A 114,254-nucleotide genomic window follows, 5' to 3' on the forward strand; every position below is an offset into this window, starting at 1 on the left:
ATTTCCACGCATAAAGAATTAATGCGACACCAATGACAATCAATGCAATCAGTAAACCTAAATTAAAAAACGATTTTTTCTTAGGTGACCAGCCAGTTGAGTCGGGGATAGGCTCTACTGGTGGCATTGGCGTGTCATCTACTAACTCATCAGTTTTAACGTTATCCGTATTTACACCTTCATTAGGCTCATCAGATTTGTTTAAATGAGGACCCGTTTCGGGTGCAGCTGTCTCAAGCTTAGCTGTTTCAGATGCTAAGTCCGCTGGCGTTATAGTTGTTTTGTTAGGTGCGCTCGCATCATTTAGATTATTGGGTTTGTCTTCATTCATGAAGCGCTCCTAATGTATTTAATAGACATAGTAGATAATTTTAAAATAATAATCATAGGATTGGGATAGAGAGTGAATAATAAAAATTGCACCATTAGCTATTTTTGTTCTCTCATCTTCGCTAAAGCGGCAAGCTCTTTAGCCAGTGGATTGCGTTTATGATAGCGATAATAAAAATAAACAATCAATAGATAAATTGTTGTAACGCTAGCGCTCACTGCCATTAAAAAGAATAAATCATCGTAAGCGGCGACGGTTGCTTGACGCTGGATACCTTGGAGAATCTGCGTCATCATGGCAGGATTATCACCATTCATTGAGCCGACCATATCCGCATAATGCATTTGTGTACGAATAGTGGTAAAGGCTTGAATGGCTGCTGCACCTGCTAAACCGCCAACAGTTTGTGAAATACCAAAAACGACCGAAAAACTAATAATATAAGCAGGACCGTTGGCAATAGCACGAAACATGCCCTCAAATACCATTGGACCCATAAAGTAAACGGCGGCAAAAGCGATCATAAACTGACTGAGATAAAACATCGAAGGGGCAGAATTTAGCGACACACCTGTGTCTATCCACGCGCCAATGGCAATGAGGGCAACAGCAAAAATCACTGGTCGACGTAGATCCATCGCATTGGTGCTAAAGATACTAATCACCAATGCCAATACGCTGGCTACCAATATCACTGCATAAAAAACAATCAGCTGATCATTACCATAGCCAAGATTTGCCAATAGACCTGCTGCACCCACGCTTTGCTCAGACAGCAAAATACGCATCAATGCACCGGTAATCATAAAGGCAATAATAGTACGGCTACGCATCCAGCGTACTTGTAACATTGGGTTTTTACGGTGGGTTTCAATCCATAAGGCGATAGTAATGGTGACGACCGCAATAATTAGCGGATAGCTGAGCCAAGGGGTTGTCCACCATAAGATACGCCCTTGTACTAAGAACACCGCCAACGCAGCAAGACCACTGGCAAAAAATGCAAAGCTGACGATATCTAGCTTCTCAAAAACCTTTTCGGTATTACCGGGCGGCAGCTCTAATATATTAATGAGGCCAAAGCAAATCAGTGCCAAACCAACTTGAAATAAAAATAAATTCTCAAGCTGACCATCAACCGCCAAGTAGGGCGAGATGATACGCGATAACGGAATGCCAAATTGTACTAGGCCAAAGCCTAAAATTAAGCCGCTGATACGCTTAGCCGTAGGCATGCCTTGTAGACAATAAAAAATAGACAATACCGTCATTGCACTGGCAACCACACCACTAAAACCTCGAGCGACAAGTTCTAAATAGTAAGGTTCAATTCTGATACCAGTCGTTGTACTCAGAAGATTGCTACTAACCAACCATTGCATGCTGGTTGCGGCGAGTAGAAAAAATAAGGTGATTTTGCTAAACAGCGACATGCCAAACTGTTGGCGAATTTTATATAACAGCACAGTGACGCAGGCATTAGTCATATTGTAGGCGACTGATATCCAACCGCCTTCTACTGGCGTTAAGCCCATTTCACCTTGGATTTGAGTGAGGTTAGCCACCAATAGACCATTTTGGAAGCTGGCCGTTAAACCAATAAAAATACCGATGAGCAGATAAAATACCTTGCGGCGTGTAGGATGGTCGGGAGTGGCGGGCGAGCCGAGCATAAATGGCTGTTCATGCGGCTTAAACTGATAGTCGGTACTCATTGGCAGGCAATTAACTGTATAGGAAAGTGAAGTGACATAGCATGACTCTTGGACTAGAAATACATTGTGCCAGTTGGGCTAGCAGTAATTGAGTACGGGGATATTTTATTTCACTCCCATACAAAATAAAAAACAGCCTAAAGACTGCCTGAGTTATTTTATCATAATTTTTATTCAGCGTTTGTAACCGACACCAAATCTATAACCATTAGCTACTAATAAGCCCGACAAAAAAAACAGCCCTTTAAGAGCTGTTTTTTTTGACTTTAAATAATGAGCAAAATATTTGGCTGATGACTACATTGATTCATCGTAGTTCGCTTCTAAACGCATCGCACGCTGGTAACTATCAAGGCTTGCCAACTGTAGAGCGTATTGCTTAATATTGGTATAATCTTCCAACGCCCCACGTTTAGCCAGCATAATTAAGTCAAACGATAACATAAAGTCAGCACCGCTTAATTTATTGCCAACGATAAATGATTTACCTGCCACTTTATCGTTTAAATAACTTAGCAACTTATGCTTTTCTTGAGCGATATAACCTTTCAAAAAATCATTATCGTCAACGCCTGCTTTATTGGTAAATAACTCAAGTAGCAGTGGCAACATCAGCGAGCTTTCCGCAAAGTTAATCCATTGTAAGTAATGACCATAATCTGCGCTGTCGACAGCAGGGCACAAACTATCTGGTGCAAAACGTTCAATCAATAGCTCAGTAATGGCCCCTGATTCTGCGTAAAGCTCGCCATCCATCTCAATAACTGGAGACTTACCAAGCGGATGGACGGCTTTTAGACTGTCTGGCGCTAGATGCGTCTTAGCATCGCGCTGATGGCTAATGATTTCGTAGGGTTGCCCCAATTCTTCTAACAGCCATAAGGTACGTAATGAGCGTGATTGATTAAGGTGATGCAGTCTAATCATGATGTCAGCCTTTTTGCTATATTTTAATTTGCCGTGTTTTTATGGGTTAAGCTTGCAGCTTTGCAAGCAAACGTTTAGCGGCTTCTTCTGATGACGCTGGGTTCTGACCAGTGATTAACAAACCGTCTTCAACCACATATGATTCCCAATCCGCTCCTTTTTTATAGTTACCGCCATTGGCTTTAAGGACATCTTCTAATAAGAAAGGCACCACATCAGTGAGCTGAACGCCTTCTTCTTCAGTGTTACTGAAACCTGTTACAGTTTTACCTTTAACCAAGTATTCGCCATCAATTTTGACGTTTTTAAGCGCGGCAGGTGAATGACAAACGAAAGCGACCGGTTTGTCTTGCTTAACAAACGTCTCAATCAAATTGATAGAGTTTTTATCGACAGCTAAATCCCATAATGGACCATGACCACCAGGATAGAATACGGAGTCGAAATCTTCGGCTTTCATATCAGCCAGTTTTTTAGTATTGGCAAGATCCTTTTGAGCATCGGTATCTTCTTTAAAACGCTTGGTATCTTTTGTTTGCGCATCTGCTGTGTCGCTACTTGGATCTAGTGGTGGTTGGCCGCCAGCAGGTGAAGCAAGTGTCACATTGACGCCAGCATCAAGAAAAGCGTAGTAAGGAGCCGCGAATTCCTCTAGCCAAAAGCCTGTTTTTTTACCAGTATCGCCCAATTTGTCATGTGACGTTAGTACCATTAAAATATTCATAATTATCCTTATTTATTGTTTGGATGTATCATTTTGGATGTATCATTAATAACTAGCAGTCAGCATAAATAAAATCGTTTTTACTAAACGCTGACTGCACATAGTATTGATGTTTTAAGTGTTATTTTCAGTGGTTGTCTTAACGACTTATGTTGTTAAGTGGTTATTTCAAAGTTATTTAACATCAGCAACTTTGACGACTGTTTTACCGAAGTTTTTGCCATCTAGCATATCAAAGAACGCTTGCGGGGCTTGAGCTAAGCCATCGACGATATGTTCTTTGGTTTTTACTTTACCTGAGTCAATCCAGTCGCCCATAATTTTTAAGAACTCAGGGAAGTGGTCGCCATATTCTTCAAAGATAATAAAGCCTTTGACCGTTAGGCGTTTACTTAAAATATTGCCCATCAGTACACCCAAGCGGTCTTTACCATCAGGCAGTTCAGTGGCGTTATATTGCGAAACCAATCCGCATACTGGGATACGTGCATGAGCGTTTAGCAGCGGCATAACCGCATCAAATACTTTACCACCGACGTTTTCATAATAGATATCGATACCATCTGGGCAAGCGGCTTTTAATTGCTCGGCAAAATCATCGGCTTTATGGTCGATACAAACATCAAAGCCAAGCTCATTAACCGCGAAGTCGCATTTCTCTTTACCGCCTGCTATACCGACAGTATGCAAACCAAGCTCATTACCAGTTTGTCCAACGGTTGCACCGACAGGACCAGTCGCCGCTGCAACGACTAAGGTTTCACCTTTTTTTGGTTTGCCGATATCGGTCAAACCCATATAGCCTGTAAAACCTGGCATACCAAGCACGCCCAAACCATAAGAAGGATTGGTCATATCTTTGTCAAGCTTTAGTACGCCTTCGCCATCACTGACGCTATAATCCTGCCAGCCTGAATTTGACACAACCAAATCACCGACCGCAAACTTATCGATATTTGATTCGACTACCTGTGCAACCGTGCCACCGAGCATCACATCACCAACTTGTAGCGGGTCAGCATAGCTTGCGGCATCACTCATACGTCCGCGCATATAAGGGTCAAGTGACATATATACGGTACGTAGTAACATTTGCTTGTCAGTTGGCGTTGGAATATCACCGATAGCTAGCTCAAAATTATCAGCAGTTGGTGCGCCATGTGGACGGCTGGCAAGTTTGATTTGACGGTTTTGTTTTTGGTTCTGATTGTTGTCAAAACTCATAATTATATTCCTTACTTTATTTATGATTATTCATTTTCTTAATTAGTCTGTTTTTAACATAACAGTCACTCAATACTGAATAGCTGCTATTTCTTGCTAATTTGTAAAAAGACTAAGCGTTACTACTAACGGCGCGATCTAGAATACGACGTGATACGGCCAAATCATTTTTACCATGTTCGCCCAACTTCACCATTTTATGAGCTTCTAACTGTTTGATGATTGGATCGATGGCAGAGGCGTCTAAGTCTGCATCTTCTAAGCTAACAGGCAGTCCAAGCTCACGGAAGAAGTTTTCAGTGTGAACGATAGCAGCTTCAATGATGGCATCATCATTTAGCTCAGTACCATTATTGTCGGCTGTAATGTTCCATACATTACGCGCATATTGGAGCAATTTATCTTTTTTACTGTCTTTTAGCTCACGCATAACCGATGGCAAGACAATCGTTAGCGTACGGGCATGATCAATCGCATGTAATGAAGTCAATTCATGACCAATCATATGTGTCGTCCAATCTTGCGGAACGCCCGTGCCAATCAGACCATTCAAGGCCATGGTCGCTGTCCACATTAGATTTTTACGCGTCTCTAAATTCTCTGGGTCAGCTTTAACCGCTGCGCCTTCTTCAATCAAAATCTTAAGTAAACTTTCAGCGAAGCCGTCTTGGACTTTTGCGTTGACCGGATAGGTGAGGTACTGTTCCATCACATGGACAAATGCATCAGCGACACCGTTCATGACTTGGCGTTCAGGTAATGTGAACGTTTTAGTAGGGTCTAAAATTGAGAATTTAGGGAAAGTAAGCGCATTACCAAAGGGTAGTTTTGCTTGGCGTTCGCTATAGTTAATCACACCGCCTGAATTCATTTCAGAGCCAGTCGCTGGTATGGTTAATACCGCACCCAAATCAACCGCTGAATCAATTTTTCTACAGCCACTGGTTAATGCTTCCCAAGCTTTTTCACGTGATACCGTACCGTCTTCTTCAGTAAATGATGATACCAACGCGACAAACTTACTACCGTCAATCACAGAGCCACCACCGACAGCTAATAAGAAATCAATATTATGCTCATTGACCATATCAGCCGCTTTTAACAAAGTAGTGAATTCTGGGTTGGCTTCAATACCACCGAACTCAAATACCTCACGGTTGCCATTGGCTGACAAAGCTACTTTGACTTCATCTAAGGTACCGGTACGCTGTGCTGAACCGCCACCATAAGTAATTAGCACACGCGCATCGGTGGGGACTAAGTCTGATAGCTGTTTGATTTGGTCTTCACCGAAGACGATACGTACTGGGTTGTAATATTGAAAGTTATTCATAGTATTCCTAAAGCTTAATAAGCGTTTAATGAGTGTTTTAAAATTGAATATAAGTTATGTATGTTCTTTACATCTGTCCGCATTGTACATTAATTAGACCGGTCGTCTATAATTTATTTATTAATATTTACAAAAGTATCGTACAAGTGAAAGTAGAATTTAATATTAAGTAGATCGATATAAAGGATTGTTTAGTTTAACTATAGCTAATGAAATGAGTAGAGTAATTAAGGGGATAGAAAGCTGTTAGCGCCCCATTTCGGTGGTCGTCATTTGCCATACTTCTGCTAGTGGTGTATCGGTTTGGCTAATCTTCGCGATTAAACTGGCACCAAGCCATGCAAAATACCAACGCTTTGCCACGCTCTCAGCAGCGATGTTATCGAGATGAGGTACAGAATTATCTGCCCAGCCTGCTTTAATTTGGGACGCAAGCCAAGCAATGGTTTGCTGATAGCCTAAATATAATACTTTACGCATGGGCTCTGATATATCAGCGACTTCAGCGCTTAATTTAACCACCAAACATTTCTCATGATCGCAGCCATTTTGCTGAGTGTCATACCAGTTCTGGAAATAGTCATAAAGCTTTTGTTGGGCGCTGACATCTTGTGCGCCAATAATATCTAGGCGGTTTTTATATTGAGTAAAGTAGTGTTCAATAATTGCTTCGCCAAAGGCTTCTTTTGAGGCAAAGTAATGATAAAAGGAGCCTTTAGGAACCCCTGCCGTATCTAGTATTTGCTTAATGCCAACGGCGGTAAAACCCTTTTGTGCAATCAGCTTATAACCAGTGGCTAACAAATGGGCTTTGGTATTTGATAAGGCAATGCTTGATGGAGCGTTATCTGATGAAATAGGTACTGAGGTATCGGGTATAGACATAAAGCTTATGTTCTCCTTAGAGAGTGTTCTAGTTCGTCATATTTTTAATAGAAATAAATAATTAATGAAAAAGTTACGTTTTTTCAACAAACATTACTGATAAAGCGTTCTTATTCTTATGAGGTCTATGGTAGCATTAGACCAGTCGTCTAGCAAGTTACGTTTTTTATCTGTAAGTTGTTAACGTGTATTTTTAACCAACTTCTTACTATCTAATGACTGCTTATCAATGGCTAAGGCAATGATCCTAAATAACGCAATGCCACTAAATAAATTAATGCTTCTGAATAAAATGACTCTAAATAACAAAATTTCAAATAACATTTTTAAAATAAAAAAATAGGAATAATTATGACTCCCAATAATACTCATTCAAACCCTTATAGTGATTTCGATTTGCAATATATCGCTGGCAAGTGGCAAAAAGGTAGAGACGATAGTGTCAATACCGATACCAATCCTTATAACGGTGATACTTTGGTAGAGATTCAGCAAGCAACGAAAGAGCAGCTTGATGAAGCCTATCAAGCAGCAACTAAAGCACAAGCTGAGTGGGCGCAGCAAACGCCAGCCGAGCGTGCTAGTGTACTTTATAAAGTCGTCGCTATTTTTGATCAGCGTCAAGATGAAATTGTTGACTGGTTAGTGAAAGAGTCGGGCAGTACCCGTATCAAAGCGATGGTAGAGTTCGGTAGTGCACGTGCGATTACCCTTGAAGCAGCCAGTTTTCCGAATCGTGTGCATGGTGAGATTCGTCCTTCTAACACGCCTGGTAAAGAAAACTTTATTTATCGTGAACCGATGGGTGTGATTGCGGTTATCAGTCCATGGAACTTTCCACTCCATTTAACTCAGCGTTCTATCGCGCCTGCTTTAGCATTGGGTAATGCCGTTGTGCTTAAGCCCGCTAGTGATACGCCAATAACTGGTGGTTTGTTATTGGCAAAAATATTTGAAGAAGCTGGTCTGCCAAAAGGCTTGCTTAATGTGGTTGTTGGTGCTGGTAGTGAGATAGGGGACGCCATTGTCACCCACGATATACCAAGTTTGGTATCGTTTACGGGGTCGACTTCAGTAGGTAAACATATCGGTGAGTTGGCGAATGGCGGTGACTACATCAAGCAAGTGGCACTGGAGCTCGGCGGTAACAGCCCGTTTGTGGTACTAAAAGATGCCGATATTGAACAAGCAGTGAAAGCGGCGGCCTTTGGTAAATTCCTGCACCAAGGTCAGATTTGTATCGCTATCAACCGTATTATTGTTGAAGATGAAATCTATGATGATTTTGTAGCGCGTTTCCTTGCTCATGTTAAGACCTTAAGCGTTGGCGATCCTAGCAAAGAAGATACTGCCGTTGGTCCTATTATCAATGATAAGCAAGTGAAGTCATTGAAAGAAAAAATCGCTAAAGCGCAGAAAGAAGGCGCGAAGATGATATTAAGCGGTGAGATAAAAGGTCAAGTAGTGCCGCCACATATCTTTACTGAAGTGACCCGTGAGATGGAATTATCATGTGATGAAGTATTTGGTCCTTTAGTGGGTATCATCCGTGCTAAAGATGAAGACGATGCGTTATCGATTGCCAATGATTCAATGTATGGCTTATCGAGTGCGGTATTTACCAAAGATATGGAAAAAGGCCTACGCTTTGCTCGCGGTATTAAAGCGGGCATGACTCATATCAATGATATTTCAGCCAATGATGACAGTAATGCGCCATTTGGTGGTGAGAAAAACTCTGGGATCGGACGTTTTAATGGCGAGTGGATACTAGAAGAGTTTACTACTTTGCATTGGATTTCAGTCCAGCATACACCGCGTGACTATCCGTTTTAAAAGCAGCCATTTTAAATAATTCGCTTTAAATAATTCGTTTTAAATACTTTGTCTTAAATTTATAGAACCAAAAAGGCCGCCTAGATGGCGGTCTTTTTGGTTCTATACGCTCATTAGCCAAGCTCGCTATGCAACAAGCTCACTAGCACAATAGTGGTAATAATCAATAACGTGACAATAACCAACGCAATTTTCATAATACTGTCTTTATTCATAAACGACTTGCCTAGCTCTACTAATACCTAGATATATTAAGCTAGTATCGTGAGGTAGTCATTAAATGACCTTACTTACCCTCAAAAGCGTTGCTACTATTATTAATATTGCACATACGGTCATTAAGCTCCATGTTGTTTTACCCCAATCTGGCATCATCTTATCACTCTATTGTCTATTATATTCGGTATAAAGAATATAATAGACAATAATATAAATATGTCAAACTCTTTAGAACATAATGGAGATTTCAATATACTGCAGCCAGTGTTAGGAATGATAAATCATAACTCTCAATATAAGCCAAGTTAGGATGATATAAACACTGGTATGTCAAAAAATATATAAATTAAAAAACCGCCATAATAGCGGTCTTTTTTGGATATTTTAGAGCATAATTATTTAAGATGAAAGCCTAACAAACCCTGTATTTCTTCAATAGTCATATGCCTAACGAGCGTCTGTTCTTCTACAGATAGGCGGTTGGTATGTTCTTTTATCATAGTATGAATGCTACGCGCGACTTCAGATGTCGTGGCATAGTACATTTGTGGCTGTTCTTGGGTAAGTTTTATCAAAAATTTATCAATGATTTTATGTTTTTGAGTGGCAGCGTGTTCTACAGTCATGACATTCTCCTAGGTATAAACCATTTAAGCAGTCAGCTTAACGATAGTCAATGCCGATAGTGATGATTATGATGGTAATAATAATGGCAAATATCAAGGTATATGATACTTTAGAGTTTCACATAATATTCGCTTAAGTAGTTTATAGCTTTAGATAAACGATGACTTTAGTATGAATAAGTACTTTAATGAATGATAGCAGTCAAATAGTTTAGGTTGTATTATGTATAACATTCATCTAAAATGAATCTTTATGATAAATCTTCTAACTTTATAATAAGAAGTCTGCTATGCAATCTATCAATTTACCCAGCAAGCCACCGAGTGCTCCACATCCTATACTAAATTTGAGCTTTCGGATATTTTTTAGTGCAGCAGCAATTTTTGCCATTATAACGATGGTATTGTGGGCGTTTGTATTTACCGGACATACGGATATAGAGGCACAAACGTTAAATCCGCTATATTGGCACGGTCACGAAATGATTTATGGCTATGCATTGGCAGTGGTGGCGGGATTTTTATTAACGGCGGTGAAGACGTGGACAGGCGTCATGATGCCGCATGGTTATAAGTTGTTGGCTATTTTTGGCTGTTGGTTACTGGCACGTTTGGGCTGGATAGCATTTGGTTTGGGCGTCACAGTTGCTGGTAGTGGCGCATGGCTATTATATGCCGCTGCGGTGTTTGATTTGTTGTTTGTAGGCACAATGGCTTTTGTGATTTTTCGAGCAGTGTTACAAGTTAAACAATATAAGCAAATGGGTATATTAGCGAAACTTGCGCTGCTGACACTGGGCAACGGTTTGTGCTATTGGGGTATCATCAGCGCCAATATGAATATGACGAAGGTTGGCGTTTATTTAGGTTTTTACCTTATCATTGGCTTGGTATTGACTATTGGTCGCCGCGTCGTGCCTTTCTTTATTGAGCGTGGTCTCAGTATACCTAACGCTAAAGGCGTGGCAGAAACGGTGACGGTACGCAATAATAAAGCACAAGATATCGCAAGCTTACTATTTTTCTTTGCTTTTTTTATCACTGATTTATTTTATCCCAATAAGTATTTTCTGACCATCAGTGCTCTTGGCGTCGCAGTGGTCAATATCGTCCGCTTGATGGGTTGGTATCATCGCGGTATATGGCAAAAACCGCTATTATGGTCGTTATATGTCGCGTTTTTGGGTATGTGTATGAGCTTTATATTGTACGCACTCCAGCCGTGGCTCGGTTATAATCACAGTATTGCGGTACATGGCTTGTCGATTGCCGGTGTAGGTATGATGACTGTGGCTATGATGGCGCGCGTGTCGCTCGGTCATACTGGGCGTAGTATTCATACCCCTCCTAAAACCGTTAATATCATGTTTGGTCTGATGGTATTAGTCTTTGTAAGTCGTGTGTTCTTACCCTTGTTTGACATGGGTCATTATCTGTTATGGATAATGATAGCGCAAGGTGCTTGGATAGCCTGCTTTGTTATATTCTGCATCAGTTATTTGCCGATGCTGGCACGTCAGAGACCAGATGGTTTATTTGGTTAATGGGGTTTGGGTAGATAGAAATAGTAACTCAAGCAACCTTAATTATTTATGTAATAGCTAAGGTTGCTTTGATGATAAATAAGGGTATTTAAAATCCACCTCAAAAATTGGAGCGCTTAACCATGCGACTGACCAACTATAGTGATTATGCGCTACGTTCGTTGATTTATTTAGCGATTAAGCCTGAGCCGCATTTATTGGCTAATATTAGTGATATTGCGATCAGCTACAATATCTCTAGAAGTCATCTAACCAAGATTATTCATCAGCTGGGACAACTTGGCTACATCGATAGTGTCCGCGGTAAAAATGGCGGGATTCGGTTAGCACTTGCCCCAAAGGATATTAACTTGGGCGTGTTGATTAAAAAAATTGAACCAGACTTTAACTTGGTTGAGTGCTTTTCTACGGATTTATTGATTACTCCAAAGCCTGTCAATAGTAAAAACGCCGTGAACGCTAGCAGTAGTAATGAGGAAGCCAGCGCTAAAGATTTGTCGTTGACGCTGATTGATGAGACAGCAAACAATGTAAAATCAGGCTGTGTCATTAGTCCTGTCTGTCAGCTAAAACAGGTGTTTTTTGAAGCATTGACCGCTTTTATCAGCGTACTTGAGCGTTATACGTTGGCGGATATTATTAGCAATGAGTCGGAGTTAGCTGAGTTGTTGTTTTATAGAAATACTGTCGCTCAGGTTTTAAAGTAGGATAGTAAATAGTAATAAGAAAGGCTTGCTATATTAGCAGGCTTTTTTTATAACTTTTTCATGCTTCTTATTACCGCTGTTAAAGAGCCTTGAGGATTATTAAGCTTAAGGAGTGCATAGCTAGGCTTAAGTGATTAGGCTTAAAAAGCTCATATGTAAAACTAGCTAGAAAATAATAGGATAATCACTAAATTCATTGTTTAATATTTTTAATTTGCCTGCTTATTATTGTTAAGTTATGATTAACTTTTTACTGTGCCAGTGAATATTATTTCTAGGATTATGTTATGAACTTCGTTTGTAAAATGAGCGCGTCGGCTGTCATGGCTACTATGTTATTAACAGGTTGCTCAAGCTTAAATACCGATAATAATACAACCAAAGATAGCGTCATACAAACAACTCAAGTTGCTCCTATGCCGCAGACAGGCTTTCGCTTCAGCGATGCTGAGAACTTTGATATCGCTAATAAAGACAAGCTTTCTTATCGTGATTTTTATGAAAAACCATCTACAGGCGCAGATGCTAAATGGTTCGATGCGGTAAAGCATGGCGACTTAGCAACCGTTAAATATATGGTTAATAATGGCCAAAATTTAGAAGTTAAAGACACGGGTAATCTTGATCAAACTGCGTTAGGTTGGGCGGCATTTATTGGTTACGAAGACATTGTTGATTATCTAATTGCTCAAGGTGCAAGTTTGCAGGCGACTGATAAAGGGGATGTCTATAACGTCCTAAAATCTGCCGCACTGGGTAAAAACACCAATGCTGTAAAAAAGGTTTATAACTTATTAAATGCTCAAGAGCCAGTAGATTTAAATGATCAAACATTAGAAGGTGATGGTGAGACCTTGATTATGGTTGCTGCTAGTAACAACCGCATCGAAACGGTGAAATACTTACTATCGAAAGGTGCCAATCCAAATCTTGTGGCGACTACCAAAGATAAAAAGATGGGTTCTTACAATCAAGGCGCATACTCATATGCTTGTACGCGTGGTCATGTAGAAATGCAAAAATTGCTTAAGGCTAATGGTGCTATTAACCATCGCACTGGCAAAGCAAGTTGTGAATAACGATAGTAATGAAGCGACATTAATGAGGCATAGAAAAAGGCTACCGTTTTGGTAGCCTTTTTTTATCTATATCACTCATGTACTAAGCGTTTTCAAGCTTTGGGCGCGCTTTATCAATAGCCTTTAATAACGCTTTTTCAAATTCACCGTCTTTAAATTTGACCAAATATGAATGCGCTGCGCAAAAATTACGCACATCGCGCCAATCATGGGCCAGATTTGTTGCCCAGTCGCAGTATTGCTTACCAGCGTTTGGCTCATTTCTCAGCGCTTTTTTGGTCGTAGGATGTAGGAGTAGCTCGGGTAGCAAAGCCTCTAGTAGTTTTGTCGGCGGGCTCATAAAAGTATCATCGACGTGTAAGCTTTTACTGGCAGGATGGAATACCAGCAATGAGCCTGCATGAATCATCTCATTGGGCGAGATATAATGAATGCCTTGTGACATGGAGAACTTAAGCTCAGGATAGCGCTCGGCGACCGCGTCACTTTCGACCAAGTCATCCGCCCATTGTACTTCCGGTATTTTTTTATGATGACGGCTGCTGCCATAAAATGTGGCTTGCGGAAAGTCCTTCGCCATTTGCGCACAGTGTACTGTGTGGAATGGATGGACGTTCAGCACGGCTTCGACATCTTGACCGTTATTGGTTAATGCCATGACTTCGTCACGCACTTCACACGTTAAAGCGTAACTGTCCAAAAATACAAAACGTCCTGAGGCTAGTTTTACCAGTGAGCATTGAGTGCCAATATTTATGACACCGCCAACGCGAAATGAGCCGCGTATATTCCAAAACCCTGAACCTAAATCATGAATTTTATCTGACATTATTATTATCCTTATGTTTTTTTAAAAGTGGGTTGAGAGTGCGAATGCTATTTATCAATATAATAAATGCTTTTAAATAAGTGTTTGAATAGTTATGAATTTTCAAGCTCAGCACGAGCGCCATTAATGATAGACACTAGCGCGGACTCAAATTCACCTTCGCCAAACTCAACCAAACCAGAGTGTGCGCCACAAAAATATCGTACATCACGCCACTTATGTGCCAGTGCCGTCGCCCAGTCGCAATATTGCTGACCTGCATTTGGCTCATCTTTCAGCGCCTGCTCAGTCGTCGGATGCAAGCCCAAAGTAGGCTGTACCGCATTTAATAGTTTAGAAGGAGGAATCTCAAAGGTGTCATCAACATAAATACTTTGACTGGCAGGATGATAAACCAATAGCGAGCCTGCATGGACAGCGTCATCGGGTGCAATGTAGTAAATTCCTTTAGGGAGAGAGAATTCAAGTTCAGTATAGCGTGCAGCAACGGCATCGCTCTCGACCAAATCCTCTGCCCAATTAATTTCTGGTACTTGCTCAAGATGGCGGCGGCTGCCATAAAATGTAGCTTGCGGGAAGTCTTTTGCCATTTGCGCGCAGTGTACGGTATGAAAGGGATGGATATTTAGCACCGCTTCGACATCCTGACCGTTATTAGTCAAGCTCATTACTTGCTGACGAACTTCACCTGTTAACGTATAGCTGTCTAAAAATACAAATCGTCCCGATGCTAGCTTTATTAGAGCAGATTACCCACCGATATCGATTATGCTGTTTTTAATAAATGAGCCCCGTATACTCCAAAACCCTGCCCCTAAATCATAAATTTTATCAGTCATTGGAATTATTCCTTAATATTTTTTTATTTATAGGTTTTAACGCTTTTAACGTCTTAGATTGTTGAATACTGTTTATTAATAGATGAATACTATTTATCAATGAATGATATCTGTCATCAATAAATAACACTTTAAGATTATGGTTTTTTAAGTAAACAAAGTCTGTACTAAAACAGATAGAAACCATGTAGATGTGTAAAAATGAAGAAATGACTAGGGAGATGTTTTAGATTGCAATGTAATGCAGTGCTGTATTACAGCCCCTGAACAACGCGGCTGTTAAACAACGCGACTATACGCAATCTTTATAATCATAACCCGATATACGAGGGCTATTACCATAGTTTTCCTTACTACATAAGAATTTATCAAAACGGGTATCATTATTTAAGTAACGCTGCATCCATGCGATACCGGGTTTACTAAGTAATATCTCATTGAAGCGATAGCTTGGACAAAAGTGGCTACCATTTTTTATCTTAATCTTCATTTTAGGGCCAGAGGCATTATTATAAAAGACATTGCTATGTTTCTTATTAGAGGCAATGCGATCGTTCTGACAGCTAATAAACAACGCTGGCGTGTTCATATCGCCATAGTTTTTATCGTGATAGGCCGTTTGCGGAATAATTGCACGAACGGTATGACGTTCTGTCGCTAACCGAAGCGTACCGCCGCCGCCCATTGACCAACCAATAGCGCCCAAACGATTGCTATCTATCTGAGCGCCAACTGTAGTGTCATTGATAATATGATCAAGGGCTGCGCTCAATTGCGTCGCACGGCTATCTGGATCATCATAAATAGAGTTGGTATTGATCGTAATAACGACAAATCCCCAAGAGGCCAGACGTGGTCCCCACCACTTAATGGATGATTCATAAGACACATAACCGGGTATCACCGCGATACCTGCTAATAAACCACAACCGCCAGCATTGATTGGATAATGAATCGTTCCGCCACCAAAGCCGTTTGCTAGCTGGCGAGGTACATGCTTGCTAGCCACAGAAAAAGGACCGTTATCACGAGTGTTTGAAAGCTCAGCGGCAGTGATTTGACTATCAGCGATACAGTTTGGTTTTTTTGATGCTGATACTGATTCTAGCGATGTTGGCAATACTTGCGTTGATAGTGTTTTTGTGGTTAGTACTTCGTCTGACGTGAGCGCTGCCACATTTAGAGAAAAAATTAATGCGCCCGTAGCGGTAAGTAGCTGTGGAAAAAAATTGTTATTTAACATGATAAATAGTCTGTTATATGAGAGTTGTTTTTTCTGTAGGTTATACTATGTAATAGCTAATTTATCTATTACAAATAATGTATCGTAGAGCGCAATAATAGTAGACAGTAATCCATTAGCTGTCAAAAATAACAGTCACCTACGCAGTGTTGATACTATTTGCTTAGCAAAACGCAAATAACACACCGAAACCTGGGTTTGTTATTTGATGTGATAAAATGATGTGTCACTCGTTTTATTATGAGCCACGATTTTTTTCGTGGTTATCAGCTCATATATCATCGCCTCATTTCTATCAACTACGCCTACCTAGCCTCAGCTAAAAAGGCCTCCAATATAGTCAGTACTACTTTGAATAATACGATTAATAACAGCATCAGTAACAATGCTAATAACAGCGTTAATAACGACGCCAAAGATAACACACCAACAAACCGCAATATTCAAGCGCTTAAAACACAGCCGACATTTTATTCACCTTCATGGGTATTAAAGCTCACCATTGGTTTGATTGGGATGTTTGCTTTTTTGCAGGTGTATTCTATTCAAGCAATTTTGCCCGTATTGATGATGGATTTTTCAGCCACTGAGGTGCAGGCCGGAATGATTGTTGGCGCGACGGTGATGGCGATTGCCATTATGTCGCCGTTTTTAGGGATGCTGTCTGATGCCGTCGGGCGTAAGTCATTTATCGTTGGAGCATTGTTGTTTTTAGCGATACCCACTGCTTTAATCGCCCAAAGTCCGGATATTGGCTGGATGGGTATGTGGCGGTTCATGCAGGGATTGTCTGTCCCAGGTATTACCGTAGTAACAATCGCTTATATCGGTGAGGAGTTTGAGGGACGGGCTGTGACAGAGCTGATGTCCTTTTATGTATCCGGCTCAGTTCTGGGTGGCTTTATGGGTCGGTTTTTACTTGGGCATTTACATGAGCTTATCGGCTGGCGTGCAGGCTATTATGTGATGGCAGTTATGACACTTATCGGTGCGCTGTGGGTCGGCAAGATGCTGCCATCGTCACGGCACTTTGTGGCCAATCCAAATTTTCGCTCAGCGATGCAGACGCTCGGTGAGCATTTGACCAATCGCTATGTAGTGACAGCCTGCCTGCTTGGTGCCTGTGTGTTGTTTTCGCTAGTGGGCTGTTTTACCTTTATTAACCTTCATCTTGCTGGTACGCCATATGAATTAGGGACGGGCGCGCTTGCTAATATTTTTGCAGTGTATTTAATCGGGGTCATTATCACGCCATTATCGACCACATTACTACGTCGATTTGGTGCTGCGAGAACGGTTCGAGTCGCGGTTGTTGTATCGATGATAGGTGTGCTGTTAACACTTGTGACGCCGTTATGGGGCATTATTGTTGGGCTTGCCATTATGTCATCAGGCGTATTTATTACCCAAGCCGCGACCATCAGTTACATTGCGGTGAATGTTAAAAAAGGGCGCTCCTTGGCCTCTGGTTTATATTATATGGGTTACTACGCTGGCGGCACTATGGGCGCATGGTTATGCGGTATCGTTTATGCGCGTGGACAATGGTCGCTTACTGTTTGGTTATTATTGTTTGTACAAATATTGGCATTGTTAGTGGCAAGCATTGGGATGGTCAAAACACGTGTACGGGCGAATTAATATACACTTGTCATAGCATAATGAAACGAATATTTAAATGATAGTTATCGAATCTGTAGTCGTATGATACTTACGCAAGAAGGCTTTACATAGTCTGGGTTTTTTCCTACTATCAAAAGAGGCTTTATTCCAAGTAATGATAACCATGCTAAATATCAATGTTAAATGACAATACTAAATAATAACGCTAAATGATAATAAAGTGATGCGCTATAAAAGCCATTGAAATGAACTAAAAAAACTTCAAGGACGTCAGATTTATGTCAAATATCTACCACAGCGCACCCTCTGCCTACGATTATCCATTATTGGTCAAACAGCTGTTAAACCGTGCCAAAACGGTATCGCTTGACCAAGAAATCGTTTATGCGGATAAAAAACGCTTCACTTATAAAGAGCTATTTAACCGTATCAATCGCTTAGCCAATGTTTTAGACAGCTTGAACCTTGATGCTGGTGACGTGGTCGCAGTGATGGATTGGGATAGCCATCGCTACTTAGAGTCGTATTTTGCGATACCGATGTCGCAGTACATTTTGCAAACCGTTAATATCCGCTTGTCACCAGAAAAAGTTCTCTATACCATTAATCATGCGAAACCAAAAGTGCTGATGCTCAACTCTGAATTTGCGCCATTAGTCAAAGATTATCAGTTTGAAAACTCCAGCATTGAGCATATTATTTGGCTCGATGATAATGGGGTGACGTCCGAAGGGGTTTTTGGCGGTAATCAAAACCGTGTTACTGGTGAATATGAGGCGTTACTAGAAGCCGCCAATAGTGAGTTTGAATTTCCAGATTTTGATGAAAACACTATCGCAACGACCTTTTATACCTCGGGTACGACAGGTGATCCTAAAGGAGTGTTTTTTAGCCATCGTCAATTAGTTCTACATACTCTCACAGAAGCGGCGACGTTCGGCATGCTACCGAACAAGCAAGGCGTTAGCTATGGCGATGTTTATATGCCGATGACGCCGATGTTCCACGTACATGCGTGGGGTTTCCCGTTTACGGCGACGATGGTTGGTCTCAAGCAAGTCTATCCGGGACGCTATGCACCGGATCTGTTAATGGATTTGATTATTAATGAAAAGGTTAGTATCACCCATTGCGTACCAACGATTCTGCAGATGGTACTCAAAGAAGCGCAAGATCGTGATGCTAGCTTTAATGGTCTAAAAATGATTATCGGTGGTTCAAGGTTGACCGAAGGTTTAGCTAAAGCAGCAATGGCACAGGATATTCAAGTGTATACCGGCTATGGGATGTCAGAGACAGCGCCGCTCATTAGCTTGACAGAATTTAGTATAGATGAGCCTGAAATGACTGAAGATGAAGACATTGCTCGTCGCTGTATGACAGGTAAGCCTGTGCTCATGGTTGATGCTCAAGTGTGGAATACAAGCAATGAGTCGGTTGGTAAAGGTAAAGATAATACTGGCGAGCTGGTGCTACGAGCACCTTGGTTGACCCAAAGCTATCTGAAAAATGACGATGCCGGTAAAGAGCTGTGGGAGAATGGCTATATGCATACCCAAGACATCGCTTATATACGCCCTGATGGTTATATTCAAATTACAGATCGTTTAAAAGATGTCATTAAATCAGGTGGTGAGTGGATATCTTCATTAGAGATTGAAACGATTTTATCATTGCATCCATCGGTGGCTGATGTGTCAGTGATTGGTGTCCGTGATAAACAGTGGGGCGAGCGTCCGTTAGCATTAGTCGTACTCAAGCCTGCTTGCCAAGATACCAAAGCGGAAGATATCAAAGCGATTGCTCAGCAGGCAGTGGAGCGCGGTATTATTCCTAAATACGGTGTGCCTAGTCAGTTTAAGTTTGTCGATGAGCTACCAAAAACCTCGGTCGGCAAACATGACAAAAAAGTGATGCGTGAGATGTATGACAATCAGACCGAAGTATAATAGGATTGGATTATTAGCTTATAAGTCGCTTGAGCCTGTCAAAATATCAAGCAAATATACGCTTAATAGTTGACCTTTATTATTAGCTCTGCTACATTTTAAATCGATACCCATTAAACCGATACATAATGTATCGGTTTTTTCGATCTAGTAAGGATAGCTGGCAAGGAAAGCCAGTCTTGTATTATGATATTATTTAATAAAATCGTATCGCATCATCCATCATTACGCTAAGGACAGCTATTATGAGCGAGCAAACCATCAATGCAGTCACTAATTCAGCTACCAATCAAAGTGCTAATCAAGTTTCTGCCGAAACCTTCCAAGCATCATCAGATACTACTCAGACCTTTGCTGATATTTATCAGTCCTCTATTGATAATCGCGAGCAGTTTTGGGCGGAACAAGCAAAACGTATCTATTGGCATAAAGCGCCTCAGCAAATCCTTGATGACAGCAATCTGCCTTTTGCTCAGTGGTTCGTCGGCGGTGAGACCAATCTTTGTTATAACTGTGTCGATCGACACCTTGAAGAACGTGCCGAGCAGGATGCTTTTATCTGGCTATCCTCGGAGATCAATCAAGAGTTAATAGAAACCTATCCAGCCGTGGTAGATGCCTTCAAAGATTTGGGCAATAACGTTGAGTTTTACACCGACTATACCAAGCGCCGCCTGACTTATAACGACCTTTATAAAGAAGTAAATTATTTTGCTGATGTGCTGCAAAGACAGGGCGTCGAGCAAGGCGATCGCGTGATTATTTATATGCCGATGATTTTAGAGGCCGCTTATGCGATGTTGGCCTGCGCGCGTATCGGCGCTATCCATTCAGTCGTGTTTGGTGGTTTTGCGGCGCATAACTTAGCCATTCGTATGGATGATGCCGAAGCAAAAATGGTTATTACGGTAGATGCGGGTCTACGTGGTGGTAAGGTGGTTAATTATAAAAGCCTCGTCAACCAAGGTGTTGAGCAAGCAACCATTAAGCCTGAACATGTATTAGTCGTTGATCGAGGTATCTTACCTTTTAAAGCGCAGAGTATCGACGTCGATTATGCGACTGAGCGCCGTATCAGTTGCGAGTCCAATGCTATCGTCGAGCCGGTGTGGTTAGAATCTAACACCCCGTCATACTTGCTTTATACCTCAGGTACTACGGGTACGCCAAAAGGCGTGCAGCGTGACACCGGTGGTCATGCTGTGGCGCTGACGACTTCGATGGATTATATCTACGATGGTCAGGCGGGCGAGACTTTTTGGGCGATATCGGATATCGGCTGGGCAGTCGGACACTCTTATACTATCTATGCGCCATTGCTGGCAGGCATGACCAGTGTCATGTATGAAGGGCTACCGCATCGACCAAATCCTGGTATATGGTGGCGGATTGTAGAAGCCAACAAGGTCAATATCCTATTCACCGCACCAACTGGCGTGCGTATGCTTAAAAAACAAGATGAGACTTGGATGACGCGCTATGATGTGTCAAGCGTTAAGTCATTCTTTTTAGCAGGTGAGCCGCTAGATGAGTCAACTGCTAATTGGCTGACTAAACATTTAGGCGTACCCATTTTAGACCACTATTGGCAAACTGAGTCAGGCTGGCCGATTTTGAGTAATACGCCCAAATTCAATCATAAACCACATAAACAAGGCTCGCCCGGCTATCCTATGTATGGCTATGATGCGCACGTTATCAATGAAGAAACCGGCGAGCCATGTAAAGCTGGCGAAAAAGGTTTGCTTGCGATTCGCGCACCCTTACCACCGGGCTGTTTAACAACGGTTTGGCGTAATGATAAGCGCTTTATTGACAGTTACTTTAGCTTAGCGGATAGCAATCAATATTCGACTTCAGACTATGCGGTTGTTGATGAGGACGGTTACTTCCATATTCTCGGTCGTACTGATGATGTTATTAACGTCGCTGGTCACCGATTGGGAACCCAAGAAATCGAAGAGGCTATTAGTACTCATCCAGAGGTGGCAGAATGTGCTGTCGTGGGTATCCATGACGAACTTAAAGGTGAATTACCCATTGCCTTTTGCGTGCTAAGAGACCAAGAACAAGTAGCTACTACTGAAAACCGTTTCCGTCTTGAGCAGCAGATTATTGGCGCAGTGGTCAAGTCACTTGGCGGTATAGCGCGCCCAGCGGCGGTTTATTTTCCACTAGCACTACCAAAGACGCGCTCTGGCAAAATCTTACGCCGTGCTATTCGAGCATTGGCAGAAGGTAAACCAACGGGTGATATGTCGACTCTTGATAATCCAACGGCGATTGATGCGGTCAAACAGTCTATGAAGGATTATTAGTAAGGTTATTAGAAAGAGCGATTGGTATAGCCTAAATGCCTATTTTCACTACCATGTATCGCTCCTGTTTTTCACTTAAGCCCATGAAGCATCATGGGCTTTTTTGCGGACTTGAAACTTAAGCAAGGTTGAAGTCTAATAAAACTTCAATAAAGGGCTTGACCACAAAATCACATTATTGCTATAGTCAATAACGATACAAATTAAATCATTTTAAATGAGGACGCTGCTACGCTTAATTCGGTTATGACCATTAAGTGAATAGCGGTAGTCTTGCAAACAAGATAAGGATATCTTATGCATCACGTCCAACAGCTCATCAATGGTCAATTTACCAAATCATCTACTAACGAATGGATTGATATTACCGATCCGGCAACCCAAGAGATTATCGCTAAAGTGCCGCAAACGACTGATGATGAAATCAATCAAGCCGTTGCAGCAGCTAAGGCTGCTTTTCAAACCTGGCGCAAAACGCCCATCACCACACGCGCCCGTATATTTTTAAAGTATCAAGCATTGATTCGTGAGCACATGGACGAGCTGGCAGAAATCTTAACCGCTGAGCAAGGTAAAACGATTGCCGATGCGCGTGGTGATGTGTTTCGTGGTTTAGAAGTGGTCGAGCACGCGGCCGGTATTGCCAACTTACAAATCGGCGACTATGTCGAAAATGTCGCATCTGGTGTCGATACTTATAGTATCTGGCAGCCGCTAGGTGTTTGCGCGGGTATCACACCGTTTAACTTTCCAGCGATGATTCCGCTATGGATGTTCCCAATGGCGATTGCCACGGGCAATACGTTTATCCTAAAACCATCTGAACAAGATCCAATGGTCACGATGCGTTTGGTTGAGCTAGCAATAGAAGCGGGTGTACCTGAAGGGGTGCTAAACGTTGTCCATGGTGGCAAAGCAACGGTTGATGCGATTTGTGACCACCCAGATATTAAAGCGGTATCTTTTGTTGGTTCTACCGCCGTTGGTAAGCATGTCTATGAGCGTGCCAGTCAGTCAGGTAAACGTGCCCAGTGTATGATGGGCGCTAAAAACCATGGCGTTATCTTACCTGATGCCAATAAAGAGCAGACGCTCAATCAGTTGGCAGGCGCCGCATTTGGTGCTGCTGGTCAACGTTGTATGGCGCTATCAGTGGTGGTATTAGTCGGTGCTGCAGGTGAGTGGATTGATGACATTAAAGCCAAAGCAGAAGGCTTAGTCGTCTCAGCTGGTAAACATGATAAAGACTTAGGTCCACTGATTTCTCCTGCCGCAAAAGCGCGCGTTGAGCATTTGATTAGCACAGGAGTAGAAGAAGGGGCGAGCTTGATTCTTGATGGTCGTGGTATTACCGTTGAAGGCTTTGAGAAGGGTAACTTCGTTGGACCGACTATCTTTGATAACGTCACTGCTGATATGCAAATTTATAAAGAAGAAATATTTGGTCCTGTACTTTGTATCATGCGCGCCGATAGTCTTGATGAGGCGATTGAGCTGCTAAATGCCAATCCACATGGTAATGGTACGGCTATCTTTACCCAGTCAGGGGCCGCCGCCCATAAATTTCAGCAAGATATCGAGGTCGGTCAAATCGGTATTAACTTGCCGATTCCTGTGCCACTACCGATGTTCTCTTTCTCAGGTTCACGTGCCAGTAAGCTTGGTGATCTCGGTCCTTATGGTAAGCAAGCCGTACAGTTTTATACCCAGACTAAAACGGTTACTGCGCGCTGGTTTGATGATGAGGCAAGTCGCGGGGTCAATACGACTATTTCAATTTAATGGTTAATCACCTATATTTGCGGTATAGCGTTCATATTGCTTAAGGTATTTACGATACTATTATAGTGTCAACATGCGATTTGATGATGTTATACCGTTTCTTTAGATTGAGACAGTCATATTGAAATAATGATTCATCAAACCTAATTCACCATATTTGCTCTGCAAGCCCAAGGATGACCTTATGGATTTTTCATTAACCGATGACCAAATTGCCTTTCGCCAAACTGCCAGACAGTTTGCGCAAAAAGAGCTAAAACCGAATGCCGCTGAATGGGATCGCACATCCCATTTCCCAATTGATGTGATTAAAAAGTCAGGCGAGCTTGGTTTTTTGGGGTTGTATACCAACCCTGAGTATGATGGCTTGGGTCTGCCGCGTTTAGATTCTGCTATGGTTTTTGAGGAGCTGGCATGGGGTGATACGGCTGTTGCTGCTTATATGAGTATTCATAATATGGCTGGCTGGATGATCGGTGAGTATGGTAGCGATGCTTTGTGCAAAAAATATTTGCCAAATATGGTCAGCGGCGAATGGCTTGGCAGTTATTGCTTAACAGAACCTAATGCTGGCTCTGATGCCGCCTCACTGCGCACCAAAGCCGATAAGCAAGGCGACCATTATCTGCTTACTGGTGAAAAAACCTTTATCTCAGGGGCAGGCTCAACCGATGTATTAGTGGTTATGGCGCGTACAGGCGGTGCAGGACCCAAAGGCATTTCAGCCTTTGTCGTTGATGCTGATAGCGCTGGTATCGAATATGGTAAAAACGAGCATAAAATGGGCTGGAAAGCGCAGCCAACGCGCACCATTAGCTTTAAAGATGTCAAAGTACCGATAGAAAATCTCATCGGCGAGGAAGGTCAAGGCTTTCGTATCGCGATGAAAGGTCTTGATGGTGGTCGAATTAATATTGGGATTTGTGCAGTTGGTACCGCGCAGTCAGCGCTCGAGACGGCAACCAATTATGTGCAAGAGCGTAGCCAATTCGGTAGCCCGATTGCCAGCTTACAGTCAGTACAGTTTAAGCTCGCCGATATGCTGACCCAAACGATTACTGCACGGCAAATGCTTTATCTAGCAGCCAACAAAGTCGATAATAATGATGCGCAAGCTTCTACTTACTGTGCCATGGCCAAGCGGCTTTCTACTGATCTTTGTTTCGATGTGGCTAATGAAGCCTTACAGTTACATGGTGGCTATGGTTATTTAAACGAGTATCCACTTGAGCGCCATGTGCGAGATTTGCGTGTACATCAAATTTTGGAAGGCACCAATGAAATCATGCGGGTAATTGTCTCGCGTCAGCTGCTACAAGACGATGCGTTAAGCCAGTTACGCTAATCAGTTGCGATGAATAAATAATTCACCTATTCAGCTTTTTGAATTAAGTGATTTTATAAAAAGTTTATAACAAGGATGTTCTATGACGGATTACACCAACTTAAACCTATCGATTGACGGCCATATCGCCACGTTAACACTGCAGAATCCACCTGCACACACTTGGACGATGGACAGTCTAAAGGCACTTAAGCAGTTGGTTACTGACCTTAATGCCAACGATGATATCTATGCATTAATCATCCACGGTGATGGCGAAAAATTCTTTTCAGCAGGAGCGGATTTAAACAATTTTGCCGATGGTGATAAAGGTCGCGCGATCAGTATGGCGATAGCGTTTGGCGAAGCCTTTGAAGCGTTGTCAGCCTATCGCGGCGTCAGTATTGCTGTTATCAACGGCTATGCGATGGGCGGCGGGCTTGAGTGTGCGCTGGCTTGTGATATCCGTATCGCTGAAGCGCATGCGCAAATGGCATTGCCTGAGACGGGTGTTGGATTGTTGCCATGCGCAGGCGGTACGCAAAATCTAACGGCTCTAGTCGGTGAAGGCTGGGCAAAGCGGATGATATTGTGCGGTGAGCGCGTCGATGCAGAGACAGCATTGCGTATTGGTTTGGTCGAAGAAGTTACTGCAAAAGGTGGGGGTTTATTAGCAGCACAAGCACTAGCGCAAAAAGTCGCTAAACAATCCCCCGTTGCCGTCAGTTATTCTAAAGCACTGATTCAAGCTGCTAGAAATACACCGCCTGCACAAAACCTTATCCATGAGCGTGAAGCATTTGTGAAGTTGTTCGACACCATGGATCAGCGCGAAGGTGTACAAGCCTTCTTAGAGAAGCGTAAACCCAATTGGCAAAATAAATAAACGCTATTGAATCAAACTTAATGATAGTATTTTTCTTTTAATTTTCGTAGGTCACTTTTATGACAGCAGCTATGACAGCGACGGATGATAGCAAGCATCCGGAATCCATAGAAAATAGAGAGCAAGAAGCGCCGGTATTATTCAGCACCGAGCCGACAGATTGTGGTCACCTTATTGGGATAATGACGTTAAATACTCCTAAATCTCTTAATGCCTTGAGCGTTGAGATGTGTCAATTATTATCACAACAGTTAGAACAATGGCAACGTGATGATCGGGTAGTGGCCTTGGTGCTAAGAGGCGCAGGCGATAAGGCATTTTGTGCGGGCGGTGATATCCGTAAGCTGTATGACAGTATGTCTACCAGTGCACCAATACCAAATCCTTATGCGACGGAGTTTTTTAGTCATGAATACCGTCTCTATCGGCAAATGCATTTTTACTCCAAGCCGTTAATACTCTGGGGTGATGGCATTATCATGGGTGGCGGTATGGGGCTAATGGCTGGTTGTAGTCACCGTTTGGTCACTGAGCGTACCCGTTTTGCCATGCCAGAGATTACAATTGGCTTATTCCCTGATGCTTCTGGTAGCTGGTTCTTGCAGCGTATGCCTGCCAAAACAGGTTTATTCTTAGGGCTAACGGGTGCGATGTGTAATGGTAATGACGCACTATTGGCCAATCTTGCAGAGTATGCCGTTGCTAGTTCTGATTACGACGCTATTATACAGCGCTTAAAACAGAGTGATTGGCAATCGGGATCTGATAGCACAGATAAATGTCATAACAATAGCGCTCATAATATCGTCAGTCGCGCACTTGCAGCACAACCGGTAGCCGAATTGCCTGCTAGTAAATTAGTAGCCTACTGGCATCCTATCCAACAGCTGATGAATAGCGGCGGTTTGGGTGATATTGATTCAGTGTTACAAAGTGATGAGGCGCTAGTACAGCTAGATAAAGATTTTTCTGAGGATAGCTGGACACAGCGTGCAGTGGCAACGTATCGGCATGGCTGCCCAGTGACTGCTGCCTTGACCTATGGGCTTTATCATAAAGCCACTGATTTATCGTTAGAGCAGGTTTTATATTTAGAAACCAATGTGGCGGTACATTGTGCGGCAAATCCTGACTTTAAAGAAGGTGTGCGTGCGCTGCTGATTGATAAAGATCGCAATCCACAATGGTCGCGCTCATTAGCAGATTGTCTTAGCGCAGAAGGACAGCAGTACATTCATCAGCACTTTGTAAACCCTTATCCTAAAGGTGAGCATCCTTTGGGTGATTGGCTGAGCGATGACGCATTAGGCAGTCAGTTTGTACGTTAATTTTGTGCGTTAATCACGTAACTTGCTGACCACTATAACGATTAGATATAAATCAAACTTAAAAAACAATGCAAGACCATATTTAATACTGTCTATATAATTAATCATCAAGGAGCGATGAGATGGGTCAAAAGGATATAAGTACGACTGCTAATAACAGTGACAGTGATAACAATACTGTTAAAGCAAATATCGCCTTTATCGGGCTTGGTAATATGGGCGCACCAATGGCAGAAAATTTGTTAAAGGCAGGTTATGCGCTATCTGTATATGACTTATCTGCAGACGCAACCCAGCGCTTACAGCAAGCAGGTGCGCGCGTTGCAGATAGCCCAAAAGACGCGGCAAGCGATGCGCAAGTCGTTATAAGCATGTTGCCTGCTGGCAAGCATGTCCATGCTGTTTATTTAGGAGAGGACGGCTCTGACGGTCTACTTGCAGAGTTACCAAAAGACACCTTGGTGATTGACAGTAGTACCATCGCTGCAGCTGATGCAAGATTAGTGGCAGAGGCAGCAAACAAGCTGGGTATCGACTTCTTAGATGCGCCAGTCTCTGGCGGTACGGGCGGCGCTATTGCTGGTAGTCTTACCTTTATCGTTGGTGGTAGCGCTGATGCGTTTGCTAAAGCCAAGCCAATACTGGCTGTCATGGGCAAAAACATCTTTCATGCTGGCGAGCAGGGTGCCGGACAAGTCGCAAAAATCTGCAACAACATGCTATTAGGTATCTTAATGGCGGGAACGGCAGAAGCGATTAACTTAGGCGTCAAAAATGGCTTAGATCCCAAAGTGCTGTCAGATATTATGCTACAAAGCTCCGGTCGTAACTGGACACTCGAGGTCTATAACCCTTATCCGCAGGTAATGGAAAACGTACCGTCAAGTAATCATTACCAAGGCGGCTTTATGAGTAAATTGATGCAAAAAGATCTTAACCTAGCGATGCAAACGGCGCAGGATGCCAATGTCGATACGCCAATGGGTGCCAAAGCCACAGAGCTTTATGGAGCGCATACCGTAGAAAATGGAGATAAGGATTTTTCTAGTATTATGGCTCGCTACGATAGCACTGTGCTGCCTTCGTAGTATTTATCTATCTATTATATAGTCGATAGTCGATTCATTTTAAAAAGATCTGCACTATTATAATAGTGCAGATCTTTTTTTATATTTTTAATAGGCAGTTTAGCTTTGCAGATCATAGACGAGCGTTTGAATATCTTGTGCCGCTATTTGCAGTCGTGGTACATGAGTCAATAGCTCATCCAGCGAGACTCGTATGGTTGGGGCATGAATATATAATGAGGCCAGATAGCGAGATTTTTTATCCAATACGGGAACCGATACGGCTACCATCTCCGAGATAAACTCTTCATTATCAATACCGACGCCAGTTTCAGCGATACGATCAAGCTCGGCGTTTAATGCATCAATATCAGTAATGGTATTCTTAGTAAACTTGTCTAATGAAAGACCTTGCAGAATCTTATCGCGACTGGCGGTGGATAGCTGACTTAAATACAGTTTGCCAGTTGCGGTACACCACATCGGTGATTTTGCCCCCACTGGCAGATAAATCTGTAGCGGTAAGCTCGTTTGCGCACGGTTGGTATAGATCATATTCATATGATAAGGAACGCCAATACCGCACGTTTCCTTAAGTTCATTGACTAGATTTTGCAAAATTATTTGTCGCTCATTGAAGAACAGTCGCTGCTGCCAAAGCTCGACGCTTAAATTACGTACCCGCTTGCCAGGAACAATACCACCGCCAATATCGACAGTCACAAACCCTTCGTCAACCAGATTTTGAATCAATCGATGGATGGTCGGCTTTGGAATATCAAGCTTTTGCGACAGCTCAAGTGGCGAGAGTGGCTTAGAGGCATAAGATACCGCCTCGATAATCTCTAGCACACGGGTAATCGACGATACTTTAGGCATATGAATGGCTCAGTAATAATGAAAAGAATACAGCAGAGAACATCACGACGTTTTAAGCAATGAGACTGAAGAAATAACACGAAACAAGAATAAATATAAAGACACATGGGAACGGTATTACTCATCTAATCTAGCATAATATCGCGCTTAGACAAGCCTATATAGTATTATATATAAATGCATTTAGGTTGCGTGCCATTATCTATAAAATATTGCTAAATTATTTAAAAACTATCTATAAGTTATCTATGCGCTTAAGTAATATTAGATACGTTAACTCACAAACCACAACAAACTGTAGTAATAAACTCTATAACTGTCATTGAGTTAATTTATGAGGTAGTTCATCATACAGACATATTTTGTAATACCTTTACATGAGCGTTAAGCGTATCAATATTCATGTTTAGGCTACGCAGTGGCTTTAAGAGTATTGTGTAACAAGAAAGCGAAGTTTTGCGCGTTGGTGTAGCAATTATTACAATATCTATGCAATCTTTACATAATGGTAAATAAAAAGTGCGTCTTTAGGGGTGACTTTTTGAGTTAAAATTGTTTTAATCTGCACATCAAAATGATTGTTCAAAAAGAGCTGGGATATCATTTTTTTACGGGCGAATTATTTTATACTTTAGGAGAGTAATCATGAAACTTATTAAATTAACAGCAATTTCTGCTGCCATCTTAGCATCAACTGCTGCACTAGCTGCTGATCCAATTATCGTTGTTGACGGCGATGAAACTGTTGTATACGAAGCTGAGCCAGTAGCTGTTGCTTACCAAGCAGAACCTAGCTATGCATATGATGCTGACGCTGGTGCGTTACGCAACACAACTGGTGCTGTAGTTGGTGGTACTAAGACTTTGTTCCAAACCGTTACTCATCCAGCAGCTGTCAGTGCTGAAATTGGTACACTAGGTTATGGTGCTAACATTGCTTGGGGCGTTAACGACAAAACTGAGCTACAAGCTGGTTGGTCTGGCATGAACTTTGATGGCGATAGAGATCTAAATGCTAACGACTCTTGGATCAACTGGGACAAAGCATTAGGTGATGGTTATGGTAACTATCAAGGTACAATGGATTATGATGTAGACTTCAGTAATCCATACATCGGTGTTCAAATGCGTCCGTTTGCTAATAACTTCACAGTTGGTGCCGGTACGATGGTCCCACGTAACAAGCTTGCAGCTACACTCACTGCTGACAGTGGTTCAACAGCAAATGTTTCTATCGATGGTGTTGACTACCAAGTTGATACTGCAACTATCAGAGCTGAAAACAAAAACAAATTAGCACCTTATGCTACTATCGGTTACCGTCCAAATATTACCCAAAACTGGGGTGTATTCGGTGAGTTAGGCGCAGCCTACATGGGTAAGATGGATGCTGAAGTAACTGGTGTTACTGGAACTTCAGCTAATATAGCTGACTTCGCAGCAGCAGCAGAAAAAGAAATCAAAGATAAAGACGTTTGGTACCCAATCGTTAAAGTTGGTGCAACTTACCGCTTCTAAGTTAATAACAGTTTAATGACTGTTATTAAAAGGACAATAAGTGCATAAAAAACGATCCTGAAAAGGGTCGTTTTTTTATGCCTAAAATAAAGAATAAGGGTTGTTGAGCGTCACTATATGTAGGCGTTACTTAATAGACAATGACGGTCTGCTGAGAGGGAATAAGAGCAATGTGATAATTTTCTTCAGAATCAATAACGACTACCAAAGGTACATCTTCTTTAATACGATTGATTAACTCTGGAATAAGAGAGGAGTAATCCATCCCTAAACCCTGCGCAAGCTTATATTGATAGACCTTGATAAAGCTTTCTTTTATTTGCCACAATAATTTGACGACATTATTACGCTGGATTATTGGTAATGCTTGCAAGATAGTAATTTCATTACGATGGTAAAAACGCTGCGCCACATGCCATGCAACATCATTGGTTTCTATATCGATACCCACCGCACGATGGCGACTAATAATTACCGCCACTTTATCGTCCAAATATCTTTCATTGTTAGGCTTAATATCTGTATTTTTACTACTAGCACCAGTATGACTGAAACATACAAAATATTGGCTAGTATTGAGTCGATAAGGAAAGCTAGAGTCATCTAAATTATCACTAATATTTAGCTTGTTAAGAAGTGACTGTAATAATAGTCGCACTCCTGCACGTTGCTGCTGGCGCTGGTTATAAGCCATTTCGCGTACAGATAGAAGCGTTGTTTGAGAAGTTTGATAGTGCCATTTAAAGTTATGAAGCTTTATTTCGTGAGTGTTTACTCGGTTTGATATAAATAACGGTGACAATTTGTCTGATATATTTAGATTATGCATAGGGAGAGGTGCACTCACTTGTGCAGTCGCGCACCATGTCATTGGGTCGAGCTGAGTATATTGGATATGGTGTAGGCTGGAGTTTTGCATCATATATTTATTGTAGAAGCTGATCGCTTATATTTATGTTTATCTTAACGCAATAGAATGCAAAAAGCCCAACAATATAATTGCTGGGCTTTTTTTATACGAATGACGTCTTGTTAAACGATATTAATAAGACAATTCAGCACGGCGGTTTTGTGCATAAGCATCTTCGCTCTGACCGGCAGCAGCAGGACGCTCTTCACCATAGCTGATCACACGGATGTTATTTACCGCAACGCCTTGTGTAGCAAGATAATCACGCGCTGCTTGGGCACGGCGCTCACCTAGTGCGATGTTATATTCACGGCTACCGCGCTCATCGGTATGACCTGCGATAACAACGCCAGCTGCTGGGTTTGATTTTAATAAACCGGCGTGTTGGTTTAATACGCCAGCCGATTGTGAGGTAATCTCACTGCTATCAAATGCGAAGTATACAACGGCTTGTAGGTTTTCAGCACCGGTAATAACGGCATTTGAGTTATCTACAATAACAGCGCCATTATAACCAGCTTGACCACCTGGGATACCTAGTGGGGCAACGACAACTTCAGAAGTAGCGCGTTTGTTAGCACAACCTGATGCGAAGACAACGGCGCTTGATAATACAGCTAGTGCAGCGATTTTTGAAAAACTGGTTGACATAAAGAGCTCCTAAAATTTTAATTAAATTTGTTTTTTTAAACTGCTTAGGATAAAACTTAGGCAATTGCTATCTATAATATACTAAATGTTACTTTATGTAAGTACTATTACTGTAAATAATTCTAGAATTTACAAATAGATATGACGCCCACTAACAACGATATTTGCCCTAATTTATTGGTTATCATCAATAACCCTATTAAAATATTTTAACAGTCATCATCCAATTATTAAGCTGTGTTAGTGATGACAGGCGTATTTATTAATCAATGAATCAAAATTTTAGTTATTAGTCGTATGCTAACACTAAATGATAAGCTCGATTTTATTCATAATCGCCCTTGAAATTTGGGCGTTTAGGTCAATGTAGCTAAATATCGTTATAAATCTAATCATTATAAAGCTTGTGCTAACTATTGAAGAGCCTTAACGTGACTAACTATACGTTTTAATCATCATATTTTAACGTCGCATTTTAATATCATGTCGCTTTTAATATCATATTGTCATCATAAAAAATAATAGGAATCCATATGTCTACCGCTGAAACCGATGCGCAAATTATCAATCCTGAAATGCCTGATGTACCGCTACACGCGCCCAGTAAAATTAGCTTAACAGATTATAAACAACCAAGCTTCGATGTCGAAACCGTCAATTTAGATATTAAATTGTTTGAGGATCATGCGCAGGTAGATAGCACCCTAAAGATGGTACGTCAAACCGCAGGAGATATCGTTTTATTTGGTGAAGAGTTAGCGCTGGTTACCATTACGATGAATGGTGAGCGATTGACAGCTGAGCGTTATCAGCAAGCAGCCAGTAAGTTGACGATTACTGATGCGCCTGATGAGGTAACGTTAGAGATTCAGGTTCGCATCTGCCCGCAGACCAATACGGCGCTTGAAGGATTTTATATGGCGGGTAGTGGCGACGATACGATGTTTGTCACACAGTGTGAGCCAGAAGGCTTCCGTAAGATTACCTTTTATCCAGACCGTCCTGATGTACTAGCGATATTTACCACCCGCCTTGAGGCTGATAAGCGTTATCCAACGCTATTGGCCAATGGTAATTTGATCGAAGCGGGCGAGGTTGAGGGTGCACCAGACCGTCATTATGCGATTTGGCACGATCCAACCAATAAGCCAAGCTACCTGTTTGCCTGCGTGGTTGCTGACTTAGATGTGCTGACCGATGCTTATACCACCAGCGAAGGTCGAGAGGTGTTGCTCGAAGTATATGCCAAGTCTGCCGATATCGATAAATGCGATGTTGCTATGCAAGCGCTCAAAGATTCGATGAAATGGGACGAGGTTAATTATGGCCGTGCCTATGACTTAGATCGTTATATGATCGTTGCGGTCAGTCAATTCAATATGGGTGCGATGGAAAATAAAGGTCTGAATATCTTTAATACTGCCTGTGTCTTATCTAGTCCTGAGACGACGACCGATAGTCGTAGTTTTAGTGTGAAATCTATTATCGCTCATGAGTATTTCCATAACTGGACAGGTAACCGCATCACTTGCCGTGATTGGTTCCAGCTGTGTTTAAAAGAAGGCTTTACGGTCTACCGTGATCAATCGTTTTCAGCGGACCAACAGTCGAGCGCGGTACAGCGTATCGATGATGTCGCCAATCTACGTGCCCATCAGTTCGCAGAAGATGCAGGACCATTGGCGCATCCAGTACGCCCTGAGAGTTTCGTTGAAATTAATAACTTTTATACCACGACCGTTTATGAAAAAGGCGCTGAAGTCGTCCGTATGCTTGCTAATACTTTGGGACCAGATGATTTCCGCCAAGGCACCGATGAGTATTTTCGTCGCTATGATGGGCAGGCTGTCACGGTTGAAGACTTCTTATCTGCGCTCAGTATTACCAATGACAAAATCGAAGATTTTATCGATTGGTATCGTCAGCCAGGCACGCCAGTTGTATCAGGCCATCAAGACTATGACAGCGCCGCACAAACACTAACCATTACGTTGAGTCAGCAAACCCGTCACGTGAGTGGTTTTGATGCGCCAAAACCCTTGCCGATTCCAGTAGCAACCGCGCTATTTGATAAAAATACGGGTACTATCATGGCTGAGCGTATGTTGCTATTAGATCAAGCCACGCAAACTTTTACCTTTGAAGGAATAAATGCTGAGCCAGTGGTGTCTTTGCTACGTGATTTTAGTGCGCCAGTGCAGCTTAATTATGATTACCAAGATGAAGATTTGGCATTTTTACTCAAACATGAAACCAACGGTTTTAACCGCTGGCAAGTGACGCAAATGCTGGTCAACCGTATTTTGCTGCAGAGTAATGATACAGAGGTATATCTGCAAGCATTGGCTCAGACATTGCCTGACCTAGCTGCCGACGATGCGATGTTGGCTGCGCGCTTGCTTGATATCCCATCGGCACAAGAGCTGGCTGCTGCCGTTCATAAAGATTATGATCCAGAGTTGATTAAAGCGCAGCGTGAAGGCTTGTATCAGCAGCTGGCAGTTGCTCTAAAAGATCAGTGGGCAGCGCTTTATGAGCAGTTACCAATGCAATCTTATAAAGATAGCCCTGAAGCGCTTGGAGCACGTGCGCTGCGTAATGTGGTGTTAGACATGGCATTGACGGCCAACGTCACAGGTGCAGCCGAGTGGGCGCAGCAGCAGTATGACAATGCCAGCTGTATGACGGAGCGCTTTGGTGCGTTAAAAGTTATGGTCAATCATCAAGTGGCAAATGCTGATGCTTATTTAGCAGATTTTTATCAGCGTTTTCAAGCAGACGATTTGGTCATTGATTTGTGGTTTAGCGTGCAAGCCTCTGCCGATAATGTCAGTACCGATACTATTGCATCATTATTAGCGCATACAGATTTTGATTGGAATACGCCCAATCGTGTGCGCTCAGTAATTAGCGCCTTTACCTCGCAGCCAACGGTGTTATGGACACCAGAAGGTTTAGATATCTATACGGCTGTCATTAAAAAGCTGGATGATTCTAATCCAATGATAGCGTCGCGCTTATTACAAGTACTGGCACGCTGGTATACTTTAGCTGAACCACGTCGTCAAATGGCGCATGATCAGTTAATTGACTTACAGCAACATGTGTCATCTAAACACGTGCATGAAAGCTTAACCAGTGTATTAGGTGCAGCGAGTGAATAGTATCAAGTAAACCACTTTATAAGTTAAAGAGTATAAAAAGCCCGTCTGACATTCTAGTGTCAGACGGGCTTTTTTATGAACTGCTTAATTCTAAATGGCTTAATAACCATTAGTCATAGCTCATGGCTATTAACGGTTAGGCAATACATCTTTTACCATATCGCGTAAATCGTGTAGCGCTGTAACTGTGCTGTCCCAATCGAGACAACCATCAGTAATAGACATGCCGTATTCGAGTGCATCTAAATCAGCGGTCAACTCTTGACGACCACCCTTTAAGTGACTCTCAATCATCATACCAATAATAGATTTATTACCGTTTTTAATTTGCTCTGCGACGTTTTGGATAACCATCGGTTGTAAGTAAGGGTCTTTACCTGAGTTGGCATGACTTGAGTCAATCATAATCTTGCTACTGGTTTTGCCTTTAGCGAGCGCATCTTCTACTTGAGCGACAGCCGTTTCATCATAGTTAGGCTTGCCGCTACCACCGCGTAATACCACGTGCGCGTATGGGTTGCCTTTAGACTTGATGATAGACACTTTGCCATCAGATGATAAACCGAGGAAGCTATGACCGGCTTTTACGGCTTGCATAGCGTTGACTGCGACCGTCATGCCGCCATCGGTACCATTCTTAAAACCAACTGGACATGATAAGCCTGAGCTCATCTCGCGGTGCGTTTGGCTCTCAGTAGTACGTGCGCCAATCGCTGACCAACTGATCAAATCCTGCATGTACTGCGGCGTGTTCGGATCAAGGGCTTCTGTGGCACAAGGTAGACCTTTCTCATTTAAATCAAGCAGTAGCTTACGAGCAGTACGCAGACCTTTTTCGATATCAAAGCTGTCATTCATATCAGGGTCGTTAATCATGCCTTTCCAGCCGACGGTCGTTCGTGGCTTTTCAAAATAGACACGCATCACAACGAATACGCTATCTTCGATCTCTTTTGCCAATATGGCTAAACGATCGGCATATTCGTGGGCGGCTTTGATATCGTGAATAGAGCAGGGGCCAATCACAACGAATAAGCGCTTGTCTTTACCATCTAAGATATCTTGGATAGTATGGCGACCTTTTAGCACTGTGTGATAGGCTTGTTCTGATAAAGGCAGCTCAGTTTTTAGTTCATTAGGTGTGATTAAAGGAATAAATTTTTCAATATTCACGTCGTCAATATCTGCATTGTGGGTAGCTGGTGTTGTCATGGTTATATATCGTCTAGCTAATGTATGGGGATATTCATTATGCGGACAAAAACGCCAGTTGACAAGGGTAGTCGAGCAGTTAATTGACTGCTAACTGGAATGCTGAGGCTAAAACTTCGTTATACTTGAGGATTAAGTGCATTATTATAGAAGTCATTATGCAAGCGTTAAATTAAACTCTCAAGCGCTTCTCTAGGCTCGAGTTTCTAATTATTAAAATGTTTTATATGCATGTACTTATCAGCAATCAGCACTGGATTTTATAGGGTAATTTCGCTATTTTTAGTATCGTCACGTATGATGACTTTATAAACAACTTAATTCGAGCATAAAAAACGATGTCAATGTGCATTTCGATTGGCATCTTATAACTCATTTCATGAGCTATCTTTTATAATGTCCCTATTTTGGTCTATTGTATTACTTTACTATTGAGAACTTGTCATGACAGATTCTGCTACGCCTCACCAATACCCTGATTTAACTGCCCAGCTTGACACTTATCATGAGGGGGCTGATGTAACGGCCACGCCACTAGTGATAGGGATTGTCGCCGGTGAAGTATCAGGTGATAGTCTGGGCGCAGATTTTATGCAGCAGATGAATAACTTACGTGATGATATCATTTGGGTCGGCGTTGGCGGTACAAAAATGCAAGCGCAAGGGCTACAAAGTATTTTTCCATTGTCCCGTTTGGCGGTGATGGGTTTGGTGGAAGTGATCGCCCAATTGCCTGACTTACTTAAGGCGCGCCGCGAACTTTTGGCTGCTTTTAAAACAGCGGATATCGATTGGTTTATCGGTATTGATGCGCCTGATTTTAATCTGAGAGTTGCCAAAAAGTTAAAGCCTCAAGGCGTGTTCTGCGTGCAGTATGTCAGTCCTTCCATTTGGGCATGGCGCGAATCGCGTATCCATAATATTAAGGCGGCGACCAATTTAGTGCTGTGTCTGTTTCCGTTTGAGCTGCCAGTATATGAGCGTTACAACCATCCGGCGATATGCGTCGGTCATCCGCTAATGCGCACCATTGATCAAACCTTGTTAGAGACGCCAATCAATCAGCGGCGTAGTGAGCTGGTCTGGCACAATGATGGTTTGCAGCAGTTCTTTATTGATCGCTTTGATGAAGTCAGCCAGCTTATTTGTGTGATGCCAGGCTCTCGACGTGGTGAAATAACGGCTATTTTGCCACTGATGCTTGATGGCATTCAAAAGTTGATTTTATTAGACCCAAAGTTGTGCTTTATCATTCCAACTGTTGATCAAAACCATCAATATATCGTCCAAGATGTCATTGATCGGCGCTCAGAACAGCTGCGAGCGGCTATTGTTGTGGTTTATGATGATAGCCAACCCACTTTTAGTCAGCAAGCCATGGCAGCCTCGGATATTGTGATGCTGGCATCGGGTACAGCAACCCTTGAAGCGATGCTCCTTGAGCGCCCGATGGTTATTATTTATCAATTAAACCAGCTGACTTATCAGATTGCTAAACGTCTGGTCAAAGTGCCTTATGTGGGTTTGCCGAATATTTTAGCGGATACTGAGATTGTACCTGAGCTGATACAAGAGCAGGCGAGTGGCGATAATATCTGTCGTACCGTGATGCGTCTATTGCAACCACGCGCTTATGCTGAGCAATTAAAAGCGCTCGTTGATACCAAGCATTTGTTACAGCAGCAGAGCAATCATGATCCTGCTAATAGCGTGATTGAGCAATGGTTTATTCAGAACAACCCTCAAAAAATCCACTCGTCTCAATGACTAAACGCATATTATCCAGCGCAATCAATCAATAAAAAATTATAAGTGACCAATAGCATGTACCGCACAGAAAACCATATTGTTCAGATTGAAAGTACTATTGAAAAAATTGATATTAAAGGTCAATACATCCAACTGGCTGAACCGATCCGTTTGTCTGCTCAACTTAATATCGCTGAGTTACTCACTCAATATCCGATAAATACAACGCAGGACTTGCAACAATCAGCGTTACAGATTGGCGTTGATGAAGCAGGGCGTGGACCACTATTGGGTAGCGTTAATGTCGCTGCTGCGATATTACCACGCGCTTGGTCAGGACTGATTGAGATGCAACCGTTAAAAGGTACACCCTTATCGATACTGACGGACTCCAAGCAACTGAGCGAAAAGAAGCGTGATATGCTTTATCCGTTGGTTCAGCAGCATGCAATTGGTTATGTCATCGCTGATATCCCAGCAGCAGTCATCGATCAGGTGAATATCTTACAAGCCACCATGCTTGGTATGCGTGTATGTACTGAGATGCTCTTAGAAACGCTTGCTCGTCACCTAAGTGATATGGCAAAAGGCACGTCTTATCAGCTGCACGCCGAGGTCTTATTCGATGGTAATCGCTGTCCTGATTTAAACTATGCAAGCCTTAATCAGTTAGGCATAGCAGAATCAGCGGTTGACTGCCAAGCTTGGGTAAAAGGGGATGCCCGTCATACTAGTATCGCGGCGGCAAGTATCTTGGCAAAAGTCAGCCGTGATAAAGCCATGTATGCGCTTGATGCTGAACATCCTGAATATGGCATTGCCAAACATAAAGGCTATCCAACGCGCGCCCACATGGAAGCGATTGAAAATTACGGGGTGTTATCAGCGCATAGACGTAGTTTTGCACCAGTCAGAAAAGCACTTGAAAGCCAGCATTAAGAGGCTAAAACCGAATTAATAACGGCTATTATGATAAATAGCCTAAGTAATAAAAATATTATCATTCAAATATGGTAAAATCGCCTACTCGTTATAAAAGTACACGGTTTTTATTTAAACCTTCAATAAGTAGGAAATTTTTAGAATTTAAAATAATGCTTAAAATGACGAGTTCGGCTGCTGCAAGAAAGCTTCTTCTTCGTCAGTTGACTCGCGGTCTAGTGCGTCATTGCGATGCGGATAACGACCAAACTGATCGATAATGTTTTTATGGCTATGTTCGATGTCTAAGGTGATGGCATCGTTCAACTGTTCAAATAGTGGCAGATAGCGCTCATGGATCATTGCCGATTCAGAATGCATAAACGGCATGATGGTAAATGTGCGCCACTCCATAGGTAAGGTATTAAAATGTGGTTGCTGAATGGCTTCTTGTGCCAATACCATTGCCATGCCGTCTTGTGCAAAAGCACATGCCCGTCCGCGGCACAGATTGCGTGAAAATTGATCTAAGACAATAATTTCTGCCACTCGTCCAGCCAAAGCCGTGATTGAGCTGTTGCAATCCGTTAATGATTCTGCCATTCGCCAAGTCACGCATTCACCTTGTTTTGCTATCTGCCAAATCTTGCCAAATTTCGCATTTATTTGCTGATCAAATTTCTCATTTTCTGCAAACCAATATTGCTCATTGTCTTTGTCAAACCAAAACTCTAAAACATCACGGGCATCAGGATTAAGATGAGTCAAATCAATCTTATTTGACGTAAGAGAGCTTAAGTTGGTTTGGCTCTTTGAGGTAGAATAATCGGTTGAGAGTGACATAAGATATTCTAATTATGATGGATTTAGTCTACTATAGCGCAAATATTGATGTCTGTCATGATGCCAACAGAAGCTATTAGGTAACCCTTATGAACGCAAAAAATCCGGTGCTAACCACCAACTTATCTTTACCGCCAACGCCATATTACTTACTTGATGAAACGGCGATTGTCGCCAATATGCAGATTATAGCCCGTTTATGCGAGCTATCTGGCGCAAAGGCGTTATTAGCGCTGAAATGTTTTGCCACCTGGGGCGTATTCGATATTATGCAGCCGTATTTGCATGGTACGACTTCATCGTCACTTAATGAAGTAAGGCTAGGATATGAGACTTTTGGCAAGGGTAGGGATAGTGAGAATAAAAAAGAAACCCATGCTTATAGCGTGGCGTATAGCGCGGATGAAATCCCTGAAGTGCTAGAGTATGCCGATAAAATTATCTTTAACTCTATTTCACAATTAAATGCTTTTAAGGGTCAAGCTGCTGCGCAAAACATTCCAGTAGGGCTGCGATTAAATCCTAAAACTAGCAACTCATCGTTTATTATTGCTGATCCTGCGCGTCCGTTTAGCCGACTTGGCGAACACGATAAAGACAGCATTGCCACAGTTCTAAAAGATATTACTGGTGTCATGATTCATAACAACTGTGAAAACGACAGCTTTGACGCTTTTAGTGAAAGCTTGGCCGATATTGAAGTTAAGTTTGGTGATATTTTACAACAGCTAGAGTGGGTAAGCTTGGGCGGTGGTATTCACTTTATTGCGCCTAATTATCCGCTTGAACAGCTTGCCCAGCGTCTAAAAATCTTTAGCAAAACTTATGGTGTGCAAGTGTATCTAGAACCGGGTGAAGCTAGTATTCATGGCGCTGGCACCTTGGTTACGACCGTTTTAGATACCATGTATAACGAGAAGAACCTAGTGGTAGTGGATTCATCCATTGAAGCGCACATGCTTGATTTGCTGATTTACCGTGAGTCAGCACCGATAGTGGCTGTTAATAGTGATGCAATTAATATTGCGCCTCTTGATATTGACCCGACTAATATTGCACCAATAAGCGAAAACGCCGAATCAGCTGATAATACTATTATTTATGGTCGTTCTTGTTTAGCAGGTGATATCTTTGGTGAATATGCGTTGCCAAATACCTTGAAAGTGGGTGATACCGTTACTTTTGGTAATGCAGCTGGTTATACCATGGTTAAAAAGAACTGGTTTAACGGCGTTAATATGCCAGCGATTGTCATTCGTCGCCTTGATGGCAGTATCGATGTGCAGCGTGAGTTTGATTATCAAGATTATAAGGCGAGTTTGTCTTAATACTTTGGTGTTTCTTTAATAAGTAAATAAAGTAATGGATGAATAAAGTAGTGGATAACTCAAGGTGCTACTTATCTACTAATACTTCCCGAAAGTATGGTAAAAATTGTTATAATCGCCTCGGGCGAGAATAGTTGTTTTTACCCGTCGGGTGCGTGGGTTTTCCTCGGTCTTCCTTTTTAATTCACGCATATCATTCACTTGTTTCTGTTTTGAATAGTCATTACTAATGGCACTGACAGGGACACAAAGGAGGATTGTGGCATTGACTACACAACAAAATACATCAGCTAAAAAAGACGTACTCATCATCGGTGCCGGCGGCGTTGCTCAAGTCGTTGCGCATAAATGCGCGATGCATAACGACGTACTTGGCGAAATTCATATTGCTTCACGCACAAAAGATAAATGTGATGCTATTGCTCAAAGTGTCGTGGAAAAAGGTAGCTTTAAGCAGCCAGCTACCTTACATACGCACCAAATCGACGCGCTAGATATTCAAGCACTTATCGCGCTCATCAAAGAAACGGGCATCCAAATCGTCATTAATGTCGGTTCACCTTTTCTTAATATGAGCGTACTAGAAGCTTGTATTGAGACAGGCGTTGCTTATATTGATACCGCGATTCATGAAGACCCACGCAAGATTTGTGAGACCCCGCCATGGTATGACAACTATGAGTGGAAGCGTAAACAGCGCTGTGCGGATAACAACATCACTGCTATCTTAGGTGCAGGCTTCGATCCCGGTATGGTTAATGCGTATGCCAGACTTGGCTATGACATGATGGATAAGGGTTCAGTAACCGATATTGATATTATTGATATTAATGCTGGCAGCCACGGCAAATACTTCGCCACTAACTTCGACCCTGAAATTAATTTCCGTGAATTTACCGGTACGGTCTATTCATGGCAAGATAGCAAATGGCAGTCGAACAAAATGTTCGAAGTAAAGCGTACCGATGATCTTCCCGTCGTTGGCGTACAAAACAGCTATCTAAGTGGTCATGACGAAATTCATTCGTTATCAGCTAATTTAGACGTGCCAAACATTCGTTTTTGGATGGGTTTTGGTGAGCATTATATCAACGTCTTTACCGTGCTGCAAAGCTTAGGTTTGCTATCTGAGCAGCCGGTAACGACTGCTGAAGGCTTAGAAGTTATTCCGTTAAAAGTCGTTAAAGCAGTTCTTCCTGATCCAAGCTCGCTAGCGCCAAACTATACCGGTAAAACCTGTATCGGCGACAAGGTTAAAGGTAAAAAAGACGGTGTCGATAGCGAGGTATTTATCTATAATATCTCAGACCATAAAGAAGCTTATGAAGCCATGGGTAGCCAAGGTATCTCTTATACTGCTGGCGTGCCACCAGTTGCTGCTGCCATGCTAGTTGCGACTGGCGAGTGGGATGCAGGTAAAATGGTTAACGTTGAAGAGCTTGATGCCAAACCGTTTATCAATCTATTGAATAAGATTGGTTTGCCAACGCGTATTAAAGATAGCGAAGGTGATAGGCTATTGTCGTTTGATATTTAGATCATTTTGCCAATCGCTCGTTATTAGGTAAATAAAAAAGCACTCTATTGAATCAGATTCGATAGGGTGCTTTTTTACATAGCTGCTTCTATAATAAAAACGATTATCATAAAACTAATAATTATAAATGGCATAAGGAGAAGCCCTTGTCTTTAGAGCAATACAAAGTATTCAATCTGATTGAAGATGTCTTAGCATTAAAAGTCTTACTAATTCTAGAATCACCGCATATTAATGAATATATTCACCAACATCCGGCAGCAGGAGAGTCGGCGCTTGAGCTGACTCAGTTTTTGATTGGGCAAGGACATTTAAATAGTTTTGACGCACAATTACCAATAGGCTGTAATATCAAGAAATTAAATTATAAGCCACTTGGTATCTTAAACTGCTCTACTTTACCAATGAATAAAGCATTTTATCCTTGTGTTTTAGCCGGTGAAGACTTGTTACAAGTGAATCAGTTGGCAGCTATTAAACAGTATTTTGCACAAAGCAGTTTAAATAAAGGCGACGAACAACAAACTACAGACAGTCAAATTTCAGGAAACGATTTTTTAAATAATTCGATTTTTAGAGATTTTAAATTTCGCTTAACTCAAGTACTTGAGCAAGCAGCATCTGATATTATTATTGTGCCTTGTGGCGATACCGCAATTGGGTTTATGGAGGCTTTTAAAGCGGGTTATCAGAAGCCTTTGATGGTCTTAGATGGTTTGCCGCATCCAACTGAGCCTGAGTGGGCTGAGAAAATAGCTAACATTAATTTGACTGACCGGATTGCGCCCAAGCTATTGCCTTAGTTGGTGTGCTGTTTTTATCAGCCAGTGATATTTTAGTCGCAAAAAAGGTCGACTCAATGGAGTGGAAGTTTAAAAACGTGAAGTGTGAGCCGTGATAGTTTGCTCTTACGCTTTTAACTATACTTTGATATGGTCAATTTACCTATTTGACTGTCAGTAGCTTAAATTACTTGAGTACCTTACTGGCATTGTCTGCCACTGCTCTAAGCTTGCTAAAGGATATTATTATGATAACTCGAGCCTTATTCTTGATACCTATAATGATGTTGGCAGCTTGCAGCTCTGATACTGCTGCCAATACTGCTAATCCATTAAGCAGTCCACAAGATGATGCCAATGTTCATCAGCGTTTAGAGACAGAGGGCAAATATAGTAAAGTCTCTAATAATGGTAGGGAAGCGACTACTAATGATAATGACACTTACTATAAAAGTAAGGCGAACGTTGTTCATATCCCAGGCTCTAAGCAAGTTAAAATCAATATTGATGACTCATTAATTATTATCAAACTTATAAATGATGATAGGTCGTATTTAGACTTTAAAAAAGGCAATAATTATCTGAATAAATTTGCTGAAATTAGTTTTAATTACACCTATGGTATAGATCTTGAAAATGCTATACAGCAAATAAAGGTGTTCAAAAGCACTGATTCAAAGCAAGGACTATTAGGGCGTGTTGAACATTCATAATTTCAACCAGAGATAAGCACAAGCAAGCGCCACCGTATTCTCATAACTTTGCTTGAGCTTATCAAATCTTGTGGCAACTGCTCTATAGTTTTTTAGTTTAGCGAAAGCGTTTTCTACTAAGTGGCGGACTTTGTACAAGTCCCAATCCATATGGTCGTTAGAGGACTTCGTGTTTCGTTTTCGAGGGATGTTATCACGCGTCCCTGCTTGTTTAATATGCGCCCGCAGTGCCTCAGAATCATAACCCTTATCGGCGCATACGGTCACTGTTGCGCTCAAATCTATGTTATCAATTAAGTCTGGTGCTATCTTCACATCATGAGTGGTGCCATCTGATAAGATAAAAGTGATTGGGTTACCATGAGCATCAACTGCTAAATGGATCTTAGTGGCACGTCCTGCCACACTTTTGCTAATACCTTGCAGGTTCTCATTACCACCACTGCTATGCTGATGCGCTTTAATATGAGTACCATCGATAAAGACCCATTCGAGGTCTGAATCTTTGATTAATAAAGCGAACAACGCAATCAACTTATTACTGCGAAACCAGCGTTGATAAGCTTTGTAGATGGTATTAGGCTTACCAAAATTCTCGGGTAAGTCACGCCAAGGGCAACCAACGCGCATTCGATAAAGTATACCTTCAACTGTTTGTCTTAGATTTCCTTTGTCATAAATATTCAGTTCTAGTAAGATAGGTCTTAGTCTAGTCCAGTGTTCATCTTTGAGCATGGTACGAGGCATAGCGAACGTGATCTTTTGGTGTGAGAACTTAAAGATTAGACGTTCGTTATGTAGTGGTCAACTAATTTAGGACACCTGATAAGAGGTTTTTATTAAAGTATCGTTTCTCTTTTTCTAGCGGTGTTAAATAATCGTTGAAAGTATGCGGTCTCACGGTTTGATAATAGCCCCAGATATAATTACTGATGGCGATCTTAGCTTCAGTAATATTCTCATAACCGCCCTTTGGCATCCATTCAGTCTTAAAACTTCTAAAGAAGCGTTCAGTAGGCGCGTTGTCCCAACAATTACCACGACGACTCATACTCTGTGTCATACCTTCACAACTCGCCACGGATTCAGCAAACTTCTTACTGGTGTAATGGGTTCCCTGATCAGAGTGAAACAGCACTCCAATTGGCTGTAAGCGCGTCTGATATGCCATCTGCAGCGCTTTGGTTGTCAGCATACTGTCAGGCGAATCTGACACGGCAAAGCCAACAATACGACGGGCATATAAATCTAAAACAACAGCTAAATAGCACCAGCCGCCTTTGATACGAATATATGTGACATCGCCCGTCCAGACTTGATTGGGTGCTGTTTGACTGAAATTTCTATTTAAGATATTGTGATGCGTTTTATGCGCCTCGTCAGCGTGCTTGTATTTATGCATCTTTAACTGACAGCTTTTAAGCCCCATCTGCGCCATGAATTTACCTGCTATATAGCGGGTCAGCTTGATGCCGTGTTCATTCATTAGTATGGCGGCAATGCTGCGAGCGCCTGCTGATTGCTTTGAGTCGTTAAATATTTGACGAATTAATGCCTTGTGCTTGACGGTTTCAAGACTGATGGGCTTGGGCTGCATGCCATAGTAGTAATTGCTTTTCATCACGCCAAACAGCTTGAACAAAAGGCTTTTACTCACCTGTTTATCTTGCTCTGCCAGATTTCTTATCAACGATAGCCGTTCAGACTGTCCAATGCCAGCAGAGCAGAAGCCTTTTTTAGAATGTCACGCTCCATAGTCAGCCGCTTAACTTGTTTGCGCAATTCTTGAAGTTCTCGCTGTTCATCCGTTAAAGCGTTGCCGACTTTAGGTGCTTGGCCACTCATTTCTTGACGGTATTGACTCAGCCATTTCTGCAAGGTGGATTTACCTATCCCTAAGGAATCGGCCACATCAGGTATGGTGCGGTTGTGATCAACAACTAAGCTGATGGCTTCTAATTTAAATTCTCGGGTATATTGATTGCGTTTGTTGGTCATACTATTTTCCTCTTTGGGTTAGTATAAACCTCTTACGTGCTGTCCTAATTTATTATGCCACTACAGTTATTTTTTTTGCCAACACTTTATCGCCAATGTTCAACACGCCCTAGTTCTTCCTGATTATACTGAAGAGTATCCGACTTATTCAATATTGCCCTTTGATGGCAAAGGTATTAAGCATTCCTATACTGCCGAAATCCAGTCGTTTGATTGCGCCAACTTCGATACTGTCATTTTAGGCACTGCAACTTTAAACGCTAACGCTGCTCAATCAATTTCAGTAAGCCAAAAAGGCAAACCTTGCAAAGCAGAAATCTATGAGAGCAAATCAATAGAAAATATTACAGCAGCTACTAAGCCAGAAACTAATGCTAGTAAGTATAAACAACATCAACAATTTACCTCTAATGAGCTTGCAAAGACTTATAACAGAGCTTTATATCAATTTTATGATTTTGATGTGAATGCCGATGGTATTAAAGACAAAATTATTACTCATAAGAATGATAAAAATAATGTTCAACAAGGTGACGATTTATTTATTTACTTAGGAACTTCAGATAGCAAGTATAAGCTAAGTTTAGAGACTAATAACTTCACTGACGAAGCAGGATGGTTTCTAAGTGACATTACTCCTCGCTCTGATTATTCAGGGTTTATATTGACGACCTATTTTGCTGATCGTGGACATTCTGAGCAGTCATTTTATTTTGGACTACAAGACGATAAGTGGTTAATGACAAAGTATGTATCAGCAGGCACGCTTATTACAGGAGTGCCCTATTACTGTATAGAAAATCATAGCTCTGATATATCAGATTTCAGCTATGGCGAATCAAGTGGGTATTCTGAAGCAGAATTTGAAAAAAAGTGTCCGCCACTAGCGAATAGTTATAAAGTAACTGCAAATAAAGCTGAGATACTCGACCAAGATTTCAATCCGCAAACGCCCTCTAACTATTATGTAAAAGGCGATGTCATTGAGGCAGTTGCTAAAAATGAGGATTGGATAAAAGTAAGCTACAAACAGGACAGTAAATATGGCTGGGTAGATAAACGTGGCCTTAAAGCATTACGCTAGCCAGTAAAACTAGCCGTATACAAACGCTGTCTAAAAGCTTCAATTTACTAGCCGAATTTTTTAATTTAGCGCATCGCAAACCTTTAACCGCCAAAATTTATTACTCATTTATCAATAGCTTCTGAAGCTTTCAGCCCAAGCACATCTAACGGCTGCCTAAAATTCTGCAAAGCAAATTATGTTACTATTCGGCTAACCTATTTCTCAAAATATAAAACCATCTAAAAACAGATGTACTCATTCGTTACTAGTAGCACGCAAGGAATACAACCATGACCATCGACCCATCAGACGACAAACTCTCTGAAGTGTCTAAGCCAAGTAATCCAAACCAGCCAAACGAGCAGAGTCAAAAAGCGCAAACGCCATTCGAGCGCAGTCAATTTGGTGGCTCGCAGCGTCAGCCGAAGCATCATCTCGATGATGATGCGCCTATATCGCGCAGTGACCTGAAAAAAGGGGCGCAAGAGCTATCGAAAAATGCGGTCGCTCATATTAACTGGAGCGTGTTAATTATCTCATCATTGGTGATTGCTGCCTTTTCAATATGGGCAATCGTGATGCCAGTGGGTGCCAGCACAACCATGAAAATGGTCGTTGATTGGATTGCGACAAACCTTGGTTGGTATTACGTCATTACCATGGTGATGGTTATTGGCTTTGTACTATGGGTGGCACTCTCTAAAGCAGGTAGCATACGCCTTGGACCTGATGATTCGCGTCCGCAGTATAAGCTTGGAACGTGGGTTGCGATGTTATTTGCCGCAGGGGTCGGTATTGATTTACTGTTCTTCTCAGTGACTGGCCCTGTGGTGCAGTATTTGACTCCGCCATCAGGTGATGGTGCTACTGCCGATGCGATGCAAAATGCCGTTGTTTGGACGATGTTCCATTACGGTATTGCTGGCTGGGCGGTATATGCGTTACTGGGTATGGCGATGGGTTACTTTGCCTATCGCTGGGATATGCCGTTGTCGATTAGGGCGGCGCTCTATCCATTGTTCGGCAAACGCGTCAATGGTCCTATCGGTCATGGCATCAGTATTTTAGCCTTAGTTGGTACGGTGTTCGGTGTTGCTACCACCATGGGTATCGGTGTGGTGTTGCTAAACGTTGGCTTTTCCAAGATATTTGGGTTAGAAGAAGGTCTTACACTACAGATTGCCTTGGTCATCGGTGCTGTTGTCTTAACGATTGCCGCGACTACTTCAGGCGTTGACCGTGGTATTCGCTGGATATCCGAGCTTAATCTATGGAGCGCGGTCGCGATGATGGCGTTCATTCTCATCGCTGGCGAGACGGCATTTTTATTAAATGCATTAGTCGAAAACTTAGGTCAATTCTTCGTAACGCTGCCTTCTCGTATGTTTAAGACGTTTGCCTATGTGCCGGGCAGTAGCGAATGGATGGGCGGTTGGACGCTGTTTTTCTGGGCATTTTGGCTGGCGTGGGGACCGTTCGTTGGCGTGTTCCTTGCGCGTATTTCGCGTGGACGCACGCTACGTGAGTTCGTTATCGCAGCGATTACTGTACCGGTATTATGTGACTTTATTATCGTTTCATTCTTTGGTAACTCAGCCCTGTATGAAGTCTTACAAGGCAACACCGCCTTTGCCGAATTGGCAGTTCAAAGTCCAGAACGCGGTTGGTACGCGCTTTTAGAGATGTTCCCCGGAGCATCTTACTTAATTATATTAGCAACGTTCTCAGGTTTGCTGTTTTATATTACCAGTGCCAACTCAGGCGCGATGGTGATGTCGAATTTCTCTGCTTCTATTCCAGATCCTTCAAAAGATGGTCCGAAATGGCTACGTATATTTTGGGCGGTATTGACGGCAGTATTGACTATATCGATGCTGATAGCTGGCGGTGTGATAACGATGGAGTACGCGACGCTTATTTTTGCCCTGCCAGTGACTATTATCGTCTATCTAGTGATGTTCTCGTTTTATAAAGCTTTAAAGATAGAGCAGGCCGAGCGCGAAGGCAAGGTACTGCGTCGTCCGTCTATCGCACCAAGTGGTGGTCATATCCCAGAGCGTTCATGGACGCAGCGGCTTGGGCAAATGCTGACCTATCCATCCAAACGTGAGTCTGTCAGATTCCTTGAGCGTGTAGTACGTCCAGCGCTTGATGATGTCGCCAATGAGTTTCGCCGCCAAGGCTATGACGTTGAGCGTATCAATGCCGATCATGAAAGCAATGCGGCTGATGCGACTAATTTTGTTGGCAATACCAACATTATCGCTGCATCGGGGCCGTTACTACGAGTATCGACGGCTGCTATGGATGATTTTTACTATCAGGTATCTATGGTCGAAACGCCAGCGCCTACCTTTAGCGGTAAAATGGCGGCTGATACCGACGTCTATTATCGACTTGAGGTAGCAACACAAACAGGTTCAGGTGGTTATGATTTGATGGGGCTCACTAAGCAGCAAGTGATTGATGATGTGCTTGAGCAGTATCAAGCCTATCTGACTTTTTTGACGGCTCCTACGGAAACTGATGAAGGATTAACGCTGACAGCACCGATAATGGGTAAAGAGTAATAAAGGTCTATAAGTAATGGGGGAGCTAATCTAGTTCATGCTCTTATTAAATAAAAATATTAGCCTATAATTGCCAAACTTATTAAGGCATTGATATACATCAAATCATTAACGAAAGTAGGAGTTATAAATGAGTACACCTGATTTTCTATATCATTATACAAGTATCGATGGATTAGCACACATTTTAAAAACACGACAAATTAGATTTTCAAGACTTGATCTTTTAGATGATGTCAGTGAAGGTCAATCTAGAGATGAGGTAGATTGGAGGAAATACTATTTTGTTAGTTGTTGGACGGCTAATGAAGAAGAGTCTATACCTCTTTGGAATATGTATACACCTGAAATGAAAGGAGTACGTTTAAAACTACCTACACAATTATTTAAGTTACACGAAATAAATTTATCAGATATACCGGAGTTCATACAGATCGCCGATACAACTCAGGCTCCCAAAGGAGCTAATATTAGAGTTTTTAGTTATATGCCTTATGAGGTGCTACACGGAGAGGACTATTTTGTTATGCCTAATTTTTTTAATGATGAAAACTGGCCCCTTAAAGTAGAGTATACAAATGATGAGGCTTTACTAAATCAGGATTTGATTGAATACAATGACCATCTACAGATGACTCATATAAAATCTTTTGAAATTGCAAAATATAAGAAAAAAGTATGGTCTTTTCAAGACGAATGGAGGTTTCGTATATTCTGTTTTAATGCTGCACCGCGTAGTTTAAAGGATGAAATGACTGAAAATGATTATTACAATTTAATGGTGAAAGAGTTGTCAACTTTAGGTAAAGGTGTATCGCAGGAACATTTTTCCATGGACATAGATGACAAAGCATTTAGTAGTATTGAAATATCTTTAGGTCCAAAATTAGAACTAGCACAGGAAATAATTGTCGATGCACTCGTAAAAGTCTATTGTCCAACAGCTGTTGTAAAACAGAGTGCTTTATCTGGTCATATCCGCTAAAAAGGATAGAGTGAAATAACATGTATTTAGTAAGGTTTAAATATAAATATCCTATTAACTTAAATATTTACATTGCTTCTCACATTACTCAAATAAATCAAATACAACGCCCCAGCAAGCAGAGCGATAGCTGCCAACCGTTTATAATCGAGCACTATCTGCGTATTCCCAAACCAACCAAAATGGTCAACCAATAATCCCATAATGATTTGCCCCGCGATGATAGCAACGATGGTTGCCGCCGTCCCAATACGCGGTACAGCAATCACGATAGCCACCATCGAGAAGTTACCGAACAGCGCGCCTGCTAATTGCCATGTTGGCACGTTAAACATAGTCGCTACCTGTGGCGGCTCAAGAAACACTACCAAAAGCAATAAAATAACGGAAGCGACGACGTTGGTCAGCCATGCCGTCGTCACGACGTCGGTACGTACGCTGAGTGTGCCATTAATGGAAGACTGCGCGGCAATGGCCATGCCGCCTAGCAATAATAAAGGAAATGCGAGAGTTAATAGCATGGCTCTATCCTTAACATAACAATATCCTTAATAAATCAGCCAAAGGGCAATCAGAATTAGCACCAATGCTCCAATTCGATAACTATCAATGGCGCGGCGCTCGCTACCCAAAATACCAAAATGATCAATAGCAAGACTGGCAGTAATTTGCCCACATAATATCCCTACCATCGTCGTACCAACACCCACTAACGGCGTGGTAATCGTTAACACAATGGTATAGATAAAACCCACGAGACCGCCAGTCAATAGCCAGCGTGGTTGCTTAGGTAATGTGGCCAGCGTGGATAAATAGTTGCGTCTACCTGCGACCATCAGCACGATCATCGCTAAGCTAAAGACGATAACCCCAATCAAAAATATGGATAAGGATGCTGACAAGCGACCAACACTTTCTCCCAATGGCCCTAAAAATGCCGCCTCCAATGCTAATGCCATGCCGCCCAATACAACGAATAACAACATGCCGAGTTGCTTCATAGCCTACCTTTTTACATTTTTGTCTGATTTGATGAGATAAAAGCCCATATTGTATGGCTATAGGTTAGCGGATACAATGAAGGAAGCTAAAAGCATACCTTCAATGAAACTTTACGGTGATCTTATGAGTCTTCTAGAGCTAAAAATACCACCTGTCGCGCAAGTCATCATTACCGCTGCTGCGATGGTTGGCGTATCTAAAACCATGCCAAGTTTGAAGTTTTCACTTAATGGCTCAACTGGATTAGCTGTTGGTTTGGGAGTCATAGGATTGAGCAGTGGCATTATGGGCGTGACTCAATTTAGAAAAGCTCAGACCACACCCAACCCACAAGCCCTTGAAAAAGTATCTAGTTTAGTGACCAGCGGTATTTATCAATATAGTCGCAATCCTATGTATGTGGGATTGGTGCTTATCTTATTAGGTTGGGCGCTATATCTGTCTCATTTTTTGGCATTTATTTTAATACCAATCTTTATGATGTATATGACACGCTTTCAGATTCAACCAGAAGAAAGAATGATGACGCAGAAATTTGGTGATAAGTATCGAGCTTATCTAAATAAGGTACGTCTTTGGATTTGAAATCAAACAGCTGGCTTACCTTGAAACAATAATGTCTGCAAAAAGGAACGTTCATATGAGCTAAGAAAGATTCAATATTTTACTTAAGCCATTAATCAAGCCTGCTTTAATGCTGGTGCCTTAAGCTGATCGTTCTACAGTAGGCGCGAGTTGCGAGAGCAGGTTTGGAGGTTTGCCTTATGCGGCGACTGGAGACACTGGGCACTCTTGCCCTAGCTGCAAAAATTTTATACCAGTAGCACTGTATCGGTTTTAAAATGAATCAACTATACATGAAAGAGGTTACCCGAACCAATTATACGGTCTTAAGCGTCAGGAAATTAGAAAGCTTTTGTGAGTTTTATAAGGAAGAAACACAAGGAAAGAGCAATGACCAATCAAGCGAAGCGACCGAAAGAAGGCGTGCTAAAAGAAGAAGCTGGGACAACGGATCGCGAAGGTTTCATATCTCCAACCATTGGAGAACTTGAACATGTGTTATATTTCACTACCGTACCTTCGCTGACTAAGAAAGTTAAAGAGGTTTTGGCTGCGGGGCGATTATTAACGCCTGGAGCAGTCATTGTTTGGGATGAAACGATTGGGCGTCGTAAAGGTTCTAAAGCGGTTGCTAAATCATGGTGGGCTAGAGATGGGTCATTAACAGCCGCATTTGTGTTAGATCACTTGCAAGGTGTAAAGACAGAAGGCTATATTGATCAGGGTTATACTGAACAAGATTACCTTAATCATTTAGCTGCCGCAGCAATTCGTACTATCGACTCTCTATCACCAAAAATACCCGCTGTATTTATACCGCCAAATAATTTATATATGAATAACCTTAGGATAGGCGCACTATCTTACGAACGGCATGATCTGGCCGATATACTTATCATTCGACTAAACTGTACAACCAATTTTGACAAAGCCCCTAAAGAAATTATAAACACAGCAATCAATATCGTTGAATATATTGATATTAAGCAGTTACCATTAAAGACTTCGGGTACACTGACAAACACGTTATTAACTCGTCTAATGGATGAAATACCAATAGCATTTAGTAATATCTCAGCACCATTATAAAATCATAGACTTGCTAACCATTCATTCGTTGTGGTCTAAAAAAATCGCATATTTCAAATATTGAATCTTGAAAATTATTGGATACAAACATGCAACTAGAAGTCAATGTCGTCGATGCCTTCACTGATACGGTGTTCAAAGGCAATTCTGCAGCCGTTATTATCACCGATAGCTGGCTTGACGTAGAGTTAATGCAGTCTATTGCTTTTGAGAATAATTTATCTGAGACTGCCTTTATCGTTTCTGATGATAAGGGTGTTTATCATATTCGCTGGTTTTCACCGTTTACTGAGATTGATTTTTGCGGTCATGCGACCTTGGCCTCTGCCTTTGTATTGTTTAAGAAAAACCCTACTCTAAAAACCATTAAATTTTCAGCCAAAGCGGTTGGGATTTTGACCATTGTGCAAATGGATAATGGCAAAATACAAATGGACTTCCCGAATAGGATGCCTGAAAAGGTTAATAATATTCCTGACAGCTTATTAGCTGGTCTTTCCATCACACCTGTTGAGGTTTATCAAAATGCGCAGGCATATTTTGTGATTTATGACTCTGAGTCTGACGTATTAAATGTGCTTCGAGACAATGAGGCGCTAAAGCAACTTGCCCCTCTGGACGTTGTTGTCACTTGTCAGTCTGAATCAGATAAGTACGATTTTATTTCAAGATACTTTTGGCCTGCTAATGGCGGTGACGAGGACCCCGTAACGGGCTCAGCTCACACTGGATTAGCGCCGTTATGGGCAGAGCGATTGGGTAAAAATGAATTGGTTGCTCATCAAGCGTCAAAACGCGGCGGGGTTTTGGATTGTATGGTTAAATCAGATAGAGTGCTTATTTCTGGTAATGCGGTACAGTATTTAACTGGATTTATCACGGTAGAGGAGTAAGTGGTTTTGTCTGAATTAAAAACAGTGGGACTTTTTGCTATTACGGCGTTGGCTGAAATCGCGGGTTGTTATCTGCCTTATCTGTGGCTGCGAGAAGGCAAGTCAATTTGGCTACTTATCCCTGGGGTGTTAAGCTTGGTCGCTTTTGTCTGGTTACTATCCTTACATCCAACTGCTGCCGGTCGAGTCTATGCAGCCTATGGTGGTGTCTATATCACCATGGCTATTTTATGGCTATGGACGGTAAATGGCATACGCCCAACCACTTGGGATATATTGGGTTCTGCTGTGGCATTGCTAGGAATGGCGATTATTATGTTTGCACCGCGCAGTACCTAGTATAAAGACAGCGCCTAGCATAAAAAATGCCAATCAAACCATGAGGTTCGATTGGCATAGCTTTAGTCAGACCAGTGATGGGCTTAATAATTAATGCTTACCTAAGATGCTGCCATTGTCTTCTTTCTTGGCTTGTTTAGCCGCTTTCTTCTCTTTTGCCGTTAACAGCGGCTTCTTTTTTACATTCTTCTTACTATCTTGACCTTTACTCATGTCTCTTTCCTTTTTAGGTAACATATACAACATGTTAAGCCAGATTATGCTGACCTAATGACTGTATTGATACATTTGACGCAAGACGCTGCGTACTGAAATGAGTATAGCTCTAAGCCTAAGTAATAGATAGCGCAAGCACAATTCACCTACGATTAGACTCAGCCATGCTTTTGTTAATATTAATTTTTAAAATTTTATTTAATAACTGGGGCTTATAAGTAGGTGTTGTATACCGTAGATTTATTTAGTCAATATTGCTATTAATAAGTGCTTACTTACGGATGCACGGCTATTTGCTATAATGGGCAATAAGCTGATAAATAACAGCAGCAAACTTTTATAATATTAATATTTAGCACAATGATGCTTACTATTTTGGTTGATTAATTATTATGCGTATCCGTAAACTTTTTAAATTTGAAAATGCTCATATTGTGCGTAACTGTAGCTCTGAGCGCTGCAAACATTCGATTCATGGTCACAGCTATCAGATTGAATTGATTCTTGAGGCTAAGCGTTTAGACCACGGGCAGATGGTTTACGATTTTGGTTTATTAAAATCCTCTATTAAGGACATTATCGACAGCTTCGACCACGCTATTTGTTTTTGGAGTAAAGACGATCCTGAATATATCGCTGCCTGTAAGAAATTCAGTGCACGTTGGATAAGTTTGCCAGTATCTCCATCGGCAGAGCAGTTCTCACGCGTCATATTCTTTTGGGCGCAAGAGATTCTACAGCAAACTCAGATGCAAAATGGTGAAGCTGATGTCAGCGTTTACTCAGTGATTGCTCACGAAACCGCAACGGGCTACGCGCAGTGTTTTGCTGATGATGTGGCCAATGAGCAAATGGGTAAGCTGGTTTTAGAGGATTTTGAATTTAGCGAACAAGTTCGAGCTGAATGGGATGACTCTGAGCTGTATGCAAAGTTGATACGCGGTGAAAGCTTTATTAATCCAGCAGTAACCATGCAAGTACAGGCAGATTGAGAGTGATGCATAATGAGAACTCTATAACAGGTGATAAGTCTGTGCAAACGATAACACTGCGATCTGAAAAAGATACCCAGCGTTTGGCTGAGCAATTGGCAGCTTTGCCACTGACAGGTAGCGTGTGGTTAGCAGGCGATTTGGGTGCAGGTAAAACCACCCTGACTCGCTATTGGTTACAGGCACTAGGGCACAAGGGAGCGGTAAAGAGTCCGACTTATACCTTGGTAGAGCCTTATAATATTCAGCAAGATGACGGCACCACTAAACCCATCTATCATGCTGATTTATATCGTCTACAAGATCCAGAAGAGCTGTCTTTTATAGGCTTTGATGAGTATTTAGATGAGCCTAATGCGCTGGTTATTATTGAGTGGGCGAGTCGGGCGGACAGCTATCTTCCGCCACCGACCTTGTTTATTGATATAAAACAAGGGTTTATTGATATCAATCAAAGCAATAATGATAATAATGCTAAAGAATGCCGTCAAGTTGAGCTGCGATTATCAAAAGCAAGACAAGCGCAAGGACTGGATTTGTCAGCAATAAAAATCTAGGTTAAGCCAAATGTAAGCCTCTCATACTCTGAAAGCATGCTATTCATCAACGTAAGATAACCATAACTATAATCATGCCCGATAACCATTCTAATACTCGCATTAAGAAATTATCGCCGCTGCTCATCAATCAATTGGCAGCGGGTGAGGTCGTGACACGTCCAGCCGCTGTAGTCAAAGAGCTGCTTGAAAATGCGATTGATGCTAGTGCCAGGAATATTGAGATACATATTACTCAAGGCGGTATGGGGCTCATAGAGGTTATTGATAATGGTATCGGCATTCACCCCGATGATATGGTGATGGCGATCACTCGTCATGCAACCAGTAAGGTCGCCGATGTGGCTAACTTGCATGGTATTACGACGTTGGGTTTTCGTGGTGAAGCATTGGCAGCAACGGCTGCCGTATCGCGTTTAGCCTTAACCAGTAGTCATGATAGCAGCGGGATTGGGCGTCAGTTGCAGGTCGCCGGTGTATTGGACGATACGCCAAAGCTGATACCGGTCGTACATCATCGAGGTACGACAATTACGGTAAAAGATTTATATTTTAATGTGCCAGCACGCCGCGGTAATTTGAAATCTATCGCGACTGAGTTCAGTCATATTGAAACGATTGTCCGTGAAGTGGCATTGGCGCGAGCCGATGTGGCATTGACGCTCTTTCATGATAATAAAAAGCGGCTGTCATTATCCATAAATGCTATAAGTGGTAATGATAATGCGAGTCGTCTGCCATTGTCACGTCTTGAGCAAGCGACTGGTATTTCGCTGACAGAGCAGTCAATTGAGGTGGCGGTTGATCTATCGAGCCTGATGCAGCAGTCCAAAGGTTCTCTTTATAACAACAATGTTCATAATGGATACGCCAATAATGAAAGTGCTGATACACAGCCTAGTATTAGTGGTTGGTTATGGCCTAGCAGTGATTCGCAGCATAACTTACCAAAATTAATCTACGTGAATGGTAGATTGGTAAAGGAAGCTTTGATTAGCAATCAACTCCGCCAACTCACTCAAAGTGCACAGTTGGCAGGTATTGGTTATGCGCTTTATTTTGAGTTGCCCACCCAATGGCTTAATATCAATGTCCATCCATCCAAACAGCGCATTAAAATCAGCCCACTTAATAACATCATGGCGCATTTAAACCATGCTATTCACTCAAAGTTAAAAGCAGTTAGTGTAAAAAAAATTGCTAGTCAGCAATGTGAAAAAGTGGCTAACAATAAAGTGCCGAACAGTAATATTTCTAAAAGCAAATCATTCGATACATTATTTGATACATCATTACACCAGACATCGTCTACCAGCCACTTAACGCAAAACAGACGAGTACAAGCTCCTAAACAGTCATATCAATTGCCTGATAAGCCAGCAGAATCTTATATTGATGAGTCTGTAGGTCATCGTATTAATACTTTAAATAGCCCGTTTAAAGGGACTAAACCTTTACCAAGTTGCTTAGATATTATTACCAGCTTGAATGGTCTAGCAACTGACTCTACTGTCATCGAAGATATTGAAGGTGTTAAAGGTAAGACACTACCTTGGCTATTATTTTATAATCAAGGTAAGTTCTTATTGATTAATGCCGAGGATTGGCAGTCAAAGATGAGCTTGTTGTTTGAGTCACATTTATTTAGCGGCACTGTCTTTAGCAATCATGTATTTAAGAAGAATAACATAGCAAATAGCGCTACCGATATTAATCAGCAACTGGCGACCGTCAGTGCGCAAGTGTCTGCACAAGATTTGCTAGCATTTATAGCAGATATTGAAGAATTGCTGACTAAATATGCCATTAAGACCATAGACAATAATCAATTAGTGGGATTGATGCTATCATCTTCAGCCGAATAAACTGATACTGAACACATAGCTAATGGCTGCTTTAACCACTCAAAGCGTAACTATTAACATTATTAACACTATAATAATTAAAGGCAACTGTATGCGACTTTCGTCTGATAGCCTATCTTCTAGCTTAAGTCCCAATTTAGCGGATAATAGCGTGGTGTGCTTGATGGCACCAACCGCAAGTGGTAAGACAGCCTTGGCTTATGAGCTTTATGATACTGGGCGTTATGAGCTAATTTCAGTAGATTCAGCGCTGATTTATCGTGACATGAATATCGGTACGGCGAAACCAACGGCCACTGAGCTGGCGCGTTATCCGCATTATTTAGTCGATATCATTAATCCTATGCAAAGTTATAGTGTCGCTGAATTTGTTAGCGATGTGGCACGTCTGATTGATCGTTGTCATCAAAACGGCAAGATACCACTGCTCGTAGGCGGTACCATGATGTATTACATGGCGCTACTTGATGGGTTGTCTCCTGTGCCTGATAGCGATAATAGCGTTCGCGCGCGCGTAGAGCAGTGGCGACAAGATGAAGGCATCGAGGCTTTATATGATTATCTAGGTAAAGTTGATTCTGTTAGCCACCAACGCCTAAATGCCACGGATACTCAGCGTATTACTCGCGCTGTCGAAGTCTATCTACAAACAGCCATCCCACTCAGTGATTGGCAGCGTCAGCCTAAGCAAGCCTTGGCACATAATCCAAAACAGCAATGGCATGGATTGGCAGTGATGCCTGAGCGTCCATGGCTGCATGAACGTATCGAGCAGCGTTTAGATATTATGTGGGCTGAAGGGCTGGTTAATGAGGTGATTGGTTTACTGGAGCGTTATACTTTGACACCCAACTTACCATCGATGCGCTGCGTTGGCTATCGGCAAGTATTGGAATATTTGGTACATATTAAGCACCCAATACTCGAGCAACCACATTTGGATAAAGCCCAGTTCTATGAGGCTTTTGGTGAATGTGAAGCACTAATTACTGATAAATCAAAACAACACATAACGACTCAACGGAACATGACTCAGCCACAATGCCAGTCGCATTTACTAATACCTAATAGTCAAACTGAGGCGCTTGCTTGTCAGCAAATGCAAAATAAGGCATTATATGCGACAAGACAGCTAGCAAAGCGCCAGTACACTTGGCTGCGCAAGTTGGTGCAACTGTCTGATAATTCAACAGCGTCACTAACGAACACCGCTTCATCTAGTGATATGAATGACTTTAAAAATAATAAGATAATGCTCCACTCGTTCACCACGATGGAGCAGGCGAGAGAGTATTTATTTTAGTGAGTTACTTCAAGGTCTTATATGAATAATTTAAGTCAATTGCGCTGTGAATCATCGAAATAAGCATCATACTATTAATTATCGTACAGATAATGTCGTACAAATATATGCAAGTAGGATCATGCGCAAATTCTAAGCTAATGACAATTAGTTTCAAAGTATAATGTATATAGCTGTTATAATTTTACTTAATAAGAGTAGTGGGTTTTATAAATGACAGCTGCTTTTTGAATCATTATCAACTAACATTTGATTATCAAGACAGATCCTGCAACAACTGGTTACTTAATTTATTACAATAACAACGTATTCACGATAAAGTAGAATTACTTAACAAGAATTAGTACTTATTTAGATACGTTTTATAAATAAAACTTACTACTGTATCTGTCTTTAGCCATTATAATTAAAGCAACACTTAAAATAATTGGCATTAACAATAATTATATAATATTTAGGAGAGATTTCATGTCAAAAGGACAAACTTTACAAGATCCGTTCTTGAATTCGCTGCGCAAAGATCGTATACCAGTTTCTATTTTTTTAGTGAATGGCATCAAATTGCAGGGTCAAATAGAATCATTCGACCAATACGTGGTACTGCTTAAAAATACAGTGAGCCAAATGGTATATAAACACGCCATTTCAACAGTCGTACCAGCTCGTAACCCTCGAAGTAGCACAACGCCAGCTACTGGTACTCAAAGCCAAAGTGCTGCACCTGTGGGTTATCAAGGTAGTGGTATGAGCAGTGGCAGTGGTTTTGAGCGCGGTGGCAATCCTACCCCTGCTAGTGGCGGAGGTTTTGAAGAGCGCGGCTTTGCCAATCGTAGCGGCTTTAACCGTGGTGGCTTTAGCCAAGGTCAAGATCGCGGTTTTGAGCGAGGTAGCTTTGGTCAAAGTCAGGAGCGTGGTTTTGAGCGTGGTGGTTTTGGTCAAGATCGTGGTTTCGAAGCACCCGCAGAGAATACGGATTTCGACAATAAACCAAATGATGAATCTGATGATAGCAGCCAATAAATAGTGATGCTTAACAGCTGATCTATAAATGAACATGTTACTAAGACATGAGGTGTTAGATGAAGACCTACTATTATAGTGGGTAGTTGGTACACCTAAGTCCTTGATTTATATGATTGTTGTTGGTTAATTGCTGAATTTGATTACCGTTTTGATTACCATTAGGCATAAAAAAACCCGCGTTAAGCGGGTTCTTCGTATCTAAGACTTTGTTCAAACTCTATTAAATCCCTATTTCTAAAAAACTTATGGGCGCTTTCCGAATCATCTAAAGGATTGGCTACCGGCGCTGGAAACTTCGCAGCTTTGTACCATCGCTTTATCGTCTGATTGCTCACATCGAAAAACTTCGCCACGTTCTTTAATGAAGTAAATCCGTTTGGGTTATCGTGAAAATCAATAACCTCGTTTTGCTCAGTGTTAAAATTAGTCATCTGTCACCTCATAAGCAGTTTCACATTCGCATTTTGGGCATACCAACTTGGTAGCTATAGAGCATTCATGGTCAGGCAATCTTTTAGCTTCTGCCTCTGAATACTTATACCTACAATCGCAACATTCCAGCATTTGCTCAATCACAACCCTCTCCTTCATTCAGCTCATCGAAAATATTAAAGTGCTCGGACTCTGTGTTTAGATTGTAGTAATCCTCCTTACAGTGTTCGCAATACTCGCATTCGCAGGTGTTTCTGTCGTCAGTCCAAAAAGCGGAATTGACTGATGTCTGATTAAAGCCAAAAGCTATGTATTGATCTTTGTTTTGCTCTATTATTTCCGCTTGCTCTTTGAGCGTTGTATTGCAATCGGCATCAGTATCAAACGCTTGATAAGCGCTTATAAGGCTCTCAATATTTTCAGACTTAACCACCATGTAATCGAGCGTCGACTTAAGTGTGATACGCTCACTATCTGTCAGTCGTTGGTCATCTGCTAAGTCCCATATTGCTTGAGTGCTTTCTTCGATGTTCATTATCGAATGCAATCTTGATCGCTTACCTCCGCCTTCGTAAAATGGCGGCAGCGGTTCTAAATACTTATCCTCTAAAGCTGTCCATACCTCCATACAACCGCGCCATGCATTTTGTGTTTCACCTATGAACTCGGCATAGCCATCGGCGTTAAAGCCGTATATTTCAGTTGTACTCACAATCATTCTCCTTTATGCAAATTTTGCATAGTGCTACCACACGCAGCACACACGCTTGGCAATCCCAAATCAACTTCTAGCAGCTCAGCGGCTAGGGCGGTCATTTCTTCTTCGGTAAGTGTTTTCATAATCCGACTTCCTTAGCTGTTAATGGTTCGTTTGTTGCAGCACTAACTGGGACGGCGTATCTCCAATCCCGAGAGCGTATATCCCAAAAATTACCACGCTCCGTGTAACCTTCAATCAGAAGTGTTAGCTCTCTACGTTCCGTAGCATGACTATCACTAACATTACTAACTAAGCAAACCACGCGACTATCCCCACGCGCTAGCATTGCACGAGTAAGGTCGCTACCCGTTAATAGCTCATGCCCAGGACAACCACCGCCAAACACATCAAAGCCTTCGCAGTCAGTACCAACTGGCATAACTGTGTGACCCATGGCTAACAGATTGTTCAACTCAATTCTTGCTTCAGCATCAGATAAAGGGTTGCCGTTTTTATCTTCCAAAAAATCGATGGTACCAACACGGTTGTTGCGCAAGCATCCTGCTATCGATTGCTTCATGTGATAAGTTGTCATAATCTCAATCCTTAAATTAGGGTGTTTAGGACAGTAAGCATCGTCGCCTTGGTGCGCCTGAACTCAGACACGCATTTTATGAGCCGTCACCTCACCAACTAGCTAATACCTACCGTCCTAAACGATTGACGTTATTTGTAATTAACCTTGTGCACCAATATCTTCAGCGACAACATCCAGTGTGTCGTTTAGCATCTTGATATCACCGGCATCGAAGTCCTGCTCTTTACCGGTAATAATGTCTTTCATACGCTCAACGTCATCAAGTGATTCGCAGGCTTTGACGTGCTTCATGATATTGTTGTATTCATCAGCTAGGATGATTGACTGCTTTTGATCAGCCAATGCTTGGCGTAACTCATCAACATCTTCATCTTTAATGTTGATAGCATCGCTTTCGACCATCGCTTTAATCTCTTGGCCAATAGGACCAATCTGCTTAACATCGGTAATTTGCTCAATCGTGACTAGCAATTCACTCGTATCGTAATACTCAATTACTGGTGCTTCAGCGGTTGGCTGCTTCTTAACACGGTTAAGTAGGGCAGACGCACCAGCATTGGTAGATTTAGGCGTAACGTTACGAGGAGCTTCGTTATTACCGCGGTCAGCCAATTCATCAGGGGTATAGACGCCTAAGATGACATCAGGACAGTGCAAACGGCTAAAGCGCTTGGCAGCCAAGTAAGCAAGTTGTTGTCTTGGATCAGCAGTCCATAGCGGTGAGTTGCGGACGGTACCAACCTGAGCCATGGTTAATGATAATTCGGTCGGCTCATCATCGCCTTTGAATGTCGCTCGGCAGATGACGCCCACATCGGTTGATTTATCATCTTTGGCCTTGACCTTTGACCAGTCACCGAAGTATTCAAACTTGATGCGGTCAGTGATAGGTGCACGGTTGTTGATAACAGCGATAACAAGCTGTGCCTCATACCCCAACGTGCCATTAACCAAGTGTGTTTTTTGTGCTACTGCGTATGGGTCCATACCCCAACGTAATGATTGGCCAATAATTGCAAAGCAGTCACCGACGTTACCTTGTAGATGCTTTGGCACAGTACAAGCGCCTTTAGCCATCATTTCAGCTAGGCGATGACACTTGTTAAAAAGATTGTCATCAAGTGTGATTTGCTGTGGTGAGTATTGCTGATCTTCCATTACTGCGATTTCATTATAGTTGTCCATGGCGTTATTCCTTGTCTTCGGTTGCGTTGATTAAATTTTGCTTAAGCTTTTCAGCCAGCCGCACTATCTCGTTTTCAAGAAGCTGTATTGCAGTGTCGTAAATGCGATCTATAATCCATTCAGACTGCAAATCGATAGCGATTTTTAATGTGCCACAATCTCTCAACAGACCTACCTGACCTGAATGACTAGGTATGAGGTTTATGCTAACCACTAACTCTTTATCATTTAGGCGCTTAACAGAGTTCTGCATATCTTTGATCAGTGTCTTTTTTCTCTGCACCATATCAGCTAGGTCCATGACATCAGCTTCATTGATTTTAGCTATATTGATACTCATCACTTAACCCTCATGACGCGGCTTTCGCTCTGCTTGTTGTACTTCTCAGCAAGCTCCGGCATGTCCTTTTTAAATTGGCTGCTGTTAAAGCGGTTGCTGGTTTGCACCTTGTAAGTAGCGACCACCTCACCATCTATTGCCAATGTCTCATTTTCTTGAATCTGACAAATCAGGTCGGTCTGGGCGAGCTCGAGCGCGGCTTTCACTTCCTTTTCTTTTGCCTTGAGTGATTCGTAATGCTCAAACACTTTGGCAACCTCACTATCCAGTGCGACGTCAAGCGTCGTATCAGGATTGTGGCGTGGGTATTTGTCTTTGGCGTTCTGCAGAGTAGTAGCATCAGGCTCGATACCGGCTAATACGTTATTGGTCCAGAAGCTTTCGGCCGCATCAAATAAGTAATCAATGAAGTCTTGATGACGTTCAATCTTGTACTGGCGGTATTTGTTGCCACCAATCAGCACAGCCATGTGGCAGACTTGCGTATCAGTTACGCCCATATACCACTGAGCTTGGCACTGGTACTGGTCTGGCACTTCGTCCGACTCCTCATTGCCCCAATTTTTACCAACGTACTCAGATGCGGTTTTAATCTCGACAATCTGATCAGTCGTCAGCTTGCCGTCTTTAAAGCGCACATTGCCTTTGATAGCTGGATTGATAATGGCGCGGTCAATGTTAGCGATGGCCCAACGATATTCGGGGTGGCGCATCAGGAAGTTAACGTTTTGAATCTTAAGGCCACTGCGTTTAGAGAATTCGCGCGCTACCGTGCCCTCGAGTACGGTGCCCCAGTATGCAAACTCGTTGGTTTCTTCATTCACCGGCTGCGTTTTAGACTGGTAGATATTGTAAGCAGTAGCGTAGGGCGATACACCGATAATGGCTGCTATGTCACTGCCGCCGATACCGCTTTGACGTAAATTAAGCCAATCTTCACGGCACAAATTCTTTGTGCTTATCGCATTGGCGTCTTTCATTTGTTCAAACTTGATTGCGGTTCCCATGGTTATTCTCTCCCGTATGCTTTTGCTAAAAATTGGTTGGCGTGTTTTGCATTCTGATATTCTTCAGATGCGTAGTAAGCGTCATTCTTATACTGCTTGTCAGTAGCAAGTGAAACTTCTAGTCTATGCAGGGCGTTGGCGTTTCTTTCGTTTTGTAGATCAACGTCTAGCGCACAGCCAGTTATTAGCATTGGCGCTAAGAGCGCGATGATTAAAAACTTATACATTGACCACCTCCGCCACAGACTTAAAGTTAATTTGGCGCTTATAGCGCTGAACAATTACACTTCGCGCCGCCATTTTGGTCGCGCCTTGAATGCGCTCACTGACATAAGAGCCGTCTATCACGTAGATTAATTCCCAAAGTTTCATAGCGACCCCCTAGCAATAGCTGCATGATAAGCAGACGTTTGAATTTGACTTGTAGACTGCTTTACTGTTGCAGCGTTTGCACATTGGTAGGGTTGGTGCTGGTGAAGTCTTAACCTTGTTAAAATCAAAACCCTCAAGTGCTGCCACTACGTTTTCCAGTACATTGTGATTTCTAGTTATATCTGTCATAATCTTTTCACTCCTTAGTGAGTTAAGAGCCCCTTTGATGTCGAGTCGGTAGGGGCTTTTTATTGTTTAAAATTTGGTACTACCGTTAATCCAGTAGTTGTTTAATCCCAAGTTGTTAAATAGTTTCGGCTAACTCGTTATTATCTGATGAATTAATATTACTACCAAAAGTAGTATAATGCAACTAAAAATAGTGATTATAACTACTTAAAGTAGTATTTACCTTTAACTTAAGGATTTACAAGCACAAAAAACCCGCTCAATGGCGGGTTGGATAGTATTGGCGCATACAAATACTTGCATACCTATCATGTCAATTCATAGTTGGTAGGTCTAGAATCGGTTCTGACAATCATCCGTTATAAGTAAAGGCATAGTTATGAGCTCTAAATTAATAGGTAGTGATTTAACGCGGGCAATGCTTGAACGTGGCGATAAACAAGTATGGTGTGCTGTAAGTAATGAGAGCGAGCAGGATGCTATAAACACTATTAAGAATGTAGATGGCAGATTTATAATGCACATCGTTTCTTTTGAGAATGAATGCTTCCTTTGTGAAGAAGAGGGTACTTGGAAGTATGCTATACCAATTAAAAAAATCCCGCTTACACAAGATGAGGTAGGATTATAAATTAGCTCTATAGAAGTTTATTGACACTAGACACCTAAACATTGGTCTCCTATGTAAATATTGATATTCATTTTAAAGAATATATATTAAGATATATTCTAAAATAGTATTTAGCACGTTTACTGCGAGGCTATGATTGTAAGTGCAAATTGTTAAGAGATCCTCTCTACAGGCTCGTTCGTTGAGCTTGATATAATAAGTAGTTGTTTGTTATGAGGTATCAGGATGAATGATGTAATCACAGGAAGTGATTTAACTCGTGCAATGCTACAAAATGGGCATAAAGGTATATGGTGTGCCGTAGATGACTGTAGTGATGAGGATGCTGTACTAGATTTGGTTAACAATGATTTTACAGCTTATATCATATCATTTTATGATGGCAAATTTTACTGCGAAGCTGGTATGGCTTGGTCATGTGCAGTACCAATCAAGATAAGCGTTATGACGCAAAATGATGTAGGGTTGTGAGAATTCATAAACATAAGTTAGATAGTGATTGATAAGAGCAGCATGCGGTGCTATGGTCGAATTTATATTATTCGATTATTAAGGTGGTAGCCTATGAAGCTTTGGTCAGCGTTTGTTGTATCTATGATTATGATGGCGCCAGTTATGCAAGCGAATGCTCAGAACTATCCTTGCTCTAAAAGCATGGGCGGTGTATCGCATTGCAAGAATGGTAAGTTTGTCTGTAATAACGGTAAGATTAGCCAGTCTAAGAAAGTTTGTACTGGCTAGGCTGTGATTTATACATGAGCGCTAAGAGCCCACTATAATAGTGGGTTTTTTATTGTCTGGAGTATTACTCAATACAGAGGGTTAAAATAGACTGCCAGCTTAAATAATGATGATCATAGTGGCAGTGGTTAAGGCGATCACTAGGGCAGCCGCTATTAATAAATGATATCTAAATTGAGACATTTATTGTTCCTTATTATTGATCAACGGATTCTATACCAATTTCTAAAGAAAACTATGTGACTTTATGGACTATAGAGTGAGGTATTAGTTGTAGCGGATTGGGTGAAGAGTAGGCAAGGAAAAACAATAAAACTTCGTGTCGCTACTCGAGTTTTGATGCAAGTTCGTGTATCATAGCAACCTAGAGGAGTAGTGCAATGAATATAGAAGCAGTAGATTTGTTCTGTGGTATCGGCGGCCTTACGGCGGGTCTTATAAAGTCTGGAATTAAGGTAAGAGCAGGGTACGATATTGAGCCTGCCTGTCGTCATGGCTATGAATATAATAATGACGCTGCTTTTGTCCATAAAGATGTAGCAGATGTCACAGCAGATGAGATCAGAGGTTGGTATTCTGAAGGTGCTATTCGTCTCCTTGCAGGCTGTGCTCCTTGTCAGCCTTTCTCTACATATAATCAAGGAAAAGATACTACCTTAGATAAAAAGTGGCCACTTCTTTATCATTTTATGAGATTAATTGAAGATGTAAAGCCTGAGCTAGTAACGATGGAAAATGTGCCAGATGTTACTAAGCATAAGGTATATCATGACTTCGTTTCTAAACTTGAAGAGTTGGGTTATACAATATCAGCGAACAGAGTAGACTGCGTGCAGTATGGTGTGCCGCAAACACGTAAACGCCACGTATTGTTGGCAAGCTTGGTTTCTAAAAAGATGGAATTGATACCACCAACACATGATAAACCGGTCACAGTAAGGGATGTGATCAAAGGTTTACCTGTCTTGTACTCTGGCAAGAGAAATAAAGAGGATTCTCTGCATGTATGCTCACAACTTAATGCTCTCAATATGAGGCGCATTAAGGCATCTAAGCCAGGTGGAACGTGGAAAGATTGGCCAGAAGATTTAGTTGCTCAATGTCATACTAAAGAATCAGGAAAATCTTATGGTGGAGTTTACGGTCGTATGGAATGGGATAAGCCAGCTCCAACGATGACAACTCAGTGCTTTGGTTTTGGTAATGGACGTTTTGGACATCCATCACAGCATCGGGCTATATCATTACGTGAAGCAGCAATCTTCCAGACTTTTCCAGAAGATTACCAGTTTTTTGATGGCGACTTTACTATTAAATCAGTTGGAAAGATGATTGGTAATGCGGTGCCAGTCCGTTTAGGTGAGATAGTAGGGTTAAGCTTATTAAGTATTAGGGTTTCTTAAATAGCGCTTGCTTTCTAGGAAATTATTGAGTCCATTGAAAACAGCTAGAAGGATAGCTTCTACATTGTCAAGCTTGCCTTTTAAAGACCCCACAACCATACCCTGACCACAACTTTCAAAAGATTCATTACCATGAGCTAGATTATTGCGTTTTAACTTTATTTCTTGTATAACTGATTTATTATACAAAAGCCTATCGTTTTCTTCTGTTGTATAGGGAAATGGCTCGAATCCATATTTATTACAGTATTCATTTATTATGTCAGCATCAATATTCCCACTAAATATTTTTTTCTTATCATACCCTAAGCTCATTATTGTTTCTCTCACATCAGCATTCCTTTTAGAGAAGTCGCTGACTTTTTCGTTACTTAAAGCTTTTTTAAAAGAAGTTAAAACAACTTTATGAATCTTTTCAGATAAATCAGTTATATCCACTCTTTCTATTGATATTGTTTCATGTATAGCATTAATGGCTTCTGACATAGTTGATTCTAATATATTGTAAAGCAGTAAATAGCTAGACGCTCTCAAAGTTTTTTGTATCTCTCTATTTACTTCTACTAAGTTAACGTCCTGCAATTTATTACTTATACTTTCTACACTTATTTTTAGAGAGTCGATATTTTCTTCTAATGAATTTTCTTCTCCATATTTTGCACTGAGTGCATCAATATCTACATACTGTATATCCGCAGATAATATTCCTAAGTCTAGTAGTAAATCATCTTTATCAATAATTAATTTATCACCAATATAATTTTGATCTATACTATTAACAAAATTAACATAGTTTTTAACCTCAGTTAATCGACTTAGGAATTCTACATAAGCAATTTTTAGGTGAACGTTATTGATTTGCATGATTGTAAAAATCCTGTCCTAAAATTTTATTCTTAACAAAGTCGATACGATTAATGACTTTTGGTCTTGAGTTACTTGCATCTGAACGCATCATTTTAAGAAAATCTTCATCTTTATATGCCCATTCAGTAGTGCTGGGACTTACATCTGGATCCTCATTTAATGCTAAAGAAGATCCTACAGCTGTAGCCTCAAATCTAATTCTTGACACTGATTTAGAGTTGCTAGATTTTCTAAAGCCATGTGCAAAATTATCTTTCACAAAAATAAGCATGTTCTTAAAAATATCTCTCATTTCTTGCTCAACATCTTTATTGAAAATTTTGTCATTCTCATCAACAAATTGGTTGATAAAATCAATTACACTATTGCTATTATTAGCTCCAAATTGACTATAGTTTTTTCTATATGCGAAAAATCTAAGTGCATACTCTTCTCTCTCACGCCGAGAAGATTTTGTTATACTCATCGGCGTCATTTCTTTATATAATGCATCGCTAGCCAAAACTTTAATAAGCTCCAGTGTTTTACTGTCAGTAGATCCGAATCTTTTCTCCATATTGGATAGTTTTGTTCCTCCAGTATTCAATCTGTCAAACATTATTCGTCGACCGTCTTCATCAATACGTTTTAGCTCAATCATTCTGATTGATGTTCTCAAAAACCTTCTTTGATTTATCATGGGTAAGTCTTTAAAGTACAAACCTTCTAGAGAAGGTAGTTTTTCTAGATTTACAAGTTTTAATTTATTATTAACATATGCATCAATAGTCTGTATTCTTTGTGCACCATCAACTACTTCAATACGACCATCAGCATCTTCTTTTTCCTCCTCATCAATATCTGCTACAAAAATATAGGGTATTGGGAGACCAATAAGAACCGACTCTATAAACAAAGACTGCTGTTTTTTAGTCCAGACAAACTCTCTCTGATAATCAGGAATAAATATGTCTTGTGTGTCATTACTTGAATCAAATTTCAAGACTAAAAACTCAAGTGTGTATTCCTTAATATCAAAATCAAAAAGCTTTTGATTTTCTTTAATTTCTTTTGATATTAGATCTGATTCGGGGATACCGTCTAATGTTAATTGTAATCCACTCATAAAATACCCTTTTTCCGTTAGTTGTATTATATTTACTTATCAGACTGCTTCAAACCTAATGGACCTTTGCTCACCACCCACTAATCCCAATCCAACGCCTCACACACCCTCAATCTTATCCAACTGCTCATCACAAACCCTTAATCCAATCTCTCTAGCTTCACTCAAATCCACCCCAGTCTTAACTCTGTAAGGCACGTTTGGCGTTATACCTGATAGCTTAATAGTATTGGCAGCAGCCTTGTTAAGCGGTGTACCAACATAAGATTCATCAGTAAATCCTACGGGGTTAAAGAATACTCCACGACCAAGCTCTACATGGTACGCACAGGATATCTCCCCGCTAGTCGTGAATGGGTATGGCGTATAGTGATCGCCATACCAGTCGCTCTCACTTACGGCTACAAAGCCTGCGCCGTAGCTGTCATCCTGTGGAGTGGCGCAGGCTGCTAGGACAAGTATGGCTGCAGCTAGTATTAATTTCCTCAAGAGTGAAATCCTTTTCTAATAGTCTGAATTTATTAATCCCAATCCAGCGCCTCACGATACACGCACCATCCCAATGGCGGCGTGTCGACTGGCTTGGCATGCTTTAAGAAGTGGCAGATCCAGTGGTATTCGTATGGTTTCATAGCGACCTCATCTATACCTGGTTACTTTGCTGTCAACGATACCAACAAGCATACATTCACCCATAGGCACTATCTTTTGATCAGGCCAGTCTGGATTCAGTGGCTTTAGGTACATGTCTTCAGGACCATTACCCATGATCAACTGCTTAAACGTGGCCTGCTTATCATCGGTGCAGTGGATAACCACTAAGTCGCCATCTTTCAAATCCCATGGAGATATCTCAGGCTCTACATAAATAATCTCATCGGGTTTAAATTCAGGCCACATGCTGCGCCCCTGAATGATCAATCCAAATGCGCGCTTAGATAAGTGCTGTGGTCGTGGTATCCAATCGATCACATCATCTATCGTTACCGGCATCACATCTGAAAAACTACCAGCCGCCACCCAACTGATTACAGGCACATAGCCGTCCATTCCATAATCAACCGGAACCCTGTGTGCCTTGAGGGTCATTGGGGTTTGGGGTGCTTGGAGTACTACTGCTTTGCATGGTTTTGATCTTGGCTTTCAGATCGCTAACAGTAGGCTTTTCTTCTGGAAGCTCGCCATAGTGAAGATACCCAGACGACGTACCTAAAGCCTCACTTATATCTTTCAGACCTTTACTTCTAGGCTTGGCAAATCCCTCGCAATACCGCCTGATCATTTCGTAACTGATGCCTGTTTTGTCGCTCAGGGCATTCTTATCTAGGTCATTCTCTTTCATCAGCTTAACAAGTCTTTGCGCAAAATCCGGATGCTTAACTTCTAGTTCACTCATTTATTGCTACCTCCAGTAGTAAATTACATTCTAAGTCATAAGAGCTCTTGCGTCATCACTATTAAAAGTAGTATAGTTACTACTTAAAGTAGTATTAAGGAGCTAAACATGATTTCAAAAACCCCTTTAGAGCAAGCTTTCGATATTTTTGGCAATCCTGCCCAGCTTGCTTATGCACTTAACATCACGCCTTGGGCTGTCTATAAATGGAACGTGAATCGTCCACCTAAAGATCGTTGTCTAGATATCCAAGACTTAACTAATAGCCAAATAACCGCTGAGCAGTTACGCCCTGATGTCAATTGGGACTATGAGCGCAAACAGCTAAAACTAGCTCAAGCAACAGAGGAAGCCTAACTATGTGCCAAAAAACAGTAACTGAATTATCGCCAGAATACCGTGGGAAAGCACGGGAAATAAGGAATGCCATTTCCCAGTGCATCCTTACTGGCACTCAAACAAAGATTACCGAAGTATCAGGCGCGGATAAAAACAAAGTAGGTCGATTTGTTGGGCCCGACCTTGATTTGATTGCAACCATGTTTGCGGTATTGGGCTTAAAGGTGGTGCCTGAAGATTACATCTACTGCGATCCTGAAATCGTCGATGCCACTGCTGTATTTTTCCAACACGCAGCAAGCTCCCCTGATTTTATGCGTCGATTGCTATCAGGGCATTCATTACCAAAGGGGGTTTTATGAAATTCAATGAGCGTACAGCCAGTATCGAATTGGCGCGAACCATCGAACAAAACAAACAGGACGATAGACGAGTGCAAAACATGGAAACAGACAAAAAAGAGAAAGACCGTAAAGATTCGGTAAACATGAAGTTTTGGCACAGCATCAAGCAAGTAGTTTTTGTGATCGCTTGTGCAGCAATCGTCATCTACACATTAATACATTTTGCATGAGGTCGGTATGTTTACCAGTCAATCAGCAATCAAACGGTTTGATAGAGAGCATGGCATTAAGCGGCTCACAGCAATGGATAACACTGGCCTTTACTGTCATAGCAATAATTACAGCAAAAAGACCAAGCAGAGCCTCTTAGCGCAACAAGCCAAGATCGTTAAGAAGGCAAAATCTAAGCAATAAAAAAAGCCCTAATCAGAAGCAACTGATTGGGCTTTCACTACTTAAAACTTGTACCAAGAATTGGAGTATGACATGAAACTATCAGCCATTCAACAAAATAAAGATTTGCAGAAGGTAGTTAGCTGGAGTGTTGGAAGCGTGACTCAGATGACAAGCAGAGAAATTGCAGAGCTAACAGGTAAGCAGGTCAAGCATGTAAACAGAGATGTATTGTCGATGCTTGACGAGCTGAGTTTAGATAAGTCCAAATTTGGGCGCATCTATTTAGACGCTTTAAACCGCCAGCAAACTGAGTACGTTTTAGATCAGGAACTCACTTTTACCTTGGTCACTGGTTACAGCATCCAGCTAAGAAATACTGTCATTAAAAGATGGTTGGATTTAGAGCAACAAGTGGTGTCACTGCAAACCGAGCTAAACAAATGGTGCGCTAAAGAGAGTTGTGACAAAGCTATTGGCTCGCTACACGGTAAAGGTCTAGCAGAACGCAAAAAGACCAAGCATCTAAATACAACAACCATAGACGGCATTCTAAAGAAAATGCAGCTAAAACTAGAAGTATAAGGGGCAGTGTGATGCATTACATCAATCACAACTTTACAGATTGGGATTTTGACACTAAGCACATGAACCGCATCGAGAAAACTATTTATCTTGATTTGCGGTCTCTTTATTTCTCTACTGAGAAGGCAATTGATGCTAGCGACATGAAATTACTTGAACGCAGAATGTTAGTGACTGACGAAGACGAAAAACAAGCGTTAGCGTTTGTGCTGAAAGATAAATTTAAAAAGATAGGCAAATATTACAAGTGTGCAGCGTGGGATAAAATAATCAAAGACTACAAGTACCAAGAGGTAGTAACGGCTGTAGGGGATATGGCCAAACGATTAAAAGCCAATGGTGAAGCTATTCAAGCAGATACGGGCACCGCAGCCATCAGAGAGCTTTATATAAAAAGCTTCGGTCATGACAAGCTAACGCGCATCGCTAACGGCACTAACGCTGATACTAACGAAACGACTAACGATACTAACGAAAGAGCTAACGCCCTTACTAACGCAGAACGCCAAGCCAAATCTACAGCAGAGCGTAAACATATGGTTGATAGTCTTAAGGGTATTGGCAAGTCAGTAACTCTCAGGACAAGCGTAGCAACGCTTAGAGAGTTATACGCTGATAATTTTAATAATAATGATATGAGTAAAAGCGCTAACGAGATAACTAACGCTAACGGCACTAACGCTGATACTAACGAAACGACTAACGATACTAACGCGAAAAAAGACGCTATAACCAATAACCATAAACCATTAACCAATAACCATAAACCATCTAATAGTAATAATAATAGCGCGAGTGATTTTTCGGTGATTGATTCGATTGCAGATTGGATTCATCCAGAGCTAACTGAAATTAATACCATGCTCATGCTAGGAGCACCACCAGTACCAGCCATCAGTCAAGCAGACTACGATTATCAATTGACTAAATTTAAAAACTACTACGCTGAGGAAGAGCAAAAGGGTTCATACATCAGGACTGAGGGTAGACGCAAGGATGTGCTCACGGATTGGATCAAGCGAGATTACATCCGTCAGCAGAAAATCAAAGCACAGTCACAGCCAGCTAGATTTAACATCGACGACGAAGATTGGACCCAGGCCAATAAACCGCCAGTAGATGACTCATACCATCCTAGCCACAGCAAACCAACGAAGCAGGCCAAGCAGGATCCTAATACCTCAGTGGTGGTAAACGGCCTTTGGAGAGAGCCATTGCCAAACATGAGCGTGCAGCAGACTTACGATCATATCAAGCAGCATCAGATGCCTGGTGAAATGCAGGACGAAGCATACGACAGATTGTTGAACCAGATGCAGGAGGCGGTATGAGCGATATAGATATTGGGCGTGGTGCTTGGAAGTTTGAGCGTTGGCTCGACAAGCAAAAAACTGAAAAAGAGATAGCCGATGCTGAATATAAAAAAGCTCACCCAGACCGCTATTTTGTCGCGTTTATCAAACTTGATATGCCTCGCTCAACTGCACCAGAACACCTGTGGCCTAGATTTATTAACGAGACATTTCTATTCGAGCAACCTGATATGCCAGCACTAGACGATGTTATTGCTACCGCTAAAAAAGCATGGGGCATTGCAGACAGGATCGAGGTGCTGAATTTTTATGAAATGAATGAGATTGATTACAAGACTTTTTTAGGTGATGAATCGGGCTGGACAGTTATTGAGGAGTAAGGGGTTGTGAGCAAACTAAAAGACAGCCGCACAGTCGAACAAACCCAATGGCTAAAAATGCGTGACGATGCCAAAGCAGGCAAAACCAATTCAGCAATCAGGTTTAATAATTCAGCGCTCACGGTAGATGGACAGCTTTGCATAGGTATGACGCACAACATTAAGTTAAGACGTTACTCATGCACATACTTGCAGACAGACGGTGTAAGGGATTTTGGAGGGGCATGCAGTTGGGGTATTGAGGGCGGATCACTTGATGGACTGAGCGATTTGAATTTAAAGACTATTCAGAATGGGGTAAGGACGATATGACCATAGCAAAAATTGGCATCGATACGGGCACCAAGACAGACATAGCGGTTTGGCAAGACGGAAAGCTGCAATCTGTAGAGTCGATGACCATCACCAAAGCCATGCGCAAGATACTGGCTCTTTATCCGCACAAGTACACCAAGTTATACATCGAAGATGCGCGCAAATGGGTTGGCTTCAGCGGCAAGACCAAAACCACTGATGCAAGATTGCAAGGTGCCGGTAGTGTTAAGCGTGATGCCAAGATTTGGGAAGATTGGTGCAAAGAGCATGATTACGAGGTGGTATTCGTCAAACCAATGGGTAAGGGCCTTAAGAAATCAGCGGAAGATTTTAAGCGTATTACCAAGTGGCAAGGCAGAACGAATGAGCACAGCAGGGATGCGGCCATGATCGTATTTGGCAGATAACAACGTATAAAAAAGTATATCGATAAATTAAATTGAGGACTCAAAATGACCAACCTGCTAGCTAAAAGATTCGGTACCAGTCCACGCTTAGAGTTACTCAGTGGTGGATGGCTCAAGCAAGGACTAGGCGCTAAGACCGTTAAGTTTGATATTGGGCAGGGCGGATTGCCTCCTGAGGTGAACTGGGAGGATAAAGCAGCTGCCATTGCATTGATCGAGAGTTGTCACGCTAAAGCGCTAGCGTCTTTGTTGGTTTGGGGTGATAACGCATTATGGGACTGGTCAGAGCCGTTTGATATGGTCGTCAATTATTTAGCAGCTCGAATGATAGCTAGATGTGCAGAGGACATGCGAGAAGCACCAAGAGGCGGTAAGCATACCTTAGACGAGTTAGCGTCGCTTGTAGCACGTATGACATTGCATTTTGAGCTATATCAGTTATGGACTATCTACACGGTCGAGGGACGATTGCTGTTTAGTGGGATAAAAATGAATGACCGCACGTATAGCAATCATTTCTTATGCTACCAACGCCAGATGTTGGAGGACTTGGAGGATTTAATGAGGTTGATTAATAATGATGTTGAAGATTATAGGTTCAATTTAGAGGAAAGCGGTGAGATATAGTTAAAAGTGATATTGGCGGCAAGCTGCAACTCCATATTAAAAATAATAGTGATGATGTCATTAGTTTGTCACATCAAAAACCTAATATAGCGAATTATAAATTCCTGAGCAGAACATTAAGAGTTAGCTGGCATAGACAATCATTTTTAAACTTAAAAGGGTAAGAAGATGTTCGATATGAAAAAGCAAAATGATGTACAAGTTAGCCCGCAAGGTTTTGACGCTATCATGATGTTAGCAATCACTACGGTCACAGACGACATTGGTAGTGCGCCTGATGTTGATACGCCATTATTTGATGAGGCTCACGAAGCTTATTGTGCCGAGCTTTTTCAGAATATTGTTGGATGGCAGGAACAGAACAACCGAGCCCGATTATCTAATACCAAGGCTGCCCAAACCTACATTTATGCTAAGCGTGAAGCATTGATAAAGGTTGCAGAGACAAGACTCTATAACGCACTGCATAAAGGCGATTGTATTAGTGAAAAAATGATGTAGCAGCATGCCAAACAAGTTGATAGTTTTGGAGGATTTAATAAAAAGAAAGCAAGGAAGAGCGTGTTTGTCTAAGGATATATGATATAACTTGACCCACGCCGCACTGCAGTGTTATATTTTCTATACTGGTATTAGTGTAGCTATGCAAGTCCTAAACGAAAGATAACTCTCCGGTTCTTTCGTTTTTTTTATGTTGAGATTATACGTGATAAAACGTATAGTTGAACGCTATTGCTCAAAGCAAGTTGATAAAATTAATAAGCTGAAAAATGAAAATTTAGATGCATGCTTAGTTGATAGTAGTTACATAGATAGCTTGGCTCACCATCGCCGTAAGCAGCGAATAGTCATAGCGACGACAAAATATAATACCGCTATTGATTTGTTCTTAAGAGATTCGAAGTTTGAAAAAATAGAAGTGGAATTATAGTAATAAGCCTTATCTAACCGATAGGGCTTTTTTAATGCCTGATTGATTTAGTCACAATCAGCACATGCCAAAGTGATACCAGCTAGCAGATGACGACTGCAACATACGATGAGCTATCAATTATCATCTGATTTGCATGTGATGATGATGCGAGTTGATAGCACCTTTTTTGCCCGATACCGGAAATCTGATATCGGGCTTTTTTACGTCTACGATTTAGCAGGGATTGCTATGTGTGATTTATCAAACGCTGAAGTATTCAATCGTTGGAAGCACTCGAAGAAGAAAACTGCCAAGGATTACTGGTATGACTTCTTAAAGAGCAGAGCTGATAGAAACTATCCAGGCGCTGAAGAATATGTGAATAAAATGTATTTAGTTAAATAACCAGTTTGCCCCGCCTTGATTGGTCCGGGCATTTTTTATACTCGCTGATTGGAGGTGAGTATGTTAGCAAGACCGATACCGCCAAATGACATGCCATCGTTCCTAGCGGCACCTGAGATACATGAGTGGCTGAAAGACACAATCTTAAATCCTGAGCATGAGTGGTTCAACTGTGACCATGAGCATTTACTTGATTATGAGTTTCATGAGATCTCTTTTTTATGGGCCCAAGGCGAATACATTAAACAAGGCAAGCAGATATTAGGGCAATGCGAAAAAGTCATGGTGATGGCCGGTGGTTGGAAGAAAGCACGTCAGGAAATGTGGTTTGAAGATACGTTGGGCGCGGTACCGGATTATTTAATTACTTTAGATTCTAATTATTGCCGTGACTGTACAGACTCAGAGTTTGCCGCATTGGTAGAGCATGAGCTGTATCACATTGTGCATAAGGCAGATATGTTTGGTGACCCTGCATTTAGATCAGACGGTAAGCCGGCACTAGATATGACCAGTCACGATGTTGAAGAGTTCTTTGGAGTCGTCAGAAGATATGGCGGCGATGAAGCGGTTAGACGAATGGCTGAACTACAAGATTGTGAGCCTGAGATTAAAGGCTAGTTTGTTATACCACATAATACGAGAGGCAGAAAATGGCAACGCTTAACAATAAGGTTAAGGCCTATATTGTTCAAGGTCTAGCCACATACATGACACCCTCAGAAGTAGTGGATGCCGTCAAACAAGAATTTGATATAGAAGTAACACGACAACAGGTATCTTCTTACGAGCCGGGCAAAGCTGCTGCAGTTAATTTATCGCAAAAATGGAAGGACCTATTCAAGCAATTCCGTGATGACTTTAACAACGATATTCAAGCGATACCAGTTGCTAATAAGGCTTATCGATTAAGTGTTCTTAATAAGATGGTTGCTGATTCAGTGAAATCTAAGAATAGACCGTTGGCAGCAAGTTTGCTTGAGCAGGTAGCTAAAGAAATGGGTGAGGTGTTCACTAATAAGCAGAAACTAGACCATCAGTCGAGCGATAAGAGCATGACGCCAACTATCAACAATTTCAACGGTGACGCTCAAGCAGCAAGCCAAGCCTATCAGGATATTATGGGTGGTAAATAATGCCTATCCCTTTTGCATTCGATTTTAAAAATCCTGATTATGCACAGGTGTTTGAATGGCGCATTGAGCGATTGCAGCGCATTAGACAAAACCCTGAATCATTGCCCGCATTAAAAGCATTTTACAAAGACAATCCAGCGCAATTTATTATTGATTGGGGTGTGACATATGACCCGCGCAACATTGAGCGCGGCTTACCGTCATACATACCGTTTCTGCTATTCCCTAAACAAGAAGAATGGATTCATTGGTTGATGGACGGTTGGAAGTTGCAAAAACCGTCCATTACGGAGAAGACACGCGATATGGGTATGTCGTGGCTCATGATGGGCTTGTCATGCTCGCTAGGACTGCATAACAATGGCTTATCAGTCGGTGTTGGTAGTCGCAAAGAGGAGTACGTTGATCTAATTGGTAGCCCTAAAGCGCTATTTGAAAAAGGTCGTATGTTTTTAAGTGGATTACCGCCTGAGTTTCGCGGCGGTTGGATTCGTGAAAAACACAGTCCTTTTAAACGAATTATACTCCCTGAAACTGGCAGTGTGATTACTGGTGAAGCGGGTGACGGCATTGGTCGTGGTGATAGGGCGTCATTATATTTTGTGGATGAGGCAGCGTTCTTAGAGCGTCCGCATTTAGTTGATGCCTCGTTATCTGCTACTACCAACAGTCGAAATGATATATCTACACCCAATGGCAGTAATAACTCATTTGCCTTACGCCGTCACAGTGGACGCATTCGTGTGTTTACATTCCATTGGCGCGATGATCCACGTAAAGATGATGCTTGGTATAACAAACAGTTAGATGAGCTTGACGCGGTAACAGTAGCGCAAGAGATTGATATTGACTATTCAGCATCGGTTGAAGGTGTATTGATACCGTCAGCATGGGTGCAATCTGCTATCGACGCTCACAAGAAACTGGGCATTACTATCAGCGGCAGTAAGATTATGGCGCTTGATGTGGCGGACGAAGGCATTGATAAAAACTCTATCGCTGGTCGTTATGGCGTGTTGCTTAACAGCTTGACTACTTGGAGTGGCAAGGATTCAGATATATTTGCTACATCAAAAGAAGCTGTTGAGGCTACCGCTGATAGTCAGTCAGAATACTTTTTGTATGACGCTGATGGGTTAGGCGCAGGAGTAAGAGGCGATGCTAGGGTAATTAATGAGCAGCGCACAGGTCTGCCTGATGTTGTCGCCCACCCATTTAGAGGTTCAGCCGGTATTTATAAGCCAGAGCGTGAAGATATATTAGGTAAAAAGAACAGCGATGCTTTTGATAACTTCAAAGCTCAAGCAGGATGGGCGCTACGCAAGCGCTTCTTAATAACTCACAGGGCTGTCACTGACGGTACTGCGTTTCATCCTGATGAGATTATTAGTATTGATAGTACGCTCGACGAACTTGCTACGCTAACTACTGAGTTATCACAGCCTACCTACGCAAAAACCAATGCGGGCAAAATACTAATCAATAAGAAACCAAAAGGCACACCGTCGCCAAACCGCTTCGATGCGGTGATGATGGTATTCGCTGACAACATGGTTGAGAAGAAATCCACTAAACGACATAGAGCCACAGCTGGCAAACGGACGTACAGATGACAGACATGACTAAAAAGCCGCGTTACCGTGTCAAAGCTGGCGGCACACTGAGCCAAGAGCAAGCGATTGATTTACGCGGCAAAATGTTTTATCAACAGCTCATACGCCAAGATACTGACGAGATACTTAAAAAAGCCGGTGTCAGTCGCTATGCGCTTAAGACGCTACTTACTGACCCTGATATTGACCAAGCGGTTGATAGACGTACAGAGGAGTTAACAAGCTCGCTTTATACGTTGATGCCAAGCGAAGGCAAGGTTGCTGAATTTATCTATGAGCAATTAGATTTGCATCTTGAGCCGATATTGCAGGGCGTGATTGACAGCAAACTATACGGCTATGATGTCGCTGAAATGGTATGGGGGCAAGACGATAAAAAGCGCAACGTCGTCACTAAGATGATAAGTAAGCCTATCGATTGGTTTGAGCCTAAAGCCAACGGTGATTTATTGTGGTATCCAAACGATGGTAGCAAAGCAATCACGGTTAGCGACCAAGTTGATTATCAGTATCGCTACTTATTCCAACAGCACAAGCCGACTTACTTAGAGCCTAAAGGTAAGTCACTGTTAAGCCGTGTTTATTGGCTACATTACTTCAAAACTAATGGTTGGCGTTTTTGGTCTAAGTTCTTAGAGCGTTTTGGTTCGCCGCTACTGATCGGTAAGACTGACGCCAATAGCGAAGATGACGCGCAAGATTTTGCCGATGCATTGCTGGCAGCCCATAACGCTGGTGTCGTCACTGTCGGTATCGATGAAGATGTAACTGCTGTAACTGGTGGCAGTCATGGTGAAGCATTCGTTGCTTATAACGATGTTGCCAAGCAAGGTATTACGACTTATCTGTTAGGGCAAACGCTGACAAGTGGCACAGATGGCGGCGGTACTTACGGACAAGGAAAGATACACCAAGAGCAGCAAGAGATTATCTTCAACTCAGACCGTAAGCACGCGCTTAAAGCGGTACAGCGTTTTATTGACATCATCTGTTATGCGAATGGCTATGAAGTGCCTGAGTTTAAATGGATTGCTAAAAAGGTAATTCCAGTTGACCAGTTAGATGCCGATAAAAAAGCATATGACATGGGTTTGCGCTTCAACAAGTCATACTTTGTTGATGAGCTTGGTTATGAAGAGCGCCATATCTCACACGTTGAAACGTTTGGGAGTGCGACCACATTGCCGATATCAGCCAAGGCTAATTCGTTTGCCAGTCGAACATGGTTGCCGTTTAAAGCTGCTGACAGTGATAGTGAGTTTACCGACGAACAAATGGAGCTTGAAGCAGTCGCAGATGATGCGCTAAATGAGAGCGTACAGCCGTTTGATACTAATGCGGTGCTATCAGCTATCGGTGACGCTACTGATGAAAATGAGCTACGTGAGGCGCTATTTAATCTATGCGGCGATGGATTGGCTGAAAGTGAGTTTACTCAGTTGGTTAATACTGCGTTGATGGTCGCTGATGTGCATGGTTTTGCTGATGAATCGAGTGAGGTTTGATATGGATAACTGGCTAAGAATAGATAAAGCCACCCCCGCCGAAAATGGCAGATATTTGGTTTTGTATAAAAACCCTAGTCGTGTTGAAATAGCAAAGTTTGTTAATCAAGAATGGTTTGCTGTTGAGAATGGTAATGGGCAGACTATAAACGCTGGTATTTCCCACTGGCATCCGCTACCTGATTGGCCTAAAGAGGCATAATAATGGCAACGACAACAGCAGGATTTGACGTACAGTTTATCGAAGCCATTGCTTACGCTTTAAATCGTGAGGTGGTTCTACCCGATAATTACTACAACGTGATGACACCTATACAGCGTCAGCAAGCGGTATCTATCGCAGGGCTAGCACAGACTGAGCAGATTAAGCACGTAATGGGCTTGGTTAACAATGAGCTAGTCGATGGCGGTACATTTGCAGACTTTCAAAACGCAGTTAAGGCGGGCGATATTAATATCAATCTGCCAAAGCATCGGTTAGATAATATCTTTAGAACGAATATCCAAGGCGCTTATGGTCGTGGTCGATGGTATCAGCAGCAACAGAATAAAGATGAACGCCCTTATTTGATACGCGATGGCATTAACGACAATAGACAAAGTTTGGCGCATAGAGAGTTAGACCAAATTGTTAGGCATATTGACGACCCATTTTGGCAAAAATACTACGCTCCTGATCGGTATCGTTGCCGTTGTGTCATGCGGGCATTAACTAAGGAGCAAGCGGAAGCGAAAGGGATAACAACCGATATCTCTCTACCTAATCCTCCATTAGCTGATGGTTGGATTGGTGGCACACCTGCGCAGTACACAGGCAACATGAATCAACTGGTCAATAAAACAATAGCAGAGCTTGCTATCACGTACTACAAGCAGTCAGGTGCGATATTGGCGGCAAGACAGCGTATCGAGTCAGCTATCACAGCAATGTTGGCACAGCCGATACCTGAGCTTGCCGCGATGATTGATGAGGCTAAAAAACTGGTTGAGGAGCAAGGCGCATGATAAGCAAATCACGAATACTCAGAGCCATCGTGCTACTGATAGATATAGCCGTCGTCACTTACTCAAAGCGACGTAAAAAAGATGATATTGATGTATCTACGCTTGAACTTGAAATAAGTAGCAATGGAATTAAGGCACGCGCCAGACCTCCACAGAATTAAACCAAGCGAATTACACCAAGCCTTTACAGAAATGTAAGGGCTTTTTTAATGGGTGAACACAAATGATTAAAACCATACTAAATAGAATTTTAAAGCCTGAGTTTGTCTCAATAGGTTCGATGGTTATTAAAACCAGTTTGATTAAGAGTGCTTACATCGATTACGAAGACAACACTATTCGTTTATCAATCGATGATGATTTTTTAGATAACGAATTATTTACCCTTAAGTGTGACTCTAAAGAGCATGCACTAGAAACATTCAAACAGGCATTCAACCCTTTTTTTAAGGGACGTAAATTATGAACTTACAAGCAAAGATTAAGCGCGATATTAAACGTCATGAACTTATGGCTTGTCATGACTTACAAGCTGAGGTGGACGCTATCAACTTTAAAGCGCTGTCTAGTTCAAGCAATGGTGATGAACCTACTTATACAGTAGTTGATGGCGTAGCGACGATCGATGTGCGTGGTCTGCTAGTACCGGAAACCTCAAGCGATTATCGCTCATGGGGTGTAACAGGCTATGCAAACTTAGCGGACTACGTTCAGCAAGCTAATGACGATTACACGGTGACTAGCATTGTCTTAGATATTGATAGCGGCGGTGGTTATGTCGCAGGTCTTGACGGTATCACTGAGACTATCTACCAGTCTGCAAAACCGATTGAAACGTTTGTAAGTGGTGATATGGGTTCAGCTGCTTACTGGCTGGGAGTGAGCGCAAGCAAGGTCACAGCATCCAAGAAGTCATTCATCGGTAGTATTGGCGTTTATGGCGACCATGCCGAAGAATCAAAGGCGCTAGAAGATGCGGGTATCAATATAAAGCGCTTCCGTTCAGGTAAATGGAAGGGTGCATTTAATTGGTTTACTCCATTATCTGCTGAAGAAGAAACACGCCTACAAGACGGTATTAATGAGTCAGCAAATATATTTTTTAATTATGTGGCAGCACAGCGCAACGTTGATGCTAAGACAGTAGCAAGTTGGGAAGGTGATTTTTTCACAGCCGTTAAAGCCAAAGAATTAGGTCTAATTGATGCGATTGCGGATAGCGTAGCAGTGTCAAGCAGTACCAAACAGAGCAACAATAACCCCGAGGAGTACGACTTGAACGAACTTGAGAAAGCGCAGGCTGAAATCGCAGCGCTAAAAGCCGACAAGGTGAAAGACGAGCAAGCTATTGCTGCTGCCAACGCTAAAGCTAACGCAGCACAAACGGCATTAGCTACAGCGCAAGCAGCAACCCGCCAAACCGCTATCGATAAGTTGGCTGCTGATACTGGTCGCACGTTTACTGATGAGCAAGTGACCGCGTTTAAAGCGATGGACAATGCGCAGTTTGCTGTTGCTGAGTTTATGGCAAAACCAGTTGAGCCAGTAGCACCAAAGCTGCCGGACGGCTTGGATAAAGAGCAAGCAACCAATGGCCGTGAAAGTGGCGAAAGTAAAATCATGGCAGCAGTAGCAGCCGCAAAAGCACAAGGAGCTAAATAATGGTTGATTTCACTTATACAACCGAACAGCCGTTACCAGTTGATGTGACGCCTATCACCGATAGCGTTGTACCGACTACGGCAACCGCATATCACAAAGGCGACCTGCTTATTATCGCTGCTGGCACCAACGTGGCGACTCATAGCGATAGCTCAACTGGTGCACAAGCTGATTGGCACGTTATTTGTCTCACTGATGTGACCGCTGCACAAGCGACCGAAAAACTAGCAATGGGCGTTGAAATGCCTGTTTATGTGGCTGGTAAATTCGATGTTGCAGGTGTCAAGCTTAATGGTGTAGCACTCACTCCAACTCAAAAGCTAGCAGCGCGTGCGTATGCTAATCGCTCAACTAAAATCACGCTTAGCGTAGTTAAATAGGAAAATAATTTATGGCTACTTTTAATATTGAAGATGCGCAAATTGATACCGCATCATTTGAGGAGCTTGGCGCGGTCTATGACCTAAGCAAGCCAGTTGATACTTTTTTCCGTGACCGTTATTTCGGCAATCCGATTTATCTAAACGGTGAAGATAAAGTGCCAGTAGGCGATATCAAAACCTACATTCCATTAGCCCCTGCTGTACTACCAACCGCGCAAGGTCGTGTGATTAAAGATAAGGTGCAGTTGAGTGTTGACTATATTCCAGCACCTTACTTTAAGCCTGCATGTGTCGTTGAGCCGTTAAGTAAAATTGACGCTAAGATGCAAAAGCTATTGCAGAATATGCGCGTCATTGCGACTAATGCCGCAGGTGTGCCACCGACTATGCAAGACGAGTGGGAAATGGCAGCCGCCGTGTCTTACTGGACTATCCGCCAGTCACTAGCAGCGCGTGTCACTATGATGTGCCGTGATGCTTTACTGTACGGCAAAGTGGTTGTGCAAGGTGATGATAACGCGGGTGTGACTGTTGATTTTGGTCGCCATACTGATTTGACTTTTAACCCGCTTGTCGCATGGGATCAAGTAGGTGCTACGCCTTATAAAGACATTCGTAAGATTGTTAAAAACTTGGTCAAGCATGGCAAGCGCCGCCCAGTTGATGCGCTCATGTCTAGCCGTGTGTTTGATGCGATGTCAGACGATAAAGAGCTTAACGATAAATTCACGGCATCAAAAGACACTAATGCGACCCGTGTTTTTGACGGTGGGTTTGGTGGCGAAACTACTGCCTCTCTACGCGGTACTTTAGACGGTATCAACTTTTGGACATATGACGCTGAGTTTGAGAAAGAAGATGGCACCAGTGAGCTGATGGTTCCTGAAGATGGTTTTTGGCTTATCTCTGAGCTTGCCAATCCGCTTTACTATTGCATGATTAAGCATCGTAAAAACCCTGCTAAGTTAGCAATGGAATTGATGCCGTACCATGTGTTTAGCGACGACCCATCAGTAGATAAGTTTATTGCTGATTCAAGTCCATTGCCAGTAACTATCAATAAAAATGGCGCTTGTGGTGGTACTGGCTTTATTACCCTTTAACAAACCTTTAACTTTAATCAGCCCTGCTAACGCGGGGCTTTTTAATGGAGATCATAAAATGTCAAAAGTTTATATCGCAAAAAACGCTATCGGTCAATTTAACGCTGGTGAAGAAGTTGCTGGTCTGACTGATAAAGACCGTATCAATTACTTGCTGAGCATTGGTGCCATCGTTGAGCAAGGTGGCGAAGATGACACTGGTGAAGGTGACGAAGTGGTCAAACTTGACGGCTTATCAAACGATGAGCTGAAAAAACTGCTTGATGAAGAAGGTATCAAGTACAACAAGTCTGACGACAAGAAAACATTGATCGCATTATTTCCAAAGGACTGATTATGTACGCGACTCATGAAGACCTAGTTAATCGCTTTGGTGCATTGGCAATCGGTGAGCTTGAGTCGATGCACAATGACGGCTTGCTTGCGGTTACCAATGCACTGTCTGACGCATCAGAGAAGATGAACAGCTACTTATCAATACGCTATCGAACGCCACTCAATAAGACTGAGCATTTGAAACTGGTGTGCGCTGATATTGCTCGCTACTTGCTTTATATGAACGAGCCGACCGACGAGGTTGAAGCACGTTATAAAGAAGCGCTTAAGTGGCTGCAAGATGTGGGTGCAGGTAAAGCCAATGTTACGTTTGCGGAGCCATTAACTGATGACGAGCAACAATCAACGTACATCAGACCCGCTGTGCCCATCGGTGATAGCTATCGTGGTCAAGTATTTGGTGATGATGTGTTTGCCAGGATGCCAGGCATGAACTGAGGTCATTATGATTGATGCAAACTTATCAGGTGGTGACGAGATAATCAGACGACTAGGCGCTTTGTATTTTGATAATCAAAAAATGCAGAAGTTTAGCCGGTTGGCTGGCGCTGAAATGGTACATCAAACTGAGGAGCGCTTTTACAATCAGCACGACTTAGGGCGTCAACCGTGGATACCGTCACAAAGAGCAATTGCCGATCAAGGCAAAACTTTGCGTGATACTGGACGGCTCATGGCTTCACTCACTTATATTGCGCTGCCTGATGGCGTCAAGTGGGGCACAAACGTAGTGTATGCAAAAGCGATGCACTACGGGCTACCTTATCGAAACGTCACGCCTAGACCGTTTATAGGTATGAATGACGACGACAGAGCCAGTGTGCTTAACATTATTAATCGAATTATGGACGTAGACTTATGAGTAATTATTTTGCAGTAGGTCTTGGTTTGATTGACCACTTAGAAGCAAAGCAAAAGGAGTGGGGTATTAAGCACGTCGGTACTGTTGCCAGTATCAATAAGATTAATAAAAACACCACACCGGCGCTATATGTCATCAATACCTCAAACAATCCACGCGCTAATGGCTCGATAGACAGTCGTGATATGCAGCAATGGACCGTCGTTGTCGCTGTTAGCAATCAAGCAGCGCAAGACGATGTTAGAGCGCTCATGGAAACGTCAGGCGAGCTTATCAGCAAGGTCATTAATCACGTACAAGGTTATGAGCTGGACGACTACCACGAGCCGCTAGAACGCACCAATACATCAGGCAGACCAGACTACTTCAGCACGTTTGCGCTTTATCCGCTTACTTTTCAAACCAAATTTCAGCCTTAGAGGACATTAATCATGGCAGAGAACTTAAATCAATCCCACGCTTTCATTGGCAAGGGTAAAATCTTTATGACCCCAATTACGGGCGCGGTACGCGGCAAGCCTTTCTGGGTTGGCGTAGCATCCGCATTGTCTTTTGCTCACTCAGTCGAAGATGAAAAAGAATTAATCGAGCATCATTCTGGCACCAACCAAGTTTGGGATGTTTCAGCCGGTACTAAGAAAACCACTGTATCGCTAACCATCCAAGAGCGCCGCTTAGAAGCGATGCGAGCAGCACTGCAAGCAACTGTTGAAACCGTTGAAACTGGATCAGTGACAGCGGAAGAACATACGGTTGATGCAATCGGTGACATGGCTTTCTTAAAGCACTCAGACGTAACAGTGACCACTGTTGTGGATAGCACGTCAGGCACACCAAAGACGTTATCTGAAAATACTGACTACAAAATCGATAAGCAGTATGGTCGCATTGAAATGCTGACCGATGGACACACAGGCCCTATCAAAGTTGGTTATACCTATGGCGCTGCTACGGTTATGAAGCCAATGACTGATGATGTGGATTTCTATGAGCTTCGCATTGACGGCATGAATACAGTCGGTCAAAAAGATAAGCAGATTGTGACCGCTTATCGCGTGAAGCTGAACCCAGCCGATGCTTACGATCTAATCAATGACGACTTCGCGGAAATGCAGATTGAAGGCACGGCGTTATTTGATGAATCTCGTAATGCAGCTTATGAGATTAAGACGGTCTAGTGTTTTTACCCTGGTCATAACATCAACTAGGTTTTTTTTATTTAACTAAGTCATTACGCGGTGATGGCTTACTCAAATAAAAAGGATTGATTATGCGTACTAACACCCAAACCAAACTGACAAATACTGTCACGAATGACGTTATTGTTTTGTCCGATAGTCTTTACCCAGAGGGCGAACACGACTGGTCCGCAGTAGTATCAAGCACTAAGTACGCGCTAGACGGTACGATGATAGTCGAGCAGTCACAAAGACAGGCTGGCAGACCATACACGATGCAAGCACCTGATGGCCATGGCGTACTATCACGGACAACGGTTAATTCGCTCAAATCCGAGCGTGACAAGTTAGGGGCTACGTTTTGGCTAGATTACCTAGCAGATGGGTCGGTTAAGCGCGTTAAAGTGATGTTTGATACGACGCAAAAGGCTATCAACGCAACGCCAATCAAAGGCAGTACAAGCCCAAAGCTGACCGATTACTATAATGTGATGCTTAAATTCTTAGAGATACCGAGCGTGTAAATGGTATAATTAAGCATACTTTTAATGGGGTGTGTTATGAGCGAGATTAAAATAACAACTGATGGTGCTAAGTATCCTGAGTGGATAATGACAGGTATTACGCGGTCAGCTATTGACGAGAATATGACACTTACTTATACGCATAATCCAGCCAAACCCGATACTGGTGAGCCTTATTTTAATATACCTGATAGCGAATGGGGTGAGTGATGAGTGATATAAATATTACAGTTGAGATTGACGGTGATTTTATAGAACTACAAGACGATGGCTGCTTAAACGCTTGCATACGTATAGATCAATGGCAGCAAATTAAAGACGCTGTTGATGCTGAGTTACACGGCAAGTATCACCATTTACGCGAAATAATCAAAAACACGAAGCCTATAAATCTAGACTAAAATCTAACAAGCAAAACCACAGCCCACTCATTGAGTGGGTTTTTTAATGCCTAAAATTTGACGGATGACAACAATGGCGATTACTCAAAACGATTTAGAGATACTAAAATCTGAAATCATGGCAGACACGCCTGATGGTGGCGGATTGCCTACAGGTGTTGCCGTCATTGATGGCGTATCTAATAACTTACTCCCTGATGTATCAGACATTGACCGCCTTATTGGGCGTGTGCGTCTGCGTAAGATATATCTAGCAGTTAAGACCGCAAGCACTGACTTGCTGCAAGCCACTCGAATGCTAATCACCGAATTGCCAGATAATCCGAATATCAGTGTATTTTTCTTTAAAGCAAGCGATTTTGCTGATAGGCGTGTTGATGCTCAAAACACAATCGAAAGCTATCTAGCGTTCGGCTCAAAGTGGGCAGGGCATATATTAGAAACTCAGTTAACAGGTCAGCGCGTTATTCAAGTGTCGCTCGATAAAGGCGATCAGATACCGGCAGTCGGTCAGCCGCTTGTGATTGTGCAAAACGAAGGGCAATCAGACGAGTTTTATCAGTATATTCGTCCGCTTAAAGTCGATACGGTAGAGCGTCGTTTTCAGCGCACCGTTAGCGAAACAGTGACGCGTACAGTCGCAACTATTGAGTTTGGCGACACCCTAACAAAGACATTCAACGGCTTAACTGTGCCCGAGTATTACGCAAACGCTAACACCAGTCGCCGCGCTATCTTGCGTGAGGCGCGCGTGGCTGATGCAGCAAAGTATTACAGTGCGTCAAGATTGGCCGAGCCAGTGGTTGCCATGCAATCTCGTCAGGTACGTATCAATTCAATTTATACCCAAGTCGTGCCTAGCACGCAGGTTGAAACGCCTATTTTGCAGCGTGATCCAGCCAATCAAGTCGCTACTCAAGCGCGTGGCGATGGTGTGATTGCTATTAATCAATCGGTCAATGTTGCGACTAATACCGCCTTTAGCTTACCAAGCGGTATCGCAGTTGGCACACTTAGTTTGTCAGTCGGTGGTCAAGCACTAACCGACCGTGATGGTGAGTTAGTCAGCAGTAACGGCTTAGCTTATGCGTCTATCAAGTATGGCGTTGGTCAGATAACTTGGTATAGCTTATTAAATACAGGGCAAACAACGGTCACAGGTAGCTATAAACCTGCGTCAGAATTTACTCGTGTGGCACAAACAGATTATCAAGTCGTAGAAGATAACGCAGGTTATAACTATGTACGCGAGCTGGGCGCTGAGCCGGTCCCTAATAGCCTTAAAATCACTTATACGGTAGATGGTAACAACTATCTCGTACATGACGATGGACGCGGCAACTTAGTTGATGAGGATGGTAACGGACGCGGTACGGTGCAAGGCAGGACAGTATTACTTACGACTGCCGCCATACCTGATGCGGCAAGCTATATTGTTTACTCGTTCGGCGTGGATTTAGACACGGTTAAGTACGGCGCTCAAGCGTTGTTGCCTGCTTACCACGTTATTAGCATTGCAGACAAAGTAAGCGGCTCTGTCACAGTAACATGGCTTACAGGCAAGACCGCGACAGTGAGTAACGGTGTTATCACTGGCGATGCAACAGGCACGTTTATCGACGGTAAACTGAATATTGCGCCAAATGATACAGTTGCCAAAGATACTGTATTTAATTTGTCTTATCAGCGCATATTGAATGCAAATACTGTAAATAAAAATTTATGGTATAAGCCGACCGATGCGTCAGGTGCTTTTGGCGGATTGTTGGATTTTGAGGCAGCCATTACCGATGTTGATGTTACTGTCTTTTTGGGTGGTGAGTTAAAGGTTGTTTTAGGTCTTAATGATGGCGGAACGTCACTTGTTATCGAGGATGTGTTGCGACCTATTTACACCGATAAAGCGTACCAACAAGGTAATGCTATTTACACCTCCACAGAGGTAAACACTTGGCAGTCAATCAAAAATGCAGCCTCGGATTCTAATACATGGGTGGCATCATTAACCAGTAGTATAATCAACAAGGCTGCTGGTACTGTGGATTTTGTTATTAATGTATCGAGAAAATCTGAAGGGGTTGACGTTATCGTTAGACCGGGGGTTTCGCCTGTTTTTAAAACTGTGACAAAGACAGTGCAAATGCAAGCGTCAGAGGTTCAGATCAATGGCATAGCAACCACAGCAGCATCAACTGAAGCAGCAACAATGACAGATGCTGCGACGTTGATCAATATCAACCTGCCACAAGACACAACCGATGCCGTGGTTAATGACTCATTGTTTTTAGACGCGCTAGGGCTGAGCTTTAGAGATAGTAATGGCAAGATTAAAAGTGGCGATTTAACGGTAGGAAATATTGATTATCGCTTTGGCGCCGTATCAATCGATACATGGCAAGCAGGACAAACCAACACGGTCAACCTCAAGTCAATGCTACGAGAAAACGATCCTGTGCCATTAGCTAACATCATCTTTAGAACGCCAGTTGCACCACTTAAAAAAGCATCGTTGCAAATCAGCGCAGAGCTTGCAGATGGTACGGTTATATCACTATCAACTGACGCACAAGGCGGTATCACAGGCAGCAAGTACGCTCATGGTACGGTTGATTTTAAAGCGGGCGTTGTTGCGCTGTATTTTTATGAGAAGTTAGGAGTTGCGGCTAATCCCGATGTGGTCAATCAGTCTTGGTATGACGCAGCTAACATCTATATGGATGGAGGCGTTAATTATATTAATAAACCAATTTACGTTAAGCCTGACTCAATCCGCTACAACGCGATTGCCTATAGTTACTTGCCATTAGATAAAGAGCTTATCGGACTTGATCCGGTGCGTCTGCCTACCGATGGTCGTGTGCCATTTGTGCGCAAAGGCGACAGCATTGCTATCACTGAGCTTAAAACAATGGAGTTACCAACCAATGCACCCAATGATGTTTTTGACTTAGGTTTTGAGCGCCTATCCGATGTGAATGTCGTTGATAGTACAGGTAAAAAGGTCAGTTTTGATTATCTTGATATTGACCTTGACGCAGGTACGTTAAAGCTTAACGGCTTGTTTGATATGTCGTTTTATACTGCACCATTGACCGCTAAGTATAGAATTATGGATATTGCGCTAGTGATTGAAACTGACATATCAGGTCGTGTCACTCTATCAACGCCTATCACACATGACTACAGCACAGCAGCGGTATTTAGCTCAATGCTACTCGCTGGTGATATGCAAGCGCGTGCGTTTAACGTCTTTGGTCAGCAGTCGTGGGGCGGTGTATTTAGCGATACGCTCATTGGTAATGCTACAACATCGCAGTTGCAAGTCACCAATAATCCTATCGTAGCGACTAATCGTGATGCGATTGAGGAACGATGGGCGCTAGTGTTTACCAGTGCCACAGCGTTTCGCATTATCGGTCAAACAGTCGGTGAGATCGGTACAGGCTCGACGACTACACTAACAGCGCCAATAAACCCAATGACAGGCTATCCGTACTTTACGATACCGGCAGCCGCATGGGGTATAGGTTGGTCGGCTAATAACGTGGTGCGTATCAATACCGCAGCAGCTAAATATCCAATATGGATAGGTAATGCGATACAGCAACATCAAGGTAGTAGCTCAGATAATTACGACTTTACCATTGGCTATCACGCCAACATTGATAGAGAGAGGGTTGTGTAATGGAGTTATCAGTTGATGCAAAAAACGCAGCGCTACAAGGGATTGCCGATAGATTGAATGTTGGTAATAATTCCGTGTTGTCAATCTATGTAGGTTTAACGCTTGCCGCTGAAATCACCTTGCTTAATCCCGTTCAAACATCTATTGCTGATGCGGTGATGACCTTCAAGATACCGCCAAAGGTGCTAGCAATAGCATCAGGCGTACCAACGGCTGCCAAGATACTAGCAGCAGATGGTACGCTTGAAGCGACGCTTGATGCGGCAACTGAGCTAACCCTTGATAAGGATAAAATCTATCAAGGTGGTTATGTGACATTAACGGCGTTAACAATGGGCATCTGATATGGCAACGATAACAGGTAGAGCAAAACGATTTGACGGCTTGCCGATTGATTACGTGCTGATATTTCAGTGGAAAACTGGCAAGTGTCTTGGCAAGTCGATACCGAATAGCGCGGGTAATTGGTCGTTTGATTACACCACTAACTTAATAGTCGGTATTACTTACGTGTCAGATGGTTGTGAGCCTTTAACACATGGTCCATACGAGTTTGTACTAAATAAATAGAGGTAGGTTATGAGTTTTTTAAATCCAGTCAATGAGCCAGTGCTACGATTTAAAAGCACTGATGCAAGCGCACCGCAGATTAACTATAACGCTCGTGTGGCGGGTGATGTAAAAGCGGTGCTAAAAGCGTGCCTAGTTACAGGCTATGGCGCTAAAGCGAGTGCAGGTTGGTCAATCGTCAACGAAGTCAATCACGTTGCAGAATTTGTCAGCCCTAGCGCAGCTATGAGCGATTATCGTCTAGGGATTGATGATACGAGCGCATCGAGTACGACTTGGTATTATCAGTATCAAGATGCAAGGGTTAATCCGAGCTATAACGCACCTGTCAAGGCGTTCGTCGCTGTCGATAAAACAAGCGGCGAAAATGGCTGGCAATTATTGGTTACTGAGCGCGGCATACTGTTTATCGAGCTTACACAACATACAGCAGTTAGTAAGCTGTCAGCACGTATCACGTATTTGGGCGCTGTTAAATCAGCACTGACTAGCAATACAGGCAAAAATATAATGTTTTTCAATATCGGGCAAAATGCAACCACACCGATACCTTATAGTTTTTATTCCGCGAACACTTATACCCATGTACAGCTATCAGATAATAGCAATACATACCTAAGCGCGGCGGGCAGTACAGCGCTTGAGGCTGCCGAATATGCACTAGATATAGGTGTTGTGGATTTAGTTAGCCCTATTTACCTTGTGAGCGCACTCAAGAACATGGTCATAGCTGAATTACCGCCAATGCTGTCAAAAACTGTTAATAAAACGGCAGATTTGTACGGCATTAGTGAGCAGGCATTAGGTGCTCGCAATGTGCTGAGTGTGTGCGCAGGGTCTTCAACAAGTAACTTTATTCAGGCTACTAGTCGTGCGCGGACTTTTTTAATTAAGACTGATTACTGGGAGTATTGATATGCATGTACTCGCAAAGACATATATATCGCTATCGCTGACGCATAGTGGCTATATCGCAGGTAGCGGTGACGGTATCGTCACAGTGCAAGGCAAACCTGCAAGCCGTAAAATCTGGCTGCTTAATGCACAAACAATGGCGGTTGAGCAAGTTATTACCTCGCTTAAAAATGGGCATTATCTCTTTATGGGGCTTGACCCTGTTCAGCGCTACTTAGTCATGGTGCGTGATTATAAAAAAGAGTTTGAGTCGTTTGCGTGGGATGATGTGCCGCCCGCCGATGATTTGACGATTGATGAGCAGCAAGCATTGTGGGCAGGTTGGCAGTAAACTAAATTGAGGTGTTAAATGTCTAATCAGTTACGCCTCATACTTGAGCGTTATATTGCAGTACAGCCAAAAGCCAGTAGATTATCTTTGCCATTTGACCGCAATCTAGGCGATATAACGCGCTATAAGTATGTTTTAGCTCATGCCTTGCCGTTACGCTTAGAGCGATTGAGTAGTGAGCAGCCAAATGCTAATGCTTTAATGCTTGGTATGACGCAGCCACTAGGCACGATAGCGCCGCCCTTATACTTTATATCTAGCAGTTTGCCGTTACCGTTGACTGTAGCGACAAGTGAGCAGCCACAGCCTAACGTCTTGCCGCTTAACATGAGCCGCAGACTTGGCACAGTGGTTGGCATACCGATTACACCGCCTGATGTTGCCGATGATATAAATGTAACGGTCAATGCGGTTGCAGTATTGACGCCTACAGCTAATGTTAATGTAGCAATCAGCAATGATGATACGGTTGATATATCAATCACAGCAGTCGCAGACATAACACCTGTTGCCAGTGCCATAGTTGACGCTGAACAGATAAGCGTATCGGTCACTATCACAGCTACAGCCACACTCAATCCAGTAGCAAGTGCAAGCGCAACTTATGACAGTAATAACCCTAGATTGGTCATGCTCGATGTATCTAGCGATATGCAAAACGCTAAATTACAAGGTATTGATAAGCGATCACGCTTTGAGGCTACCAACAATCTAACGCAGCATGTCAATGCGGATTGGCAGCAATCAAAACTAATCGGTACAGATAATCAAGCGCAGTTTGAAGCTAACGAGCAATTACACTCAAGCAGTCAAGTATCGTTTGAGCAATCAAAACTAATAGGTGATAGTAGTAGTCATGGCGGTGAATACCAGTCGTTTATCGCGCATAGTAGACAGTTGAAAAACGAGCAATCAAAGCTTGTTGGCCTTGATAAATGGTTTGGCTTTGAGGCAATGGCCAAGCGTCAAATTGAGCGAGCTATAAGCGGTGAGAACGCTAAATTATTAACAGACAAACTTAGCACTTACAGCGAGTACAGCAAGCTACTTAACAACCGTACTGACTTTTTAATAGAAACTGCTAGATTGCCGTTTAGCAAATTGCGTTATGTGCCGCCACCACTATCACAAACCGTTATCCTTAAAGAGCAAATCATTGAAGGCTGGGAATGTGGTAGCGGTGCTTTACGTCACTATGTTTACAATGATGAATTAGCGTTACCGATGACAAGGCGTATCGCTGATAGAGGCGCGTCTAGTCAGTTAGCAATGCCGTTATCAATGCCATTAGGCGTGTTGGTGCTATCCGCTACTGACGCTGATGCAATGGAAACAAGGCCATGCAAGCGCGAGACGTTAGGCGTTAATCCTACGCTTGATGTGACGATGTGCGAGCCTAGAGTTTTTGGCAAGTCGTCGGGGATAGCGATACACTCTCAAGCAACACTTGATGCCATCGCGTATCTACAGTTAACTATTAGCGATAAAAACGATGCTTATGGTCAAGGAGTTATATTTGTGACAAACAGTGTGTCATTAACGCGCTCAGATGATGGGCGTGAGATTAAGATGCTAGGCTTTAGCGTGGGCATTGATAGCAATAGCTATACATGGTCATTTAGCGCCACTGTACCGCTGTCAGAGCTATCAAAAGTCGATACGGCATTAGAGCAGCAGATAGGTGTTGAATTTACGTGTAACGGCAATCTGTGGCGATTTATCTTAGATAGTTGTGATGACTCTATATCATTCGGTGAAAGCTCATTAACGATCAAAGGTAAGTCACGGGCGATGTTATTAGCGCATCCATACGCGACACAGCGGGGCTTTAAGTTTGACACGGCTATGAGTGCAAGGCAGATAGCTGATGCTGAATTAAACCGTAACGGCGTAGCGTCAGGCTTTACATTGGATTGGCAATTAGCAGGGGTAAACGGTTGGAATGTACCGGCTAACACTTACAGCTACACAGGCAAAACACCTATTAACTCGCTTCAGTGGATAGCCGAAGCAGCAGGTGGCTTTATTAATGCTGATATGATTGCTGATATATTGCACGTATTGGCGCATTATCCGGTGCCAAGTTGGGAGTGGGCAGCACAAACGCCTAGCATTAATTTGACGCAATCGCTGATTACCAGTCGCAGCCGTGGACGCATTAATAAGCCCGCTTATAACGGTGTGACTATCTATGGTGAAAACGATAACGGCATCGGGGCCTTAATCAAACGCACCGGCACAAGCGGAGGTTATCAGCCGCCAATGGTTACAAGCGACTTAATGACAGACCAATTAGCAGCTATTAGCCGTGGCAAAATGATACTGAGCGACACAGGTGATATTGGCAATATCGGTATCTCAATGCCCTTAGTCGCTGATGTAGGTGTGTTAAAACCATCTACTTTAATCGGTGTTAATGATGGCGAGTCATGGGTTGGCATGGTAAGAGGCACGACTATCACAGGTCGTCTATCAAGCAATCGTGCGCTTGAAGTTGACCAGTCTATTGACGTTGAGCGTCATTTTGATAAGGGATAATTTATGAAGATTGAAGAATTAATGCCGCAAATTAGAGCGGGTGAAAAAGTAAGAATGAAGGCATGGCTTGAAGGCGATTTTATGTACTTTGTCGAAAACGCTAAAGATAAAGGAAATTTTATCTCAGAAGGGAATTACACAGGCTTTATCGCTATGCACAATGGAACGGAATGCCAATCTACATTAGACGGTGCAAGTGCAATTGCAGACGACTGGGAGCTATATGATGGCTAGTGGTAACTTATGGCAGTTATTCAAAAACGTCACTGAGCAAGGTGCTAAGCAATTAGCGACTGTCATTGATAGACAAGGCTCAAACTATACAGTCACGATGCAGGGTGGGGGTAATACGGTTGTGCAATCAAGCGCAGCTTACGAGCTGCAATCTAAGGTATTTATACGCGATGGTCAAATAGTTGGGCAAGCACCTAATTTAAATTATGTAGAGATTGAAGTATGAGATTTTCCGAAGCTATGATGAATTTGCCAGAAGATATCAATGTCAGTCGTGAATTGTGGGGCAATGATAGTTATTTCTACACCAAAGATGGCGACATATTATTTATCCTAAATGGCGAGAAATTGATTTTTGAAGATGTATTTCATTCAGCGACGATAACCAACTTTACAGCAAATGATTATTACAGATGGAGTGCAACCGATGACCGATAAAAAAGACGATAGCGTTAAAACTATCCAAGTAGCAGGGCAAGAGATTACGATCAACCGCGTCAAAGTTAAAAACCTACACGAAGTAACGCGTGCATTTACGCCTTTTGTCGCTGAGTTTGAGCGTATCGTGAAAGCTAAAAAAGGTATGCCAGAGAGTGAGCTAATGGCACTGATTGGCACGTTTACAGATGAAACGGTTATCTTGGCCTCAACACTAACAGACCAGCCGCCGAGCTTTTATAGAGAGCTTGAGCCGTTAGAGATGCTACAAGTGATGCAGGAGGTCGTCGCCCATAGTGGTGATTTTTTTATGCGTCAGATTTTCATTCCCCTAAAGCAGTTGGGGGCACAACTAGCGTTACTTGGTACGACAGCTTATTACCATTCTACAAAATCGGAATCAGAGAGCACGACATCTTAGATATGGTGTTTGGTGAATGGTGGGGCTTATCTAAAGCACTGGCTAAAGATAAGCAGCAAGAGGTTAAGAATATGGCAATCGCTATGCGAGTATCGCAGGCGGACGCCAAAGGCTGGAAAGAGTTTATGAAGGACTAGCGTAACAATGGTTAATCGGTTAAAGTTGGGTAAATATAACTTTATCGAGTATCGGCTATGAGAATACTGATTGCGGTTGGCTTGGCGTTGGTGCTAAGTGGATGCGGTGGTTTTGATGATATGGATGCTGCAAGGCTTGGTTATACTGGCATTGGTAGCAATGGCTCAGATAATAATCAACCTAGTAATCCTGAGGAAAAAACACAGTGGCAGTATTCATCGGTAGGTAATAGTAGTGGAGTATTTTCATTAAGAGCGGATAACTATGCGCTGAATTTCTTTTATGATCCGAAACTTACCAATGTAAAACATAAGCCATGGGTTGAGCTTGAAAGACGTAAGAGCAGTAGCGGCGCTGTGACCAGTACGGTAACAATTTTCGTTAACTCAAACTTATCATGTACGCCATCCTGTAGGGTGGCCATAAACTTTGATGGCAATCAGTCAACATACGAGATGCGTAATAGTATTGATGGTGTCATCGTTCCTATTAACGAATTTACAGAAAGTCAGTTATTTAATAAGTTCACTACATCAAACATAGCTATTGTTAACCTGCCTATTATTGGGTTATCTGAACTATTCGAGGCAAACTTTGATTTGCGCGACTACGATGTTAATAAAATGACGTTTTAGTATCAGTTTTCCCAAAATTTACCAATAGTAATTACAACAGCGAGTAATGGTATGGCTAGTAAAGTAGAGCAGCAAATGAAAATGTGTTCGTATGATAAAAAGATGACACTGCATTATAGAAACAGCGAAACACCTAATTGGGCGCTGCATATCGTCTTAACTTTACTTACGGGTGTATGGCTATTTGTCGCGCTTTACATGGCGGTAAAAGGCGGCAAGCAAGGGCTTTGGACTTGCTCACAATGCGGCACTACGCAAAAATAGAGGTTAACCCATGATAGATATAAACTATCTTACGCCCGACCAATTCCCCACAGATTACGAGACTTGGGGTGATGAGGGTTTTTAAGCGTATCAATAACTTGCTAGATAAAGCCGTTCATCTAGTTGGCAGAAAAGCTAAAACCGAAGTCATGCACTATGCAGGGATATCGAAAAATAAAAACACTGATAAAAAGCCAGTGGTCTTTATCGATTGTGATAGCTTGAATCGCTACCACATTGACGATCGATATATTAAAAACAGCCAGTTGCCAAAGCCGGATAGAGCATCTGCTTTTAAATAAAGGACAATGTATGACAGAATTTATCGAAGTAACAGACCTAAGCTCATCGGAAAAATTGGCTATCAACACATCCTTTATAATGTGCATAACCCAAATCAACGACCCCAACTGTACCGTTATCACAACAAGCGATGGTTCAGTTAGGGTTGTAGAGAGATATGACGATATAATTATGACGCTGTCCGTTATACGTCCCAACCAATGAAAATACAAACAGACCAACCAAACCACCTTAACTGGTGGTTTTTTTATGTCCAAAATTTGAGGTAATCCAATGGCAGGTGATTTAGATTTTAGCGTACAGTTACGGCTATTGAATGACCAGTTTAATAACGGCATCAATGAGGCGCGTGACAAGTTTACGCAATACGCGCAATCAGTGCAGCGTAACGTCCAGCAAATGAATACCGATACTGAGCGAGCCACTACGATGCTTGCGGGGCTTGGTAACGTCAGCTCGGACAGACTAACGGCTGAGATCCGTGCAACGGCTGACCAGCTACGCCAAATGGGAGCAGGTGCTAACTTATCAGGTGAGCAAGTTGAGGCGGCAATGCAAGCGTCTGCTTTACAGGTGACGCGATTAGGCCGTCAATTAGACGTAGCTAGACAAGAGGCGGTACGATTAAGTCAAACAGGCGCATCCCCTCAAGAAGTAGAGCAAGCAACAGCCAACGTCAACCGCTTAGAGCAAGAGCTGGGGCAAGCCCGAAGCGCAAGTGTCAGCCTCGCTAATGAGCTGTCAGGTGCAATGAATCGCGCATCTAATACGGCTGATAATGCGCGTAACTCTATTTACCGAATCACCAATATTCGAGTGCCTGAAACAATACGCGGTGAGATTGACCAGATAAGCCGATCATTGGTTGATTTTCAGAATAACAGTGGTCGTCCTGCTGCTGAGATTGACCGAGTAACGCGAGCAGCGCAAGAGCAAATAAGACGGCTTGAGCAAGAATTAAGAGGTGCTGATGATACACTTAATCGTACTGAGCGCAGCACAAACAATCTTGGCGGTGGTGTTAATAAACTAAGAAGCGCGTTTGGAAGCTTGCAAGGGTTATTAGCGGCAGCCGGTCTTGGCATTGGCGTATCTGAGATTATCGCGGTATCAGATGCTTTTATTAGTTTAGAGGCAAAAATAAAACTTGCCACCGGTGAGGGCGCAAACTTTGTAAACGGCTTTAATGGCGTTAAGCAAATTGCGGCTGATACTTTTAGTAGTGTAGAGAATACAGGCGAATTGTTCGCACGTATTACGCAAGCGTCCGAAGCATTAGGATTGGCACAGAAAGACGTATTAAGTATTACGCAGACCATCAACCAAGCAATCAAGCTGTCCGGCGGCAGTGCTGCCAGTGCTGATGCTGCAATCACTCAGTTAATTCAGGGCTTACAATCAGGTGTTGTTCGTGGTGACGAATTTAACTCAATCATGGAGCAGTCGCCACGTTTAGCACTGGCAATGGCTGACGGCTTGGGCGTAACTCGTGGTGAGCTACGGGCTATGGCAATGGACGGCAAGCTAACCTCTGAAACTGTTATTAATGCGGTACGCTCGCAAGGTGAGGCCATTGCATCTGAGTTTACAACATTACCCGAAACCGTCGGTAATGCTGTTCAGACCATGAAAAACAGCTTGTTTGTATTCATTGGCGGCATGAATGAATCGGTCAATCAATCAGGTCGATTAGCTGAAGCTATCAACTATATAAGCAGTGCGTTTGATAATATCGACCCTACGACGATGGCGACCATTGAAAAAACCTTTGATTCGATACTGACGACGGCAGGTGCATTATTTACTACCATTAAAGACTTATATACCTCGCTTAGTGATATTGGCAGCGCATTCGGTGTTTTTGTCAAAGGAGGTGAACAGGTAGGATTTTTAACGAGTGTAATGCAGTCACTAAACTTTTCGCTTGGCGTTGTTAGCGATGGATTAAAAGGCATATCAATCCTTGCTGACAGTATGTTTGGCACTATCTTGATTTTAGCCGGTGGTGTTGTTTCTACCATCGAGAAAATGAAAGGCCAAAGCTCAGAGTTATCAGACGAGCTATTTAGACAGGCGACTGAGCTGCATGAACGCGCAGACGCTAAGGTTATGGAGTTTGAGTCTAGCACCAAAAGCGCATGGGCTGAGATGAGCAAGACAGCCAAGGATAGGCTTAATGAAACTTTAGCAGATACCGAAAAAACTTATGATGAAATGGTTGCTAAAGGCGGTCATTCAGCCGAGGCGATGGAAGAGCAGTATATCAAAGTCGCAATGGCTAAAATTGCTGCTAATAACATGATGATTACTGACGACCTGCGCTTAGGGTTAGCAGCTCAGGATTTGCAAGCAAGCATATCTGAAACAGGTGAGGTTATTATCGAATCATCAAAAGGCGCTCGGGCTGCTTATGATGGTTTAGGTCAGAGCTTTGCAGAGATTGCATTAAAAGCGGTAGAGACTGGATCAACAATGCAAGAAGCGCTGGCTGACGCTGTGCCCAAGGCGCAAACCATCGGTGCTGTTGATGACATTATTAATTCTCTTAGCGCATTAAGTAGTCAGGGTAAAATCACAGGTGAAGAGTTAGCCAGTGGCATCAATATGGCTAACGAACGCTATAAGGAGATTGAAGAAAACTTTGCGCGATATGCCGCTAAGAGCATTGCTGATAATGATGGTATTGTCACAAGCGAGCTTGAGAAGGCTGCAGCGTTGCAAGGCTTAGCGGTACAAGCGACTGAAACTGGTAATGTGTTAGTCACGCAACTTGATAGGTCAACCATAGCAAGTACGCGCACCAAAGAGCAGATTGACGAGTTAGCAGGTAGTGTCGGTGTCGGTTTATCCAAAGAGTTTGTAAAGTCTAGTGAGGGATTGAAAGAGCTGATTGACGGCTTTGATGATTTAAAAGACGCTGGATATGATGCGGGTGACGCGCTAGTCGGTACGCTTACGAATATGACCAATAAGGCTAGTAATACGGCTGAGCTTGATTATGTTATTGAGCAGTGGCACATGCTTGGCAAAGAGGGGAAGCTGACCGGTCAAGAGCTTGCTGACGGTCTTGATTTATCGCGCACCAAACTTGACGAGCTGACAGATGGCATTAACTCAGTCGCAGAAGCTTACGGCGTATTAGGGTTAAAAACCCGTGAGGAATTGGCAAAACAAGCGGGTGCATTTACCGAGGCTTTCGATATTGTTAAAAAAGACGGTCAAGCCACAGCGCAGCAAATGGAGGAGGTCTTTGAGAAAACAGCTAAAGCAAATATTGCGGCAAATAAAGGCGTCATCGATGCCGTATCAAGAAGAATGGCTGCTGAGCGCGGTGTAACGATTGCAGTTGATGAGCAAGGTCGCGTCACGTTTGAAAAGATGGGTCAAGCAACTAAAGCAAACGATAACGTCACAACGTCGGTCGGTCGTATTAAAACAGCTTATGACGGCATAGCATCGAGCGCAGGTGTCGCAGGCCAAGCAATGGTCAGTGCCGCTAACCAAGCTGCATCGGCTTACGACAAGCTGCAAGCTAAAATCAAAGGCGTTAAGGAAGCGATGGAACTTAAAAACGCTGATGAAACGCTTAAAAACTTGCGGGTTTATGGCACTGAGAAAGCACCAAGCGAAGGTAATCAGTTTGGATCAAAGCTGTCTGTTGAGAACTTCTTAAAATCGGCAGGATTATCAGCAGAACGTGCCGCAGAGGAAGCTCGCAAACTTTACGCAAAGCAAGGCACAAGTGATGGTGCTCTTAACGTCGGTAAGCTGCAAGGCTTTAAGGACGGTCAAGTAATGACAGCGGCTGACATTGAGAAGTTTAAAACAGCGTCAGTCTATCTTGCTGAGATTGCGAGTCGTGCGCGTGACGATGAAGCAAGACGCAGTAAATATGAGTCAAGCCTTAATAAGCTACCTGATTCAGCATTACAAGCTGTTGGCAATCTAAGTAGGCAGCCTAATTTTGATACGGGCAATAATACTACTGGCGGCAAGAGTTATAACGTCAAGTTTACGCTTGGTGGTATAACAGCAAATGCAAGTGTGCCGGAATCTCAAGCGGGTATGTTTGAACGCATGATGCAAGAATTACAAGACAGTAAAGCAATCGCAGGTTACTAGCCACTCAATGAGTGGTTTTTTTATTGAAAAAATTAGGGGGCTAGATGAAGATTAAAATAAAGCTGCGTTGGCTATGGTTGATATGTACGGCATTAATTGCCATGTGCTATCCACTGTCGGTACAAGCGGCAACACTGGTACAAAAAAGCGACCTATCAGCTCCATTTATATTCTCATGGCTTGGCGTTTGGGTGTTCAGTGGTGCAGGTGGATTAGGTGCGTCATTTATCGTTGTTGATGATATAGATGCAAAACTACGGCATCCAGTTATCGCAAAGTTTGTTATCGGTTTGTTTTGGGGTGTTGGTATCTGCTTATTGATAGATGCTCTCACAGGTACACCACAAGGCGCGTTGACATTTTTTGCATTAGCTGTGTCCAGTTTTGCAACACCGTCAACAGCGGGCGCTATGGTATGGCTGAGCAATCAAAAGCGTATTAATAAGGCACTTGATAAGGGCTTTAAGATGAAAACAGGTATTGATTTATCTGATACGGAGGATGACAAGTGATTCCTATAAATTATGATTTTGTGATTAGTTTAATGTGCGCAGGTGCAGGACTTTGGATGCTTTTTCATATCGGCGCTTTTAGCAAAAAAAAGTACACGCCCACATTATCTAGCATTGCGGTATTCGTGGGCTTGATAGGCTGGTCGATAATTACACTGGTGTCATTAAGTGCTATCGCTGAAAGTCCGCCGTGGATGGGTACGACTGGCTGGAAAGGCACATGGGGTTACACAGCGAGTCGAATGTTTTTAGCTATCATGTGGATATTAATGCTATTGCATATCGAGTGCTATTCTCCAAGATGTAAGTATGACGTAGTCGCCAAGCTGTAATAAATATAATTAAATATCGCCCCTTTTTTTGGGGCTTTTTTTGGAGTGAAATAAATGAAATTATTTAAAGAAAACACGGCAACAATGGTCACGCCATTAACCCGCTATGCACTGATTGCAGTTGCAGGTGGCTTAATCAGCAAGGGTTATATCACGGCTGAACAGATCGACATTATAGCTGGGGCTATCGTATCGCTAGGCACAATTGCATGGCTTGCGATTGTTAAAAATAAGCAGAAAGAAGGTGGTGAGGTATGAAAGATAGTGATTTTTTTAGCTGGGTGCGAGACAATCAAGAGTCTAAGCAATTATCACAAATGCAAGTTGATGGCGCAAAAAACGTGCTTAGAGTGGTCAAAGCAGACGCACTGCAATCTTTTGTCGCAGCATTAACAGGTTGGAAGGTTGACGGTAGCAGCGTAGATGACAAGGCTGATACGTTAGATCGCGTTATGTCACAAAAAGGTATTGAGCATCTAAAGTTAAGCGAAGGCTTGCGACTAAAAGCATATCAAGACACTGGTAAAGTTTGGACTATTGGTTACGGGCATACATCGGCGGCTGGCGGCTTAAAGGTCTATCAAGGTTTAGCTATTACGCATGGGCAAGCTGAGCAACTGCTAAAAGACGACTTGGAGCGTATGACTTATCCAGTAATCAAGCGATTGGTCAAAGTTGATTTAACGCAAGGTCAGTTTGATGCGCTATGCTCGTTTATTTACAATCTTGGTGAGGGTCAAGTCAGTACATCAACATTACTCAAACTACTAAATAAAGGTGACTATAAAGGCGCGTCTAATCAATTTGGGCGGTGGATTTATGATAACGGTAAAAAGTTTGGCGGTTTGGTGACTCGTAGGGAAGACGAGAAAGAACTTTTTAATTCTTAGCATTCAAAGACGTTTATACACCTATAGCGATGCTCAGATGTGAGCATCGCTTTTTTATTTGCCAAAAATTTGGTTCCCTCATCAATGAGGGTAGCAGATTTGGTCTAAGCGCGTCTAAGTTGGTCTAAATAATCAGCCCACTTTTGCATGATGATAGCTCGCTCTTTTTGCATTGTCACACGGTTATAAGCCCTGCCGTTAGCATCTCGCACGTTATGACCAAGCTGTAATTCGATAAGCGTTTCTGATACCGATAATTGCTCAACCATCATCGTTCTAGCAGACGCACGAAAACCATGTGGCGTGTGAATACCCTCGTAGCCAATACTATTTAAAAAGTTATTAAGTTGTTGTCTGTGCTCAAACTTATCTTTACGTCTTTTGTTGTAAAACACGTATGGCGTGTGGCGCGTATCGACGTGTAAGGCGCGTAGTAGCTCGATAGCTTGCGTAGGTAATGGCACTACTAGACTGCTCACCATATCAGCTCTACTGCCTGTTTTCGTTGGATTAAAAACCCATGTCTTAGCATCAAAGTCGATACTATCCCAACGCATTGAGCACATATCTTGATTGCGCTGAAATAACATAGCTTGCAGTTTTATTATATTCTGAGCATGTCCGTAAAAATCAGTCACATTGTCGATATCACGTAGCAATTGACCAAATGCGACCGGCTCAATAATGGCGCTGTGATGCTTGGTTTTTGGTGTTGGCAATAGTAAGTCAGACACAGCGATAGCAGGATTATTGACGACATAACCTTGTCCGATAGCTTGAGCAAATACCTGCTGACAAACACCCCTTACACGTTTGGCGGTTGGTATCGCTTTACGCTCAATAGCTCTAATAGCCCGCAATACGTCAGGTGTGTTGATACTATCTATTGCTATGCGTCCGATATGTACGTTTGCATAATCTACCTGCCGTTGCTTCTCTCTAATAGTCTTATCTTCAAACTGACCTGACGCTGCCTGACTATCTAACCATTCAGCCGCCATTTCTGCAAACGTTGGCATAGTGCGCCTTTTGTTTTGCATATCTCTGTGGTGCAAAATTGGATCAATATCCTGACTAATCAAAACTAAATTATCACGATACATATCACGGGCTTGTTCAAGTGTTAAAATAGGATAGGTGCCAAGCGTAAAGTTTTTACGTTTGCCAGTGATAGGGCTGGTAAATCTATGCCTAAACGTAGTAGTCTTATTGTCCCTGATATAAAGGTTAAGACCTTTGTAGCCTTGAATGGCATAAACATCGTCACCATTATCATGGTCTTTGATGGACTGCTTAATTTGCGAGTCAGTTTTGATGCCAGTTTCTTTTAATTTTTGGTTAGTCACTTGATTACCATTTGATTACCATTTGATTACCTTTTAATACAAGAAACTTTGACCTACTTTGATTAACTTTGCAATCTATATTTCACACCAAGCTATACAGTGTCTAAAAACTAAAGGTTATCTATGTTTATCAAAGTGCATCAATAACACTGACTATTATAGTGGGTTTTTTTTGTATAGATAAACGTCTCATAATTTATTGATGGTACAGCTATGGGCATAGTTTGAGACAATGTTATAAATATTGAGTACAGTTACTAATATTGAGTATGGTTATTAATATTGACCATAGTATAGTAAAATGCTTGTTTGATTTATTGTAAATATACAGCCACTAAATGTAGAGCCACTGTATGAATAATCCCGAACGCAATCTAACCCATGAGCAATTCATTAATACCGCTATTGAGGCTATTAAGACCGAACAGGCGGCACTAGCATTACTGATAGAGCAGATCGATGATAGATTTGCACAGGCTTGCGATATTATTTTAGCCTGTCAGGGTCGAGTGGTCGTCACAGGTATGGGTAAGTCGGGGCTGATTGGGCGTAAGATAGCCGCAACGTTTGCCTCTACTGGTACGCCATCGTTTTTTATGCATCCCGGTGAAGCAGGACATGGCGACCTAGGTATGTTGGTAAAAGGCGATGTTCTGCTTGCTATCTCCAACTCTGGGGAGTCGGACGAGATTAAAATGCTACTGCCAGTGGTCAAACACCTAAATATTCCACTGATTAGTATTAGTCGAGATAAGCGCGGTATGCTGCCTCATGCAGCGGATATCATACTGACACTGGGCAAATCGCAGGAGGCCTGTCCGCTCAACCTTGCACCGACCTCAAGTACCACGGCTACCTTAGCGTTAGGCGATGCTTTGGCAGTTGCCTTGGTACATGCGCGCAATTTTACCTCAGAAGATTTTGCTTTATCGCATCCTGCTGGTGCATTAGGGCGTCAGCTACTGACGCGAGTAGAAGATTTGATGCATACCAAGTCAGAAAACTTGCCGCTTATCAATCAGCAAGCGCCATTACAAGAAGCCCTTTTTATTATGTCTGCTGGGCGTTTAGGCATGACGGTCGTCACTGATGATGATAAAAAGGTTGTCGGTATCTTTACAGATGGTGACTTAAGGCGAGGTCTAGAAAAAGGCATTGATTTACAGACACCGATGCGCGAGCTCATGGTGAGTAATCCACGCCGCATCAGTAGAACGATGCGTGCCTCAGATGCGCTGAGTGTGATGAATGAAAATGCTATTAGCCAGCTGCTGATTATTGATGATGAGCAGCATCTAGAAGCCGTTATTACGGTACATGATTTATTACAAGCCGGTGTAAAGTAAGTGTTATATTAAAAAAAGCCTTTAATAAGAGATAACTGATGCAAGACTTAATAAAAAAAGCCGGACAAGTAAAGTTATTAGTCATGGATGTTGATGGTATTTTGTCAAACGGTCAAATTATTTATGATGCCAATGGTATTGAGACCAAAGCTTTTTCAGTACATGATGGCGTGGGCGTTAAATCGTTAGCACGTTATGGTATTTTGACGGCAATTATTACGGGTCGTAGTAGTCCGATGGTAGACAAGCGCGCAGCTGAGATGGGTGTGAACTATGTTGTACAAGGTCGTGATGATAAGCTAGTCGCATTCAATGAGCTGTTAGCAAGCATTGATCCCACGCTCAATATCACTGCTGCCGATTGCGCTTATATGGGTGATGACTTGCCTGATATTAAAGCGATGCAAACGGTAGGATTTGCTGCCACAGTGCCTAATGCCCATGCGGAGGTCATCAATCGTAGTGATATGGTCACGACTCGCGCCGGTGGTACGGGCGCAGTACGTGAAGTATGTGATCTCATTCTAAAGGGTCATGGACATTATCAAAACTTTATCGCCCACTATACGCTTGATGAAGCAAAAACTCAGGATAACTTGTCGTGAATACTCGTGTTTTAATAGTCATTGCGTTGATTATCGCTGGTATTGCGGGCTGGTTTTTTCAGCAGCAAGGAGAGATAACGCCACCGGTAAATCTTGAAACATCTGATGTCGATTATGAAGCGACAGATATTAAGGCGGTACAAACGAACGAGAAAGGTGAAACGGAGTACGAGCTCAGTGCTGAATCGTTGACGCATAATCCGGTAACCAACAAGGATGAGATGAAAGGCATCACTATGAATTGGGAGCCTTCAGATGAGCAGCGCTATCGTATCGAAGCAGGTAGTGCTGCTATCAGTCAGCAGACAGGGGAGCTTAGCTTATCGGGTGGTTTTTCTTTAGTCAGCGAAGATAAGGCAGGCAAATCTGATATTGAACCGATTAAAGTAACCGGAGCCACATTGAAGGGCAATACTAAGTCGGGTCAAGTCTATAGTGATGAAGCGGTCAAAGTTGAACAAGGTATGAACCGGTTTGAAGCATCAAGTATGAAAGCCAACCTTGAGACAGGGGAGTATGAGTTTGGTCAAGTGGCAGTCTCTTTTACGCCCGCTGAACGTCAAGACAAAGCCTTGTTTTAACCAGCGCATTATTTTAATTATTGCACTATATTAATAACTACTATGTTAATAACTACCGTGTTGATAATTACATTGTTTTAAGCATCACTATACTGAGGTATAAACATATATTTAGCACAGCATCTAGCAGGAAGTTTGCAAACTCTACTACCCATTATAAAACGAGTAATTTTCATGAAATCTAATTTTTTGCCTACTTTACGCTTGCTATCGACTCGCTCTATTCATCTATCGCCTAGCCTGCGTACGCTGCCGATGGTGATGCTTTTAGCGCTGCCATTATATAGCCATGCATTACCATCAGATGCCAACCAGCCAATCAAACTATTAGCGGATAAAGCGACTTATAGTGAGCGTAGTGGTATTACCAGTTACTCCGGCAGTGTGGTTATTACTCAAGGTACGTTTAAGATGACGGCCGACAATATTACCGTCAACTTATCACAGGGTCGTAGTATCAACTCAGCAGTAGCGACTGGACGTCCAGCAACTATGCAGCAAGTTGTCACGCAAGAAAAAGGTGTGGCAAAAGGTCAGGCAAATAAGATTGACTATAACGCGGTCACAGGTATCGTCACGCTAACTGGTAATGCAAAATTGGTGCAAAACGGCGCAAGTTTTGCAGGTAATGTCATTCGTTATAGCCTAAAAGCCGGTGATGTGGAAGCAACTGCCGGTGGCAATCAGCGAGTAGAGCTGGTCTTTCCACCCAATAACAGCAATAGCCAAAGCGGCATACGCTAAGCCAAATAATGAGTTAAGCAACTAAATAAAAAACGACTAAACATCTAGGTGGTTAGTATCAGTGCTTACCTGCTGCCATATGATAAGTAAGTTACGAATAAGTTATGAGTAAGTTATGAATGATAATAAAAATAATGACCCGATAGCGTCAACCAGTACTTCTGAGCCTGTCGCCCGTTTATCGATGCAAAACCTAGGTAAACGCTATGGCAAACGCTGGGTTGTTAAAGATGTCTCATTCTCTGTTGAGCAAGGGCAGGTCGTAGGGCTATTGGGTCCAAACGGTGCCGGCAAAACAACCAGCTTTTATATGGTAGTAGGGCTGGTCAATATGGATAAGGGCCGTGTGACCTTGGGGAAAATGGACTTATCTAAATATGCGATGCATGAGCGTGCTCGTGCGGGTATTGGCTATTTGCCGCAAGAGGCGTCTATTTTCCGTAAATTGTCTATTGAAGACAATATTTTAGCCATCTTGCAAACTCGTAAAGAGTTGAGCGCTAGCGAGCAACGGCAAGAGCTTGAAAAATTAATCGGCGATTTTCATTTAGAACATGTGCGGAAATCTTTGGGCATGAGTGTATCAGGTGGTGAGCGTCGCCGCTGTGAGATTGCCCGTGCTTTGGCTGCTGATCCCAAATTTATCTTATTAGATGAGCCTTTTGCCGGTGTAGATCCCATCTCTGTTGGCGATATCAAAGAGGTTATTTTAGCGTTAAAAAAGCGCGGTATTGGGGTGTTAATCACTGACCATAATGTGCGTGATACCTTGGCCATTTGTGAAAAAGCATATATTGTCTCAGAGGGTGCTATCATTGCTGAGGGCACAGCACGTGAAGTCTTAGACAATGAATTGGTTAAGTCTGTCTATCTAGGTAAAGACTTTCAAGTATAAATCAATCTGTTAAATGTTTTTTCACTGACGCTGGCATAAGGTTTTTAAGTTCGCGCTCTTAGCCAGCTACTGCTATTTATCTTATATTTCAATTATTATTACCTTTAGCGTTATCCCTTCTCTAAAACACCGTCTGTCATAGCAGCGGCATGCTTATCTTAAAATTCTTCTAAAATTAACGCTCATAAAAGCGTCATTATATTCTATTTATCATTCTTACTTGAATACCTGAACAAGGCTCATACGTTATGGCAAAAAATAAATCCAGTTATGTCTGTCAAGCTTGCGGCGCTCATTTTGGTAAGTGGGCAGGGCAATGTAGCGATTGCAGCGAATGGAACACTTTAATTGAAGCGCCAAATGTCAGCATGCCGCACCATAATAAAAATACAGCAAAGCCTAATGTCGGTCGTGCAACGCCTCGCAATACAGGTAGCGCTGGTGCACCTGCTGGAAACTATTCAGGGACGCATAGTGGGGTTATGCCGCTCAATGCAGTGAGTGTGGGTTTAGATACACGTTTGCCCACAGGCATCAGTGAGTTTGATCGCGTATTGGGTGGTGGACTGGTTGCCGGTTCAGTCGTATTAATAGGGGGTGATCCTGGTATTGGTAAGTCTACCATTCTGTTGCAAACAGCTACTAATATGGCAAAAGTTGATTCACTGGCAGGAAGTGCGCTGTATGTGACTGGTGAAGAATCATTGGCACAGGTAGCCATGCGTGCGAAGCGCTTAGATTTGCCAGCTGATAGATTGCGTGTGCTCGCTGAAACCAATGTTGAGACTATCTGTGCAGCATTAACGCAAGAGCAGCCAGCGATTGCTATTATTGACTCTATTCAGACCATTTATACTGATGCCATCAATTCTGCACCAGGCGGGGTCAGTCAGATTAGAGAGTCTGCTGCGATTTTGACTCGCTATGCTAAACAAACAGGTACCGCGCTATTTTTAGTAGGGCATGTGACCAAAGAAGGCACGCTAGCAGGCCCGCGCGTGCTTGAGCATATGGTAGACACGGTTTTATATTTTGAAGGTCAGTCTGATTCACGCTTTCGAATGATACGGGCGGTAAAAAATCGATTTGGCGCAGTTAATGAGTTAGGGATTTTTGGCATGACGGATATGGGGCTGAAAGAAGTTGCCAATCCATCAGCAATCTTTTTGAGCCGTTATGACAAACCTGTTGCTGGTTCTGTGGTTATGGTTAGCCGTGAAGGCACTAGACCGTTACTAGTGGAAGTGCAAGCCTTAGTGGATGACTCTCAAGGCTCACCAAGACGTATGGCATTGGGCTTGGACTTTCAACGTTTATCCATGCTGCTGGCAGTGATGCACCGCCATGGTGGCATCCATACCAGTGGGCAAGATGTCTATGTCAACGTAGTGGGCGGTGTCAAAGTCATAGAAACAGGTTCTGATTTGGCGGTGCTACTCGCTTGTGCCTCAAGCATTAGAGAAAAAGCATTACCATCCTCATTGGCAGTGTTTGGTGAAGTAGGTCTGTCTGGTGAAATTCGTCCTGTGCCCAATGGTCAAGAACGTTTAAAAGAAGCCATGAAGCATGGCTTTAAGCACGCCATTATTCCTAAAGGCAATGCACCTGCCAAAGACTCTGCTCAGTTTAAAGGTATTAATATCATTGCGGTAGAACGTCTCGATGATGCTATTGAAAGCGCATTTGAGCTGTAGTTTATTGAGCTATAGTCTATAGTCAGTTCAAAATAAAAGCGATACGATTGTAATAACGTGCTATTGCTTGCTGTGCGCAGGCGTGACAGAGGCTGCAAAAAATTTATAGTCAATAGCACTGTATCGTTTCTAAAATCAATCAACTATATAAAAACAAGCTTTGTAAAATTAAGCCATAAAAAAGCGCCTAACTCATTATTCGTTAGGCGCTTTTTTTAAATCTAAATTTAAATCTAAAAACCTTTATACAAAACCGTTAAAGGTTTAAACCGCGAATGGTCTAAAACGTTAATGGTTTAAGAAGATGGTCCTGCAACACGCTCAATAGCGACGTTACCCACACCTTTAGCAGTAATACCAAGCTTTTTGGCAGCACCGTAGGATAAATCCATCACACGGTTGCCATGAAATGGACCACGATCGTTCACTTTTACGACGACGCTTTTACCGTTTGTCTTATTGGTTACTTTAACATAGCAGTTCAATGGCAGTGAGCGATGAGCAGCAGTTAAGCCGTTCATATCAAAGGTCTCGCCACTGGCTGTTTTGCGACCATGAAACTGGCGACCGTACCAAGAAGCTAAGCCCGTTTGTTTAAATTTGCTTACAGAATTGGATGCTACTGCCGTTAGACGCTCTAAAACGTCTTCGTCATTACTGACTTGTGCAGTATCACTGGCTAACAGTGAGCTGCTGAGCGCTAATGAAGTAGGCTGGCGTGCCGATTTGACTAAGCTTGATGCACCGTCATGTTGACGACTAAGTTCACCGAGTACACGGTCGATATGGGAGGCGTTATCTTGCGAAACCATGGCAAGAGAGGTTTTTGATTCTACAGCATTTGCATTAGAAGCGATTGCAGAGCCAGCAAATAGTACGGCTGACATGGTAAGTAAACCAGATAAACGCTTATTCATAAATACCTCTATAACTTATACCTTAGAACCTAACTCTAAAAAGTCTTAGAGGGAGCGAGATAGTGTTAGACCAACCTAACAGTACCGCAAACTCTA

The 114,254-nt window shown here is 42.4% G+C and carries 127 protein-coding genes and 1 pseudogene (1 of these 128 cut by a window edge); 90 read left to right on the forward strand and 38 right to left on the reverse strand.

The annotated features are described in order from the left end of the window. The 7 genes from DABAL43B_RS06025 to DABAL43B_RS06055 all read right to left on the reverse strand — a co-directional run. On the reverse strand, window positions 1-331 hold the start of the coding sequence (locus DABAL43B_RS06025) for an HlyD family secretion protein (protein ID WP_079691533.1). It extends 947 nt beyond the left edge of the window; the window shows 331 of its 1,278 coding nt (coding positions 1-331); its start codon is at window positions 329-331; the stop codon falls past the left edge of the window. Window positions 332-429: 98 nt separating this feature from the next. Further along, window positions 430-2,046 carry an MFS transporter gene (locus DABAL43B_RS06030; RefSeq protein WP_079691534.1) on the reverse strand — a complete coding sequence of 539 codons (1,617 nt, stop codon included), beginning with the start codon at window positions 2,044-2,046 and terminating at the stop codon, window positions 430-432. 297 nt (window positions 2,047-2,343) lie between these two features. Further along, window positions 2,344-2,973 (reverse strand): glutathione S-transferase family protein, encoded by a 630-nt coding sequence (locus tag DABAL43B_RS06035; protein WP_079691535.1) that lies wholly within the window; start codon window positions 2,971-2,973, stop codon window positions 2,344-2,346. Window positions 2,974-3,019: 46 nt separating this feature from the next. Further along, the gene (locus DABAL43B_RS06040) at window positions 3,020-3,697 is read right to left on the reverse strand and encodes a type 1 glutamine amidotransferase domain-containing protein (RefSeq protein WP_079691536.1); all 678 of its coding nucleotides are present in this window, start codon (window positions 3,695-3,697) and stop codon (window positions 3,020-3,022) included. 174 nt (window positions 3,698-3,871) lie between these two features. Beyond that, the gene (locus tag DABAL43B_RS06045) at window positions 3,872-4,921 is read right to left on the reverse strand and encodes an NADP-dependent oxidoreductase (RefSeq protein ID WP_079691537.1); all 1,050 of its coding nucleotides are present in this window, start codon (window positions 4,919-4,921) and stop codon (window positions 3,872-3,874) included. A gap of 112 nt (window positions 4,922-5,033) precedes the next feature. Then, window positions 5,034-6,254 carry an iron-containing alcohol dehydrogenase gene (locus DABAL43B_RS06050; RefSeq protein ID WP_079691538.1) on the reverse strand — a complete coding sequence of 407 codons (1,221 nt, stop codon included), beginning with the start codon at window positions 6,252-6,254 and terminating at the stop codon, window positions 5,034-5,036. Between the two features lie 246 nt (window positions 6,255-6,500). Beyond that, the gene (locus DABAL43B_RS06055; RefSeq protein WP_079691539.1) at window positions 6,501-7,139 is read right to left on the reverse strand and encodes a TetR/AcrR family transcriptional regulator; all 639 of its coding nucleotides are present in this window, start codon (window positions 7,137-7,139) and stop codon (window positions 6,501-6,503) included. Window positions 7,140-7,490: 351 nt separating this feature from the next. Here DABAL43B_RS06055 and DABAL43B_RS06065 point away from each other — a divergent pair, with 351 nt between their 5' ends. Continuing rightward, window positions 7,491-8,975: an aldehyde dehydrogenase family protein gene (locus DABAL43B_RS06065; protein WP_079691541.1), complete on the forward strand. Its 1,485-nt coding sequence runs from the start codon at window positions 7,491-7,493 to the stop codon at window positions 8,973-8,975. Between the two features lie 614 nt (window positions 8,976-9,589). Here the strand turns inward: DABAL43B_RS06065 and DABAL43B_RS06070 are convergent. After that, on the reverse strand, window positions 9,590-9,820 hold the full coding sequence (locus tag DABAL43B_RS06070; RefSeq protein WP_079691542.1) for a hypothetical protein: 231 nt from the start codon (window positions 9,818-9,820) through the stop codon (window positions 9,590-9,592). A 290-nt stretch (window positions 9,821-10,110) separates the two neighbouring features. Here DABAL43B_RS06070 and DABAL43B_RS06075 point away from each other — a divergent pair, with 290 nt between their 5' ends. The 3 genes from DABAL43B_RS06075 to DABAL43B_RS06085 all read left to right on the forward strand — a co-directional run bounded on the left by DABAL43B_RS06075 (window position 10,111) and on the right by DABAL43B_RS06085 (window position 13,150). Next, the gene (locus DABAL43B_RS06075; protein WP_079691543.1) at window positions 10,111-11,364 is read left to right on the forward strand and encodes an NnrS family protein; all 1,254 of its coding nucleotides are present in this window, start codon (window positions 10,111-10,113) and stop codon (window positions 11,362-11,364) included. A 122-nt stretch (window positions 11,365-11,486) separates the two neighbouring features. Next, window positions 11,487-12,071 carry an Rrf2 family transcriptional regulator gene (locus DABAL43B_RS06080; protein WP_079691544.1) on the forward strand — a complete coding sequence of 195 codons (585 nt, stop codon included), beginning with the start codon at window positions 11,487-11,489 and terminating at the stop codon, window positions 12,069-12,071. A 287-nt stretch (window positions 12,072-12,358) separates the two neighbouring features. Next, window positions 12,359-13,150 carry an ankyrin repeat domain-containing protein gene (locus tag DABAL43B_RS06085; protein WP_227516746.1) on the forward strand — a complete coding sequence of 264 codons (792 nt, stop codon included), beginning with the start codon at window positions 12,359-12,361 and terminating at the stop codon, window positions 13,148-13,150. A gap of 82 nt (window positions 13,151-13,232) precedes the next feature. Here DABAL43B_RS06085 and DABAL43B_RS06090 read toward each other — a convergent pair whose 3' ends face one another. From DABAL43B_RS06090 to DABAL43B_RS06100, 3 genes are all read right to left on the reverse strand, one after another. After that, window positions 13,233-13,979: a hypothetical protein gene (locus DABAL43B_RS06090; protein ID WP_079691545.1), complete on the reverse strand. Its 747-nt coding sequence runs from the start codon at window positions 13,977-13,979 to the stop codon at window positions 13,233-13,235. Between the two features lie 92 nt (window positions 13,980-14,071). After that, window positions 14,072-14,647: a hypothetical protein gene (locus DABAL43B_RS06095; RefSeq protein ID WP_319823003.1), complete on the reverse strand. Its 576-nt coding sequence runs from the start codon at window positions 14,645-14,647 to the stop codon at window positions 14,072-14,074. Window positions 14,648-15,110: 463 nt separating this feature from the next. Next, window positions 15,111-16,061 (reverse strand): dienelactone hydrolase family protein, encoded by a 951-nt coding sequence (locus tag DABAL43B_RS06100; protein WP_079691546.1) that lies wholly within the window; start codon window positions 16,059-16,061, stop codon window positions 15,111-15,113. A 240-nt stretch (window positions 16,062-16,301) separates the two neighbouring features. Here DABAL43B_RS06100 and DABAL43B_RS06105 point away from each other — a divergent pair, with 240 nt between their 5' ends. From DABAL43B_RS06105 to mmsB, 8 genes are all read left to right on the forward strand, one after another. Next, entirely contained in the window at window positions 16,302-17,702 is a 1,401-nt protein-coding gene (locus DABAL43B_RS06105; RefSeq protein WP_264753839.1) for an MFS transporter, read from the forward strand. 260 nt (window positions 17,703-17,962) lie between these two features. After that, window positions 17,963-19,633, forward strand: coding sequence for a fatty acid--CoA ligase (locus tag DABAL43B_RS06110; protein WP_079691547.1), 1,671 nt, complete (start codon window positions 17,963-17,965; stop codon window positions 19,631-19,633). A 245-nt stretch (window positions 19,634-19,878) separates the two neighbouring features. Continuing rightward, on the forward strand, window positions 19,879-21,951 hold the full coding sequence (locus tag DABAL43B_RS06115) for a propionate--CoA ligase (protein WP_079691548.1): 2,073 nt from the start codon (window positions 19,879-19,881) through the stop codon (window positions 21,949-21,951). 297 nt (window positions 21,952-22,248) lie between these two features. Continuing rightward, window positions 22,249-23,733: a CoA-acylating methylmalonate-semialdehyde dehydrogenase gene (locus tag DABAL43B_RS06120; protein ID WP_079691549.1), complete on the forward strand. Its 1,485-nt coding sequence runs from the start codon at window positions 22,249-22,251 to the stop codon at window positions 23,731-23,733. Window positions 23,734-23,917: 184 nt separating this feature from the next. Next, complete coding sequence (locus tag DABAL43B_RS06125; protein WP_079691550.1) at window positions 23,918-25,078, forward strand: acyl-CoA dehydrogenase family protein; 1,161 nt, start codon at window positions 23,918-23,920, stop codon at window positions 25,076-25,078. Between the two features lie 82 nt (window positions 25,079-25,160). Beyond that, a complete protein-coding gene (locus DABAL43B_RS06130) occupies window positions 25,161-25,943 on the forward strand; it encodes an enoyl-CoA hydratase (RefSeq protein ID WP_079691551.1) in 783 nt (260 codons plus the stop codon). Between the two features lie 71 nt (window positions 25,944-26,014). Beyond that, window positions 26,015-27,271: an enoyl-CoA hydratase/isomerase family protein gene (locus DABAL43B_RS06135; RefSeq protein WP_079693047.1), complete on the forward strand. Its 1,257-nt coding sequence runs from the start codon at window positions 26,015-26,017 to the stop codon at window positions 27,269-27,271. Window positions 27,272-27,393: 122 nt separating this feature from the next. Then, window positions 27,394-28,359: a 3-hydroxyisobutyrate dehydrogenase gene (gene mmsB, locus DABAL43B_RS06140; RefSeq protein ID WP_079691552.1), complete on the forward strand. Its 966-nt coding sequence runs from the start codon at window positions 27,394-27,396 to the stop codon at window positions 28,357-28,359. Window positions 28,360-28,458: 99 nt separating this feature from the next. Here mmsB and DABAL43B_RS06145 read toward each other — a convergent pair whose 3' ends face one another. Next, complete coding sequence (locus DABAL43B_RS06145) at window positions 28,459-29,217, reverse strand: IclR family transcriptional regulator (RefSeq protein WP_079691553.1); 759 nt, start codon at window positions 29,215-29,217, stop codon at window positions 28,459-28,461. Between the two features lie 645 nt (window positions 29,218-29,862). Between DABAL43B_RS06145 and DABAL43B_RS06150 the strand changes: the two genes are divergently transcribed. Then, complete coding sequence (locus DABAL43B_RS06150) at window positions 29,863-30,735, forward strand: hypothetical protein (RefSeq protein ID WP_079691554.1); 873 nt, start codon at window positions 29,863-29,865, stop codon at window positions 30,733-30,735. A 130-nt stretch (window positions 30,736-30,865) separates the two neighbouring features. Here the strand turns inward: DABAL43B_RS06150 and DABAL43B_RS06155 are convergent, their stop codons facing one another. Continuing rightward, on the reverse strand, window positions 30,866-31,429 hold the full coding sequence (locus DABAL43B_RS06155) for a 4'-phosphopantetheinyl transferase family protein (protein ID WP_227516747.1): 564 nt from the start codon (window positions 31,427-31,429) through the stop codon (window positions 30,866-30,868). Window positions 31,430-31,777: 348 nt separating this feature from the next. Continuing rightward, on the reverse strand, window positions 31,778-32,296 hold the full coding sequence (gene pal / locus DABAL43B_RS06160; RefSeq protein ID WP_079691555.1) for a peptidoglycan-associated lipoprotein Pal: 519 nt from the start codon (window positions 32,294-32,296) through the stop codon (window positions 31,778-31,780). Window positions 32,297-32,871: 575 nt separating this feature from the next. Here pal and pepN point away from each other — a divergent pair. After that, entirely contained in the window at window positions 32,872-35,460 is a 2,589-nt protein-coding gene (gene pepN / locus DABAL43B_RS06165) for an aminopeptidase N (RefSeq protein WP_227516774.1), read from the forward strand. 129 nt (window positions 35,461-35,589) lie between these two features. On the opposite strand, the gene DABAL43B_RS06170 is transcribed toward pepN, so the two are convergent. After that, a complete protein-coding gene (locus DABAL43B_RS06170) occupies window positions 35,590-36,672 on the reverse strand; it encodes a 3-deoxy-7-phosphoheptulonate synthase (RefSeq protein ID WP_079691557.1) in 1,083 nt (360 codons plus the stop codon). A 444-nt stretch (window positions 36,673-37,116) separates the two neighbouring features. Between DABAL43B_RS06170 and lpxB the strand changes: the two genes are divergently transcribed. Further along, window positions 37,117-38,439 (forward strand): lipid-A-disaccharide synthase, encoded by a 1,323-nt coding sequence (lpxB, locus tag DABAL43B_RS06175; protein WP_079691558.1) that lies wholly within the window; start codon window positions 37,117-37,119, stop codon window positions 38,437-38,439. 57 nt (window positions 38,440-38,496) lie between these two features. Then, window positions 38,497-39,360, forward strand: coding sequence for a ribonuclease HII (locus tag DABAL43B_RS06180; protein ID WP_079691559.1), 864 nt, complete (start codon window positions 38,497-38,499; stop codon window positions 39,358-39,360). A 159-nt stretch (window positions 39,361-39,519) separates the two neighbouring features. On the opposite strand, the gene DABAL43B_RS06185 is transcribed toward DABAL43B_RS06180, so the two are convergent. Continuing rightward, complete coding sequence (locus tag DABAL43B_RS06185) at window positions 39,520-40,185, reverse strand: DUF924 family protein (protein WP_079691560.1); 666 nt, start codon at window positions 40,183-40,185, stop codon at window positions 39,520-39,522. Window positions 40,186-40,274: 89 nt separating this feature from the next. On the opposite strand from DABAL43B_RS06185, the gene DABAL43B_RS06190 reads away from it, so the two are divergent. The 4 genes from DABAL43B_RS06190 to DABAL43B_RS06205 all read left to right on the forward strand — a co-directional run bounded on the left by DABAL43B_RS06190 (window position 40,275) and on the right by DABAL43B_RS06205 (window position 44,545). Further along, window positions 40,275-41,513, forward strand: a complete 1,239-nt coding sequence (locus DABAL43B_RS06190) for a carboxynorspermidine decarboxylase (RefSeq protein ID WP_079691561.1) — start codon at window positions 40,275-40,277, stop codon at window positions 41,511-41,513. 265 nt (window positions 41,514-41,778) lie between these two features. Continuing rightward, window positions 41,779-43,050 carry a saccharopine dehydrogenase family protein gene (locus DABAL43B_RS06195; RefSeq protein ID WP_079693049.1) on the forward strand — a complete coding sequence of 424 codons (1,272 nt, stop codon included), beginning with the start codon at window positions 41,779-41,781 and terminating at the stop codon, window positions 43,048-43,050. Window positions 43,051-43,196: 146 nt separating this feature from the next. Then, complete coding sequence (locus tag DABAL43B_RS06200; protein ID WP_079691562.1) at window positions 43,197-43,853, forward strand: hypothetical protein; 657 nt, start codon at window positions 43,197-43,199, stop codon at window positions 43,851-43,853. A gap of 227 nt (window positions 43,854-44,080) precedes the next feature. Further along, window positions 44,081-44,545 (forward strand): hypothetical protein, encoded by a 465-nt coding sequence (locus DABAL43B_RS06205; protein WP_079691563.1) that lies wholly within the window; start codon window positions 44,081-44,083, stop codon window positions 44,543-44,545. Here DABAL43B_RS06205 and DABAL43B_RS06210 read toward each other — a convergent pair. The 3 genes from DABAL43B_RS06210 to DABAL43B_RS06220 form a co-directional block, all read right to left on the reverse strand. Further along, window positions 44,540-45,292, reverse strand: a complete 753-nt coding sequence (locus tag DABAL43B_RS06210) for an IS5 family transposase (RefSeq protein WP_079690684.1) — start codon at window positions 45,290-45,292, stop codon at window positions 44,540-44,542. The genes DABAL43B_RS06205 and DABAL43B_RS06210 overlap by 6 nt on opposite strands. 61 nt (window positions 45,293-45,353) lie before the next feature. Next, a complete protein-coding gene (locus tag DABAL43B_RS06215) occupies window positions 45,354-46,235 on the reverse strand; it encodes an IS3 family transposase (RefSeq protein ID WP_171996307.1) in 882 nt (293 codons plus the stop codon). Then, window positions 46,232-46,543 carry a transposase gene (locus DABAL43B_RS06220; RefSeq protein ID WP_079690625.1) on the reverse strand — a complete coding sequence of 104 codons (312 nt, stop codon included), beginning with the start codon at window positions 46,541-46,543 and terminating at the stop codon, window positions 46,232-46,234. The genes DABAL43B_RS06215 and DABAL43B_RS06220 overlap by 4 nt, the downstream gene beginning before the upstream one ends. A gap of 154 nt (window positions 46,544-46,697) precedes the next feature. Between DABAL43B_RS06220 and DABAL43B_RS06225 the strand changes: the two genes are divergently transcribed. The 3 genes from DABAL43B_RS06225 (at window position 46,698) to DABAL43B_RS06235 (ending at window position 51,164) form a co-directional block, all read left to right on the forward strand. After that, window positions 46,698-47,627, forward strand: coding sequence for a GW dipeptide domain-containing protein (locus DABAL43B_RS06225; protein WP_079691564.1), 930 nt, complete (start codon window positions 46,698-46,700; stop codon window positions 47,625-47,627). A 272-nt stretch (window positions 47,628-47,899) separates the two neighbouring features. Beyond that, window positions 47,900-50,179, forward strand: coding sequence for a choline BCCT transporter BetT (gene betT / locus DABAL43B_RS06230; protein WP_079691565.1), 2,280 nt, complete (start codon window positions 47,900-47,902; stop codon window positions 50,177-50,179). Window positions 50,180-50,309: 130 nt separating this feature from the next. Further along, window positions 50,310-51,164, forward strand: a complete 855-nt coding sequence (locus DABAL43B_RS06235) for a DUF2971 domain-containing protein (RefSeq protein ID WP_079691566.1) — start codon at window positions 50,310-50,312, stop codon at window positions 51,162-51,164. A 59-nt stretch (window positions 51,165-51,223) separates the two neighbouring features. Here DABAL43B_RS06235 and DABAL43B_RS06240 read toward each other — a convergent pair whose 3' ends face one another. Continuing rightward, complete coding sequence (locus tag DABAL43B_RS06240; RefSeq protein ID WP_079691567.1) at window positions 51,224-51,685, reverse strand: DMT family transporter; 462 nt, start codon at window positions 51,683-51,685, stop codon at window positions 51,224-51,226. A gap of 27 nt (window positions 51,686-51,712) precedes the next feature. After that, window positions 51,713-52,165, reverse strand: a complete 453-nt coding sequence (locus tag DABAL43B_RS06245) for a DMT family transporter (RefSeq protein WP_079691568.1) — start codon at window positions 52,163-52,165, stop codon at window positions 51,713-51,715. Window positions 52,166-52,289: 124 nt separating this feature from the next. On the opposite strand from DABAL43B_RS06245, the gene DABAL43B_RS06250 reads away from it, so the two are divergent. From DABAL43B_RS06250 to DABAL43B_RS06265, 4 genes are all read left to right on the forward strand, one after another. After that, on the forward strand, window positions 52,290-52,751 hold the full coding sequence (locus DABAL43B_RS06250; protein WP_145952508.1) for a methyltransferase family protein: 462 nt from the start codon (window positions 52,290-52,292) through the stop codon (window positions 52,749-52,751). A gap of 369 nt (window positions 52,752-53,120) precedes the next feature. Next, window positions 53,121-53,819 carry a hypothetical protein gene (locus DABAL43B_RS06255; protein ID WP_079691570.1) on the forward strand — a complete coding sequence of 233 codons (699 nt, stop codon included), beginning with the start codon at window positions 53,121-53,123 and terminating at the stop codon, window positions 53,817-53,819. 89 nt (window positions 53,820-53,908) lie between these two features. Next, window positions 53,909-54,712, forward strand: coding sequence for a PhzF family phenazine biosynthesis protein (locus DABAL43B_RS06260; protein WP_079691571.1), 804 nt, complete (start codon window positions 53,909-53,911; stop codon window positions 54,710-54,712). A 6-nt stretch (window positions 54,713-54,718) separates the two neighbouring features. Further along, a complete protein-coding gene (locus DABAL43B_RS06265; RefSeq protein ID WP_079693050.1) occupies window positions 54,719-55,051 on the forward strand; it encodes a YnfA family protein in 333 nt (110 codons plus the stop codon). Between the two features lie 90 nt (window positions 55,052-55,141). On the opposite strand, the gene DABAL43B_RS14485 is transcribed toward DABAL43B_RS06265, so the two are convergent. Then, window positions 55,142-55,264, reverse strand: a complete 123-nt coding sequence (locus DABAL43B_RS14485; RefSeq protein ID WP_264753840.1) for a hypothetical protein — start codon at window positions 55,262-55,264, stop codon at window positions 55,142-55,144. 395 nt (window positions 55,265-55,659) lie between these two features. On the opposite strand from DABAL43B_RS14485, the gene DABAL43B_RS06270 reads away from it, so the two are divergent. From DABAL43B_RS06270 to hfq, 5 genes are all read left to right on the forward strand, one after another. After that, a complete protein-coding gene (locus tag DABAL43B_RS06270; RefSeq protein WP_079691572.1) occupies window positions 55,660-56,259 on the forward strand; it encodes a 6-pyruvoyl trahydropterin synthase family protein in 600 nt (199 codons plus the stop codon). A gap of 5 nt (window positions 56,260-56,264) precedes the next feature. Next, window positions 56,265-56,816 carry a tRNA (adenosine(37)-N6)-threonylcarbamoyltransferase complex ATPase subunit type 1 TsaE gene (tsaE, locus tag DABAL43B_RS06275; protein WP_079693051.1) on the forward strand — a complete coding sequence of 184 codons (552 nt, stop codon included), beginning with the start codon at window positions 56,265-56,267 and terminating at the stop codon, window positions 56,814-56,816. A gap of 74 nt (window positions 56,817-56,890) precedes the next feature. Then, window positions 56,891-58,681, forward strand: coding sequence for a DNA mismatch repair endonuclease MutL (gene mutL / locus DABAL43B_RS06280; protein WP_079691573.1), 1,791 nt, complete (start codon window positions 56,891-56,893; stop codon window positions 58,679-58,681). A gap of 91 nt (window positions 58,682-58,772) precedes the next feature. Continuing rightward, entirely contained in the window at window positions 58,773-59,984 is a 1,212-nt protein-coding gene (miaA, locus tag DABAL43B_RS06285; protein ID WP_079691574.1) for a tRNA (adenosine(37)-N6)-dimethylallyltransferase MiaA, read from the forward strand. 468 nt (window positions 59,985-60,452) lie between these two features. Beyond that, window positions 60,453-61,004, forward strand: a complete 552-nt coding sequence (gene hfq / locus DABAL43B_RS06290) for an RNA chaperone Hfq (protein WP_079691575.1) — start codon at window positions 60,453-60,455, stop codon at window positions 61,002-61,004. A gap of 182 nt (window positions 61,005-61,186) precedes the next feature. Here hfq and DABAL43B_RS06295 read toward each other — a convergent pair whose 3' ends face one another. The 9 genes from DABAL43B_RS06295 to DABAL43B_RS14220 form a co-directional block, all read right to left on the reverse strand. Then, entirely contained in the window at window positions 61,187-61,438 is a 252-nt protein-coding gene (locus DABAL43B_RS06295; RefSeq protein ID WP_079691576.1) for a hypothetical protein, read from the reverse strand. 137 nt (window positions 61,439-61,575) lie between these two features. Next, window positions 61,576-62,151: a hypothetical protein gene (locus tag DABAL43B_RS06300; protein ID WP_145952509.1), complete on the reverse strand. Its 576-nt coding sequence runs from the start codon at window positions 62,149-62,151 to the stop codon at window positions 61,576-61,578. A 2-nt stretch (window positions 62,152-62,153) separates the two neighbouring features. Further along, window positions 62,154-62,279, reverse strand: coding sequence for a hypothetical protein (locus DABAL43B_RS14490; protein ID WP_264753841.1), 126 nt, complete (start codon window positions 62,277-62,279; stop codon window positions 62,154-62,156). After that, window positions 62,276-62,734 (reverse strand): hypothetical protein, encoded by a 459-nt coding sequence (locus DABAL43B_RS06305; protein WP_079691578.1) that lies wholly within the window; start codon window positions 62,732-62,734, stop codon window positions 62,276-62,278. The genes DABAL43B_RS14490 and DABAL43B_RS06305 overlap by 4 nt, the downstream gene beginning before the upstream one ends. 141 nt (window positions 62,735-62,875) lie before the next feature. Beyond that, window positions 62,876-63,922: a RecT family recombinase gene (locus DABAL43B_RS06310; protein ID WP_145952510.1), complete on the reverse strand. Its 1,047-nt coding sequence runs from the start codon at window positions 63,920-63,922 to the stop codon at window positions 62,876-62,878. 4 nt (window positions 63,923-63,926) lie between these two features. Beyond that, window positions 63,927-64,262 carry a hypothetical protein gene (locus tag DABAL43B_RS06315; RefSeq protein WP_079691579.1) on the reverse strand — a complete coding sequence of 112 codons (336 nt, stop codon included), beginning with the start codon at window positions 64,260-64,262 and terminating at the stop codon, window positions 63,927-63,929. Beyond that, window positions 64,262-65,269 carry a YqaJ viral recombinase family protein gene (locus DABAL43B_RS06320; RefSeq protein WP_079691580.1) on the reverse strand — a complete coding sequence of 336 codons (1,008 nt, stop codon included), beginning with the start codon at window positions 65,267-65,269 and terminating at the stop codon, window positions 64,262-64,264. The genes DABAL43B_RS06315 and DABAL43B_RS06320 overlap by 1 nt, the downstream gene beginning before the upstream one ends. 2 nt (window positions 65,270-65,271) lie before the next feature. Then, the gene (locus tag DABAL43B_RS06325) at window positions 65,272-65,496 is read right to left on the reverse strand and encodes a hypothetical protein (RefSeq protein WP_079691581.1); all 225 of its coding nucleotides are present in this window, start codon (window positions 65,494-65,496) and stop codon (window positions 65,272-65,274) included. Continuing rightward, window positions 65,489-65,641, reverse strand: coding sequence for a hypothetical protein (locus DABAL43B_RS14220; protein WP_171996331.1), 153 nt, complete (start codon window positions 65,639-65,641; stop codon window positions 65,489-65,491). The genes DABAL43B_RS06325 and DABAL43B_RS14220 overlap by 8 nt, the downstream gene beginning before the upstream one ends. A 568-nt stretch (window positions 65,642-66,209) precedes the next feature. On the opposite strand from DABAL43B_RS14220, the gene DABAL43B_RS06330 reads away from it, so the two are divergent. The 4 genes from DABAL43B_RS06330 (at window position 66,210) to DABAL43B_RS06340 (ending at window position 68,605) form a co-directional block, all read left to right on the forward strand. Next, window positions 66,210-66,461: a hypothetical protein gene (locus DABAL43B_RS06330; RefSeq protein ID WP_079691582.1), complete on the forward strand. Its 252-nt coding sequence runs from the start codon at window positions 66,210-66,212 to the stop codon at window positions 66,459-66,461. Window positions 66,462-66,686: 225 nt separating this feature from the next. Beyond that, window positions 66,687-66,932, forward strand: a complete 246-nt coding sequence (locus DABAL43B_RS06335) for a hypothetical protein (protein ID WP_079691583.1) — start codon at window positions 66,687-66,689, stop codon at window positions 66,930-66,932. Window positions 66,933-67,025: 93 nt separating this feature from the next. Next, a complete protein-coding gene (locus DABAL43B_RS14225; protein ID WP_171996332.1) occupies window positions 67,026-67,202 on the forward strand; it encodes a hypothetical protein in 177 nt (58 codons plus the stop codon). 380 nt (window positions 67,203-67,582) lie between these two features. Further along, window positions 67,583-68,605, forward strand: coding sequence for a DNA cytosine methyltransferase (locus tag DABAL43B_RS06340; RefSeq protein WP_079691584.1), 1,023 nt, complete (start codon window positions 67,583-67,585; stop codon window positions 68,603-68,605). On the opposite strand, the gene DABAL43B_RS06345 is transcribed toward DABAL43B_RS06340, so the two are convergent. From DABAL43B_RS06345 to DABAL43B_RS14315, 5 genes are all read right to left on the reverse strand, one after another. Then, window positions 68,585-69,469: an MAE_28990/MAE_18760 family HEPN-like nuclease gene (locus DABAL43B_RS06345; protein WP_079691585.1), complete on the reverse strand. Its 885-nt coding sequence runs from the start codon at window positions 69,467-69,469 to the stop codon at window positions 68,585-68,587. The genes DABAL43B_RS06340 and DABAL43B_RS06345 overlap by 21 nt on opposite strands. After that, on the reverse strand, window positions 69,456-70,577 hold the full coding sequence (locus DABAL43B_RS06350; protein WP_079691586.1) for a DUF262 domain-containing protein: 1,122 nt from the start codon (window positions 70,575-70,577) through the stop codon (window positions 69,456-69,458). Before DABAL43B_RS06350 ends, DABAL43B_RS06345 begins: the two co-directional genes overlap by 14 nt. A gap of 99 nt (window positions 70,578-70,676) precedes the next feature. After that, window positions 70,677-71,066, reverse strand: a complete 390-nt coding sequence (locus DABAL43B_RS06355) for a hypothetical protein (protein ID WP_227516748.1) — start codon at window positions 71,064-71,066, stop codon at window positions 70,677-70,679. 150 nt (window positions 71,067-71,216) lie between these two features. Further along, complete coding sequence (locus tag DABAL43B_RS14310; protein ID WP_197684674.1) at window positions 71,217-71,615, reverse strand: S24 family peptidase; 399 nt, start codon at window positions 71,613-71,615, stop codon at window positions 71,217-71,219. A gap of 19 nt (window positions 71,616-71,634) precedes the next feature. Next, a complete protein-coding gene (locus tag DABAL43B_RS14315; protein ID WP_227516749.1) occupies window positions 71,635-71,973 on the reverse strand; it encodes a helix-turn-helix domain-containing protein in 339 nt (112 codons plus the stop codon). 108 nt (window positions 71,974-72,081) lie between these two features. Here DABAL43B_RS14315 and DABAL43B_RS06365 point away from each other — a divergent pair, with 108 nt between their 5' ends. The 48 genes from DABAL43B_RS06365 to DABAL43B_RS06600 all read left to right on the forward strand — a co-directional run bounded on the left by DABAL43B_RS06365 (window position 72,082) and on the right by DABAL43B_RS06600 (window position 106,030). Continuing rightward, the gene (locus tag DABAL43B_RS06365) at window positions 72,082-72,330 is read left to right on the forward strand and encodes a transcriptional regulator (protein ID WP_079691588.1); all 249 of its coding nucleotides are present in this window, start codon (window positions 72,082-72,084) and stop codon (window positions 72,328-72,330) included. A gap of 2 nt (window positions 72,331-72,332) precedes the next feature. Beyond that, the gene (locus DABAL43B_RS06370; protein ID WP_079691589.1) at window positions 72,333-72,674 is read left to right on the forward strand and encodes a hypothetical protein; all 342 of its coding nucleotides are present in this window, start codon (window positions 72,333-72,335) and stop codon (window positions 72,672-72,674) included. After that, complete coding sequence (locus DABAL43B_RS06375) at window positions 72,671-72,886, forward strand: hypothetical protein (protein ID WP_079691590.1); 216 nt, start codon at window positions 72,671-72,673, stop codon at window positions 72,884-72,886. The genes DABAL43B_RS06370 and DABAL43B_RS06375 overlap by 4 nt, the downstream gene beginning before the upstream one ends. A 7-nt stretch (window positions 72,887-72,893) precedes the next feature. Continuing rightward, the gene (locus tag DABAL43B_RS14230) at window positions 72,894-73,070 is read left to right on the forward strand and encodes a hypothetical protein (protein WP_171996333.1); all 177 of its coding nucleotides are present in this window, start codon (window positions 72,894-72,896) and stop codon (window positions 73,068-73,070) included. A 72-nt stretch (window positions 73,071-73,142) separates the two neighbouring features. Beyond that, window positions 73,143-73,634: a Rha family transcriptional regulator gene (locus DABAL43B_RS14235; RefSeq protein ID WP_171996334.1), complete on the forward strand. Its 492-nt coding sequence runs from the start codon at window positions 73,143-73,145 to the stop codon at window positions 73,632-73,634. Between the two features lie 11 nt (window positions 73,635-73,645). Continuing rightward, window positions 73,646-74,965, forward strand: a complete 1,320-nt coding sequence (locus tag DABAL43B_RS06385) for a DUF1376 domain-containing protein (RefSeq protein ID WP_079691591.1) — start codon at window positions 73,646-73,648, stop codon at window positions 74,963-74,965. Then, entirely contained in the window at window positions 74,962-75,327 is a 366-nt protein-coding gene (locus tag DABAL43B_RS06390; RefSeq protein WP_079691592.1) for a hypothetical protein, read from the forward strand. Before DABAL43B_RS06385 ends, DABAL43B_RS06390 begins: the two co-directional genes overlap by 4 nt. 308 nt (window positions 75,328-75,635) lie before the next feature. Then, window positions 75,636-76,049 (forward strand): hypothetical protein, encoded by a 414-nt coding sequence (locus tag DABAL43B_RS06400; protein ID WP_079691594.1) that lies wholly within the window; start codon window positions 75,636-75,638, stop codon window positions 76,047-76,049. 45 nt (window positions 76,050-76,094) lie between these two features. Continuing rightward, complete coding sequence (locus DABAL43B_RS06405) at window positions 76,095-76,676, forward strand: hypothetical protein (RefSeq protein WP_079691595.1); 582 nt, start codon at window positions 76,095-76,097, stop codon at window positions 76,674-76,676. 177 nt (window positions 76,677-76,853) lie between these two features. Then, on the forward strand, window positions 76,854-77,177 hold the full coding sequence (locus tag DABAL43B_RS06410) for a hypothetical protein (RefSeq protein WP_227516750.1): 324 nt from the start codon (window positions 76,854-76,856) through the stop codon (window positions 77,175-77,177). 538 nt (window positions 77,178-77,715) lie between these two features. After that, entirely contained in the window at window positions 77,716-77,994 is a 279-nt protein-coding gene (locus DABAL43B_RS06420; protein WP_145952511.1) for a hypothetical protein, read from the forward strand. Between the two features lie 60 nt (window positions 77,995-78,054). Then, window positions 78,055-78,615 carry a putative metallopeptidase gene (locus DABAL43B_RS06425; RefSeq protein WP_079691599.1) on the forward strand — a complete coding sequence of 187 codons (561 nt, stop codon included), beginning with the start codon at window positions 78,055-78,057 and terminating at the stop codon, window positions 78,613-78,615. Between the two features lie 32 nt (window positions 78,616-78,647). After that, a complete protein-coding gene (locus DABAL43B_RS06430; protein ID WP_079691600.1) occupies window positions 78,648-79,130 on the forward strand; it encodes a DUF2280 domain-containing protein in 483 nt (160 codons plus the stop codon). Beyond that, the gene (locus tag DABAL43B_RS06435) at window positions 79,130-80,743 is read left to right on the forward strand and encodes a TerL protein (protein WP_079691601.1); all 1,614 of its coding nucleotides are present in this window, start codon (window positions 79,130-79,132) and stop codon (window positions 80,741-80,743) included. Before DABAL43B_RS06430 ends, DABAL43B_RS06435 begins: the two co-directional genes overlap by 1 nt. Next, a complete protein-coding gene (locus DABAL43B_RS06440; protein WP_079691602.1) occupies window positions 80,740-82,248 on the forward strand; it encodes a DUF935 family protein in 1,509 nt (502 codons plus the stop codon). Before DABAL43B_RS06435 ends, DABAL43B_RS06440 begins: the two co-directional genes overlap by 4 nt. Before the next feature lies 1 nt (window position 82,249). Next, on the forward strand, window positions 82,250-82,450 hold the full coding sequence (locus DABAL43B_RS06445) for a hypothetical protein (protein WP_079691603.1): 201 nt from the start codon (window positions 82,250-82,252) through the stop codon (window positions 82,448-82,450). A 2-nt stretch (window positions 82,451-82,452) separates the two neighbouring features. Further along, window positions 82,453-83,253 carry a phage minor head protein gene (locus tag DABAL43B_RS06450; protein ID WP_079691604.1) on the forward strand — a complete coding sequence of 267 codons (801 nt, stop codon included), beginning with the start codon at window positions 82,453-82,455 and terminating at the stop codon, window positions 83,251-83,253. A gap of 223 nt (window positions 83,254-83,476) precedes the next feature. Next, window positions 83,477-83,719: a hypothetical protein gene (locus DABAL43B_RS06455; RefSeq protein WP_079691605.1), complete on the forward strand. Its 243-nt coding sequence runs from the start codon at window positions 83,477-83,479 to the stop codon at window positions 83,717-83,719. Beyond that, window positions 83,716-84,915 carry a S49 family peptidase gene (locus tag DABAL43B_RS06460; RefSeq protein ID WP_079691606.1) on the forward strand — a complete coding sequence of 400 codons (1,200 nt, stop codon included), beginning with the start codon at window positions 83,716-83,718 and terminating at the stop codon, window positions 84,913-84,915. Before DABAL43B_RS06455 ends, DABAL43B_RS06460 begins: the two co-directional genes overlap by 4 nt. Beyond that, window positions 84,915-85,295 (forward strand): hypothetical protein, encoded by a 381-nt coding sequence (locus DABAL43B_RS06465; RefSeq protein ID WP_079691607.1) that lies wholly within the window; start codon window positions 84,915-84,917, stop codon window positions 85,293-85,295. The genes DABAL43B_RS06460 and DABAL43B_RS06465 overlap by 1 nt, the downstream gene beginning before the upstream one ends. 11 nt (window positions 85,296-85,306) lie before the next feature. Continuing rightward, window positions 85,307-86,401 (forward strand): major capsid protein, encoded by a 1,095-nt coding sequence (locus DABAL43B_RS06470; RefSeq protein WP_079691608.1) that lies wholly within the window; start codon window positions 85,307-85,309, stop codon window positions 86,399-86,401. Window positions 86,402-86,459: 58 nt separating this feature from the next. Beyond that, complete coding sequence (locus DABAL43B_RS06475) at window positions 86,460-86,735, forward strand: hypothetical protein (protein ID WP_171996335.1); 276 nt, start codon at window positions 86,460-86,462, stop codon at window positions 86,733-86,735. A 2-nt stretch (window positions 86,736-86,737) separates the two neighbouring features. Then, window positions 86,738-87,175: a DUF1320 domain-containing protein gene (locus DABAL43B_RS06480; RefSeq protein WP_079691610.1), complete on the forward strand. Its 438-nt coding sequence runs from the start codon at window positions 86,738-86,740 to the stop codon at window positions 87,173-87,175. A gap of 7 nt (window positions 87,176-87,182) precedes the next feature. Continuing rightward, complete coding sequence (locus DABAL43B_RS06485; protein ID WP_079691611.1) at window positions 87,183-87,599, forward strand: phage virion morphogenesis protein; 417 nt, start codon at window positions 87,183-87,185, stop codon at window positions 87,597-87,599. Next, the gene (locus DABAL43B_RS06490) at window positions 87,596-88,018 is read left to right on the forward strand and encodes a hypothetical protein (RefSeq protein WP_079691612.1); all 423 of its coding nucleotides are present in this window, start codon (window positions 87,596-87,598) and stop codon (window positions 88,016-88,018) included. The genes DABAL43B_RS06485 and DABAL43B_RS06490 overlap by 4 nt, the downstream gene beginning before the upstream one ends. Window positions 88,019-88,030: 12 nt before the next feature. Next, a complete protein-coding gene (locus DABAL43B_RS06495) occupies window positions 88,031-88,777 on the forward strand; it encodes a hypothetical protein (protein ID WP_079691613.1) in 747 nt (248 codons plus the stop codon). Between the two features lie 92 nt (window positions 88,778-88,869). Continuing rightward, window positions 88,870-89,301 (forward strand): hypothetical protein, encoded by a 432-nt coding sequence (locus tag DABAL43B_RS06500; protein ID WP_079691614.1) that lies wholly within the window; start codon window positions 88,870-88,872, stop codon window positions 89,299-89,301. 36 nt (window positions 89,302-89,337) lie between these two features. Then, window positions 89,338-89,511 (forward strand): hypothetical protein, encoded by a 174-nt coding sequence (locus DABAL43B_RS14240; protein ID WP_171996336.1) that lies wholly within the window; start codon window positions 89,338-89,340, stop codon window positions 89,509-89,511. Then, window positions 89,511-89,702, forward strand: a complete 192-nt coding sequence (locus tag DABAL43B_RS06505) for a hypothetical protein (RefSeq protein WP_079691615.1) — start codon at window positions 89,511-89,513, stop codon at window positions 89,700-89,702. The genes DABAL43B_RS14240 and DABAL43B_RS06505 overlap by 1 nt, the downstream gene beginning before the upstream one ends. Window positions 89,703-89,775: 73 nt before the next feature. Further along, the gene (locus DABAL43B_RS06510; protein WP_079691616.1) at window positions 89,776-93,387 is read left to right on the forward strand and encodes a hypothetical protein; all 3,612 of its coding nucleotides are present in this window, start codon (window positions 89,776-89,778) and stop codon (window positions 93,385-93,387) included. Next, entirely contained in the window at window positions 93,387-93,731 is a 345-nt protein-coding gene (locus DABAL43B_RS06515) for a hypothetical protein (protein WP_079691617.1), read from the forward strand. The genes DABAL43B_RS06510 and DABAL43B_RS06515 overlap by 1 nt, the downstream gene beginning before the upstream one ends. Before the next feature lies 1 nt (window position 93,732). Next, the gene (locus tag DABAL43B_RS06520) at window positions 93,733-93,957 is read left to right on the forward strand and encodes a hypothetical protein (protein ID WP_079691618.1); all 225 of its coding nucleotides are present in this window, start codon (window positions 93,733-93,735) and stop codon (window positions 93,955-93,957) included. A 9-nt stretch (window positions 93,958-93,966) separates the two neighbouring features. Next, complete coding sequence (locus tag DABAL43B_RS06525; RefSeq protein ID WP_079691619.1) at window positions 93,967-94,872, forward strand: hypothetical protein; 906 nt, start codon at window positions 93,967-93,969, stop codon at window positions 94,870-94,872. 1 nt (window position 94,873) lies between these two features. Then, window positions 94,874-95,203: a hypothetical protein gene (locus DABAL43B_RS06530; RefSeq protein ID WP_079691620.1), complete on the forward strand. Its 330-nt coding sequence runs from the start codon at window positions 94,874-94,876 to the stop codon at window positions 95,201-95,203. An 18-nt stretch (window positions 95,204-95,221) separates the two neighbouring features. Further along, window positions 95,222-97,741: a hypothetical protein gene (locus DABAL43B_RS06535; RefSeq protein WP_079691621.1), complete on the forward strand. Its 2,520-nt coding sequence runs from the start codon at window positions 95,222-95,224 to the stop codon at window positions 97,739-97,741. 3 nt (window positions 97,742-97,744) lie between these two features. Continuing rightward, window positions 97,745-97,975 (forward strand): hypothetical protein, encoded by a 231-nt coding sequence (locus DABAL43B_RS06540; protein ID WP_079691622.1) that lies wholly within the window; start codon window positions 97,745-97,747, stop codon window positions 97,973-97,975. Further along, on the forward strand, window positions 97,965-98,201 hold the full coding sequence (locus DABAL43B_RS06545; protein WP_079691623.1) for a hypothetical protein: 237 nt from the start codon (window positions 97,965-97,967) through the stop codon (window positions 98,199-98,201). Before DABAL43B_RS06540 ends, DABAL43B_RS06545 begins: the two co-directional genes overlap by 11 nt. Continuing rightward, window positions 98,198-98,413 carry a hypothetical protein gene (locus DABAL43B_RS06550; protein ID WP_079691624.1) on the forward strand — a complete coding sequence of 72 codons (216 nt, stop codon included), beginning with the start codon at window positions 98,198-98,200 and terminating at the stop codon, window positions 98,411-98,413. The genes DABAL43B_RS06545 and DABAL43B_RS06550 overlap by 4 nt, the downstream gene beginning before the upstream one ends. Beyond that, entirely contained in the window at window positions 98,403-98,834 is a 432-nt protein-coding gene (locus DABAL43B_RS06555; RefSeq protein WP_079691625.1) for a hypothetical protein, read from the forward strand. Before DABAL43B_RS06550 ends, DABAL43B_RS06555 begins: the two co-directional genes overlap by 11 nt. Before the next feature lie 2 nt (window positions 98,835-98,836). Continuing rightward, the gene (locus DABAL43B_RS14495; RefSeq protein ID WP_264753842.1) at window positions 98,837-98,971 is read left to right on the forward strand and encodes a hypothetical protein; all 135 of its coding nucleotides are present in this window, start codon (window positions 98,837-98,839) and stop codon (window positions 98,969-98,971) included. A 57-nt stretch (window positions 98,972-99,028) separates the two neighbouring features. After that, entirely contained in the window at window positions 99,029-99,607 is a 579-nt protein-coding gene (locus DABAL43B_RS06560) for a hypothetical protein (RefSeq protein ID WP_079691626.1), read from the forward strand. A gap of 51 nt (window positions 99,608-99,658) precedes the next feature. Continuing rightward, window positions 99,659-99,871, forward strand: coding sequence for a hypothetical protein (locus tag DABAL43B_RS06565; protein WP_079691627.1), 213 nt, complete (start codon window positions 99,659-99,661; stop codon window positions 99,869-99,871). Window positions 99,872-99,942: 71 nt separating this feature from the next. Next, a complete protein-coding gene (locus DABAL43B_RS06570; protein WP_079691628.1) occupies window positions 99,943-100,173 on the forward strand; it encodes a hypothetical protein in 231 nt (76 codons plus the stop codon). Between the two features lie 274 nt (window positions 100,174-100,447). Then, entirely contained in the window at window positions 100,448-104,296 is a 3,849-nt protein-coding gene (locus tag DABAL43B_RS06580; RefSeq protein WP_079691630.1) for a tape measure protein, read from the forward strand. Between the two features lie 44 nt (window positions 104,297-104,340). Next, on the forward strand, window positions 104,341-104,808 hold the full coding sequence (locus DABAL43B_RS06585; protein WP_079691631.1) for a hypothetical protein: 468 nt from the start codon (window positions 104,341-104,343) through the stop codon (window positions 104,806-104,808). Next, window positions 104,805-105,140, forward strand: coding sequence for a hypothetical protein (locus DABAL43B_RS06590; RefSeq protein ID WP_079691632.1), 336 nt, complete (start codon window positions 104,805-104,807; stop codon window positions 105,138-105,140). The genes DABAL43B_RS06585 and DABAL43B_RS06590 overlap by 4 nt, the downstream gene beginning before the upstream one ends. 54 nt (window positions 105,141-105,194) lie before the next feature. Then, window positions 105,195-105,398: a hypothetical protein gene (locus tag DABAL43B_RS06595; protein WP_079691633.1), complete on the forward strand. Its 204-nt coding sequence runs from the start codon at window positions 105,195-105,197 to the stop codon at window positions 105,396-105,398. Then, the gene (locus tag DABAL43B_RS06600; protein ID WP_227516751.1) at window positions 105,395-106,030 is read left to right on the forward strand and encodes a lysozyme; all 636 of its coding nucleotides are present in this window, start codon (window positions 105,395-105,397) and stop codon (window positions 106,028-106,030) included. The genes DABAL43B_RS06595 and DABAL43B_RS06600 overlap by 4 nt, the downstream gene beginning before the upstream one ends. Window positions 106,031-106,134: 104 nt before the next feature. Here DABAL43B_RS06600 and DABAL43B_RS06605 read toward each other — a convergent pair whose 3' ends face one another. Next, complete coding sequence (locus tag DABAL43B_RS06605) at window positions 106,135-107,376, reverse strand: tyrosine-type recombinase/integrase (RefSeq protein WP_079691634.1); 1,242 nt, start codon at window positions 107,374-107,376, stop codon at window positions 106,135-106,137. A 353-nt stretch (window positions 107,377-107,729) separates the two neighbouring features. On the opposite strand from DABAL43B_RS06605, the gene DABAL43B_RS06610 reads away from it, so the two are divergent. The 6 genes from DABAL43B_RS06610 (at window position 107,730) to radA (ending at window position 113,241) form a co-directional block, all read left to right on the forward strand. After that, a complete protein-coding gene (locus DABAL43B_RS06610) occupies window positions 107,730-108,722 on the forward strand; it encodes a KpsF/GutQ family sugar-phosphate isomerase (protein ID WP_079691635.1) in 993 nt (330 codons plus the stop codon). A gap of 38 nt (window positions 108,723-108,760) precedes the next feature. Further along, window positions 108,761-109,327, forward strand: coding sequence for a KdsC family phosphatase (locus tag DABAL43B_RS06615; protein ID WP_079691636.1), 567 nt, complete (start codon window positions 108,761-108,763; stop codon window positions 109,325-109,327). After that, the gene (lptC, locus tag DABAL43B_RS06620; protein ID WP_079691637.1) at window positions 109,324-109,908 is read left to right on the forward strand and encodes an LPS export ABC transporter periplasmic protein LptC; all 585 of its coding nucleotides are present in this window, start codon (window positions 109,324-109,326) and stop codon (window positions 109,906-109,908) included. The genes DABAL43B_RS06615 and lptC overlap by 4 nt, the downstream gene beginning before the upstream one ends. A 174-nt stretch (window positions 109,909-110,082) precedes the next feature. Continuing rightward, window positions 110,083-110,652, forward strand: coding sequence for a lipopolysaccharide transport periplasmic protein LptA (gene lptA, locus DABAL43B_RS06625; protein WP_079691638.1), 570 nt, complete (start codon window positions 110,083-110,085; stop codon window positions 110,650-110,652). A 115-nt stretch (window positions 110,653-110,767) separates the two neighbouring features. Then, the gene (lptB, locus tag DABAL43B_RS06630; RefSeq protein ID WP_079691639.1) at window positions 110,768-111,547 is read left to right on the forward strand and encodes an LPS export ABC transporter ATP-binding protein; all 780 of its coding nucleotides are present in this window, start codon (window positions 110,768-110,770) and stop codon (window positions 111,545-111,547) included. 248 nt (window positions 111,548-111,795) lie between these two features. Then, the gene (gene radA / locus DABAL43B_RS06635; RefSeq protein ID WP_079691640.1) at window positions 111,796-113,241 is read left to right on the forward strand and encodes a DNA repair protein RadA; all 1,446 of its coding nucleotides are present in this window, start codon (window positions 111,796-111,798) and stop codon (window positions 113,239-113,241) included. A 296-nt stretch (window positions 113,242-113,537) separates the two neighbouring features. Here radA and DABAL43B_RS14560 read toward each other — a convergent pair. Further along, window positions 113,538-113,885, reverse strand: a pseudogene (locus DABAL43B_RS14560) (septal ring lytic transglycosylase RlpA family protein); the annotation flags it as partial. Between the last annotated feature and the right edge of the window lie 369 nt (window positions 113,886-114,254).

The organism is Psychrobacter sp. DAB_AL43B (genome assembly GCF_900168255.1).
Lineage (GTDB): Bacteria > Pseudomonadota > Gammaproteobacteria > Pseudomonadales > Moraxellaceae > Psychrobacter.

Bases quoted from the DNA above. Each gene is read 5' to 3' on its own strand.
- DABAL43B_RS06030 (WP_079691534.1), bottom strand. From the start codon at position 2,046: ATGAGTACCGACTATCAGTTTAAGCCGCATGAACAGCCATTTATGCTC.
- DABAL43B_RS06035 (WP_079691535.1), bottom strand. From the start codon at position 2,973: ATGATTAGACTGCATCACCTTAATCAATCACGCTCATTACGTACCTTA.
- DABAL43B_RS06040 (WP_079691536.1), bottom strand. From the start codon at position 3,697: ATGAATATTTTAATGGTACTAACGTCACATGACAAATTGGGCGATACT.
- DABAL43B_RS06045 (WP_079691537.1), bottom strand. From the start codon at position 4,921: ATGAGTTTTGACAACAATCAGAACCAAAAACAAAACCGTCAAATCAAA.
- DABAL43B_RS06050 (WP_079691538.1), bottom strand. From the start codon at position 6,254: ATGAATAACTTTCAATATTACAACCCAGTACGTATCGTCTTCGGTGAA.
- DABAL43B_RS06055 (WP_079691539.1), bottom strand. From the start codon at position 7,139: ATGTCTATACCCGATACCTCAGTACCTATTTCATCAGATAACGCTCCA.
- DABAL43B_RS06065 (WP_079691541.1), top strand. From the start codon at position 7,491: ATGACTCCCAATAATACTCATTCAAACCCTTATAGTGATTTCGATTTG.
- DABAL43B_RS06070 (WP_079691542.1), bottom strand. From the start codon at position 9,820: ATGACTGTAGAACACGCTGCCACTCAAAAACATAAAATCATTGATAAA.
- DABAL43B_RS06075 (WP_079691543.1), top strand. From the start codon at position 10,111: ATGCAATCTATCAATTTACCCAGCAAGCCACCGAGTGCTCCACATCCT.
- DABAL43B_RS06080 (WP_079691544.1), top strand. From the start codon at position 11,487: ATGCGACTGACCAACTATAGTGATTATGCGCTACGTTCGTTGATTTAT.
- DABAL43B_RS06085 (WP_227516746.1), top strand. From the start codon at position 12,359: ATGAACTTCGTTTGTAAAATGAGCGCGTCGGCTGTCATGGCTACTATG.
- DABAL43B_RS06090 (WP_079691545.1), bottom strand. From the start codon at position 13,979: ATGTCAGATAAAATTCATGATTTAGGTTCAGGGTTTTGGAATATACGC.
- DABAL43B_RS06095 (WP_319823003.1), bottom strand. From the start codon at position 14,647: ATGAGCTTGACTAATAACGGTCAGGATGTCGAAGCGGTGCTAAATATC.
- DABAL43B_RS06100 (WP_079691546.1), bottom strand. From the start codon at position 16,061: ATGTTAAATAACAATTTTTTTCCACAGCTACTTACCGCTACGGGCGCA.
- DABAL43B_RS06105 (WP_264753839.1), top strand. From the start codon at position 16,302: ATGAGCCACGATTTTTTTCGTGGTTATCAGCTCATATATCATCGCCTC.
- DABAL43B_RS06110 (WP_079691547.1), top strand. From the start codon at position 17,963: ATGTCAAATATCTACCACAGCGCACCCTCTGCCTACGATTATCCATTA.
- DABAL43B_RS06115 (WP_079691548.1), top strand. From the start codon at position 19,879: ATGAGCGAGCAAACCATCAATGCAGTCACTAATTCAGCTACCAATCAA.
- DABAL43B_RS06120 (WP_079691549.1), top strand. From the start codon at position 22,249: ATGCATCACGTCCAACAGCTCATCAATGGTCAATTTACCAAATCATCT.
- DABAL43B_RS06125 (WP_079691550.1), top strand. From the start codon at position 23,918: ATGGATTTTTCATTAACCGATGACCAAATTGCCTTTCGCCAAACTGCC.
- DABAL43B_RS06130 (WP_079691551.1), top strand. From the start codon at position 25,161: ATGACGGATTACACCAACTTAAACCTATCGATTGACGGCCATATCGCC.
- DABAL43B_RS06135 (WP_079693047.1), top strand. From the start codon at position 26,015: ATGACAGCGACGGATGATAGCAAGCATCCGGAATCCATAGAAAATAGA.
- mmsB (WP_079691552.1), top strand. From the start codon at position 27,394: ATGGGTCAAAAGGATATAAGTACGACTGCTAATAACAGTGACAGTGAT.
- DABAL43B_RS06145 (WP_079691553.1), bottom strand. From the start codon at position 29,217: ATGCCTAAAGTATCGTCGATTACCCGTGTGCTAGAGATTATCGAGGCG.
- DABAL43B_RS06150 (WP_079691554.1), top strand. From the start codon at position 29,863: ATGAAACTTATTAAATTAACAGCAATTTCTGCTGCCATCTTAGCATCA.
- DABAL43B_RS06155 (WP_227516747.1), bottom strand. From the start codon at position 31,429: ATGGCTTATAACCAGCGCCAGCAGCAACGTGCAGGAGTGCGACTATTA.
- pal (WP_079691555.1), bottom strand. From the start codon at position 32,296: ATGTCAACCAGTTTTTCAAAAATCGCTGCACTAGCTGTATTATCAAGC.
- pepN (WP_227516774.1), top strand. From the start codon at position 32,872: ATGCCTGATGTACCGCTACACGCGCCCAGTAAAATTAGCTTAACAGAT.
- DABAL43B_RS06170 (WP_079691557.1), bottom strand. From the start codon at position 36,672: ATGACAACACCAGCTACCCACAATGCAGATATTGACGACGTGAATATT.
- lpxB (WP_079691558.1), top strand. From the start codon at position 37,117: ATGACAGATTCTGCTACGCCTCACCAATACCCTGATTTAACTGCCCAG.
- DABAL43B_RS06180 (WP_079691559.1), top strand. From the start codon at position 38,497: ATGTACCGCACAGAAAACCATATTGTTCAGATTGAAAGTACTATTGAA.
- DABAL43B_RS06185 (WP_079691560.1), bottom strand. From the start codon at position 40,185: ATGTCACTCTCAACCGATTATTCTACCTCAAAGAGCCAAACCAACTTA.
- DABAL43B_RS06190 (WP_079691561.1), top strand. From the start codon at position 40,275: ATGAACGCAAAAAATCCGGTGCTAACCACCAACTTATCTTTACCGCCA.
- DABAL43B_RS06205 (WP_079691563.1), top strand. From the start codon at position 44,081: ATGATAACTCGAGCCTTATTCTTGATACCTATAATGATGTTGGCAGCT.
- DABAL43B_RS06210 (WP_079690684.1), bottom strand. From the start codon at position 45,292: ATGCCTCGTACCATGCTCAAAGATGAACACTGGACTAGACTAAGACCT.
- DABAL43B_RS06220 (WP_079690625.1), bottom strand. From the start codon at position 46,543: ATGACCAACAAACGCAATCAATATACCCGAGAATTTAAATTAGAAGCC.
- betT (WP_079691565.1), top strand. From the start codon at position 47,900: ATGACCATCGACCCATCAGACGACAAACTCTCTGAAGTGTCTAAGCCA.
- DABAL43B_RS06235 (WP_079691566.1), top strand. From the start codon at position 50,310: ATGAGTACACCTGATTTTCTATATCATTATACAAGTATCGATGGATTA.
- DABAL43B_RS06240 (WP_079691567.1), bottom strand. From the start codon at position 51,685: ATGCTATTAACTCTCGCATTTCCTTTATTATTGCTAGGCGGCATGGCC.
- DABAL43B_RS06245 (WP_079691568.1), bottom strand. From the start codon at position 52,165: ATGAAGCAACTCGGCATGTTGTTATTCGTTGTATTGGGCGGCATGGCA.
- DABAL43B_RS06250 (WP_145952508.1), top strand. From the start codon at position 52,290: ATGAGTCTTCTAGAGCTAAAAATACCACCTGTCGCGCAAGTCATCATT.
- DABAL43B_RS06255 (WP_079691570.1), top strand. From the start codon at position 53,121: ATGACCAATCAAGCGAAGCGACCGAAAGAAGGCGTGCTAAAAGAAGAA.
- DABAL43B_RS06260 (WP_079691571.1), top strand. From the start codon at position 53,909: ATGCAACTAGAAGTCAATGTCGTCGATGCCTTCACTGATACGGTGTTC.
- DABAL43B_RS14485 (WP_264753840.1), bottom strand. From the start codon at position 55,264: ATGAGTAAAGGTCAAGATAGTAAGAAGAATGTAAAAAAGAAGCCGCTG.
- DABAL43B_RS06270 (WP_079691572.1), top strand. From the start codon at position 55,660: ATGCGTATCCGTAAACTTTTTAAATTTGAAAATGCTCATATTGTGCGT.
- tsaE (WP_079693051.1), top strand. From the start codon at position 56,265: ATGCATAATGAGAACTCTATAACAGGTGATAAGTCTGTGCAAACGATA.
- mutL (WP_079691573.1), top strand. From the start codon at position 56,891: ATGCCCGATAACCATTCTAATACTCGCATTAAGAAATTATCGCCGCTG.
- miaA (WP_079691574.1), top strand. From the start codon at position 58,773: ATGCGACTTTCGTCTGATAGCCTATCTTCTAGCTTAAGTCCCAATTTA.
- hfq (WP_079691575.1), top strand. From the start codon at position 60,453: ATGTCAAAAGGACAAACTTTACAAGATCCGTTCTTGAATTCGCTGCGC.
- DABAL43B_RS06295 (WP_079691576.1), bottom strand. From the start codon at position 61,438: ATGACTAATTTTAACACTGAGCAAAACGAGGTTATTGATTTTCACGAT.
- DABAL43B_RS14490 (WP_264753841.1), bottom strand. From the start codon at position 62,279: ATGAAAACACTTACCGAAGAAGAAATGACCGCCCTAGCCGCTGAGCTG.
- DABAL43B_RS06305 (WP_079691578.1), bottom strand. From the start codon at position 62,734: ATGACAACTTATCACATGAAGCAATCGATAGCAGGATGCTTGCGCAAC.
- DABAL43B_RS06310 (WP_145952510.1), bottom strand. From the start codon at position 63,922: ATGGACAACTATAATGAAATCGCAGTAATGGAAGATCAGCAATACTCA.
- DABAL43B_RS06315 (WP_079691579.1), bottom strand. From the start codon at position 64,262: ATGAGTATCAATATAGCTAAAATCAATGAAGCTGATGTCATGGACCTA.
- DABAL43B_RS06320 (WP_079691580.1), bottom strand. From the start codon at position 65,269: ATGGGAACCGCAATCAAGTTTGAACAAATGAAAGACGCCAATGCGATA.
- DABAL43B_RS06325 (WP_079691581.1), bottom strand. From the start codon at position 65,496: ATGTATAAGTTTTTAATCATCGCGCTCTTAGCGCCAATGCTAATAACT.
- DABAL43B_RS14220 (WP_171996331.1), bottom strand. From the start codon at position 65,641: ATGAAACTTTGGGAATTAATCTACGTGATAGACGGCTCTTATGTCAGT.
- DABAL43B_RS06330 (WP_079691582.1), top strand. From the start codon at position 66,210: ATGAGCTCTAAATTAATAGGTAGTGATTTAACGCGGGCAATGCTTGAA.
- DABAL43B_RS06335 (WP_079691583.1), top strand. From the start codon at position 66,687: ATGAATGATGTAATCACAGGAAGTGATTTAACTCGTGCAATGCTACAA.
- DABAL43B_RS14225 (WP_171996332.1), top strand. From the start codon at position 67,026: ATGAAGCTTTGGTCAGCGTTTGTTGTATCTATGATTATGATGGCGCCA.
- DABAL43B_RS06340 (WP_079691584.1), top strand. From the start codon at position 67,583: ATGAATATAGAAGCAGTAGATTTGTTCTGTGGTATCGGCGGCCTTACG.
- DABAL43B_RS06345 (WP_079691585.1), bottom strand. From the start codon at position 69,469: ATGCAAATCAATAACGTTCACCTAAAAATTGCTTATGTAGAATTCCTA.
- DABAL43B_RS06350 (WP_079691586.1), bottom strand. From the start codon at position 70,577: ATGAGTGGATTACAATTAACATTAGACGGTATCCCCGAATCAGATCTA.
- DABAL43B_RS14315 (WP_227516749.1), bottom strand. From the start codon at position 71,973: ATGAGTGAACTAGAAGTTAAGCATCCGGATTTTGCGCAAAGACTTGTT.
- DABAL43B_RS06365 (WP_079691588.1), top strand. From the start codon at position 72,082: ATGATTTCAAAAACCCCTTTAGAGCAAGCTTTCGATATTTTTGGCAAT.
- DABAL43B_RS06370 (WP_079691589.1), top strand. From the start codon at position 72,333: ATGTGCCAAAAAACAGTAACTGAATTATCGCCAGAATACCGTGGGAAA.
- DABAL43B_RS06375 (WP_079691590.1), top strand. From the start codon at position 72,671: ATGAAATTCAATGAGCGTACAGCCAGTATCGAATTGGCGCGAACCATC.
- DABAL43B_RS14230 (WP_171996333.1), top strand. From the start codon at position 72,894: ATGTTTACCAGTCAATCAGCAATCAAACGGTTTGATAGAGAGCATGGC.
- DABAL43B_RS14235 (WP_171996334.1), top strand. From the start codon at position 73,143: ATGAAACTATCAGCCATTCAACAAAATAAAGATTTGCAGAAGGTAGTT.
- DABAL43B_RS06385 (WP_079691591.1), top strand. From the start codon at position 73,646: ATGCATTACATCAATCACAACTTTACAGATTGGGATTTTGACACTAAG.
- DABAL43B_RS06390 (WP_079691592.1), top strand. From the start codon at position 74,962: ATGAGCGATATAGATATTGGGCGTGGTGCTTGGAAGTTTGAGCGTTGG.
- DABAL43B_RS06400 (WP_079691594.1), top strand. From the start codon at position 75,636: ATGACCATAGCAAAAATTGGCATCGATACGGGCACCAAGACAGACATA.
- DABAL43B_RS06405 (WP_079691595.1), top strand. From the start codon at position 76,095: ATGACCAACCTGCTAGCTAAAAGATTCGGTACCAGTCCACGCTTAGAG.
- DABAL43B_RS06410 (WP_227516750.1), top strand. From the start codon at position 76,854: ATGAAAAAGCAAAATGATGTACAAGTTAGCCCGCAAGGTTTTGACGCT.
- DABAL43B_RS06420 (WP_145952511.1), top strand. From the start codon at position 77,716: ATGAGCTATCAATTATCATCTGATTTGCATGTGATGATGATGCGAGTT.
- DABAL43B_RS06425 (WP_079691599.1), top strand. From the start codon at position 78,055: ATGTTAGCAAGACCGATACCGCCAAATGACATGCCATCGTTCCTAGCG.
- DABAL43B_RS06430 (WP_079691600.1), top strand. From the start codon at position 78,648: ATGGCAACGCTTAACAATAAGGTTAAGGCCTATATTGTTCAAGGTCTA.
- DABAL43B_RS06435 (WP_079691601.1), top strand. From the start codon at position 79,130: ATGCCTATCCCTTTTGCATTCGATTTTAAAAATCCTGATTATGCACAG.
- DABAL43B_RS06440 (WP_079691602.1), top strand. From the start codon at position 80,740: ATGACAGACATGACTAAAAAGCCGCGTTACCGTGTCAAAGCTGGCGGC.
- DABAL43B_RS06445 (WP_079691603.1), top strand. From the start codon at position 82,250: ATGGATAACTGGCTAAGAATAGATAAAGCCACCCCCGCCGAAAATGGC.
- DABAL43B_RS06450 (WP_079691604.1), top strand. From the start codon at position 82,453: ATGGCAACGACAACAGCAGGATTTGACGTACAGTTTATCGAAGCCATT.
- DABAL43B_RS06455 (WP_079691605.1), top strand. From the start codon at position 83,477: ATGATTAAAACCATACTAAATAGAATTTTAAAGCCTGAGTTTGTCTCA.
- DABAL43B_RS06460 (WP_079691606.1), top strand. From the start codon at position 83,716: ATGAACTTACAAGCAAAGATTAAGCGCGATATTAAACGTCATGAACTT.
- DABAL43B_RS06465 (WP_079691607.1), top strand. From the start codon at position 84,915: ATGGTTGATTTCACTTATACAACCGAACAGCCGTTACCAGTTGATGTG.
- DABAL43B_RS06470 (WP_079691608.1), top strand. From the start codon at position 85,307: ATGGCTACTTTTAATATTGAAGATGCGCAAATTGATACCGCATCATTT.
- DABAL43B_RS06475 (WP_171996335.1), top strand. From the start codon at position 86,460: ATGTCAAAAGTTTATATCGCAAAAAACGCTATCGGTCAATTTAACGCT.
- DABAL43B_RS06480 (WP_079691610.1), top strand. From the start codon at position 86,738: ATGTACGCGACTCATGAAGACCTAGTTAATCGCTTTGGTGCATTGGCA.
- DABAL43B_RS06485 (WP_079691611.1), top strand. From the start codon at position 87,183: ATGATTGATGCAAACTTATCAGGTGGTGACGAGATAATCAGACGACTA.
- DABAL43B_RS06490 (WP_079691612.1), top strand. From the start codon at position 87,596: ATGAGTAATTATTTTGCAGTAGGTCTTGGTTTGATTGACCACTTAGAA.
- DABAL43B_RS06495 (WP_079691613.1), top strand. From the start codon at position 88,031: ATGGCAGAGAACTTAAATCAATCCCACGCTTTCATTGGCAAGGGTAAA.
- DABAL43B_RS06500 (WP_079691614.1), top strand. From the start codon at position 88,870: ATGCGTACTAACACCCAAACCAAACTGACAAATACTGTCACGAATGAC.
- DABAL43B_RS14240 (WP_171996336.1), top strand. From the start codon at position 89,338: ATGAGCGAGATTAAAATAACAACTGATGGTGCTAAGTATCCTGAGTGG.
- DABAL43B_RS06505 (WP_079691615.1), top strand. From the start codon at position 89,511: ATGAGTGATATAAATATTACAGTTGAGATTGACGGTGATTTTATAGAA.
- DABAL43B_RS06510 (WP_079691616.1), top strand. From the start codon at position 89,776: ATGGCGATTACTCAAAACGATTTAGAGATACTAAAATCTGAAATCATG.
- DABAL43B_RS06515 (WP_079691617.1), top strand. From the start codon at position 93,387: ATGGAGTTATCAGTTGATGCAAAAAACGCAGCGCTACAAGGGATTGCC.
- DABAL43B_RS06520 (WP_079691618.1), top strand. From the start codon at position 93,733: ATGGCAACGATAACAGGTAGAGCAAAACGATTTGACGGCTTGCCGATT.
- DABAL43B_RS06525 (WP_079691619.1), top strand. From the start codon at position 93,967: ATGAGTTTTTTAAATCCAGTCAATGAGCCAGTGCTACGATTTAAAAGC.
- DABAL43B_RS06530 (WP_079691620.1), top strand. From the start codon at position 94,874: ATGCATGTACTCGCAAAGACATATATATCGCTATCGCTGACGCATAGT.
- DABAL43B_RS06535 (WP_079691621.1), top strand. From the start codon at position 95,222: ATGTCTAATCAGTTACGCCTCATACTTGAGCGTTATATTGCAGTACAG.
- DABAL43B_RS06540 (WP_079691622.1), top strand. From the start codon at position 97,745: ATGAAGATTGAAGAATTAATGCCGCAAATTAGAGCGGGTGAAAAAGTA.
- DABAL43B_RS06545 (WP_079691623.1), top strand. From the start codon at position 97,965: ATGATGGCTAGTGGTAACTTATGGCAGTTATTCAAAAACGTCACTGAG.
- DABAL43B_RS06550 (WP_079691624.1), top strand. From the start codon at position 98,198: ATGAGATTTTCCGAAGCTATGATGAATTTGCCAGAAGATATCAATGTC.
- DABAL43B_RS06555 (WP_079691625.1), top strand. From the start codon at position 98,403: ATGACCGATAAAAAAGACGATAGCGTTAAAACTATCCAAGTAGCAGGG.
- DABAL43B_RS14495 (WP_264753842.1), top strand. From the start codon at position 98,837: ATGGTGTTTGGTGAATGGTGGGGCTTATCTAAAGCACTGGCTAAAGAT.
- DABAL43B_RS06560 (WP_079691626.1), top strand. From the start codon at position 99,029: ATGAGAATACTGATTGCGGTTGGCTTGGCGTTGGTGCTAAGTGGATGC.
- DABAL43B_RS06565 (WP_079691627.1), top strand. From the start codon at position 99,659: ATGGCTAGTAAAGTAGAGCAGCAAATGAAAATGTGTTCGTATGATAAA.
- DABAL43B_RS06570 (WP_079691628.1), top strand. From the start codon at position 99,943: ATGAGGGTTTTTAAGCGTATCAATAACTTGCTAGATAAAGCCGTTCAT.
- DABAL43B_RS06580 (WP_079691630.1), top strand. From the start codon at position 100,448: ATGGCAGGTGATTTAGATTTTAGCGTACAGTTACGGCTATTGAATGAC.
- DABAL43B_RS06585 (WP_079691631.1), top strand. From the start codon at position 104,341: ATGAAGATTAAAATAAAGCTGCGTTGGCTATGGTTGATATGTACGGCA.
- DABAL43B_RS06595 (WP_079691633.1), top strand. From the start codon at position 105,195: ATGAAATTATTTAAAGAAAACACGGCAACAATGGTCACGCCATTAACC.
- DABAL43B_RS06600 (WP_227516751.1), top strand. From the start codon at position 105,395: ATGAAAGATAGTGATTTTTTTAGCTGGGTGCGAGACAATCAAGAGTCT.
- DABAL43B_RS06610 (WP_079691635.1), top strand. From the start codon at position 107,730: ATGAATAATCCCGAACGCAATCTAACCCATGAGCAATTCATTAATACC.
- DABAL43B_RS06615 (WP_079691636.1), top strand. From the start codon at position 108,761: ATGCAAGACTTAATAAAAAAAGCCGGACAAGTAAAGTTATTAGTCATG.
- lptA (WP_079691638.1), top strand. From the start codon at position 110,083: ATGAAATCTAATTTTTTGCCTACTTTACGCTTGCTATCGACTCGCTCT.
- lptB (WP_079691639.1), top strand. From the start codon at position 110,768: ATGAATGATAATAAAAATAATGACCCGATAGCGTCAACCAGTACTTCT.
- radA (WP_079691640.1), top strand. From the start codon at position 111,796: ATGGCAAAAAATAAATCCAGTTATGTCTGTCAAGCTTGCGGCGCTCAT.